Genomic DNA, 84,510 nt, shown 5'->3' on the forward strand with positions numbered 1-84,510 from the left:
GACCGTGATGGTCGGATCGATCGAACGGTCCGCGGCGATGACCGCGCCGGCTTCCAGCCCGCTGGAGACCAGGGTGACCGTCGCGTAGACCAGCCCGGTGGCGAAGGCCATCGAACCCACCCATGCGTAGGCCGGGTCCACCCGCTTGACCAGCTCACGGAAGGCCGTCACGAACACGATCAGGAACGCCAGCGAGAAGATCGCGAGCAGCAGCCTGGTGAGGACGTTCGCGTCCGGCGGCGGGCCGGAGTAGACGAAGTACAGCGGTACTTCGATGATCAGGGCGGCCGCGGCGGCGATGCCGGCCAGGCCCGTCAGGCGCCTGGCGAAGGTCTCGTTCATGGGGTCCCCCGAAGTCCGGTGGCGGGTTCGTCGCCGGCCCGTTGCCGACGACACTCATGCTGCCGCCCCCGGCACGGCCCGTCCCTGGGCCTGGACACCCGATGCGGGGGTGGTCCTACCGACACCCGCCCGCTCACGTACCGGACCGCCCGGCCGGCTCCGCACCACCGTCCCGCCCCGAGTCCGCCGACCGTGCCCCTTGGCGCTCCCTGCGCACCACCGCCCGGCCGGAAAACGCTTGGACTCCGTGGTCGCCATCGCGGGACACTTCCGGACTCGACCCGAATCTCCACACATCCGTTTCGGTGATGGCCCCTGCCCGCACCAGCGTGGCGGACGGCCACAGAACGACACAGGGGTGGGATGGAAACGCCTGGATCGCGCAGGGTTCAGCCGGGCAAGCGCTCGGTACTTCTCGCACTTCGTTACTACGGACGGGAGTTGTCCCGGCTCCGCCGGCTGACGGCACCCGCGATGCTGCTCATGGCGCTGGGCAACATCGGAATCAGCTACATCGCGCCGCTGATCGTCGCCAAGCTCGTCGGCGACATCGCCGACGACAAGGACGTCACGGTCGACTCGACACTGCCGTACGTCCTCGGCTTCGCCGGGGTCCTGCTGCTGTCGGAGGCACTGTGGCGCGTCGCCCTGCACTGCCTCAACCGCCTCGACGCCCTCGGCATCGAGCATCTGTACGTGATCGGGATGGACGAGCTGTTCGCCAAGGACGCCTCGTTCTTCCACGACAACTTCGCGGGTTCGCTGACCAAGCGCGTCCTGAGCTTCGCCTCGCGTTTCGAGCAGTTCGTGGACACGCTGACGTTCCAGATCGTGGGCAGCTTCGTACCGCTGGTCTTCGGGGCGGTGGTGCTGTGGCGCTACGAACCCCTGCTCGTGGTCGCACTGCTGGTGATGATCGCGCTGACCGGGGTGCTGGTGGTGCCTCTCATCCGGCGCCGCCAGGCGCTGGTTGACCAGCGTGAGGAGGCGATCGCCCGGGTCTCGGGCCACGTCGCTGACAGTCTGATGAACATGGACACGGTGCGGGCGTTCGCCGCGGAGGAGCGCGAGGCCGCCGAGCACCGCTCCCGGGTCGCCGCCTCGCGCCGGCTCACGCTGCGGTCGTGGGACTACGGCAACCTCCGCATCGACACGCTGGTCGCGCCGCTGTTCGTGCTGACCAACGCGGTGGGCCTGCTGCTCGCGGTCACGCTCGCCGGGGGCGGGCTCGGCGTGGAGGCGATCGTGGTCGCCTTCACCTACTACGGCAACGCGACGCGGATCATGTTCGAGTTCAACCAGTAATCTCGCTCTGACCTGCGGCGATGCACGCTCTATGGGGCAACAAGGTACGGGCCCACGGGGGGCCTGGTCAACCAAATCCGGGGAAGCTGAGACTCGGAAGCTGTCATCGAGTACGATTCGAAAAAAGCAGAACCGGGAAGGCAACCCTAAGTACAGGTTCCGATTGACAGGTTGGTTGACCGGTCAGTAAGTTATGGCCAACGATTTGACTAGACCACTCCCCACAGACCCGAAATGAGGGATCATGCCCGCCCAGAAGATCCTCCCTTCGAGTGACGTCCTCAAGAAGCATCGACAGCAGGACAAGATGACGTATGAGCAGATCGCCGAGAAGTATGGCGTGACCAAGGGGGCCGTCTACCTCGCGCTACAGCAGGCCGGCCTTACAGGCAGGCGCCCCTCTTACAAGCACCTGCTTCCATGGACCGTGGCTCAGGCGCACGCCAACGCTCACCCCGCGCTCATGCTTCGCGTACTCGGCGCCCGCCAGGCGAAGCAGGAGGTCCCCGAGGTGAAGTTGGGGATGCTCGAACGGTGGCTTGAGGAGATCAAGGCTGCCGATGTCGTCGTGTGCTACGACCGCGACATGCCCCCCAATCCTGCCTCGCCGAGCACGGGCGGCTTCTACTACAGCAAGCGACGCAAGGAAGACGGCCCCTTCCCCGAAGATGTGAACGACAGCGAGCAGTCGAAGGCTCTCGTCCGCGCCAGCGAACCTAAGAAGAATCCCCGTGGCGGTACGGGTAGCGCCCGACCGGCCGAGACCGCAAGGTAAGTCACCCGCTCTTTAACCACCCCCGGGCCGCCCTCCGCACAGGGCGGCTTTTTGCGTTCGAAGCTATGTTTGACACCGCCATATGCCCACTGCGAAACTTAGTTTCAGAAGGCAGGGGTGAGCAGCCGTCAAGGCGAAACGCCGCCCCAACCCCCAAAGATTGGAGCGGCATTGAACGCGCTGCCGTGCGAGCAGGCCCCCGAACTCTGGTTCTCTGAAACGCCCCTCGGGGTCGAGTTCGCTAAAGCGGCTTGCCGGGCCGAGTGCTCGCTACTCAACGTGTGCGCCGAGCTTGGCCAGAACGAACCCCACGGCGTGTGGGGCGGAACTTCCCCCAGTGAGCGCCGAGAAGCTGCGCTGGAGCGCCGCGCGGCTGACGAGAACAAGCTGAACGAGCAGATCAGCGCGTTTCTGGCCGACGGGATGAGCGTACGCGCCATGTCCTCGATTCTGGGCATACCGCGCAAGACGCTTGCAGATCGCATCAACCGCCTCGAACTGGTCGCTTAAACAGACCGCCCGCCTTGTTTTTGGCCTACGCAATGGCCGAAACGTGGGTCTTCACGGTTCGAACAGGTAATCTATGCGATGTGTTCACGCCAGCACAGGGGGTGTTGGTGTGCCAGTCAAAGGAACAGCCAGTGACCAGCTTTGCCGTAGAGCCGTTCGAGACGGCGATCGACTTGGAGACCATCCGGAGGATGACGCTCATAGGCGCCGACGTCCTGGTGGACTACCCCCACTTGATCAGCCTCGCCCGCCTCAGATACCGCGAGGGCACCCTGTTTGAGCTGGCCTGGTGCCCCAAGTCGACCGACGTCGACGACTTCAACATGGTCGAACCGTTCCTTCCCCAGCGGGCCCTTCGGCTCGGGGCGCGACGGAGCGACGGACTTGGATGCTCGTGCAACGACGAGATCACTTACTCGTACTGGCTGTTCGAATAGCAAGCCAAGCCACACCACAACACTGAACACGCAAACGCAAAAAGAGGCAGACCACACTGCCTCTTTTTTGCGCCCCGAACCTGTCATTCGAAACGGAGCCATCATGACCGCTGTCCCCTCGAACGCCTTCGCTGACGCTCCCGCCGCGACCATCAAGAGCCTGACGGGCGACGAGATCGCCGTTCGCCCCCAGTACGACCCGAAGACCGGTCGAGTCGTCGTGCAGCTCGCTGCGGCCGGTTTCTCGGTCATGCTCGACAACGGCGCGATCCCGGATCTCACGCGCACGGTCACGACGGCCGCGTACCTCGGCGAGACGCTGAACGTCGCGGCCGGCCAGCCGACCCCCTACGGCAAGAAGCGCCGGTGACGACCCCGGAGAAGCCCCCGCATCGCTCCGTATCGCAGTATCAGACCTTCGTGCGGTGCGGGGAGGCTTACCGCCTTGAGAAGGTCGCGAAGGCCCCGCAGACGCCCGCAGCTTGGTTCCACCAGGGCACCGCGTTTCACGAAGCCGTCGAGCTGTGGGAGAAGAGCAACCGGCGTCACGGCCCCGATCAGATGGCCGAGTGGTTCGAGACTGCATGGCAGCGCGAGCACGCGAAGGCTCTCGAAGTCGAGCCGGATACGTCGAAGTGGCTCACGGGCGGGAAGATCAAGCCCGCTGTCGACATCGAGCGAAGGCACGAGAAGGGGCTTGCGCAGGTAGACGCGTACTTCTGGTACGCGCAAGAGGCCGAGTGGAAGATTTGGGAGCCCGCCGAGGGCATCAAGGCCATTGAACTTCCCTTCGAACTCGACTTGGACGGCGTTCGCGTCATCGGGTACATCGATCAAGTCGTTGAGTACCCGGACGGGCACCTTCGAGTGCGCGACCTCAAGACCGGCACGAAGCTTCCCGACACGGCCTTTCAGCTCGCCATGTACGACCACGCCCTTGACGACATGTTCGGCGTCAAACCGGGCTTCGGGGATTTCTACATGGCGAAGAACAACGCCCCGACCGATCCATGGAATCTCCAGGATTACACGCGCGAGAAGATCACCCGTTGGCTCAAGAACATGGACCAGGCCGTGAAGCTCGGCCTCTTCCTGCCCAACCCTGGTGACGCTTGCCGCACCTGCAATGTCCGTCGCTTCTGCGACTTCAACGGGCAAGACGCCCGACAGTATCCCGCGAAGGAGAATGTGAATGGCTGAGATCAGCGCAACGCTCAAGGCTCACGGTGGGCATGACGCCGCGTGGGTTGTCATCAAGGCCGCGAGCATGGCCGAGTTCACCGACCTTCTGACGAACTACTCGCAGAGCGGCATTTCCGCGCTGGTCGGCGAAGCGGTCACCATGATGCGAGCCGAAGACGCTCTTGCCGCGCTCGGCGCGCGTCCGGTCGAGCACCCCGGGAACTACGACCAGCGGCCGGCCAACGCTGCACCGCAGCAGGGAGGTTACGCCCCGCAGCAGCAGGGCGGCTACGCGGCCCCCGCCGCGCCGCAGGGGACGCCGTACGGACAGCCCCCGACGTGCCCGCACGGTACGAAGAAGTTCCTTGAGCGGCCGTACAAGAACGGCAAGCCCGGCTCGTGGCGAGCGTGGGCTTGCCCTGCCCCGCAGGGTGACCCGAGCGCCTGCAAGCTGGAGTTCATCAAGTAGCAGCGAGCCCGTGTAAACGGGCGCGAAGCTGTCATTCGAAACGGCAGGGGCGCGACTGCCGGATACCAACGCGCTCCCCTTTCCCACTTCCCCGAAGGGTTCACCCATGCCTTCTATCGAGTCCCGTTTCCGGCAGTTCCACCGCGACAACCCGCACGTCCTCACCGAAATGGAGAGGCTCGCGAAGCAGTGGTTCGAGTCGGGCAAGACGTCGCTCGGCGTTCAGCTTCTCTTCGAAGTCATGCGCTGGGACCGATCCATCAAGACGAAGAGCAGCGACGAATTCAAGGTGAACAACGACTTCGCTGCTCACTACGCCCGAATGATGATCGCCCGCAATCCCTCTTGGGCCGGTCGCATTCGCGTGCGTGCCCTGCGCTCTGCCTGATCCTCGAAGGGGGGAAGCTTGTACACGATCGTTCGCGCAAAGGGCGACGCCGGTAAGGCCGGTGAACCCCTGCCTACCCTCTGGAAGACGCTCGCTGCCGCGACCGTCCACTTCCGCCGAGGACAGTTCACGCTCATCGCTGCGGCCCCTGGCGTCGGTAAGAGCGCACTGAGCCTCTGCCTGTCGCTGCACGCTCGCGTGCCGAGCTTCTACTTCTCGGCCGATACCGACCCTCAAACCATGTTCGTTCGCGCTGCCGCGAACGTCTCGGGCTGGTCGACGCGCGATATCGAGAACGCTCTTGAGAACGGCAACACGACCGCCGTAGAAGCGCAGTTGAACGGCTTCGATCATCTGCGATGGGACTTCCAAGCCTCGCTCACGATCGATGATCTCGAAGCCGAGCTGAAAGCCTTTGCGGTCACGTATGGCGCGTGGCCCGAACTCATCGTGGTCGACAACCTCTCGAACGTCGTGCCCGACGTCGACAGCGACAGCAGCTCTTACGTGGGTCTTGAGAAGGTCTGCGAGTACCTGCACGAACTCGCCCGCGAAACCGGCGCGTGCGTCGTGGCGCTGCACCACGTCAAGGGTGAGTCGAACGACGGAGACAAGCCCGTTCCCCTGTCTCAGATCAAGGGGCAGATCGGCCGCGTACCCGAGATGATCCTGACGCTTCACCGCGTCCAAGACGACATCGACCGCGAGTTGTCCACCTCACGCATGGGCGTATCGGTCGTGAAGAACCGTACAGGCAGAGCGGACGCGTCCGGCGCCATGACGCTCTATCTCGAAGCCGACATGGAACGGATGCGGCTCACGGGATGAAGTGTCTTGAGGTTCGCGTGACCGGCCTCCCCGCCCCGCAGGGGAGCAAGCGCCATGTAGGCGGGGGCGTCATGGTCGAGTCGTCGAAGAAGGTCAAGCCGTGGCGATCCGCGGTTGCCTCGGCGACCGAGAAGGTCGCCTTCCCCGAACTGCCCTACGTGCGCGTGTCCGTGTGGTTCTTCATGCCCCGCCCGAAGAGCCACTTCCGCACTGGACGTTTCTCGCACCTGCTCAAGGCCGGCGCTCCCCCGTACCCCGGGAAGTACCCGGACCTAGACAAGCTCTGCCGCAGCACGCTCGACGCGTTGCGCATGGGTGGCGCGTACCGCGATGACGCCCAGGTGGTGAAGCTCAACGCCTTCAAGGTGTACGCGCACCAGGACGAAGAGCCCGGGGCGCTCATCCGAATATCCGACGCTGACACCGAGCTTTGATCCCGCCATAGACGCGAAGCTAATATTCGAAACGCAAAGGGGGACCGATGGAAAAGCCTCCCATTGCGGAAGTGCTGGAGCACTACGGAGCGACAGGCGTTCCCGAAGGCTCGCGGTTCCGCAAGATGAAGTGTCCCTTCCACGAAGACAGGAACGCCTCGGCTTCCGTCTGCACCGAAGAGAACCGCTTTCGCTGCTTCGCGTGCGACATCTCGGGAGACAGCTTCGACGTAATCATGCATGAGGAAGGTTGCCGTGACTTCAATTGTGCCCGAGCCTGCGCTGAGAAGCTTCTTGGAGGAAGCTACGGCACGATACGAAGCGGCTCTTCACGGACCGGCGGGAATCCACGCCGAGGAGTATTTGACGAATCGGGGCCTGTCCGAGGACAGCGTTCGCTCGCTTCGGCTGGGGTACGTAGAAAACCCCTTGCCGGGACATGAGAGCGCACACGGATACATCTCGGTCCCGTACCTCACTCGTGCCGGAATCGTTTCCGTACGCTTCCGCAGGATCGGCGACGGAGAAGGCCCCAAGTATCGCAGTGTTCCCGGCGATCCGCCCCGCATCTACAACGCGAACGCTCTGCTCGAACCGAGCGACTTCATAGCCATCTGCGAAGGTGAGTTCGATACCGCCATTACCCGGCAGGTGGGAATACCGGCCGTGGGCATCGCTGGAGTGAGCGCGTGGAAAGACTACTTCGCCCGCTGCTTCAAGGGTTACAAAGCCGTCTACATCCTCGCGGACGCTGACGACAAGGGGCAAGGAATGGAGTTCGCCGAGAAGGTAGCTCCGCAGATCAACAACGCGCGAATCTCGCCGATGCCCGGCGGGCATGACGTGAACTCGTTCTTCCTCGAAAGCGGCGGCGCCGCCCTGCTCGACCGATTGGAGATCAAGAAGTGACCGACACCCTACTTCTCGACGCGGGGGCGCCCGAGCTTCCCGAAGAGCACTTCTACCGAGTCAAGCCCGACCACCTCGGGCCGGTTGTCGAGATCAGGCGGAAGCGTTACCTCGGCTCGGCCCTGGTGACGGAAGCCTTCGTTCACGCGCATCTCTTCCCTTCCGGGCTTGCGGCCCTGGTCGACGCTTGCCGGAAGGCCGAGGGGAAGTTGCGGGAGATGGAGAGCGACCGCAGGTTGCGCCGCGAAGCCGTTCAGCTTGTCGGCGACTACGCCGGAAAGTCGGGTGACCAGTGACCCCCGAGCAGCTCGCCGACAGCTTCGGGCACTTCCTTCGCGCCTGCCGTCAGCGCGTGCTCGGCGTAGGGGCCGAGCAGTACAGCGAAGGCGAGAAGCAGAAGTTCGAGACCATGCCGCTCCCCGAGCTTGTCGCTTGGGCCCGTGAAGAGGCTCAAGACCTCGGCGTGTACGCGGCCATGGTCGACATCCGATTGCAGCGGCTCGAAGCCGTTGTGAAGCGGCTCCCGCCGCTCTAACACTCACCGCGGATTCAGGAGACACCTTGAAGCGAATCGTCGTCCTCAGCGACATGCAGATTCCCTATCACGACAAGCGCGCCGTGAAGAACGTGCTGACGTTCATCAAGGATTGGAAGCCGGACGGCGTAGCGTCCGTGGGCGACGATCTCGACTTTCCCATGATCTCGCGATGGACTCGCGGGATGGCCGGCGAGTACGCGGGCGACATGCAGAGCCACGTTCAGCAGGGGCGAGCCTTCTACCGTCGCGTGCGCGACGTGCATGACGGACCGATCGACGTCATGCGCTCGAACCACACCGACCGCCCCATGAACTACCTCCGGCAGTACGCACCCGGCTTCATGGGCTACGAAGCGCTCACCTTCCCCGCCATGATGCAGTTCGAGCAGCTCGGCGTGACGTACCACGAAGAGCCGTGGGAGATCGCCCCCGGTTGGCTGCTCGCGCATGGCGACGAGGGCGGGCAGAATCGCACGCCCGGCGGAACGGCGCTCGGTCTCGCGCGACGTTGGGGCTACTCGGTCGTCTGTGGCCACACGCACAAGCTCGGCTTGCAGCACGATCACGACGTGGTCAACGGCCGCATCACGCGGCACCGCTACGGCTTCGAAGTCGGCAACCTCATGAACATGAAGGAAGCCGGTTACCTCAAGGCCGGTAGCGCCAACTGGAACCAAGGCTTCGGCCTTCTCCTGGTCGACGGGCGACGCGTCACCCCGGTACCGGTCGTGATCCACCCGAACGGAACCTTCACGGTCGACGGGACCACCTACGGCGTTTAAACGGTCCGAACCTACCATTCGAAACGAGGAACACACAGCATGGCTATTGACTGGGACCGTTACACCAAGCTCGCCGAGGCTGTCGCCCGTCGCGTCGCCGCCGAATACCCGGGCTTCGACGTCGAGGACATCCGGCAGGAGATCCTTCTTCAGGTGCTCGAACGGAAGGGCACTTACGAAAAGGCCGATTACCCCGAGGGGCAGCTTCGGAAGAACTTCAAGCAGTTCGCCTATGCCTACTGCGGCGCCGAGCGGTATTCGTACATCGCACACTCGGCCGAGTACGTCTACACGATGATCGAGGTTCGGCAGCTTTTCGAGAAGGCTTTCTTCCGCCCCGAGCTGTGGGAAAAGATGCCCACGAAGGATGACGGCGTTTCCGTCACGGCCGGCGGTGTCGTCGTCGCCCTGTGGGACATCAACGAAGCGTTCAACTCCCTCTCGCCCGACTATCAGGAAGTCATCGTTCGGCGATACGAGGTTGAGGAGACTCTGACGGGTGCCGAGAAGGTGAAGCTACAGCGCGCTATCGACAAGGTGACGCGTGCTCTGAACAACGGCGTGATCCGCAAGCAGGAAGCCGCGAAGAAACACGACGGCCCGGGGCGCCGCACGGTCGGCGCTCTCGCCGACTAGCAGCGCTGAAACTAGGTTTGAAACCGCCATAGGCGGGCTGCGAAACTAAGCATGCGAACGAGGAAAGGGCCGGTGAAACGGCCCGGCTCTTTCCTCCCCAATCAAGGGGGAGCATGCGCGGAACGCGCCCGACTTTCGCCATTCTCGACGAAGCCCGAGTGTGCTTCGAGGTTCTCACCACTGACGGGGTTCCGCCGAGAAAGGCGTACGAGTACGCCAACAGAATTCTTCCCGAGGGTTTCGACCTGCGGGATTTTGAAGAGAGCGAGGAAGCGTGAAGCAGACGCCCGGAGAGAAGCGACTGATCGGCGGTCTCGTCGCCGTGACCCTGGTCGCCGCGAGCGTTGTTGCCTGTACGGCGACCGATTCGTGTGCGGCTTCTCGGCCCGGCGGAGGAAGCTCGGGAACGTCGTTCTCGAAGCCTTCCGCCCCTCGGCCGGCGCCCGGCCCCGCCCCGCGACAGCAGGCCCCCAAGAGCCCGAAGGGGGACGCGTCGACCGGCCGAACCTACACGCCCCCGGTCATCGTTCACGCGGATCACGACTGCGGTTGATGCTGCGCATCCTGGTGACCGGCTCGCGTGACTGGTGGGACGTCGACACTATCCGCCGAGCCATTTTCCGCGAGTTGTACGAGATGAAGTGTCCGCACCAGTGGGCAACGCTGATCCACGGCGCTTGCCCCACGGGCGCAGACGCTATCGCCGACGACTACGCGAAGACCTTCGGAATGCGCGTCGAGCGCTTCCCCGCCGATTGGGCCCGCTACGGAAAGAGCGCGGGCTTCATCCGCAATGCCGCCATGGTCGAGCAGCGTCCAGACGTCTGCCTCGCCTTCATCCGCGCCAACTCCCGTGGCGCTTCCATGACTGCCGCTCTCGCCGAGAAGGCGGAAATCCCTACTGTGAGGTACGTAGCGTGAACACTGACCGTTTCTTCCTGAACGGCCCCGCCGTTACCGAGGCTGACCACATCGAGCGTGCGGCGCACTTCGCCGAGAGCAAGGGCCGCTACTCGACGGCTCAGGTTGTCCGCGACATGAAGCGGCAGCGCGACCGGCTCAAGCGGCGCGTGACCGAGCTGGAGGCGAAGCCGAAGGTGCCCGCTGACGTAGTCAGCGCTGCCGCTTCGATCGGCGCCATCTACTCGACGCTCAAGGCCGAGGGCATGCCCGAGAACCGTGCCTTCGAGATGACCGTGAAGCTTGTCGCGCAGGGGGCCGTGAAGTGATCCGAGTCATCGTCGACAACCCGAACGGCTGCTACCCCAAGTTTCCTCGGGTGATCGAAGGCAAGACCGAAGAGAGCGTAGACCGACAGGTGAAGCGCTGCCTGTCCGGCATGAAGGGTCAGTATTCGGCCCCCGCGTTCCGTCAGACCAGCGTGACGCGCGTGGTTGGCACTCAGGACGTGTCGGCGCAGTACATCGCCGAGGGGGCCGAGCAGTGACCGAGACCCCGATGGAGCGGCGTTGCGCCGTGTACCGCGACAAGCTCAAGGGCGAGCCGTTCGCGAGCATCGTCCCGAGCAGGTCGCCCGAGTTGAAGTATCACGGGAGCATCGGGCGCGCGAAGTCTGCGGTCGCCTACACCGAGCGGATCTACGACCAGGAGCAGCGACGCACCTATGACGGGGCCCGAGGGGGCGAGATCTACCGACGCACGGCGGACGGGTGGGAACTCGCCTACCGCGTCGAGAAGGGAACGCTCGTGAGCGAGCTTCCGTGGAAGGTGGCGAAGCAGTGACCGCCAACCCGCAGAAGCCCGAGATTCACACGGTGCCCGACTTCGTTCGAGCCGTGCGGGAAGTGGCCGGCCTAGTGCCCGCGGATTCCCGTGACAGGGTCTTCGACCTGCTCGGCGGGATCATCGGCTTCGCCGAGCGTGAGGCCCTGCGGGGCATCCTGCTCAAGCCGCAGGAGACGCCCGAATGAAGCTCACGGTAGTTGCCGCAGGGAGCGCAGCGCAGTTCCGTCTGTGGTGCAGGCAGAACGGCCGAGACCCTCGGTCGCGGCACGTCATCTACGCTGACGGGCCCGAGCTGCTTCACGGCCTGGTCGACGTCGAGGTAGTGCGCTACGGCTCTTGGGGCGCGCACCCGCGCGCTTTCGAGATCGCGCGGCAGCTCGGAGCGATCGAAGCTCGGCAGCATGCCGAGTAGTGCCCGCTCCCCCTGGTAGTCTCCATACCGGACGGCTTCCCCTTCTCTCGCTGACACGGTTGAAGGATGCCGACCCAGACGGCCCCCGCTTCGGCGGGGGCCGTTCTGCGTTTGCAGGGGCCGACCAGCACGGGCCGACCGGCCCCGCCCCGATGGACTCTGCGTCGCCCACCGAGAGCCACACCCTACCCACCGAGCGCGTGTAAACGGTACCTCGAAGCTAGGTTTGAAACTAGGTTTGACAACGCCGTTTAAACGGCCTACTGTCTTCCCTGTCAGCGAGAAACCGGCCGAACGGCCGGCCAGCAAAGGGGAAGCACAATGGAGAAGATGAAGCCCGCCGAGGCCGCGAAGCTCGCCACGAAGAAGGGCGAACTCATGTGGGGCGGTCGCGGCTCGCGGAAGGCGCCCCTCAAGGCCCCCGTTCGCGTCACGCTCGAATTCCTGCCCCGTGGTGTGGTCATCGTCCGCAACGCCGAGACCGGCGAGCAGGTCGACAAGATTCGTACCGGTACCGAGTTCTTCGCCGCGAAGGCGCCCCGCCGCAAGCCCGCCCCGAAGGTCGAGCCGAAGCCCGAGACTCCCGAGGCCCCGCAGGATGAAGCCTTCTTCGCCCCCGAAGAGGCCGAGGCGTACCTGATTGGCGAGAAGAAGCAGGACCAGGGCGAGGAGAAGCACGCCCCGATCGAGACGCGCGAGCAGTGGCTTCAAGCCGCTATCGAGATCCTCCGCCCCGACTTCGTCTCGGTCGGGCTGCCGATTCCCGCGAAGGTTCAGATCTCGGTCGGCTTCGGCTACGGCGCGAAGGCTGAGAGCAAGAAGATTCTCGGCGAGTGCTGGTCGAAGGCCGCGACCGTCGACCGCGTGAACCACATCTTCATCTCGCCCGAGATCACGGACGTTGTTGAGGTTCTCGCGACCGTCGTGCACGAGCTTGTGCACGCTGCTGACGACAACGTGAACGGCCACAAGGGACGCTTCGCGAAGGTCGCGAAGGCCCTCGGCCTCACGGGGCAGATGACCGCCACCTACGCGGGCCCCGAGCTTGCGAAGAAGCTCCGTGGCATCGCCGAGCAGCTCGGCGCGTACCCGCACTCGGCGCTGTATCCGATGGGTGCGCCGATCTCCCTGCCGAAGCCGAAGCCCGAGGCCCCCGAGGGCGAGACCGAGGGCGAAGGCGAGACCGAGGGCGAGACCGAGACGCCGGTCTCTTCCGGCCCGAAGAAGCAGGGCACGCGCATGCTCAAGGTCGTGTGTTCGGAAGACTGCGAGTGCGGCGGGTACACGGTCCGCACCACTCAGAAGTGGCTCGACATGGGAACGCCCCGCTGTCCCTTCGGCGGAGAGATGGAGATAGCCGCGTAAGGCTCGACAACGGCCCCCGCTTCGGCGGGGGCCTTACTGCGTTTAAACGTTGCCCAACCCTGTTTCGAATGATAGTTTCATCTTGTCAGCGAGAGACGGCCCCGGGAGGGGCCGAACGAAGGGCGAGAGAATGCAGAACGTCACGAACGGCGAAACCCCCGAGTTCCTTTGCGACACCTGCCACGATTACGGAAGCCTGGAAGTCTTCCACCCCAGCACTGACGCCTTCCTGTTCTCCGTGAAGTGCGATTACTGCCCGATGCTCTCGCAGGGTGTCTACGCGAAGCGTCTCGACTGGCGGGGCGTGAAGGGCCTTTGGAAGCCCACTGCCAAGGAAGTTGCAGAACAGCCCCCCTTCTAATCCTCAACCTCAAAGCCCCCGCTTCGGCGGGGGCTTTCTCGTCCCCCCAACCTCACATTGAATGCCGGGACTTCGAGTGATAGATTCCCTGCCGTCAGCGAGAGCGGCCCCGAGGGGCCGGAAGCAAGGGGAATCACCAATGAGCATGGAGCGCAGCGACAACGCGGCGGCGGGTGTCATCGTCGGAATCGGCGTGATCGGCTTCGCCTTGAGCTATGAAGCTCTCTACACGGCTGCTGTCGCGGCCGGCATGGATTCGACGCTTGCCTACGGCTATCCGCTCATCGTCGAAGGCTTCGTCACGATCGCCACTTGGACGGCCTACCGGCTTCGCGACCGGGGATGGAAGGCCACGGCCTACCCCTGGTTGCTCGCGGTCGCGTTCTTCGGCTACTCCCTGTGGGTCAACGCGACGCCCGACACTCTGCTTGGCCCCGTTGTCCGTGGCGTGCCCTCGGTCGCCCTCGGCTTCGCGGTGCACCTCTTCACTCAGCTTCGGAAGAAGCGCAACGCCGAGCCTGTCGCCCTGGTCGAGCTGCTCGACGATGAGGAGACCGAAGAGCCGCTGTCGGATGAGCCGTGGCCCGCGTGGGAGCCCCCCGCCGAGCAGCCCGCCCTTCCTCTCGCGAGCAGCACCTTCAAGGCCGAGAAGCCGCGACCGGCGAGCGAGCACGCGGCCGTTCGCGCGTGGGCCCGATCGAACGGCTTCGCCGTGAAGGAGACTGGCCGGATGCCGCGAAAGGTCTACGCGGCCTTCGAGAAGGCGCACCCGTAGCCCGCACCCCTCCCCCATCGAGCCCCCTGCTTCGGCAGGGGGCTTCGTCGTGTTGCAAACCTAGCTTGCGCGGTTTCGAAACTTAGCTTAGGTTGGCGCCTGTCAGCGAGAGAAGAAGGTAGGCCCCCGATGCGAGTGCACCGCACCCAGCATGAGCGTGACTTCACTGTCATGCCGAACGCGATCCTGCGGAACAAGAAGCTGAGCCTGACGGCTCGGGGCCTGCTCGGGCACCTGCTGAGCCTGCCGGACGGCGCGAAGATGACCGTAGAGAAGATCTGCGCTGAGGTTGAGGAAGGCCGCGAGCGCGTTCGTAAGGCCATGGCGCAGCTCGAAACGGCGGGCTACGTCCGTCGCGTTCGTCGACAGCTTGAGGGCGGTCTCTGGTCGACCGTTCTGCACGTCTCTGACGTCCCCATGGTCGAGCTTCCTGCCGAGCTTCCGAATGACAGGTTCCCGACGGTCGGTGAGCCGAAGACTCGGGCCGTCGGCGCCTCCCCCGTAGGGGGAAAGACTCTTGAGAAAGAACTTCCCCCTACCCCCGTCGCCGAGAAGGCCGCGAAGCGGTCGAGCGAGCAGCAGGGAGGGGAGGGAGATTCCTCGCAGCAGGAGAAGAGGCAGAGCGAGCAGCTCGACCGCGCGCTGTCGCTGCTGCGGCGCCTTGGACTCTCCGAAGCTCGGCTTGAGGTGAGCGCGGCTCACGCGATGGAGATAGCCCCCCTGGTCGTCGAGTGGTTCTCTCGGGGCCTCACGGATCTCGAAGTGCGCAACGCGCTTGCTGCTGGCCTGCCCGAGCAGGTGAAGTCTCCCCGTGCGCTTCTGCGTCACCGCCTGGTCGCCATGCTCCCCGAGCAGCGCTACGCGGCCCCTGGTGCCCCTTCTGCGGCCCCTGCCGCGCTCCGTAGGGCCGAGTGCGTCGAGTGCGGCCGTTGGCTCCCCAAGGGGGCCCCTGCGGGCTTCTGCCGCGACTGCAAGCACCTTGAGCCCGTCGCCCCCGCCACCGTTGCGCCTACTGCTGCGATTGACCCTCGGGCCGGTCGCGAGAAGGTGCGCGCTGCTCTCGCGGGTGCCTCTTCCTGAGATTCGAAACTGCTATTGACGCTGCGTTTCGAAACCTAGTAACGTCTCCCTTGTCAGCGAGAGAGGCAAGCAAGGGAAGCGCAGTGGCAAAGCCGAAGAAGCAGAAGACCGACCCGCAGAACCTCGCAGCAGCGATCGGCGAGCAGGGATACCGGGTTGAGAAGCGCACTCACGGGTGGCTCTGCTTCCCCGAGGACAAGACGCAACCGGCCGAGTGGATCAGCCGGAACGTTGGGGGCCGAGGACAGAAGAACAACGAAGCCGTAGCGAAGCGCTTCGGAGTCGACATCTAACATCCAACGCGGGGCCGGGAGACCGGCCCCGCAACCGTCCAAGGAAGGGCGTTTAAACGGTGCAGTTTCAGGCTGTCGTGCGAGTGAGGCACGAAGGCGTGAACCTCTCGGCGGACGAATGCCGGCAGGCTCTCGATGCGATCACGGGGCGGCTTGTCGCCTTCGGCGCGACGGGGCAATTCTGGCTCGGCCGAAGCGAGTTCACGCTGAGCATCACGGGAGTCGACCGACCGGCCCGAGCGGCGGGCATCGCCGAGGGGGAGGTTCGAGCCGCCTTCGTCGCCGCGTGGTTCGGTAGCCGCGTCTGGCACATCGTGCGAGTCGACGTGTGGGAGCGCGGCGAATGGCTCGCCGAGCAGGGTCTCAGCGAAGACCAGGACGAAGCCGAGTAGGCGAGCAGCGAGCGAGCAGGGGCCGGGAGACCGGCCCCTTTTTGCTGCCCCGAAGCTGACATTCGGCATTGCGTTTAAACGACTTCGAATGATAGCTTTCTCTTGTCAGCGAGAGAGCGGCCCCGAGGGGCCGAACGAAGGGAAGCAACATGAGCGTCACTCTCAGCAAGCGCACTCACGGGTGGCTCTGCTTCGTCGAAGAGAACCTGATTGCCTGCCGCTTCTGCGGAACGGCCCTCTACCCGGGGCAGGACCCCGCCACCGACGCGTGCACCCCGAACCACGATGCCGCGTGCGTCTGCGACGGATGCAACCCGCCCCGCTACGAAGCCGGTCAGATGGTCGAGATCCTGACGGACGGAGAGACCGACTACCGCAGGACGTTCGGCGAGTTCCTCCCTCAAGGCGAAGTCGTCGAGATCCTCCCGAACGGCAGGATCAAGGTTCAGCCCGGAACGGTGGCCTACCCGCTCCGGTCCTACACCCTGAACTTCCTCCCCGGGCAGATCCGGCACCGCGCGCCGCGCGGCTAGACCGGCAGCAAACCGGCCCCCGCTTCGGCGGGGGCCTTACTGCGTTTAAACACGCTTCGAAACATCGGTGTACTATCCACCCTCCGATCAAGTCATGGGGGGAACCATGCGACGAATCACCATCACTGCCGTTGCCCTGCTCGGGCTCTCAGCGCTCACCGCGTGCAGCTCGGACAGCGACAGCGGCGACCAGGCCGAGGCGAAGCCGAAGGCTTCCGCGACAGCCAGCAAGAGCGCAGCAGCGCCGAAGGAGACTGCCTCAAAGCCCGCAGGGATCCCTTCGCCCGATGCTGCGCAGACAGCAGCGCTCATCCGCGCTCTCAGCGCCGTGAAGCCCGCCCTCGGGGCGGACGAAGAGAAGGCAGTCAGCAGGGCCCGTAACGTGTGCCTCGATCAGCAGCAGGGCAAGGATGCCGCCACCGTGGCCGCGAACGCGAAGGCACGCTTCGAAGGTGGTGACGCGGGAATGCTGACGGCCGAGCAGGGCAAGCAGATCGCCGAAGCCGTCAAGACTTCCTTCTGTAAGTAGCTCGACAGCAGAAGGCCCCCGCTTCCGCGGGGGCCTTCGTTGCGTTTACACGGCCGGGGGGCCCGTCAGTGCGGGATGCCTTCGATGATGTCTCGCGCCCCCTGGCGAAGCAGCTCGGCGCACACGCGCGAGCCGAGCACGGCCGGATCGTTCAGCGACTCGCCCCACATCTGTGCGTGCACGAACTTGGAGCCGTCGCGCGAGAACACCATGCCCCTGAGCGAGAGCTGTCCGTCAGGCTCCGTGATGCAGTGCCCGGCAATCGGCGAGTTGCAGTGCCCGCGCAAGCCGTGCAGCATCACGCGCTCGGCCGTGATCTCGGTCATGGTCCTTTCATGGTTGAGCTGCTGGAGGAGGTAGGCAACCGCGTCATCATCCTTGCGGCATTCGAGACCGAGGGCCCCGGCGCCGACCGCCGGAAGGATCTCCCCCACGCTGAACACCTGTCGGCCGCGCTCCGAGATGCCGAGGCGTTCGAGACCGGCACGCGCAAGGATCATCGCGTCAAGCTGCGTGTCGATCTTGCGCTTACCGTCGAGCTTCTCCACTCGGGTGCCAACGGCCCCTCGAACGCGTACGACGTTCAGGTCGGGGCGAACGCGGTTGACCTGCGCTTTGCGGCGCACGGCCGATGTCGCCACGGTCGCGCCGGCCGGAAGGTCGTCGAGCGTCTGGCGGTCGGATCCCTCCGGGAAGAGCAGGACGTCACGGACGTCATCCCGCTGGAGGTACGCGGCGAAGATCAGCCCGCGCGGCATAGGTACGTCGCCCGGCACGTCCTTGATGCAGTGGACAGCACAGTCAACCTGCCCGCGCTGCAACATCGTGTCGATTTCCTTGACGTACAGCCCCTTACCCCCGAGCTGCGCAAGGTCCCCTTGCCACTTGTCCGCTTCGGTGGTGACCGGCACAACCTCGATGTCAAGGTCAGGCTCGACCTTGCGGAGCAGGTCGGATACTTGCTCAACCTGAGCAAGAGCCATGGGCGAGCTGCGGGTGCCGATACGCAGCTTGCGGGCGGGGAAGTCGGTCATGGTGTCCCTTCTCGTCGTGTCTCACGGTAGACCGCTCCCATAGGTGTCTGGAGCGGGCCCACGATTCGGGCGACGATCGCAGGGTGGAGGAGAGACCGGGCTTCCTCGCGGGTAGCCCAACGCCAGCTGTCGAGCTCTTCACTCTGGAGAGTGATACGGCTGGTGTCTTCCTCGGTGAGGACAGGGCCAGCGAACACGAAGGCGAGACGGTTCCGCCGTCCGGGCCGACTGGCTTCTATCCATTCCGCTGCGAAGAAGTCGAAGTCCCGAATGTCAAGGTCAAGGCCGATTTCCTCGCGCGTCTCGCGACGCGCGGCGTCAAGAGGGGACTCCTGCTCTTCGACCAGGCCCCCCGGGAGATGCCACGCCTTCCCCCCGCGTGCGGGGTGCACGATGAGTAGGCGGTCATGCTGGTCAGTGATCAACACGGTGGCAGTCACGGGGTGCCCCGGCGCCCTCTGCATCGCAACCTCTTCCGTTGAAGTGGGCAGTGCCCCCGCCCGGACTCGAACCGGGCTCTTCCGCAGGGGCTTGATGCCCGGTCGCCCCCGGAGGAAAGGGGGGAGGGACGACCGGGCGCGAACCCGCCCTACCGAGGTCTCTTAGCCGTGGGGGAACACGGAATGGACTCGCCCGGTAGGGCGGGGGTCAACGGTGGCCAGTGACGACAAGGGTGATCACCCAGGCGCAGAGCGCCCACACGAACACCACGAAGCCGGTCCAGCCATAGCGCGCGACAGCGCGCAACGGGCGTTGCAGGGACCGTTTAAACCCGCTCACAGAAACAGTCCCCACAGTCCCCCCGCGCACTGGGGACAGCGGACTTTCGTCCGCTGATTGCATGTGAAGCAGCCGTCCAGGCCGCCGCAGTGCGGGCACCAGACTTCGCGGTGCCCGTAGCAGAAGCCGCAGATCGTTGACACCTCTATCAGCCACTCCAGCAGCGACGGCTTGCCCTGATCGAAGCCGCGACGCCCCGCGCGAGGCATGGCCGGCGCGGTCATGCCGCATGCTTACAGTTCCGAATGTTGCGGGCCGCCTCGAAGCGCGCGGACGCGTCGCCGGCTCTTATGGCCAGGTCGAGCTTCCCGGCTTCTTCCTCGCACCGAGGGCAACCCTTCTTCGGCTTCGCCTCATACAGCCAACTGTCGCGGGGCGTGTCACCCCGCGCCGTGACGTAGCTGGGCCGAGTGCTCATCCCGCCGCCCCGAGGGCCGGGAACTGACGCGTGACAACCGGTGCGCGGTGCGGGTGGTTTCTGATCTCCGCATTGGCGTACGCCACGGCTTCCGGAACCCCCGCTTCGCGGGCCACCTCCCGAGACTCCGCCTGAATCGCGCACGCTCCGCACCCCTCGACCGCGACCGGTTCGAGGGGGGTCACTCCAGCAACTTGGTTCGCAGACATGCCCTGGCCTCTCGCTGACGTTGTCGCTCTACGCAACCAAGCAGTCGCCCGCGGCGGTACCGTTGGGGAGTCAGCGAGAGTGGAAAGCGTGGAATTCGGGGAGTGCCCATGACCGCACGAGAGCGGAATGAGAACCTGCGGCGCCTTCATGCCGAAGCAGGTTGGACGCTCGGTCAAGCCGCCATAGCAGTCAACCGGGCCGCTCTTGAAGCAGGTAGCGAGCATCGAGCGACGAAGGACAACGTCAACAAGTGGCTCAGCGGACACGCGCCGCGTGAAGCGCTGCGGCCCTTGATCCTCGAAGCCTTCTCTCGGAAGCTCGGCCGGCCGATCACTCACGCTGACGCGGGCTTTCCCGCGCCCGTCGACCAGGACCAGGCCCGAGGCACCTTCGAGTCTCTGATTGACCTCGGCAGGCTGACGATGGAGCGCCGGGGGGTGCTGTCCCTCGGCCTCTTCTCGGTCGCACTGACGATCCCCGATTGGGAAGACGTGGTCGGACGCGTCTCGGCGGTCGCGACAGGCGAGACGGGCAAGATCGGCATGCATGAAGTCGACGTAGTCAACGCGATGACCGAGCGGATCAGTGCCCTTGACGACGAGTTCGGCGGACGCATCGCGCGCCCCATGGCCGCGAGCTTCCTGGTGACCACCGTGGGCGAGCACCTCGAAGCGGACGCAACCCCCGAAGTGCGAGCAGCGATGCTCTCGGCTGCCGCTGATCTCTCGTACCTGACTGGATACATGGCTGTCGACGAAGGGTTGAACGGTCTTGCGCAGCAGTTCTACGTCAAGGCTCTCGAACTCGCGGGAGAAGCCGAAGACCACCTGACCTACTGCACGACCCTTCGCGGCATGAGCGTGCAAGCCGTCGACCTCGGGCACGGCCCGAAGGCTGTGGAACTCGCCGAGGCTGCGGCTGCTGCTGCGCCGAAGGCGGGGCCGAGGATGCTCGCCTTCCTGCGGGGGCAACAGGCGCATGCAGCCGCACAGGAGGGAAGCCGCACAGCAGCGCTGCGCTACATCCGGGAAGCCGAAGCGGCAATGGATAGGGCCGAGTCGCGTTCCTCGGCCTTCGGGTCTTACGACCCGGCGGCCCTCCACTACCACATCGCTCAAGTGCGGTACGAACTCGGCGACGTTGCCGGATCCGTCGAAGCACTCCAAGAGAGCGACAAGCTCCGATACTCCGTGTATCAGCGTGCCCGCGTGCGCATGCGCGCCCTGCTCGCCGAGCGGCAACTTGCCGTGGGGCACCTCGAAGAGGCCGTGAAGACATGGCATGCCGCACTTGACGACTACCCCCGCGTTCAGTCGGGCCGAGCAGACCAGCGCATCAAGAACATGCACGCCCTGATCCGGCCCTACCGCAAGCATCCGAAGGTTGCCGAGCTGCACGAGCGAGCCCGCACGATCAAGCCCACGCAGCCCGTTTAAACGACGAAAGACCCCCGACCCTTTCGGGTCGGGGGCTTCGTGCTGTCACTCGCCGTCGAGCTGGTCGTGAGTCGCAACCGGGGTCGCGAACGCCTCGGCGGTCTTCGCGTTCTCGGCTCGCTGCACAACCTCACCAGAGATCAGAGCGAGAGCGGCCGTCACGACGCCGAGAATCGGCGTCTCGGGCACGTCCACGCCGTAGGCGACCAGAAGGCCGAGCACGGCAGTGACAAGCGCGTAGACGCGCGCAGGATGCTTCTTGAGGAACTGCAAGGGGACTCCTTACTTCGTGACCTTGAAGCCGCGCTTCTTCGCGAGCTTCTTGAGCGAGTCGGGACCGGGGATGCCGTCAGCGGCCTTCGAGTGGCGCGGGTAACCGCACTTCACCTGCCACTCGGTGTAAGCCGTCCGGAAGCGGGTGCCGAGCGAGCCATCTACGTACCGAGCGGGAAGCAGGCCCTCGGCGTGAAGCGCCGCCTCGACCGTCAGGCCCTCGGCCTTGTAGGTCGCTACGCCCTGCGGAAGGCCGGGGTCGCGCTGCGCACCGCGCACGATGTGCGCGAGAGAAACGCTCTTCGCGGGCTTCGTGACCTTCGGCGGCGTGCTCGGCGCCGGCAGCGTGGTCTTCTTGAGCTTCGCGTTCACGCGCGAAATGAAGTAGCTCCAAGGGAAATTCGGACCGGGGTCATAGTGGTTCGTCTGCCCGTACGCCTTCGACACGTCAACGTGCCCGACGATGCCGCGCTTACCGGCGCGCAGCTCGGCGACGCTGAGCTTCCGCGCGGGGATGTTGTGCTTCTTGCACCAATCCGCAGTGACCTGTGCAGCCTGCTCGATGACGCCCTTCGAGTAGTCGTCGAGCCACTCGGCGCGCGACTGCCGCGCGTACCCAGCAAGCTCCAGGCCGAGGCCATCCGAGTTGGCGCCCGGAGCGTGCCAAGCCCGGTCCCCGTCCGCGACGCACCGAACGGCCGAGTTGTTGTCGACGCATACGTGAGCCGAAGCCTTGTTGGAAGCCGGAAGGCGACTGAAGTAGGCCGCGACGTTCTCGGCAGTGTTCGGCCCCTCGGGGGCCTCCATGTCGTGAATGACGATGACGCGAATCGGAACCGAGCGACCGGCACCAAACCAGCGAGCAAGAACAGTCTTCATTGCGGGAAACCTCTCAAGGGGTGGACGTAAGAAGGCTCTTGACCTCTTCGAATTGCGCGGTCATGGCCGAGCGCAGTTCGGTAATCGCTGCCTGACCCGTGGCCATCGACAGCAGAAGCTCTCTCTCTTGCTCAAGACGTGTAACGCGAGCAGACAGCTCGCCAAGCTCGACTTCGAGCCGATCGGCTCTCGCCTTCTGAGCCTCGGCTTCGCCCTTCCAGATCTCCGCCGTGGCGTTGTCGACGTTCGACTTCACCTTGACGACAGCAGCAGCGAGAGCGCCGATGCCAGCGAGAGCGCCAAAGATCCAACCTGCGTAGCTCAGGAGATCCATTACGCGGCCATCCATCGGGCGCGCAGGTAGGTGTAATACGGCTGAGCGACGGACAGGGCGAGCGAGCCCGAGCCGGACGTGTAAACGCCGAGAGTGAGCGTTTCGCCCGCGCTGCAATACACCTCTGCCTCGGCGCGGACCGTGGCACTCATACCGCTCGCAGCACCGTTATAGACCACGTCAACGTCTGCGCCGTTCTGCCGTATGCGGCACCCGCGATAGCCCGAGGCGTTCGCCACGAAGCGCACACCACCACGAAGCGCGTACCACCCCGGAGTGGCGACGACGAAGCCGGCCGAAGTCGAGAACATCGAATCGGTATCGACCTTCTCAGTATCAAGCGCAACGTCAGTCCATGCACCATCAGCAAGCGTCAGCGCAGCAGTGCGGTAGCCCCAAGCAAAGGGCGTGTTGAGGAAGAAGTTCCCCGCATCCCTGATGTTCTTGTTCATCTTCGCCGCAGTCGGCTTCTCGCCCGCGTTCCATGTGTCGAGCGAAGGCACTGTAGCCATAGAGAAATCCTTGAAGTCGGACAGCAAAAGGGGCCCCCGAAGGGGCCCCTCAATGCCGTGCGTTGCTAGTAGGCGAGACCGACGCTGCTGTCTAGTGTCGACTCCTCCAAGACAAAGACGTCCGTAGCCGAAGCAGGCGAGAGCGAGAGCGTCACGACCCATACGGGTGCGGTGCCGTTCGCGTCTACCTGAATGTCGATGGCTTCGACGTAGAAGTCAAACGAGGATGCCGGGGCCGCGTCCGGAAGATCGGCCAGTGTGATTCGGTCGCCGATCTCGATACCGAGCGCGATCGGGAAGAGAGCAGGTGTGGCCGTTGGGCGAAGAACGACCTGATCGCATCTGACGATCGGATTCGAATAGAACGTCAACATCGAATAGGCGGCATCAAGAACGGCCTCATCGGTGGTCACGCGCAGTTCAAGCGACCGCGACTTTCGCCCGTACGTACTTATAGACGTGTTATCGCGCACGGTCGAATCAACGCCGTTCGGCCGCTTGTAGGCAACCTCGTTCACGACCTGGTCGCCGTCCATGTCGAACTCAAGGCCAGGCTCGAACGGCGTTCCCGCAGTGTCCGAGAGGACGTAACGCACGGGCGCCGACTGTCGGCGAGCCCGGTTGTGCAGCGTCAGCCTTCCGTCACCGTCCATGAACGCGTACCCCGAGCCGTCCCCGGCGGCAAGCTGGATCTCTTCGAGCGCGGTAGCCCCCTGGCTCCAAGAGGGAGTGAGTAGCCTGCTCAAGCCCGAGTCGGTCGCTACCTCCCCGGAGAACTCGGCGAACCGAGCGATGCGAGTGACCCGCGCATCCTCACGTTCCGTGTACTGGGAACCGCCGTTGTCGGCGAGCCCCCAAAGGTCGGTAATCTCGGCAGAGGCTAGGGCCCGGTCCCATAGGGCGACGTGCCCGAAGCGGCCGTTCGCATACTCCTTGTAGATGCTGCCTGCCTGTCGCCCCGCGACGGAAGACCAACGCATGTCGCGAAGATCCGTAGTCGTAGGCAGGGGACCGAAGTTGCTGCTGACTCCAGCGATCTTCCCGTTCACATACAGCGTGGTGACCCCGCCCGAAACCGTCGCCACGATGAACGACCCCTTCGAAGTCGACAACCGCGTGCCAACTTCCAACGTGTCGAGATACGTCGAGCTACCGTCAGCGAAGCCGGTCTCTACCTGCACGTAGCCGTCTGGAGTGAGACGGAACGAGATCAGTTGTCGCGCCGCATCGTCCCAAGCCGTGAACAGTGACACGATGTTGTCGACAGCAGGGCGGGTTGCCAAAGCCCAGAAGCTCACCGTGAGTTCAGTCCCGAGCGGGTACTGACGTCGACCGAGGTAGTTCAGGTCGATGACGGATCCCTTGTCGCTCGCGACGTTCGCGAGGCTGTAGCACGTCGTTTCGCTGTCGCGCGTCACGATCGATTCGGCGCCGAAGAGCGGTGTTCCCCCGCCGTACTTCGAGGCCCGCACAGACCCCGGCTTCGTGTCGTCCGCCAAGTTCTCAACGCGGGTCGAGTCGACCGCGTCGCCGAGCGTCCAGTAGCCAACGGGCTGACTCGCAAGAACGGCCTGCTGATACGGAGAGCGAAGCTCGGTCTCGCCGAGCACCAGGAAGCCATCTGTCGCCGGAAGCTCGACCGTGCTCGACAGCGAGCCAACCTTGACGGGCCACTTCTCGACGTAGCCCGAGAAGATCGAGCCCCCGGGCGTCCAAGGGGTCACCGCGGATCCCGCTTCAAGTTGAAGCTCATCGACGAAGAAGTACGCCCCGTTGTCGCCGCCCGAAGAGCCAACCTCGATGCCTGCCCAAGCAGCAGCAGAAGGGGCAGTAGCCGTGACCGAGACCGGCGCCCAAGCGCCGGCCGTGAGCGCGACCTTCGCCGATGCCGAGCTGGTGCTGAGGAACGTCCCGTCAGCCGCGTACCAACGGATGCGCGCCTTCACCCCGAGAGGGGCCGAGGAACTGCCGAGCCGCACCTGAGCAGAGGCCGTGTAAACGCCCCCGCCCACGACCTTCGCAAGCCCGTTAGGTACAACCTTCTTCTTCGACCACCACCACGGGCCCTCGTCTACCGTCTTGCCGAAGCCGCAGAACACGGAGGAAGCGAAGTCTGCGGTGCCGTTGCTGCCGCAGTTCACCCGGACCGAACCGACCCCGCTCTTCCGGGTCAGAGAGGTAAAGGTCTTGGAGCCTCCAGGCGTGTGGTCGACGCTGAACATGCTGGAGCTTCGCGAGATGTCGCCGCCGGTCGCCGTGTCCTTCGGCAGCAGGTTCGCCGTGCGCACCCTCACGCGGCGCCGAGGCAAGACGTTCGGGTAGTAGGGGGAAACCTCGGCAAGCGACCAGTCATCCGCGTAGTAGTCCCACTGCGCCGGCTGCGGGGCCGCACTGCCCATGATGAGCGTGCAGCTCGCCGCGTTCGGCGGAGCGACGCCGGTAGCTTCGCAGTAAGACCACCACGTAGTGGTGCCGTCGAAGACGACTCCCGACGTGTCGGAGATGAACGCCCCTGACGCGTCGCGCCAACGCAGCACAGCACGCATGGAAACCGTGTTGTACTCGGGCAGCGCGGCCTTACGAACCCAGAAGCCCCCCGAGTACTTGTTTCCCGGCTTCACCGGTATCCGGTCCGTATACGCCATGGCCGTACCGCCAACAACGCTCGCGCCGAGCACTTCGAGGGAGCGGGCACCAGTGCGAGCCGTAGACGTGCTCGACCGGATGGTTATGTTCGTCCCTCCCAAGAAACCCGACGTGTTTCCGAGCTTGTCAGTGCCCGATGTGACGTTCGCCGACAGCAGCTCGACGCGCGCATTACGCGTCGGTGTGAAGCGTCCATCTGAGTTGTCGAGCGAGAGGGACAGGGTTCCGGCTTCGATGCGGTCAAGCTCGCTGTTGCGACCGCGCTTGATTCCGAAGCCGGTAACCCACGGAGTGACATCCGTCCACGTATACACGTCGGCGTTCGGTCCGCCATCAAAGGCAACCTCTACCGTAATCGGCGGACCGTCAGCCATTAGAAAATCCTCCCACCATTCCGCTTGCCGTTACGCACAAGCTCATCGCGAACCGTCGTCGCAATGACCTTCGCTAGATCACGCTCGGCAGTGACGTTGCCTTCAACCTTCACGATCACGTCCCGAATCAGGTTTCTCGCGGCACTCGAACGCGAAGCAGCATGCACCGCCGGCCCCGCGACCGTCCCGATATTCGGACGAGTAGACGCGAGTTCGTCGACTGCTGCCTGAACGTTCTTCGCCCGGTCTTGGATACCGAGGGCGAAGCCGTCACCAGTGAAGCGGCCCTGAGTCCGGAAGACCCTCGAAGGGGACTTGATCCCGAGCTTCTTCTTGAGGGTCTTGACCATCTTCTTGGACATGATCTCAATTTGCCGAGTAAGAGCCTTCTCCCGACTCTTGAGCCCCTTGATGAGACCGTTGACCGCGTGAATCCCCGAGTCGTAATAGTTCGACGATGCGAAGCTACCGAGCTTGCCCGCCTCGCTATTGATCGCGTTGTACGTCGAGTTGAACTGCTTGATCTCGCTCTCATTCGCGTTCAACAGCGCCTTGGCCATCTGCCCGCCCTCTTCGGGGCCAGCCTGCGCAATCTGATTGATGATCCCTCGGCCGAAGCCTCGCTTCGCGAGAGCCTGCAAGTTCTTCCGGAAGTTGAGGATTCCGGACAGCTTCCCCTTGAGCCGAGCCAGGATCGCACTCGCCGAGTTGTCGCCGTACTCCGAAGAGTCGTACGCACCCATGAAAGACGCGTAATCCCGCGCTTTGCCGGTCACTGTCGAAGCCATCTCTGACTTCGCCTTCTTGAGGTCAGCGAGCTTCGCATTCGCGGAACTGATCATCTTCTGGATCTTCTCGCGAGACTTGGCGACCTGGAGCAGCTTCTTGTTTTGAGCCGAGATGTAGCTGTGAAGCTCCTTGTTCTTTCCCTTCGAGATCTTCCCGGCCTTGAAAGCCTTCGTCACAAGCGCATGCAGCTTCTTCGAAGTGGCCTCCACCTTCTTCGATCCGCCGAGCATGCCCTTAACGAGACCGGCCGTAATCCACTTGCCGATATCCGCCATGACGCGGGAAGGCGAGTGAATTCCGAGGGCCTTCTTGATCGGTCCGGGGATCTTGTCGATGATGCCTTGAGCTGCGCTCATGACCGCACCGAGGGATCCCTTGATGCCGTTGACGAGACCCTGAATGATGTTCCGGCCGATCTCCTTCAAGGTGCCGGGCAGGGACGTGAAGAATCCCTTCACCTTGCCGGGGATCGCCTTGACTGTGGTGTAGAGGGAAGTGACCTTGTCGCGCACCCCGGACACGAGAGACCCGAAGTGCGTAACGAAGAACTTCTTGATGCCGGCCGCGCCATTCGACGCGGCGACAGTCAGCTGTCGAATCTTGCCGGTGAAGAAGGAACGGATCCCGTTCCAAATCCCCGAGAAGAACGACTTGACCGCATTGAGTCCGCCCTTCCAGAGAGCCAGAAGGCGAGCAACTCCACCGCGCAGGATGCCGACTATCGAGCCGTAGATGTAGACCTTGAATGCGCCTACGATCATCTTCCAGACGCCGCCGAAGACGTTCTTGACGCCCTGCCAGGCTTTCGACCAATTTCCTGTGAAGACCCCGCTGAAAATCTGGAAGATTCCCTGTATGACTTGGAGCCCGCCGCGAACGACCTGCATCACTCCGGAGAAGATGTTTTTTATGGTCGAAAGGATGAAGCCGCCGAAAATCCCCCAGAGGAATTTCACTCCAGTAACGAACCCTGAGATGATCGTCTTGACGATTCCGAGGGTCGTGCCTATGACCGTCCCTAGCTGCACGAGGACCGGCTGAGCCTGCGTCCAGAGTTCCCGGAAGAGTGGCACGATCGTGCCACGGAAGAAACCCGAGAAGTCCGCGAGCAGCGGCTTCGCGAAGCTGACCAGGCCGGAGATTCCCTGCCGGATCGGGGCGAGCGCCGGACCAAGGGAAGAGCCCGCTTGCGAGAGAGCTGAGGAAACGTTTCTGCCGAGGCCCTGTGCACCAGTGATGACCGAGGCGAAGCCTTCCGTGAAGCCTTGCCCGATGCGCCGTTTAAACGCCTCCACCTTGTGCGATGCGTTGTTGCTCATCGTGTCAGCCATCTGCTGAGCAGCGCCCTTGACTTCGCCGAGCCCCTTCACGGCCGTCTTCGGGTCGAGTGCATAAATCGCGTCGCCCAAATCCTCGAACTGTGTGCCGAAGAGGGCGACACCCGCAGCATTTCGCTTGACCGGATCCTCGATAGCGCGAAGCCGGTCAAGGACGGTTTGCAGACCCTTCGAAGCCTCGGGCCCACCCTTCGCTATCTGCGCAGTGAGCTTGTCAGCCTCAAGGCCGAGCAGCTTGTATCCATCGGCCGAAGCCTTCGAGCCGTCGATTGCTCGAAGCGAGAACTCTTTGAATGCGTCGGCGACAATGTCAGCGTCTCGCGCACCCGCCTTGAGGCCCTGCGAAAGGAGACCCGTAGCGGTAGCACCATCAAGCCCGAGCTTTCTGAATTGAGTGCCGTACTCATTCAAAGTGTCCAAAAAGTCTTCTGACTTATCGACACCGTTAGTCATGCCCGCCGCGATGACGTCGAGAGCCTCATTCGCGTTTTTCGCGAGACCCGTCCGCATCATCTGAGAAACGGCCCGAGTCGTGCCCCCAAGCTCAAGGTCGAAGGTGTCGCTGAGCGCCATAACCTTCGAAGCGATCGGCTTGAAGTCCGCGCTGTTCAGGTCGACTTGAATGTCTTGCGTGACCCGCTTGACGGCTTCGCCCGCGTCCGCGAACGACTCGCCCCAGCCGGCCGCGTACAGGTCGCCCGCGAGCTTCCCCGCGCGCTCGGCCTCGGGGCCGTCCACGCCGAGCTGCGCCGCGAGCTTCGCCTTCTCCCCGATCCGGTCGAGCCCCTTTTGAAAGCCGACCAGGGCGGCCATGGGGAGAGCAGCGACGACAGCAGCGCCGAGCCCGAGGAGTCCAGCCTTGAGGCCGGGGAGCACCCCGCCCATCGCGCCGAGCCGTCCGCCGGCCTCCCCTGCCCCGTCGCCGAGCGACGACGTGTTATCGCCCGCATCGTTCAGCGCGTCGCCGAGCTGGTCGACGTCGCGCCGAGCCTGATCCGCGGAATCCCCGAGCCGGTCAAGGGACTGCTCGGCCGAGCGCGCGTTGCCCACGACGACAACGCGGAGCGTTCTTGAATCACCAGCCATTACCGGGGCCCCCCTTGGCCGCGTGATACTCGTTCATGTACTTGCAGAAGGCCCCGTATTCGGCGCTAGAAAGGCGCCGAACTTCGGCAGGGGACATGCGGTAAAAGTGGCAGAAGGCTGCTCGCTCCCTTAGCCGTTCTGCCCTTCGCCGTTTCCCTGCGGGTCCCCCTCCGAGGCGACAATCTGAAGCTCGCCAACCTTCACGTTGCGGGCATCCGCGAGAGTGAAGTCAGGATTGACCGCACGCTGAGAAATCCAAATGAGAGCCTTGAGAGCCTTCGTCGAAACCTGCGTCTCAAGCTCGGGGCGCCCCTTCTCGTCGAGCACCCGCTTGCCATCAACGACGACCGGGCGCGGAGAGAGCGCCTGATAGATCGGCTGGCCTACGACCTCTTCGAAATCCTCAAGGTCACCGATCGTCAGGTTGTCGGGGTCGATACGCAGAGAGATAGCGTCAGTCATTGGAATGCCTCCCGAGCGATGCGCTCGATTTCGTCGTAGTAGTCGCGAAGCAGGGCAGGGCCCTCGCTGCGAATCGTTGGGTGAAGGAAGTAACCGGGGCCGCCTTCCCAGCCGCCCCACTGGTTTCCGCGCCACGGACCAAAACCGGCAATGACGTTGCCCTTATGGGTCCGCTTCTTCGCGCCGAACTCGGCGCCGAGCGCGTAAGGCTTTCGCTTGCTGCCGAGCCGAATAGCCGCATAGTTCGCGGTCTTTGTGGCTCGAATGGATTGAGCGGCTGACTTCTGCTGCCGGTTACCTGCGGCAGCGGTCGCCTTCGTCGCATCCGTGAGCTTGTCGGCGATCTCGAAGTTCAGCCGCTTCATTTCGTTCGTCAGCTCGCCCCCGCCGATCCGGCGGAGAGCGCGAGTGAACTGAGCGAGCCCCTCGACATTCGTTAGGTAACCGTCTTGGGGCATCGCTCAACTCGCTTCGAATCGTTCCGAATAGTAGTTTCGGACCGCTTAAGAGATGGCCGTGTAAGTGATCGTTACGGCCGAAGCAGCGCCGTCCGTGAGCGCGACGCCGGAAAGCTCCTGCTCGATCAACTCGAAGCCACCAGCCGAGACCGGCCCTTCGTCAAAGCGGCCAAAGGGCATCTCGACCTTGAGAAGGGAACCATCCGGGCCCGACCAGGACGCCTCAAGGGACGCGAGCGCACCCGAGGCGACAGCAGCCGCAACACGGTTGAGGTGAGCGGTTCCCGCGAACTCCCCCTTAAGCGACCACTCGAAGGACCGAAGCCCCTCTTCCTTCTGCTCGCCCTTCGCCCCCGCGCGGATGAAGTACCGCTCAACGTTCAGGCCGTTGTCAGCCTTAAGGGAGAAGTCGGAGACCGGGAAGTCTGCGCCGGCCACCTTGACCGAGCCGCCGTTGAAGGCGAGCAACTTCGTGTTCGCGACGTAGGTAGGGGTCGCGGCAGCGTAGGCACCCGCACCCCCGCCGATGGTCTCCTTGCCGAAGTCAAGCCCGAGCGACAGCGTCACAAGCTCATCGACCGCGTTGGAAAGCTCCCACTCCTTGACCTTCCCTCCCTCGTACGTGAAGGGGGTCAGCGCGCCCGTGTTATCGACGCGCCCCACCTGAGCACAGAAGCTCTTACCGTCCAGCGGGCCCACGGTCGCCGTGTAGGTGGTGAGGCCGTTGGTAGGGGTGCCCGCAGTGACCGCGCCGAGCATGTGCTTAAGCCAGAAGTCGAAGCCGCCGCTGACGACTTCAAGCTTCACGTCGCCCTCGGCGCCCTTCGCGCTTGTGGCGAAGCGGTCGGCACGGAGCACCTTCGTGCCCGCCCGAATCGCTTCCGAGTTAACCCGCTCGTACTTGCCTTCGACGCCTTCCGACTGGAACTCGAAGAACTTCGACGGGGCAACGGCCGTCCCGTACGTCACCTCATCGGCAACGCCGAAATACTGATCGTGAACCGTAGCCATTACTTAGCCTGCCCCTTCATTGCCTTAACCTCTCGCCATCCCTGGCGAATGAGAGAGTCGGCGGCCTCGGCCTCAACCTCGACAGGCTCGCCCCGTACGGCGGTAAGCCCAAGGGAAGGAACCTCAACCGCCGAGTAAGGCCCCTCATAGATAACGGTCTTCAAGTCACAGTCTCGCTTTCACGCGAAGCAGGCATTCAAGCTGCCCCTCGTACGTCTGGTCAGAAGGGAAGCTGACAAGCTTCTTCGGGACGAAGTCAGTTGTCACAACGCTGTCAATACCGAGAGAAGGGTTCGCCTTAAGGCCGTTCTCGATCCCCTCGGCCATCCGTTGAAGCTCGCGCTCGACGTCCTCGGAAGTTGCCCCCGAGATCTGACAATTGATGACAACAGCAATCGAGAAGACCTCTTCCCGGTTGCGGTTCGTCGCCCATTGGCTGTCTTCCCAAAGCACCTCGCCGATGAAGACCCAACGTCGCTCCGGGCTTCGGACTGGGAAGCCGTAGGTGACCTGATAGCCCGAAAGCTCGGGCCGAGCCTTAGCTAGGTCGCGAAGGGCGGTCTTCACCGCGAATGCGTTCGTCGCCACTAGGCCACCCCGAGGACGTCGTTAAGGATCCGGTACCGGTACCGCGTAAGCGTCGCGTCGACTTCGGGAATGCCGGTCTCGTATCCGTTCCGCCCCGCAGTGGCGAGCGTGAAGTTCCCGCCCTCGGCAGCAACGAAGGAAACGGCCCGGTCAGGAATACCTGAGTTCTCAGCAGTGAGCAGTGAGCGAAGTCGGATCAAGCCCGCGCGCTTCACGTCCTCAAGACCAGCCGGAAGCCCGTACTCGACCGCGAGGGAGTACCGGGCGCCTTCCGTCAGATCGAACGGCGCTTTAAGGAATCCGGCATCCGTGATCGTCCAGCCGGAAGCATCGAGCGAGCCGCTCGGGCCGGTCACGTCGACCAGCCCGATCACATCTAGAAGACCTGTAAAAATCGTCGAAGAGCCGTCGCCGGTCACGGTCACGCGCCGGACGCGCGGAACGAACGATCGCCCCGTGATCGTCTCGAACTCGTCTTCAACGACTTCGCGGTAGTGCCGGACGTCAGCAGCGGGGAAGCGCTGAGAGTCCGCTAGGTCGACGTCCGAGGCTCGCGCCTCGGGCACGGTGAAGAGGAAGGCCCCGACCACTTCGAAAGAGCTTCGGTCGGTCGCGACGTCGCCGCCCTTCCACTCGACCGCATACGGGCCGAGCGGCAGAGGGGGCAGGGTCACGCCCCACACGTCACCAGTCCGCGAAGCCGGGCCCGTGTAAACGCTCTGCCCCGCGCTGTCCCGTACGGTCACCGAAACGGCAGGGACGTCAAGCGGGGTCTCATCGTCCAGGAACGTGTACTCAAGCCGAACAACCCTGCCGTTCAGAAAGCGCACGGCTTACTCGCTCTCGCTCTTCCTCGGGCGACCGGGGCCCCGCTTCTGCGTCGGGGCAGACTCGGCGGGCTTCTCGTCCTGGTCCTGGTGCTCGACGTCGACCGGCTCGGCGACCTTGATGCGGATGAGGCCGGCCGCGCTCTCCTCGGTCAGTTCGATCTCTCCACCGATGCGCGGAAGCGGCTTCGCGTCGCACATGCCGGGGAAGCTGCGGATCATGCGAACTCGCATGGTCAGACTCCTTAGTTGGGGGAACGAGAACGGCCCCCGCCGAAGCGGGGGCCGTTTCGAATGACAGTTTCAGCGCTGCTGTTACGCGCCGAGCGTGAGCTTCGCGAACGCCGCACCATCAGTCACGCCGCCGTCGTAGCGAAGGCGTGCCTTCCACGCGACAACGTCACGGTCAAAGCCGTACTCGTCGGAACGCGTGATCTGGACGGTGCGGATGAAGCGCACGAGGTACTTGGAGAAGTCGCCGAAGACGACACCCACCTGACCGGAAGCCCACGACATGTTCGGGTCGGTCATGACTGCCTTCCCGTGGAAGGTGTCAGGCGCCCCGAGGGTGGTGGCCGGCTGCCACAGGTAACGGCCGTCTCCATCCTTGAGCTTCCGCAGGAAGAGCACGCCCGCATCGCTGGTGTAGAAGTACGCGTTCCGGCGGTACTTCGAGATGATCGCGTGCTCAAGCTCGACGAGCTTGTCAGTCGCGTTCGTGCCGGTCGACGCGAGAGACAGCGTGCCCGCGTTCAGGGTGATCGCCGGAAGCAGGCCGTTCGCCTCGTCGGTGCCGGTCCCCTTGAGGAATGCCTCGGCGGTCTCGTCGGCGATAGCCTCGCCCATGTCCTGGGCGATCAGGGAAGCGAGCGGAAGCGCGCTGTCGTCGAGCATCTCCTGAGTGGCTTCCGCCATGACTCCGACCTTGTGAGAGTCGATGTCCCACAGGGAGAAGCTCATGTCGCTCTTCGGGTAGGTACCGCCCTCGGCGACCTTCGACGCGATGAGCCGACCGTTCTTGACGGGCCACTCCATCTTTTCGCCGGAAGCAGTCGTGATGATCCGCACGCCCGTCTGAAGGAACGGCGACGACTCGCGAAGCGACTGCATGACCTCACGCACGAAGGTGCTCTGAACGGTCGTGCCCGCGTTCGCGGCGTTGCCGGTCGTGGCGATACGCAGCTCCGAGCCGTCCGTGACAATGTCAAAGCCGCGGGCTTCGCCTCGGGCAACCGCGCGGAACTGCGCATCGAGGCTCTCCGCTTCGCGCTGCTCCTGGCGGTCACCGTTGGGGGTGAACAGACCCTCAGCGCGGGAGGTGAGGGAACGAACCTCCGCCTCACGCTCACCACGCTCGACAGCCTCGCGAGCCTCGACCTCAAGGCCGTTGATGTCGGCGTCAAGCCGCTCGATGCGCTCCCGCTTCTCGGCGTCCGACAGGGCCGTGTCGTCGTTCACTGAACGCAGCTCGGCGACCAGGCGAGCCCGCTTCTCCAGAGCGGCCTTAGCCGCAGCACGGTAATCCATGATGTTCCTTAAGAGAGTTGAGGATTCGTTGCGGCGAATCAGAGAGCCGCGAGAGCCGCGACCGGATCGGTCGGAAGCTCATACACGGGGAGGAAGCTCCGCGCTTCGTCTAGCGCCGGAATCTCAACCTCTCCGCGAATAGCGGCCCGGATCGCCTCGGGCGAATCCAGCCGCGCCACAGAAAGCCCGCGATCACTCGCGAGAGAACGAAGGGCCCGCTCGTTTACCCCGGAAGTCGAGTCTGTGTAAGCCGGGTACGTAACGGGGGAGACATCGAAGAGACTGATCTTCCGAAGCGTTCGAAGGGGAAAGTCGTCTTCGTCGATGCCCCATGCATCGTCGATAGTGCGGAAGCCGAAGCTCGACTGTGTGACGTCGCCGCGCTCCATAGACACGGCCAGGTCACGCGCATAAGTGGTGTCGGGCATGTCGGCTTCGTAGTGGAGACCTTCGCTGTCTTCCGACAGCCGCAGGGTTCCGCTCACGTTTCGACCGAGAATCAGGTTCGAGTCGTGATTGAACAGAGCGCGAATGTCATCCTGCGTGATCGTCTCTGTCGTCGCCTTCTCGGCGACCTGCTCGCGAAAGCCCCCGAGGTTCTGCGACTTACGCCCCCATCGGAGCGCGTAGCCGTAGAAGGTGAACTTCTGGCCTTCGCTACGAACCTCGAACTCCGTCGAGACCGTACGTCGTTCCATGCTGGTCATTCGGTTGTCTCCTGCTCGCCCTGGTCGCCTTCCGGCGGTGTTTCTTCGGCTGCTTCTTTCGGTTGCTCATCCGGCACCGCCGGAGCTTCCGGGGCAGGGGCAGGGGGCTTCTCCTCGCCGACAATGGCGAGGTTGAGCGGCATGTAGAAGTGCGTTCCGTTCTTCTTCGGAAGCGGCTCCATGTCCTCAAGCGCGCGGATCTCATCGGCCGTCATGAAGCCGTTCGTCAGAGCCGTTCTGTAGCTCTCGTAACGATCCTTTGTCTTCGACCGAAGACGCGCGTCAAGGTTGAACTTGATGAACTGCTGTCCCGGCAGAAGGAACGTAGACACTGCCTGCTCGATGCGCACGATCCACGGCATCAAGGTTTGATCCACGAAGAAGCGGTTCTGTTCCTCAATGCCGCTCCCCCACGTACTCGTCACGCTGCTGTCGACTAGATAGGCCGGCACGCGGTAGAGAAGGGCAATCTCGGTCTTCTGGAAACGTCGCGTCTCCAAGAACTGAGCTTGCTCGGGTGTGATCGATATGGGCTTGAAGCTCGCCCCGCCGGTCAACACACCAACGGTGTGTGAGTTGTTGATGCCAGCGTGAGTCTTCTTGAACATCGAGCGGAGAAGCTTCGCTTCGTCCGGCCGAGGCGTACCGGGGTGCTCGATGACACCGGCCATGGTGGTTCCCTGCGAGAAGAACCGCGCGCCGAACTCTTCGGCGGTCATGCCGAGTCCGATTGCCTCACGCGCCATGTCGAGTGGCGAAAGGCCACGACTGCAACCGGGGACCGTGAACGCCGGAATGTGAAGGATGGACCCTCGGCCGAGCAGCTCGGGAACGCCGGTCACGCGGTACATGTCGTCGCCTGCCGGGCCCTCTTCGATCTGCACGTCTTGGGGGTGCAGGCAGTAGAGAGCCTGAATCACTCCCGCGTCATTGCGGATGATCGCGAGGAACGCGTTACCGTCGCTGAGAAGCGACACGATCACGCGGTGCCAGAAGGCGTAAGACGTCTGGAAGGGGTTCGGCTGTCGGATCCAGCGCGGCGACTTCGCGCCGTCGAGCATGGTCTTCTTGCCGGTCACCTTCGAGAAGTGGTCGACGGGAAGCGACGCGATACCGTCCGCGATCAGCGATTGGCACGCATAGACCGAGATCATCTGTAGCGAGCTGTCGCGGCTCACGCGCTTGCCCGAGAAGGTTCGCCGAGTGAGACCCGAGAACTCATCTTCCCAAGCACTACGCGGCGACGTGAGCCCGAGCGAACGACGCTCACGGATGCGTGTAAACAGGCTCACCGCTTACCCCCGTCCGCCGCGTAACCAATCAGCCCGAGGCCGAGAGCGACCGCGAGATGCCCGAGGGGGCGCGCGACGTCGTAAGCAGCGAGCGCGACAAAGCCCAAGCTGCCCGCCTGAAAGGCGGTCGGCGTGTGATGGGAAACGGCAGACAGGAGTGAGCGGCTTGCCGTAGCAAGCCACTTCATTACGTCCCCTAGTCGTCGTCATCCGGGAAGAAGTACGCTTCCCGTTCAGCCTGCCGAGTGGCAGGGGTGAGTAGAGCCTCAAGCTCCGTATCCGAATACGTCTCGTTGAAGTTGATGAACGTGACGTGTGCTTCTTCCTCTTCGGGTAGAGCGGTAAGGAAGAAGGCGTTAGCCAAAGCTGCGATGCCGTCGATCTTCTCGCCCGACTTCGCCTTACTCGGCTTCACCAAACCCTCGTTCGTCACGTCAAGCTCGACGTTGTCAGCCATCCAACGAAGCACGGGATGCCCGCCATGCCGAAGCTCACGAGCAGCGAGAGCACTTTCAATCGCCTTACACGGGTCGTTCAGGCGAGCCGCGCTCTGCGGAACCTTGACCGCAGTAAGGCCGTGCTCCTCAAGCTCATTGATGAGCTGCGTTGCGTTCCACGGGTCGTAGCCGAGATACCGAATTTGGAACTCTTCGGCATCCCGCGCGATGTGCCGGAAGATGGCCTTGAAGTCCGTAGTCGGTCCCTCTGTGACCGTCAGAACTTCGCCACGCTCCCAAACCTCGAAGCTGGTTTTCATCTTCGAGCGCCGGTCGACAGCCGGCCGAGGCACGAAGAAGTGCGGGAGAACCGTCCAGCCGTCCGCCTCGGGATCGTCCGGGCTTCCGGGGAAGAGCAGCACCCACGCGTTGAAGTCGCCGGTCGCGGCAAGGTCGATACCCGCGAAGCAGGGGCGCCCCTTGAGCTTCGACCGGTCGACCTTGACGGCCCCGTTCTCGTCCCAAAGGTGCATGTCCAACCACCGGTTGGCCTGTGACACCCACTGGTTCAGCCGGAACACTCGGAAGGCGTTCTGTGCTGTGGGCTTCTCCTTCGCTTCGTCCGCCTCGGCCCGAAGGTTGTTGATGTTGAGGAAGCTGCCGAGAGCAGGGTTCGCGAGATACCAGCCGGTCCCCCGAGGATGCTCCGCCGAAGGGGGCTCGCCTTCGTCCGTCCAATCCCAATCATCCGGCACGTTCCGCGCGAAGACGAAGCGCGCGGGATCCAAGTTCTGATCCTCACGGACACGAAGCGAGTGCTCATGCTCTTCGAGAGCGAATGCCGCAGTGCGGTACGCGGCCGTAGTCGCCGCAATCATGATCGGCTGACGTCGAGTACCGAAACCCTGACGCATGCTGTCCCAGAGATGCCGGTCTCTCTGCGTCAGAACCTCGTCGAAGAGAACCATGCTCGGGTTAGTGCCGAGCGCTCCAGCAGCGTCCCCAGGAAGCACCTGATAGAAGCTGTTCGTCTTCCGGTCGATGATGCGCTTCTTCGAGTCGATGATCTCAAGCCGATTCGAAAGGATCGGCGACAGCTCGACCATGCGCTTCGCTGTGTTGTAGACGAGACCGGCCTGATCTCGGTCAACCGCGACCGAGTAAACTTCGGCGGATTCCTCGAAGTCCCCAACAAGACCCAGCAGCGCGAACGCGGAAAGCAGCTCGCTCTTCCCGTTCTTGCGAGCCATCTCAAGCCACGCAATCCGGTACTGGCGAACGTATTCCTCGTACTGGTCATCCCACATCATCGTCCCGAAGAGCGGGAGAACGATTTCCTGCTTCTGCCACTCGTCGAGCAGGAAGGGAGCGCCAGCATGGCGCCCCTTCGTGTGCACAATCAGCTTCTCAATGAAGTTGACCGCGTGAGTCGCCTTCTTCTCGTCGTAGTAGAAGAAGCCTTCTCGCGGATCGATCGGCCCGAAGGGGGAAAGGATAAGCTCGCTCACTCCCGCCCCCTTCTCCTCTCTGTGCTTTCACAGAGAGAAGACGTGTAATAGGGCGGAAGTCGCTACACGCGATTTCCCTTCGAGGCATTGCAGCCGAAGTGCGCAGTCTGGCAATTCGACAGCACATGCCCCGGCGTGCCGGGGCCGTGCGACAGCGGCACTACATGATCGAGGGAGGCACTCCGCGGATTCGGGTAGCGAAGGGCACGGTCGACAGGCTCAGAGCAGAGCTGACACACGTACCCGTCGCGCCGGAACACGGCCGCTCGGCTCACCTTCGTGTACGGCACGCCCCAACGCTCACAACGGAGCTTCAAGGCGTACTCGCGACGCGACAGCCAACCCGGCGACCTCTTGCGCCTACGGCGCTTCTTCGCCTCGGCCACGGCTACAGGGTCACGGTCTCGCGACTGACCGTCAGCGTGTCCGAAACGGCCGAAGAGACAACGTCCCCGGGCCGTCCCGTGTGCTCGGCAACGGCGGTCGAGCAAGCGTCGCGCAGCGCGCGAAGCGCATCGTCGATGCCGGGCGTTCGCCGGCCGAGGTCACCAGTGATGCGGAACTCGATCGCGTACTCATCGACCACCTCGGCGCGAACCGTGATGGTCGGATCGGGGTACGAAGGCATGGGGTATCTCCTGTTGACGAAGTGGGCAGGGGGAGCGCGGCAGTTGGCGCCACCCAACGCCTTCCGGTGCTCAACCCCTGCGGCCCCGAGACGGGGCAGAATGGCGGCTCTCAGCTCAGCAGGGAGAGAACCTGAGCATCGGGCCCTTCCGGCTCCTTCGGAGCCACAGAGAGCCGCGTACGGTCGCTCGGCGACAAGCCGAAGCGAGAGCCGAACTTGATCATCATGTCTGCGCTGTCGCGCATGATCTGAGCAGCGGGATTCTTAACTAGGTTCCCGTCGCGCCCCTCGACCAGGGGGCCGCGCTCGGCCATCGCAAGCCGAGCTTCCTCGAAGCTCGCCCACGCTGAGCAGTAGGCAATGAGGTAAGCCCGGTCAACGACCGTGGCGAGACCGAGCCGAAGCAGCTCGGGAACAACGCGGTTCCACTCAGCGAGTGCTTCCCCCTCGAAGTCGCCCGGCGGGGCGAGAGCCCCCGTGGCCGGCACTGGCTCGGCTTCGTTCAGCTTCTTCTTCGAAGGGTTCCCTCGAAGCTTGTCGAGCTGTGTAGGTGTCCTAGGCGGACCAGGCATAGGGGCTTCTCCTCCCTTCGGTCGTTCGGGCCTCGGCTGTAGCACGCTCCCACCAGTTCCGGCTAACCCCCGCGCGTTCGCAAAACCGGAAAGACATGTGGGTGCCCTAGAAAGCGCTCAGAGTTCCGGATCCCCCTTCCCCCTCAAGGTTCCCGGCAGGATCAGGCAGCGGAGTCTTAGTGATTGATCTGCTGTCATGCCGGGGGAGGGGACGCAAGCTGTTTCGGGCGCCGAGGGGCGCCACCGGTTTATGGCTTGCTGTAACCGCTCGGCCCGTGAAGGCCGAGTGTCTCTACTGGGGTGTTCTGCGGAGCTTCCTTATGGCTTGCTCTCGACTGCTGTTGCATGAGCGGCATAGCACTTGCACGTTATCGAGCGTGTTCGTTCCGCCCTGATCGAGAGGGCGGATGTGGTCGCCGGTTAGGTCTTCGGTACTGCCGCAGTTGAGGCAGAAGGGATGCAGCGCAATGGCTTGCGCTCTCACCTTTCTCCACTGTGCATCGTACTTACCTTTGACCCGAGTGTTCTTGCTCTTGTGCTTACGCGGTGCGCTTGCCCGGCAGGGGCAAGCAGTGCCGAGGGGTCTCAGCTTTCTACAGCGATTGCACATTGAGTACGGCATGGGGTGCACCCCTTTTCGGAGGGGTGCCCCTCTGAGATAGAGCAGCGCGGGAGCGCTGCGTTCATAGAGAGAAGACCTGTAATAGAGGCAGCGCGGGAGCGCTGCCGTTCTATCTATCTACAGCTCTCTCGCTGTCGCTCGGTCGCTGTTAGCTCTTCGGCCTAGGCCGAAGTCTGTAGCTGTTGCTGGCCCCCGATCCCCCCGGTCTTCGCTCGCTCCGCTCACTCAGCCCGACCCCCTTACCCCCACTAGACGTGTAACGGGAGCCACGGCGTAACGCCGTGCCCTCCGAGCTGCGGCTTCTTGCTTCCGCCATGGCAGCGAAGCTAAGTTTCGAAGCGTCGCCGAAGGGGTCACTCCGAGCCCGACCGGCACACTCGGCCCCCTCCCCTGGGGGCCGTTTAAACGGATCGAAGCTGTTATTCGAAATGGGGTCTCGATGTTCCTTGGACCGCGAGCGGTGCACTCCACGAACGCCTACGTCGAGCGAAGCCCGGAAGACCGGCTTCCCTCCTTCAAGGCCGGTATCGGCCTGACCGTGAACGGCGCGACTCTGCGCTACTCGACCACTTCGCCGGCCGAGGACAAGAAGGCGAAGCAGACGGCTTCCGCCATGGCGAAGGTCGCCACGGCTTCCCGGAAGAGCGTCTGAGAGAAGGCGCCTTAGTGAACCTCGCGAAGGCTCTCGAAATGATCGCTCCCTTCAAGAGCCACCCGCATTACGCGGCTGCTGTCTGGCAGCTCGAAAAGGCTCAGCTCCGAGGGAAGCGAGAGCTGTCCAAAGCCGCCTACCGGATCCGCAACGCGTATACGGCCTATGACTACGCCGTGAACTACGGCAAGAACGATGAAGGGGCCTGAGAGGGGCGAGATGTCTTGCTATCGAGTCGACGAAAGCGGCCCCTGCTGCTGCGGGGGCGCCCCTAACGGGGGCTGCTTCGAAGTGGTCGACCTCGGGTCTCTCGACCGCGAGGAATACGAGCGGATCATGACCGATCTCTTCGGGAGCGAAGAGCCTGCCGAGATGGATTGTGAGTGACTAGGAAGCTCGCTTTCGGCTCGGCCCCTCGGATATTGGAGCTGTGCGCCGGTTACGGCGGGTTGGGAATGGCCGTAGCCGCCCTCACTGGGGGACAAGTTGCGTGGGTCGCTGACAACGACCCGATGAAGGCGAAGATCCTCGAACGGCGATTCCCCGGGGTGCCCAACCTCGGGGATATCACCCGGCTCGACTGGTCGACGCTGCTCGACCAGAGCGTAGACATCATCACGGCTGGTTTCCCGTGCCAGGACATCAGCAACGCCGGAAAGAGAGTAGGCATTGAAGGTTCGCGCTCGGGTATCTGGGCGAACGTCGCCGAAGCCGTTCGCGTACTTCGACCGAAGCTTGTCTTCTTGGAGAACGTCTCCGCGATCCGAAGCCGAGGGATTGACCGCGTACTCGGGGACTTGGCCGCGTGCGGGTATGACGCGGTGTGGACGTGCTACCGAGCTTCCGCCGCTGGTGCCCCCCACCACCGCGATAGGTGGTTTCTCGTTGCCGCTCCTGCCGACCCCCACGGCTGCTGACGGGAAGCGCGGGCCCGACTACGCGAAAGCGGCTCGACCGGGAGCGGGGGGCGACGACTTGGTCACGGCCATGGCTCGACTGTGGCCGCGAGACAAGAGCGAGAGGCTGCTGAAAACCCCTACCGCCAACCTGTCACGGAACGGGGCCCCGCAGCACCCCACGAAGAGGAAGCAGGGCGGTCACGGCCCGACCCTCGAAGACGAAGTGTGCTTCTTGCTGAACGTCGAGCCGGGGGCCGACTACGGGGGCGACTTCTCGCCCTCGGAATGGTGGGGCGACTTCGCCCCTGCCGTGCGCCGTTGGGAAGTGCTCACCGCGCAACCGGCGCCCGTGCCGGTCGAGTACGGCCCCCGTGGCGGTCTTCGGCTCGCCCCGCGCTTTGGCGAGTGGTTGATGGGAGTCACCTGCGGATGGATCACGAAGGTTCCCGGCCTTGACCGTGCGGCGCAGTTGAAGGCGATCGGGGACGGCGTAGTGCCTCAGCAGGCTTTCTCGGCCTTCGCCCACCTACTAGGACAGTTGGAACGGAGGGAAGTTGAGAGCGTCTGCGACGCTGCTTAGCGACGACATGGCGAGAGTCTGTTTCAACGCTCTCGCCTTCTCCCCCGCGCGATCGAACGTCAAGACGGCCCGGATACAGCTCGGCCCCGAAGGGTTCTGCGCTACGGGGACGGACGGATACGCCATCGGGCAGGATCAGTGCCCGCTCGACACCTACGACGGACCGCCCGAGGGCGTGACGCTGCATGTCGACCGGGCTGCGCTCTCGGATCTCGACAGCGGGGGCCGGAAGGACAAGAAGGGGTATGGGCGAGTCGAGATCAAGGCTGCGGACGGGCTGATCTTCAAGCCTGCCAACAACGACACGCCGACCGTTGCGCACGACCAGGCCGCCAACGCCGATACGGCCCTTTGGGGCATGGTCGACAGCTTGCTTGAGCGGATGGAGCGGCGAACGCCGGCACTCCCCGAGCTGATCGCGTTCGACCCTGCCCTTCTGTCGTACTTCTCGAAGGTCAAGGTCGCGAAGGTCAAGGGGAAGGCGAACGAGACCTACGAACGCGCCATGGATCTGTGCGTGTTCGATGCGAAAGAACCGGTCCTAGTGAAGATCGGTCCGACGTTCCGAGGGGCGATCATGCCGATCGATCGGGACGTTCACAGAGAGAACGTCGAGCAGTTCGACGGGGGGTTGTGGTGAGCGAGAAGTGTCCTATGTGCGTCACGGCACGTCCCGAGCCGCACCCGCGGATTCCGCACCTGTGGCGGTGCGACAACTGCAAGGAACATCTCGACGTCGCGGCCCCGGTCCTGCTCACGTCGACCGAGGTTCGCGTGATCTCGGATGCACTCGACTACTGGCGAGACAAAGACCGGCACGGCGAGCTAGAGCGTGAGTACGGCTACGGCCGCGCGAAGTGCGACGCTCTCTCGACGGCGAGCACGAAGGTCGACGACGAAGCGAAGCGTCGCGGCGTGTACTGGACGTGAACGACAACGGCCCCGCACCCAAGCAGGTGCGGGGCCGTTTACACGCGCTCACTTCTCGCCGAACTCCGGAAGGTCTTCGATCGGCACGACAGCATGAGCAGGCTTCCTCGGAGCAACGGCCTTCCTCGGGGCCCTGGTCCGCTCGACCCGGCGCCCCTTCGTCATGATCTCGCCGAGGGGTTCCTTGTGCTCGCGGCAAAGGTCAACCTCAACCGTGACCGCGTCGAGAGTCACGATCGCCTCGGCGACAGCGTCATCACTGCCGCAGACGTCGCACTTAGCGATCTCTACCGGGACCCTAACCATTGCCCGCCCTCCGGTCCGTCAAAGAAACGATCTTACCCGCCTCATCTCCGAGGATAAGGAACGGCTTGCCCTTGAGCGCTCTCGCGAGCTGCTGCCGTTCAAGGTCGAGCCCAAGGTAGCGCTCCGTCGTCTGCACGCTCTTGTGGTTCAGCGCAGCCTGCACGATCCGAAGGGCCGCATCGTGGCCCAAGTGGACCAAGTCGTCATACAGGATCCGCGCGAAGCTGCGGCGTAGCGTGTGCCACCCGTCGCCCTCTTCCAACTCGATCTCGGCGCGATCGGCGATCGGCCGGAGAACCTTCGTGGGATGGGTGATCTCCCCTTCGGGGTTGAGTAGGCCCGCAGGAGTGAGCCCGCCTCCCTCGGCGAACGTCCGGCGCTTGAAGGCAGGGAACAAGTAGTAGGTCCGCCTCAGCTTCCCTACCTGCTCCGTGTAGAAGGCGAGCCATAGCCGAAGCTGCGCCTCAAGGTCCGAGGTGAGCGGGTACGTGATCTCTTCGTGCGTCTTCGGGATCGTCAGGTATAGCTCGCTCTTGTTGAAGCTCACGTCACCTATCCGCATCCCCTTCGCTTCGGAGATCCGCACGCCCGTACACGCCACGAAGCAGATCAGGGCGGCATCACGCGGATGCTCGGCATGCGCGAGCAGGTGCCGAAGCTCGTCGCGCGTCATCCGGTAGCGGTTGCGGTTCGTCCTGGTGCTCTTGTCGGGAACGCCTTCGAGCAGCGCGTCAGCGCTGAGCGCATTCCAGCGCCGGCGGTGCACCCACGCGAAGAACTGCTTCATGTCGTTGCGGTACTTGCCGAGCGTCTGCCTCTGGCAGGTGTCGGCGAGCCCGCCCGGTCCGTAGAAGAAGTCTTCGACGTGATGCGGCTGCACCGAACCGGTCTTGCAGTCGTTGACGCTGCGCTCGAAACGGGTGAGCAGGCTCGTGTACCCGTACCGGGCATCCCGCGAGCCGCTCCGAGCGAAGCGCTGGTGTATGAAGTCTCGCTTCGCGTTGCTGACATTCGGAGTGAGCAGCCTAGCCATGATTCGAAGCCTCCGATCACAAAGACAGCTTCGCGCATCAGAGCAGGCCAAGCTGGTTACTGTGATTCGATACTAGCATTCGAAGCATGTTCGAGTTCAACCAGATCTACCGCCGGCTGGAGAGCGCGATGACGGAGGCCGCGCAGTTCACCGAGCTGCTTCTGACGCCTCCCACCGTGCTCGACCCGCCGTCCCCGGAGCCGCTGCGTCCCCGGGCCGCCGACATCCGCTTCGAGAAGGTGACCTTCGCGCACCGGGGCGGCAAGCCGCTGTTCGAGGGGCTCGACCTGGATGTGCCGAGCGGGGCGCGGGTCGGCCTGGTCGGCCGGTCCGGTGGCGGCAAGACCTCCCTCACCCGGCTGCTGTTACGGATGACGGACATCGACGGCGGCCGCATCCTCATCGGGGGCCAGGACATCAGCCGGCTGCGCCAGGCCGACCTGCGCAGCCAGATCGCCTACGTGCCGCAGGACCCGGCGATGTTCCACCGCACCCTGCGGGACAACATCGCGTTCGCCCGGCCGGACGCCACCGAGGCCGAGATCCGCCGGGCTGCCGAGGCGGCCCACGTCACGGAGTTCGCCGACGTGCTGCCGGACGGCTTCGACACCATGGTGGGCGAGCGCGGCGTCAAGCTGTCCGGCGGTCAGCGCCAGCGCGTCGCCCTCGCCCGGGCGATCCTGCGCGACGCGCCCATCCTGCTGCTCGACGAAGCGACCAGCGCCCTGGACTCGGAGAGCGAACTCCTCGTGCAGGAAGCGCTGTGGCAGCTCATGGACGGGCGGACCGCGCTGGTGGTGGCGCACCGGCTGAGCACGGTCGCCACCATGGACCAGCTCGTCGTCCTCGACCGCGGACGGATCGTCGAACAGGGCACGCACCAGGAGCTGCTCGCGGTCGACGGTGCCTACGCGAAGCTGTGGCAGCACCAGTCGGGCGGGTTCCTCGACGACACGGCGGGGCGGGCCGAGGTGCTGTGAACACGGCGCGGGCCGTCTCCTCGTCCCTGGAGGAGACGGCCTTCGCGGAGTCCCGCTACGGGAGGTCCAGCCTGCTGTGCACCAGTTGTGCGAAGTGGGTCAGGGTGCGGTCGCCGCCCATCAGTTCGGTGGCCGCGAGGCGGACGTCGAAGTGCTCGCCGGCGCGCACCAGGAACTCGGTGCTCAGCAGCGAGTCGAGGCCGAAGTCCGTCACGGGCCGGGCGGGGTCCAGCTCCTCCGGATCGCTGTGCAGGACGGTGGCGAGCAGCCCGGTCAGGGTCTGGGTGATCGCGGCCCGGGCCTCGTCGGGGGTCATGGCGGCCAGTTCGCGCAGCAGGTCCGTGCGGCCTTCCGGGCCGGGACCGGCGTCGGCCGGTACGAGGCGGGCGAAGCGGGCGCCGGCCAGGGCGGGCAGCAGACGGCGGGCGCGGCTCCAGCGGTAGCGGCCGACGCCCGCCACGTCGGTGCCCGGCCGGAGCAGGCCGCCGGCGGTGGCGAGGGCTTCGGCGACGCTGAGGGGCTGGAAGCCCCGCTCGGCCATGGCGTCGCCGATGGCGTGCCGGGCGACGTAACCGGTCTCGCCGATCGGGCCGAAGGCGAGGGCGGTGGCGGGACGCCCCTGGGCGTGGCGGGCGCGGGCCTGGGCCTCCAGGTAGGCGTTGCCGGCCGCGTAGGGGGCCTGGCCGATGTTGCCGACGGCGGCGGCGATCGAGGAGTAGGTGACGAACAGGTCCAGGTCGTGGCCGGCGGTGAGCCGGTCGAGCAGGGCGGCGCCGTCCGCCTTGGGGGTGAGGACGGCCGAGAAGCGGTCGTCGGTGAGGTCGGACAGGGGCGCGTCGTCGAGGTGCATCGCGGCGTGCACGACACCGCGCAACCGGTGGCCGGTGGCGTCGATCTGGTCGACGAGCCGGCGCAGCGCCGGCTCGTCGGTGACGTCGGCGGCGTGGGCGGTGGCGTGGGCACCGCGCCGGGCCAGGTCTTCGAGGAGCGCCGGGGCATCGGGGGCGGCCGGGCCGCTGCGGGAGACCAGCGCCAGATGGCGGGCCCCCTGGTCGGCCAGCCACCGTGCGGTGGCCGCACCGAACCCGGTCAGCCCGCCGGTCACCAGGTAGGTGCCGTCGGCGTCCAGGGTGGTGGGTAGGGGTGCGGGCCGGACGGGGGCGGGTTCGTCCAGCGCGTCCCCGTCGGCGGGATCGAAGGAGACGACCACCTTGCCGATGTGCCGGGAGTGCTGCAGGACCTGGAAGGCCTCCTCCACCCGTGCGGCCGGGTAGACGGTGTGCGGCAACGGCCGGTACACGCCGCGCTCGATGAGCGACACGACATCGGCGACGAGGCGGGAGCCTCGGTCGCGGTCCAGCAGTACCGGGTCGAGGTTGAAGCCGATGAACGTCAGGCTGCGGTCGAACGGGCGCATCGGCAAAGGGTTGTTGAGGAAGATGTCCCGCTTCCCCAGTTCGATGAAGCGGCCGCCCGGGCGCAGCAGGTCGAGTCCGTGGGCGATCGCCTCACCGCTGAGGGAGTTGACGACGACGTCGACGCCCCGGCCCTCGGTGAGTTCCCGGACTCGCGTGACGAAGTCCAGGTTGCGGGAGTCCAGTACGTGCCAGGCGCCGAGGCCGCGCAGCATGGCCCGTTTGGTCTCGGTCCCGGCGGTGGTGATGACGCGGGCGCCCCGGGCCCGGGCGCATTGCAGTACGGCCAGGCCCACGGCACCGGCGCCGCCGTGCACGAGGACCGTCTCACCGGCGGTCAGGCGCGCTTGGTCGGCCAGAGCGTGATGAACGGTCAGGAACGCGACGGGGAAGGTCGCCGCCTCGGCGTAGCTCATTCCGTCGGGGATCTTGATCAGGGAGTAGTCGGCGGTGACGCCGTGGGAGGCGAGGGCGCCGGGAATGGCGCCGCAGACACGGTCGCCGACCGCGAAGTCACGCACTCCGGGGCCGACGGCGCACACCATGCCGGCGCCGTCGGTGCCCAGTCCGCGGCTGAGCGGGCTGTCCTCCACGGCCTCCGGTGGCAGCAGGCCGTTGGCGCGCATGGGATCGCGGTAGTTCAGCGCCACCGCGCGCAGCTCCACGGCGACTTCGCCGGGGCCGGGCCGCGGGACGGGTGTCTCCCGCCAGACCAGGCGCCGGGCCGGTCCCGGGTCGCGGACCTCCAGCAGGAACGGCGCGCCGACCGGCACGGCGGGGGGCTCCTCGGCCGGGTGCTCGACGTGCAGAGGGGTGAAGCGGCCGGCCGGTGTCAGGACGACCTCGTCCTCGTCCGTAGCCCCGCTGTCGTCCGGGGAGCGGCCCGCGGTGAGCAGTTCCGCGGCCAGCCGCCGGGCGTTCGTGGCCGGGTCCGCGGTGCGGTCGAGGGAGACGCGCCGCAGTCCGAGGGCGGGTTGTTCGTTGGCCAGGGTGCGGGCGGCGCCCCAGGCGGCCGCGTCCTCGGGGTGCGCGGGGCGTTCCGGGGCGGGGAACAGGCCGGTGGGGCGCGTCACCAGCCACACCTGTGGGTCGCGGTCGCCGGGCAGCGTCCGGCAGGCGGCGGCCAGGGCGCGCAGGACGGCCGCGCGGTGGGTGGTCCGGGCGACGAGGTGCCGCGGGTCGGGCTCGGCGAGGAGCAGGACGATGCGGGGCGCCGCCTCGGCGGGCAGTGCCGCCGTCCACGTGCCGGTGTCGGTGGGGGCGGTCAGGACCGTAGCGGGGCCGAGCAGTGCGGCCAGTTCCCGGGCGGTCGGCGTCTCGGCGTCGGTCTCCGTGGCGACGAGCCAGGCCGTGCCCGGCGGTGGTTCGGGGAGGGCGGGCGGATCCGCAGGGTCGCGGGGCGCTGCGGCCACCGTGACGGAGTGGTCCTCGGGTCCTGTCTGCCAGGAGCCGGCGAAACCGCACCGCTCCAGCAGCGGCGTCCACGCCTCGCGCGGCAGCAGCCGGGTGGTGGGGCGCAGGGTCCGGTCACCGCGTTTCCACAGTGCCTCCAGTCCGCCCAGCAGCAGGGCGTCGAGCCGTTCGTCGTGCCGTTCGGTGGCCAGCAGGTGGCCGCCCGGGGCGAGGATGGAGCGCACACGGCCCAGCGCGGCGGTCAGATCGGCGGTGGCGTGCAGGGCCTGGCCGGCCAGGACCAGGTCGAAGCCGCCCGGCGGGAAGCCCTGGACGGCCGGGTCGGCGTCCAGGTCGAAGGTGCGGTGGTCGATGAAGTGGCAGGCGGCGAAGCGGTGCCGGGAGCGGGCGAAGGAGGTGCCGGCGGCGGCCGTGCAGGTGTAGTGGGTGCGGTCGGCCGGCAGCAGCGGCAGCACGGCGGCGGTCAGGGCCGTGGTGGTCGCGCCCACCTCCAGGACGCGCAGCGGGCGGTCGGCGGGCCAGTCGCGCACGATCCGGTCGAGCAGTGCCTGCACCACACGGTGGGTGAAGCGCTGGGCGGGCGCGGTCTCCTGGTGCTGTTCGAGGAAGTGCTCGCCGACGGGCAGTAGTTCCCTCGGGTCGACGGTGCCGCGCAGCACTCCGGGCAGCTGCCGCAGCTGGCTGTTGAGCAGCAGCGCGGCCGGGCCGAAGCGGGGGTGGTTCTCCAGCAGGCTCCGCAGCGACTCCTCGGGGCACGCCGTGACATCGGTCAGGCGCCAGGTCTCCCCGTCGGCCTCGGCCAGTCCCTGCTCGGCCAGCAGGGGCAGCATCAGTCGCACCAGCCTGCGGTGCCGGGGTACGAGGCCCCGGCCGACCAGGTCGGGCATGGTGAAGGGCTCATCCGGGTCGGGCAGCAGGCCGCGCAGCGCCGCTGCCCAGCAGTGCGCACCCGCCCGTTCGGCGGCGGCCGTGAACCGCTCGTGGCCGCTGTCGTCCAGTTCGGCGCGTGCGGCGGCGATGCGCGCCCGGGCGGCGGCCGCCACCTCGGCCGGAGCGGGCAGCGGGGACGGCGGGGCGGGCTCCGACAAGCGCGGGGCGGCGCGCAGGACCGTGCGCTGGACCGTCAGCGTGGTGTGGTCGCCGAGGCGGGCGCGCCGGGTGCGGCACTTGTCGATCTCGGCGGTGACGGTGCCGTCGAGGTCCGCGTACGTGATGTCCCAGCAGACCTCGTTGGCGCTGCGGCTGCGGCGCCGCAGGTGGACGACGCCCTCCGGCGCGGGGGTTCGCCACACCCGTACCGCGCCGAAGGCCGAGGGCAGAAAGCCGGCGGCTTCCCGGGTCGGCTGCTCGGCCAGGGCGACGGTGGCCTGCAAAGGCTGGTCCAGCAGTACCGGGTGGACCGTGTAGGCACCGGCCGGGTGCTCCAGCCGGTACCACGCCAGCAGTTCGCCCTCGCCGACGTCCAGGCTCCGCAGGAGGTGGAACCCCGGACCGAGTTCCAGCCCGACGCGGCGGCATTGCTCGTAGAAGTCCGGGCCCGTGAGCGTGCGGGAGCAGCGCGCCTTGACCGCGGCGATGTCCAGCGGACCGGGGGCGTTGCCCAGCCGTGTGCGTACCTGCGCGCGGACGACCGGCAGCACCTCGGCGTCGCGGTTGTCCCGTGTGCTGATGGTCAGGGTGCCGTCGGACGGGGTGACGGCGGTCTGCAGCGCGGCTCCCGCCGGGTCCGGCCACCCGAGCGGGAACGGGCGGGAGAGCTCCAGGTGCCGCACCTCCACCGGGCGGTCCAGCGCCCGCTGCCCCGCCGTGACCGCCATCTCCACGTACGCGGCGGCGGGCATGAGGACACTGCCGCCAATCCGGTGGTCCCCCAGCCAGGGCACCAGCTGGGGCTCGACGGTGCCGCTCCACAGGGGGTGGGGCGCCGGCTGGCGTTCGCCGAGCAGGGGGTGGTCCAGTGCTCCGGTGCCGCTGGTGTGCAGGACGAGGTCCTGCGGGGTGCCGTGCCAGTGCCGGTCGCGCTGCCAGGGGTAGGCGGGCAGGTCGGCGACCCGGCCGGGCTGCGGGAAGTGGGTCTGCCAGTCCACCTCGGCACCGGCCGCGAGCAGGGCGGCGACCGCGGCGGTGGCCTCGCGCGGTCCATCCCCGTCCCGGTGCAGGGTCGGAACGTACGTCAGTCCGGTGCGGCGCAGGTAAGGGCGCAGCACCGGGTGCGGGCCGATCTCCACGACGATGCCGATGTCCACGTCCCCGAGGCGGCCCATGGCCTCGGCGAAGCGGACCGGTTCGCGTACGTTGCGCCACCAGTACGCCGCGTCGAGTTCGCGTCCGGTCAGCGGCGTCGCCGTGACGGTGGAGACGAACGGCACGTGTGCTTCGGCGGGGGTCAGACCCGCCAGAGCGGCGCACAGCGGTTCCTCGATGGGGTCCATGGTGCGGCTGTGGAAGGCGTAGTCGAGATCCAGCTCGCGGAAGAAGACGTCACGGGCCGTCAGTTCGGCGCCGAGGGCGGCCAGGGCGTCGGGGTCGCCGGCCACCGTCACGTCCCGGTCGCTGTTGATCCCGGCGATCTCCAGTGCCCCGCCGAAGCGCGCCAGTTCCTCGCGGGCGGCGTCCTCGGCCAGGCCGACGGCGGCCATGCGGCCCCGGCCCGCCGTGACGCCCTGGGTGCGGCTCCGCTGGGCGATCACCAACGCCGCCTGCTCCAGGGTCAGCGCCCCGGCCGTGTACGCGGCGGCCACCTCGCCGACGCTGTGCCCGGCCACCGCACGCGGGCGCAGCCCCTGGGACGCCAGCAGCGCGGTCAGGCCCGCCTGGACGGCGAACAGCACCGGCTGGGCGATCTCGGTCCGGGCCCAGCGTGCCGGGGTGGGGCGCTCCAGTTCCTTCGCCACGGACCAGCCCAGATGCGGGGCCAGCGCGGCGTCGGCCTCCTCGACGGCGGCGCGGAAGACGGCCTCACCCGTCATCAGGTCGGCGGCCATCCCGGGCCACTGGGAGGCGTTGCCGGAGTAGACGAACGCGACGGCGCCCCGCTCGGCCCTGCGGGTGACGGCCCCGTGGGACGGCGCGTCGGTGAACAGGCCCTCCAGCCGGTCCGCCGCCTGCCGGGGGTCGGCGGCCAGCACGGCGGCACGGTGCGGGTGGGCGCTGCGCCGCAGGGTGCTGGTGTGGGCCAGGTCGTAGAAGTCCTCCGGTGCCGCCGCCCGCAGCCGCTCGGCCATGCGCGCGCTCAACTCCCTGAGTGCCTTGGGGGATCGGGCGGAGATCACCACCGGCACCGGCCTGTCCGCGGGCTTCGTGCTTCCGGGGTGCGCCGGGGGCGGTACGACCACGGCGTGGGCGTTGGTGCCGCCGAACCCGAAGGAGTTCACCCCGACCGCGGCCCGTTCCGAGCGGGGCAGTTCCACGGGCGCCACGGTGGGGGCGAGGCCGAGCGCGCCGAAGTCGATGGCCGGGTTGAGCGGGAGGGCGTGCAGGGACGCGGGGGCGGTCCGGTGGCGGAGCACCAGGATCGCCTTGAGCAGGCCGGCCATTCCCGCGGCGGGCTCCAGATGCCCCAGGTTGGATTTCACCGAGCCGACGGGCAGCGGCCCCGCGCCGCGGCGCGCGCCGAGGGCCCGGCCGATGGCCCGGGCCTCGGCGGGGTCGCCGACCGGGGTGCCGGTGCCGTGCGCCTCGAAGTAGACCAGGTCGTCCGGGCCGATCCCGGCGTCCTGGCACACCGCGCGCAGGAGGGCCTCCTGGGCCTCGGCGCTGGGCAGGGTCATGCCGGTGGTGCGGCCGTCGGAGTTGCTGCCGGTGCCGGCGAGGACGGCGTGGATCCGGTCGCCGTCGGCCACCGCGTCGGCGAGGCGCTTGAGTACCAGCACGGCGCCGCCCTCGGCCCGCACGAAGCCGTCGGCGTCGGCGGAGAAGGCCGCGCACCGGCCGCGCCGCGACAGCATCCCCGCGTAGGAGAAACCGGCGAACGAGTACGGGTGTCCGAGCACGTTGACACCGCCGGCCAGAGCCACCCGGCTGGTGCCCTCCCGCAGGGTGCGGCAGGCGCGGTCCAGTGCCACCAGTGACGAGGAGCACGCCGTGTCGACGGCCATGCTGGGGCCGCGCAGGTCGAAGGCGTACGACAGGCGGTTGGCCGTGATGGACAGGGTGGCACCCGGCATGGTGTGGGGGCTGGTGTGGTTCTCCATGAGCATCAGGACGGTGCCGTAGCCCGGATCGGAGACTCCCACGTACACGCACGTGTCCGACCCGGCGAGCGCCTCGCCCGGGATGGCGGCGTCGTCCAGCGCCTCGGCGGCCATCTCCAGCAGCAGCCGCTGCTGCGGGTCGAGGTGTGCGGCCTCCTTGGGCGAGATGCCGAAGTACGCGGCGTCGAAGGAGGCGATGTCGTCGAGGAAACCCCCGGCGGCGGTGTAGCTGCGGCCCGGACGCACCGCCCCCGGGTCGACGAACCGGTCCCTGGGGAACCGGTCCGGCGGCATCTCCCCGACGAGGTCGTGCCCGTCCCGCAGGGCCGCCCACAGCCCGTCCAGGTCGGTGATGCCGCCCGGCAGCCGGCAGCCGACACCCACCACGGCCACCGCCCGGTCGTCCCGTCCCACGCCCATGCCCCGCCCCCTGTTGCGCCGCTTGTCCGCATCGAGCGGAGTGACAACTGCCCTCGTGGACCGCCGTCCAAGTGCCGGTTCACCCGTTGGCGTGGTATCCGTCCGACGAACGGGTGAACTCCAACTCACGGTGTGTGACCGGCCGTTACGGTGGCGCGGTGCTCGAAGCCCCGCGTGCCCGCTTGACAGCAATCGCCGTCCATCTGCCGTCGCGCTACCGGACCATGGAGGAGATCCGGGCCGGGATCGCCGCCGCCGGAAGTCCCTACGTACCGCCTCCCGGCCTGCTCCAGGACGTCACCGGCGTGCGCGGCGTCCATGTGCGCGAGGAGGGCGAGTGCTCCTCGGACCTCGCGGTCTCGGCCGCCCGCAAGGCACTCGCGGACGCCGGCACGGCCATCGGCGAGGTGGACCTGCTGCTGTTCGCCGCCACCAGTCAGGACATGCTCGAACCGTCCACCTCGCATCTCGTCGCCGCCAAACTGGGCGCCACCTGCCCGGTGTTCGACGTGACGAACGCCTGCAACAGCGTCCTCAACGCGATGGAGGTGGCGAGCGCGTTCATCGCCACCCGCCGCTACCGCACGGTGCTCATCGCCTGCGGCGAGACGGGCACCATGGTCACGCGCTGGCACGTCCCCGACCACGAGGCGCTGATGCGGGCCATGCCCGGCTACACCGTCTCCGACGCCGGCGCCGCCCTGCTCCTCACCGCCGGGCCCGCCGGAGAGCACGACCCCGGGGTGCTCGCCCTCCGGTTCGCCGCGGACTCCACCGCCTGGAACGCCTGCACCGTGAGCGGCGGCGGCTCCATGCACCCGCGGGCGTTCGACGACGAGCACCTGACCATCCGACTCAACGGCGACCTGCTGCGCACCACCGCGGTCGAGGGCCTGACCTTCCTTAGGCAGGCGGCTCAGCGGGAGTTGGAGACGGTCCGCGCCAGCTCCTTCATCGCCTTCCACCAGATCGGCACGCCCCAGTACCAGGAGATGGTCGACAGGCTCCCCCTGCCCGCCGACCGGTGCATGCCGGCCGTGGCGGAGCACGGCAACTGCGCCGCCGCCTCCCTGCCCCTGCAACTGGTCAAGGCGCTGGAGACCGACCGCATCGAGCCGGGCGACACGGTGGCGATGATCGGCCTGGCCAGTGGCATGAGCTTCGGTCTGGCGCTGGTCCGCTGGTGACCGCCGAGAACCGGCGCACGGCCGCCGGCACACCCGCTTCCGTCCTCCAACTCCTGCTGCCCGGCTACCCGGGACGCGAGCACTGGCGCCTGGTGCCGTCGACGGGCCAGCACTATCTGGACGTCGGCACGGGCGACCCGCTGCTGTTCCTGCACGGCAACCCGACCTGGAGCTACGCCTGGCGCAAGCTGCTTCCCACGCTGGTCCCGCACGCCCGGTGCCTGGCCCCGGACCTGCCCGGACTCGGCCTGTCCCAGCACATGGAGATGCCGTCCGACCCGCAGGCCCGGTATCTGCGCCAGCTGGACCACCTGGACGCCCTTTACGAGCACCTGGTCCGCCGCGAAGGAGTACCGCGGCAGGGCTGGACGTTCGTCGTGCACGACTGGGGCGGCCCGCTCGGCGTCGCCTGGCTGCTGCGCAACCCGGGCGTCGTCTCCCGCCTGGTGGTCCTCAACACCATCGCCTTCCCCTGGCCCGACGGCTACCGGCTGCCGTTCTACCTGCGCTGGATCAGGGACCACCGGCCGGTCGCGGACGCGGTGCACGCCACCAACGCCTTCGCCCGGGCCACGGTCCGTCTCGGTGTCACCCACCGGCTCAGCCGGGCCGAGCGGCGCGCCTATCTGCTGCCCCATGCCCGCCGGGACAACCGCCGGGCGATCGTGGAGTTCGTCCGCGCCATCCCGCGCCGTCCCGAGGACACGGCCTGGCAGATGCTCACCCCGAGCGCCGACGCCGACGACCTGGCACGGCTGCCGATGCTCATCGGCTGGGGCATGCGCGACCCGGTCTTCACGCCGCGGGTCCTCGCCGAGTGGACCCGCCGGTACCCGCACGCCGTCGTCCACCGCTTCCCGCGCGCCGGCCACCTGGTGATGGACGACGCCGGAGACGAACTCGGCGGACCCATCCGCGACTTCCTGCGAGGACGAGGACAACGATGACCACCATCCACGACAGCGTCTTCGCCCGCCTCGCCCGGCTGGCCGAGGACCCGCGGGCCACCGCGCTCGTCCGCTGCACCGGCGCCTCGTCCGACCGGGCCGTGACGACGGCACAGCTGCTGGACGGCTGCCGCCGCACCGCCGACGTCCTCCGGGCGGCCGGGGTGGGGCGCGGCGACAAGGCCGTGGTGATGACGCGGGACGCCTATCAACTCGTCGCCTCCGTCTACGCCTTGACCTCGCTCGGTGCCGTCCCGGTGCTGATCGAGCCGCGCGCCGAGGTACGGCGCTGTCTGGACGAGATCGCCCCCGGCGTCTTCATCGGGGAGCCCCTGGCACACGTGGCGCGCCGGGCCCAGGGCTGGGGCCGCGGCCATGTCCGTACGGCCCTGGTCACCGGCCGCGCCTTCCCCGGCCAGGACCGGCTGCTGGGAGACAGCCTGCCCTTGGCGGTGCCGGACGGCGACGGCCCCGCGCCCCGCGTCCGGGAGCCGCGGCCCGAGGACCTGGCGATGATCGCCTTCACCTCCGGCTCCACCGGACAGCCCAAGGGCGTCGAGTACCACTACAGCACCCTGGCCGGACAGCTGACCGCCCTGGACGCCGTACTCCGCCCCGCGGCCGGTGACGTCCTGCTCTCCTGCTTCCTGCCGTTCGCCGCGCTGGGCCCGCTGCTCGGCCTCACGACCGTCGCCCCGCAGGTCGACCATCTGGCCCCGGCCCGCACGCCCCCGCGGCACCTCGTCGGCCCCCTGCTGCGTCACGGGGCCGACATCGTCCTCGGTTCGCCGGCGGTGCTCGGCCTGATCGCCGGCCACTGCGCCCGCCGCGGTCTGACACTCCCCCCGGTCCGCCGTGTGCTGTCCTTCGGCGCTCCGCTGCGCCCACGTCTCGTCGAGCTGCTGTCGGAGGTCCTGCCGGCCGGGGCGGAGATCCTCAGCGTCTACGGCGCCACGGAGTGCCTGCCCGTCGCCGCCATCAGCTCCGACGACCTGCGCGCGCTGCGCACCCAGCCGCCCCCCGGCCACGCCGGCACCTGCCTGGGCCGGCCGCTGCCCGGCATCGAGGCGTGCGTCCTGGACGCGGACGCCACCGGGCTCGGCGAGATCTCCGTCGCGGGACCCGTGGTCAGCCCGGGCTACCACGCCCGCCCCGACGCCACCGCCGCCGCCAGGTCGCTCTCCGGGGGCGCCCTGTGGCACCGCACCGGCGATCTGGGACGCCTCGACGACGAAGGCCGGCTGTGGTACCTCGGCCGCAAGGCCCACCTCGTCACGGGCGAGGACTTCACCCTCACCACCGAGGACGTCGAGGCCGTCGCCGACACCGCCGCCGGAGTCCGCCGCGCCGCCCTGGTCGGCGTCGGCCCGGCGGGACGGCAGCGGGCGGTGCTCTGCGTCGAACGCGAGCCCGGCACGCCCAAGGCCACGGTTCTTCAGGCGTTGCGTGCCGTCCTCGGCGGCCACCGGCACGGCAGCCGCATCGGCACGGTGCTGTTCCACCCCCGGTTCCCGACCGACATCCGCCACAACTCCAAGATCGACCGTGCCCGGCTGGCCGCCCACGCCGCCAAGTACGGGCCGAAAGGCGCCCGATGAGGGTCCTGGTCACGGGCGGCAGCGGCTTCCTGGGACAGGAGATCTGCCGCCGGCTCGTCGCCCGCGGCACGACGACCTCCTCCCTCAGCCGCCGTCCGAGCCTCGCCCTGGAGCAGCTCGGCGTGCGGCAGCACCTGGGCGACCTCGCCGACCCGGCCGCCGTCTCCCGCGCGCTCGCCGGCTGTGACGCCGTCATCCACAACGCCGCCCTGGCAGGCGTCAGCGGCCCGCCGGCGCCGTACTGGAGAACCAACGTCGTCGGCACCCGCAACGTCATCGACCAGTGCCGGGCCCACGGGATCGGCGCCCTCGTGTACACCTCGACCGCCAGCGTCGTCTTCCGGCCCGGCGGCCTGGAGAACGCCGACGAGCGCTGCCCCTACCCCCGCCGGCACCTGGCCGCCTACCCGCGCAGCAAGGCACACGCGGAAGCCCTCGTCCTGGCCGCCGACGGCCCGGACCTGGCCACCGTCTCCCTGCGCCCCCACATCATCTGGGGGCCCGGCGACCCGCATTTCGCCCCGGCCCTGGCACGCGCCGTACGCGCGGGCCGGTTGGTGATGCCCGGCGACGGCACCAACCTCGTCGACACGACCCATCTGCACACGGCCGCCCACGCCCACCTGCTCGCTCTCGACCGGCTGCGGGAGGGCCGCCCCATCGGAGGCCGCGCCTACTTCATCACCCAGGACGACCCCCGCCCGCTGCGCGAGCTCACCGCGCACTTCCTGCGCGCGGCCGGCCTCCGCGCCACCTGGTGCGCCGTCCCCCACCGCTTGGCCCACGCCGCCGCGGCCACGTCCGAGACCGTCCTGCGGCTGAGCGGCCTCAGCCGCACCCACGCCCTCAGCCGCTTCCTCGTCGCCGAGCTGGTGCATCCCCACTGGTTCAGCGTCCGAGCGGCCCGCCGCGACCTGGCGTTCGCACCACCGGTCGGCTTCGACGCGGGCATCGCCGCGCTGTCCGGTCAGAGGCGGTAGAGGGTCTGCCGTCAGGTCCGGGCCAGCTCCGCGGCGCCGAACGACACGTCGAAACGGTCGCACCAGATGCTCACGCTGCTGAAGCCCGAGAGGTCCGTGTCACCGGGGAGGGCGTAGTTCTGGCTTCCCTTGTTGCCTTTGAGCTTGCCGAGGCTGACGTACTCGCCGTCGTCGAAGACGTGCCAGCCCGCCTTCCCCTGCTTCACCGGCGCGTCGGTCAGCCAGACGCGCAGGTCCGGTCCGTTGCTGGTGTTCAGGTTCTCCAGCCGGACGACATGAGAACCGTCGGCCAGCCGTACGAGCTTCACCGTGCCCGAGGTCGCGTGCTCGTGGCTGATCAGCTCACCGCTCGCCAGTGTCCGCGGACCGGTGGCCGGGGAAGGCGACCCGGAGGGGGGCGCGGAGGGCGCCGCGGCGGGAGGGGCGGAGGTCTCCGCGATCCCGGGCAGGGACTCCTGAACGGTCTCGTCCTGCCAGAGCTTCCACGGCTGGAACCAGTACAGCCCGAAGCCGACTCCGCCGACCGCCACCACCAGCACCGCGATGACCAACGGCCCGGTCAGCACCTTGCGCACGCGCCCCATCCCCACTCGCCTCCTGAGAGTTCCGCAACCCTCCCGATTCAACGCCACCGCACGGCCGCCCCGCACCCCGCTGCTGATGACGGAATCCTTACGTCTGGCCACGCGACAGCTCGTCGTGCGCCCGCCCCGGGCATCGAGGATGCTGGGCCACAGGAGCCGGCCCGGCGTCCGTGTCGGCCGAGAACAAGGAAGCAGCGCCATGACGATCGACGTGTCCGCGGAGCGCGTGATCCCGCTCCCGCCCGAACGTGTGGCCGAGTACGCCATGGACTGGCGCCATGACGCCGAGTGGACCCAGGGCATCCGCACCGCGGAGCTGACCCGGGAGGCGGAAGAGGGCGGCTTCGGTGTCAACGCCGAGGTCACCCGGACGGCATACTTCCTCGGCCGACGCATCGACTACGTCCTGCATGTGGCCGCGTACGAACCGCCTCACCTGCTGGACATGATCTCCGTGGCCGGCCCGATGCCCATGCATGTCACGTACGCCTTCGCGCCGGACGCACGGGGCACACTCGCCCGCATTCGCGTCCGGGGCGGCGAAGGCGGCTTCTACCGGCTGGCCGCGCCGCTGCTCGCCCGCCAGGTCCGCTCCTCCCTCCGCAAGGACCTGCGCGACCTCGAACAGCGGCTCACGGGGCGGTAGCGGAGCCACTGGGCGCCGCATTCTCGACCACCACCCGGCCACGCCTGACCGCCGTCGGGCGCTGGGCAGTCAGCCTTCGTCCGCCATGGTCAGGGCTTCGGTGATCATGCGGGTGGCGAAGTCGCGGTCGTCGGTGAGGCGGTTGATGTGCTCCGCGAGCAGGAACGCGGTGGCTTCCAGGGGATTCATCTCGTCCATGGTCCAGTCTCCGTACTGCTTGCGCCACAGGCTCGGGCTCAGGCCGGTGCCGGCGGCGACGAGCAGTCCGGCCATGGTGGGGATCGCTTCGGGACGGACGCTCCTGGGCATCATGCGCATCGTGGCCACGAGGTTGGGCACCACGCACTCGATGACGTCCTTGTCGTGGTCCTCGTAGGCCATCCGCAGCCACTGCATGAACATGTAGATGAGTGTGCACGCGCCGTCCAGCAAGTCATCGACCCCGCGGGGCCCCAGGGACACCGCGAACTGGTCGGTCAGCGCCTGCTGTTCGGCGTCGGTCTCGGTTCTGCCGTCGTAGATGGCCTTGAGCCGAGAGTCGATCATCATGAGTGCTGCGCCCACATCGCCGGCGGGAGCGTGCTGGGGGTCGCAGGGCGATGACACAGTGTTCCTCCTCGGCTGACCGACGGCGGCACGGCGCGTTCGTACAGTAACCCGCCGATGAGGGGAGGGTCCGAGGAACGCCGATGTGGGGCTGCGGGTGGCCGTGTCCGGAGGAACACCGACCGCGGGGACGAGGCGGGCCCGGTCCGCGCGGGTCGGTGTGCCCCGGGTCAGCTCGTCGCCCGCACCGCGTCACGGATCAGGTCGGCGACGTCCTTCGGCCGGGAGACGGCGACCGCGTGCGACGCTCCCTCGATCTCCACGACGGTCGCCCCGGCGCGCTCGGCACCGAACCGCTCGACGTCGGGGTTGATCGCCCGGTCCGCTCCGGCCACCAGGGCCCAGGACGGTTTGGTCTTCCACGCGGCCGCCGTCGCCTTCTCCTCGAACGCCGCAGCGGCCAGCGGCCGCTGGGAGACGGCCAGCACCTGGGTGACGTCGGCGGCCACGTCGGCGGCGAAGACCGAGGGGAAGGCGTCGGCGGTGATGGTCACCTCGACGGCGGGGTCACCGCCCTCGACGGGGTACGTCCACTGCTTCAGGCTGCTCGCCAGCGGGGAGGCGGGGAAGCGGCCCTGCAACTCGCCGAGGCTTTCGCCCTCTTCGAGGACGTAGGCGGCGACGTAGACGAGTCCGACAACGTTCTCGGCGGTGCCGGCCACGGTGATGAGCGCACCGCCGTAGGAGTGCCCGACCAGGATGACGGGGCCGTCGACCTGGGCAGCCACGGAGGCGACGTACGCGGCGTCGGCGGCGAGCCCGCGCAGCGGGTTGGGCGGCGCGATCACCGGGATGCCGTGGCCCTGTAGTTCGGCGATGACCCCGATCCAACTGGCCGCGTCGGCGAAGGCACCGTGGACGAGGACGACGGTGGGGGTGGTGGAGGCGGTCATGGTGGCGTCTCTTCTCGTTGTCAGGCGGTGTGCAGGGCGGCGCGCAGCGTGCTGACGGCCAGCGCGATGGCGGCCTCGGCGGCGTGGGTGCCGCGCAGGGCGTTGAGCATGACGAAGTCGTGGATGATGCCCTGGAAGCGCACCGCGGTGACCGGGACGCCGGCCTGACGGAGCTTGGACGCGTACGCCTCGCCCTCGTCGCGCAGCACGTCGGCCTCGCCGGTGATGACCAGGGCCGGGGGCAGATCCGCGAGTTGCTCGGTGGTGGCGCGCAGCGGGGAGGCGGTGATCCGGGCCCGCTCGGCCTCGTCGGTCGTGTACTGGTCCCAGAACCACCGCATGCCGTCGCGGCGCAGGAAGTAACCGGTGGCGAACTGGTGGTAGGAGCCGGTGTCGAAGTTCGCGTCGGTGACCGGGTAGAACAGCACCTGCTGCACCAGGGGCACGTCGCCGCGCTCCTTGGCCATCAGCGTCAGCGCGGCGGACATGTTGCCGCCGACGGAGTCACCGGCGACCGCGATACGGGCGGCGTCCAGTCCCTTCGTCGCGCCGTGCTCCACGATCCACCGCGCCACGGCGTAGTTCTGCTCGACGGCGACCGGGTAGCGGGCCTCGGGTGACAGGTCGTACTCCGGGAACACCACGGCGGCGCCCGCGCCGTCGGCCAGTTCGCGGACCAGGCGGTCATGGGTGTGGGCGTTGCCGAACACCCAGCCGGCGCCGTGGATGTAGAGGATCACCGGGAGGGTGCCGTCGGCGCCGGCGGGCTTGACGATCCGCGCGCGGACGCTGCCCGTCGGCCCGCCGGGCACGGTGATCCACTCCGCGTCGACCGCCGGCTCGGCGATCTCTGCGGACTGCACCTCGTCGACGGCCTTGCGCCCCTCCGCCGGAGGCAGGTCGAACAGATAGGGGGGATGGGCGGTGGCCTCCGCGAAGGCGGCCGCCGCGGGTTCCAGCACCGGCTGGACCGGCTCGACGGTTTCGGACATGGTCGTCTCCTGGTGAATTCGTTTCCCGACTGCGGCTGTTCGCAACGTTAGATCCGCCGGGTGGCGCTAATTGCCCACGCGCGCATTACTGCTGGCCTCACAGCGCACGCCTTGTTCGGTCAGTGCGCTGTGAGGCCATGACCGGTGCACTGGCGGGACAGGTAATCGCCTCGGTCCTGTCTAACGTGGTGGCGAAGCAGTCGTGGTTCGCCGGGGAATTCGCTTGCCACCGAGCCGACGTCCTTTTTGCCAGGGGGTTTTCGAAAGATGTCAACCATGCCGGTCGGCGGCCTCGTTCCGTCGGCCACCGAGGATGCCGCGGACCTGGTCGTCCGCAACGCGAAGATCCACACGGGTGATCCGCGCCACCCGTACGCGGAGGCGCTGGCCGTCCGCGACGGCGTCATCACCGTCGTCGGTGACGACAGGGACGTGGCCACCCGGATCGGCGCGGGCACCGAGGTGGTGGACGCGCTCGGGCGCCGGGTGATCCCCGGCCTCAACGACGCCCATCTGCATGTGATCCGCGGGGGCCTCAACTATGTGCTGGAACTGCGCTGGGACGGGGTGCGCAGCCTGCGTCAGGGCCTGTCGATGCTGCGTGAGCAGGCCGCCCGTACCCCGAAGGGCCAGTGGGTACGGGTGGTGGGGGGCTGGTCGGCCGAGCAGTTCGCGGAACGCCGGCTGCCGAGCGTCGCGGAGCTGAACGCCGCCGCCCCGGACACTCCGGTGTTCGTCCTGCACCTGTACCAGTCGGCCGTGCTGAACCGGGCGGCGCTCAAGGCCGCGGGCTTCACCCGGGACTCGCCGGACCCCAAGGGCGGCCGGATCGTCCGGGGCCGGCACGGGGAACCGACCGGCATGCTGCTGGCCGCGCCCAGCGCCCTCATCCTCTACTCGACCCTGGCGAAGGCGCCGTTGCTGGAGAGCGCGGAGGACAGGAAAACCTCTACCCGGCATTTCCTGCGCGAGTTGAACCGGTTCGGACTGACCTCGGCGATAGACGCCGCCGGCGGTTTCCAGAATTTCCCCGAGAACTACGCCACCGTCGTCGAGCTGGCCAAGACCGGGCAGTTGTCGTTGCGGATCGCCTATCACCTGTTTCCGCAGACTCCCGGTCAGGAGATCGACGATCTCACCCGCTGGATCGAAATGGCCCGCCCCGAGGACGGTGACGAATGGCTGCGTCTGAACGGCGCGGGCGAGAATCTCACCTGGGCGGCCGCCGACTTCGAGAACTTCACCCAGCCGCGTCCGGAACTCGCCCCCGGCTACGAGGCGGAGTTCGAGAAGGCGGTGCGCCTGCTGATGGAGAACGGGTGGGGGTTCCGGCTGCACGCCACGTACGACGAGACCATCCGCCGTGACCTCGCCGTGTTCGAGAAGCTCGCCGCGGACGGCCTCTTCCCGGCCGGGAACCGGTGGCTGTTCGACCACGCGGAGACCGTCTCGCCTGACAGCCTCGACCGCATCGCCGCCCTCGGCGGCGCGATGTCCGTGCAGAACCGTCTCTCCTTCCAGGGCGAGGCGTTCCTGCGGCGCTACGGCCCCGGAGCGGCCGCGGACGCCCCGCCGGTCAGGGCCATGCTGGACCGCGGCCTGACCGTGGGCGCCGGCACCGATGCCACCCGGGTCTCCTCGTACAACCCCTGGGTCGCCCTGCACTGGCTCGTCAGCGGCCGCACCGTCGGTGATCTGGCGCTGCGTCCACCGGAGAACCGCGTCGACCGGCACACGGCGCTGGCGATGTACACCCGCGCCGGCGCCGAACTGACCGGCGAGGCCGAGGTCAAGGGCGTCCTGCGGCCGGGGTGCTACGCGGACCTGACGATCCTGTCCCGGGACTACTTCGACGTGCCCGAGCCGGACATCGCGCACATCGAGTCGCTGCTGACGGTGACGGGCGGCCGGATCGTCTACGCCGCCGCCGAGTACGAGGGACTCGACGAGGAGCTGCCCCCGGTCGGCCCGGCCTGGAGCCCGGTGGCGCACTTCGGCGGCTATCAGGCGTCGGGCCGGGCTGTCGTCCCCGGCGCCCGCCAGGCCGAGTCGCTCGGTCAGGCCGTCGCCGAGTCGGAGGAGCACCGCCAGTGGCGCGTCGCGCGGGGCCTCGTCCCGGACGCCGCGAGCGCCCCCTTCGACCCCTGCTTCGCCCTCTGAACTCCCGGTGGCGGACCGGCCTTTGCCGCCGCCTTCCGGGACATCCCACGACTCCGTCCGACCGGACGGGTTCTTCCCACGGCACGGACAGCGGTCCGCGCCACGCCTACCGAGAAAGGCCCACACTCATGGTCGACATCGCCGAGGTCACCGCGGTCCCCAGCCCCGACCTGCTCACTCCGGACAACTGTGCGGTGCTGTTCGTGGACCACCAGCCCCAGATGTTCTTCGGCACCGGCAGCGGCGACCGCACCGCGATCATCAACGCCACCGTGGGCCTGGCCAAGGCCGCCAGGACCTTCGACGTGCCGGTCGTGCTGAGCACCGTGGCCGCCGAGTCCTTCTCCGGCCCGATCCTGCCGCAGCTGGCGGACGTCTTCCCCGAGCAGAAGATCATCGACCGCACCACGATGAACGCCTGGGAGGACCTGGACTTCGTCGAGGCGGTCAAGTCCACCGGCCGCCGGAAGCTCGTCCTCGCCGGTCTGTGGACCGAGGTCTGCGTCGTCCTTCCCACGCTCTCCGCCCTCGCCCAGGGCTACGAGGTGTACGTCGTCACCGACGCCTCCGGTGGTGTCAGCCCGCAGGCCCACGAGCACGCCGTCCAGCGCATGATCCAGGCCGGAGCGGTCCCGGTGACCTGGGTGCAGGTCCTTCTGGAGCTCCAGCGCGACTGGGCCCGCACCGAGACCTACGCCGCGACGACGGACGTGGTGAAGGAGCACGCCGGCGCCTACGGCCTCGGCGTCGTCTACGCGCAGGCCATGATCGGCGCTCACGCCGCCGGCTGATCCGCGCACCGGCACGGGAACGTCAGGAACGGACAGGAACAGGCGGGAACACGATGGACGCTGGACTGCTGGTCCTCCGGCTGGTGGTGGGCTTGCTCATCGCCGGGCACGGGGTGCAGAAGGTGAGCTTCCGGCTCGGAGGAGACGGCTTGGCGGGCGGGACCGAGGAGTTCCGCCGTGACGGATTCCGCGGCGGCCGGCTCACCGCGCTCGCCGCGGGCGCCGGTCAGATCGGTTCCGGCCTGTTCCTGGCGGCCGGCCTGCTCACGCCCCTGGCGGCGATGGCCGCGATGGGCGTGATGACGGTCGCGGGCAGCGTGAAGTGGCCCAAGGGGCTGTGGGTGCAGCACGACGGTTACGAGTATCCGCTGGTCCTCGTCGTCGTCTGCGCCGCGCTGGCCCTCACCGGGCCCGGACGGTGGTCCGTGGACCACGCGGCGGGCATCGTCCCCTGGCCGGAGTGGGTCGCCGTCGCCGCCCTCGTGCTGGGACCGGTGAGCGGGTTGCTCACCCGTCTGGTGCTGCACCGGCCGGCCGCTGCGGGAGAAGGGATGCGGCATGCGCAGGCTTCTGAGTGACGCGGCCCGCACCCTGGTGCCGCGTCACGAGGAGCGGCACGGTCCGCTGCCTCCCCTGATGCTGATCCTGACGGTGGCCACCGGCATGGTCGACGCGGTGAGCTACCTGGCGCTCGGGCACGTCTTCGTCGCCAACATGACCGGCAACGTGGTCTTCCTCGGATTCGCCCTGGCCGGCGCCGGGAGCCTGTCCGCGCTCGCGTCCGTGGTGTCGATGGCCGCGTTCCTCGTCGGCGCGTTCGCCGGGGGCGGGCTCGGCACGCGGTTCGCCTCGCACCGCGGCCGTCTGCTGCGCGCCGCGACGGTGGTGCAGACGGTTCTGGTCGCGGTGTCCGTGGTGGTCGCCGTCACAGCGGACGACCGGGTCACCACCGGCGTGCGCTACACCCTGATCGTGTGCCTGGGGCTCGCCATGGGTGTGCAGAACGCGGTCGCCCGCCGGCTCGGCGTGCCGGACCTCACCACGACCGTCCTGACCCTGACCCTGACGGGCCTGGCCGCCGACTCCACCCGGGCGGGCGGCGAAGCGCCGCGCCCCGGGCGCCGGATCCTCTCCGTGCTCGCGATGTTCCTCGGCGCCCTCGCCGGCGCCGGGATCATCCTGTACGGCCGCCTCTCCTTCGCGCTGGGCCTGACGCTGCTGCTGCTCGCGGTCACCGCCGTGACAGCGCACCGGCTCTCGGCCTCCGATGCGCCCTGGGTCCGCCCCCGGCCCTGAGCGGTCCGCCGCCGATCCGCCGGTCCGCCGTCCGCCGATCCGCCGGTGGACCACCGGCAGTTCCCGACGCCGTGATCACGCCGGCCACGGCGTGATCACCTCACTGCGGCCGATCCCTCCAGCCCGGCGAAGGCGAGGATGCCGGGGACCGCTTCGCGCAGGCTCGCGAAGTGACGGTGCACGCCGGCCACCGCGGCCGCGGTGTTGACGCCCCACACCGTCATGCCGGCCCGCCGCCCTGCTTCGACGCCGGACGGGGCGTCCTCGACGACCAGGCAGTCCTCGGGCCGGGCCCCGAGTTGCTCGGCGGCCAACAGGTAGGGGACGGGCGAGGGTTTGCCCTCCTCCACCGCGGCGGCGTCCACGATGACGCGCGGGACCGGCAGGCCCGTCCGGGTGAATCGCCCGCGCACCCGGTGCTCGTAGTTGGAGGTCACGAGCGCCCACGCCCCCGACGGCAGGGCACCCAGAAGCTGTGACGCGCCGTCGAAGGCCCCGTAGACGCCGGACCGGACGTCCTCGTCCTCCAGCTCGTGCAACGCGGCCAGGCACTCCTGTGGATCCTGGTCCGGAGCCACCTTCGCGAAGGTCTCGATCGGCCGCGTCCGCAAGGCCACCCGATAGACCTCAGCCGCGTCGAGCCCGTACCGCTCCGCCCAACTCGCCCAGACCCGGCGCTGGTTGTCCAATGCGTCGATCAACGTGCCGTCGACATCGAAGAGGACGCACTTCCTGGGGCAGGGCCGCACAGGCTCACTGGTCATGCCGTGATCATGCCAGGAGCTACGGAAGACCGTTCACGGACACCGCGCGTCGGCGTCCGCCGAGTCGACCCCCGACGCCGCCAACGCCTGCCATTCCCTGGGGGACATACCGTAGGCGTCCCGGAAGGTGCGGCTGAAGTGGGAGGGGCTGCTGAAGCCCCAGCGGTGGGCCACGGCCGCCACGGTCGTCCTGCGGTTGGACGACCGGCCGAGTTCCTGCCTGCACGAGTCGAGCCTGCGCTGCCGCACCCACTGGCCCACCGTGGTGCCGTCGTCCTGGAAGAGCTTGTGCAGATAGCGGACGGAGATGTGATGCGCGCGGGCAATCGATTCCGGTGACAGCTCCGGCTCCGTCAGATGCTCCTCGATGAAGGCCCGGATCCGCGACAGCATCTCGCCGCCGGCCTTCGACGCGCCGGACGCCTCCGGCCCGGTCTCCGCCTGAAGGAGTTCCATGACGAGGACAGCCAGGAGGTCCACGGCACTGCGGGCGAGCCGGTCCCCGATCGCCGACCGGTGGAACTCCTCCTCGGCGGCGAGCGCGGACAGGAAGCCCGACACCAGCGCCCCGATACCGGCACCGTGCCGCACCGGCACGCCCACGACCCGGTCCAGGTCCGGCTCCGCGACGCCCAGGTGGCGGCGGGTCGTACGGAAGTACGTCATCAGGCAGTCCTCACCGAACCGGAGGACATCGCGCCGGGCCGGATCGCAGAAGACCATGTCCCCCGGCTCCAGGAAGGCCTCGGCCTCCCCGGCCCGGGTGAGCGCGACCGTCCCCCGGACGTGCAGGCCCAGGTACAGGAACTCGCCCTCCCCCTCGTCGGGCATCGCGGACAGCATCCGAACGAGATCGGACACACGGGTCATCGATAACTCGGTCATGAGACCTCCAAGCTCCGGGCCCGGGTCACCGGGAAACACGCGCGCTGTCGCGGTACTCCGGCTTGGCGCCATCGTCATCGTTCGTGGTCATGTCCCCCACGGTCTTCCCCCCCATGTCGGCGTCGGTGTACGACATCGTCGGGCACCGGCGGTTTCGGCCGCCACCGCACGCCGTGCTAATCCGGCTGAGAACTTTTCTCGCTCTGTAGGAACGCCTTGGAAGCCGCGGAGTTCCCGGCTGCCGGGGGAGGCGAGGTCAGACTCGTGCCTCTTCGCCCGCCCTGGCGAGGAGTTCCTCGACCCGAAGGCCCATGTGCAGGACCAGCCGGTCGGCACCGTTGTCCAGGTCGAGGCCGGTGATCTCCCGTATCCGCCGCAGCCGGTAGTACAGCGTGGTCCGGTGCAGTCGCAGGGCGTCCGCCGTCCTGGGGACGGAGCCGGCGTTGTCCAGGAAGCACCGCAGGGTGTCCCGCAGCCGGGCACCGCCGTGGGCCTCGGCCAGGGCGCGCAGCGGCTGCGGGAGCAGCGACGCGTTCAGGGCACACTCCGGCAGTTGCAGGAGCACGGCGAACTCCCCCAGTTCCGCCCAGTCGCCCAGGCCCTTCAGATGGGGCAGCCGACGCGCCGCACGGACCGCCACCAGTGCCTGCTCGTACGAGGTCCACGCGTCGGCGAGACCGGCCCGGGGCCCGCCGATGCCGACCACCGGAGCGGCTGACGCGTCGAGGAAGGTGCCGAGTTCCTCGATGATGCGCCGGGACTGCCCGCGCAGTTCGTCCGGGGCCGGGGGCCGGTCCCGGACCTGGAGCAGGACTGCCCGGTCCTGCTCGACCGCCATGACGCCGTGTGCCGAACGCGTCTGCCGGAATCCCTCCACCGCGCCCCTGAGGGCCACCTCGGTCCGTCCCGGCGGCTCCTCGCCCCGGGACACCTGGACGACGCTGACGACGACGTGCGGCGTCTCCCGCAGCAGCCCGCTGTCCAGCGCTTGTTGCCGCGCGGCGTCGCGCGCCGCCGGGCTGCTGCCGAGCAGGCCGAGCAGCAGGTCCCGTGCGCCGGTCTCCTCGGTGTCGGCCGCGAGGTGTTCCGCGTACATCTGCGCGGACACGGGGTGAGCGGCTCGCGCGATGCTCTCCTTCTCCCGCTCGGTCAGTTGCCGCTCCGGCGCGACGATCACCATCAGGCCGAGGAGGTGACCGCGTTCCCGGAGCGGCACGATGTAGCGGGGCAGCAGCCCGAGGTCGTCCCGGCCGTCCACGAATCCGGGCCGGCACCACTGGGTGACGCCCTGCGCGAGGACGTACCGGATCCCCTCGCTGTCGGCTCGGCCCTGCAACAGGGTGCGGATGCGCACGGGGTCCTCGTCGCCGAAGTGCCGGCTCGTGCAGATCATTCTGACCAAGGGGTCGACGATGGCCACGGACCGGCCGAGTTCCTCCGCGAGTTCGTCGACGAGTGCCTGGAGCGCGGCACTGCCGGGGCGGGCTCGCTGAACTCTTTCGGTCATGCGGGATTCCTTCACGGAAAGCTCAGGGCTGCGACGCGGGCCGGTGGGCGGCACGCCGGGACCGCCCGGGAGACTCGGCGGAAGCGCACGCGGCTGTGGCGGGCGTGGGCGAGAGGGGGCCGGGCTCGGAGGGGTCTCGGTGCGGTGCCGGCCGACCGTGGTGGCGCGCACCCGGCCCGGTGGCGGCGTGGTGAGCACGCCGCCCTGGACGGGTCCTTCCTCGCGTACCGGTGCGCCCGGCGTCATGGTCTCCGCCCTTCCGAGGTGATGTTCGCGTTCGAGGCAGGCGCACGGCCACGCACCGGACCCCCACGGGGTTCCGAGCCGGCCGGCCGCGGTGCCGCCTGCACGGATCCGGATGCTGTCAGAGCGCCGGGAGGACGCGCTTATGTCATGTGACCAGTCATGCGACCCCACCTGCGGGAACCGGCCGGACGTCCACGGATGACCTGGCAGGATGATCATCGGAGCGACGAGCGGCACCCCGACGGGTGCCGTTCGCCGGGGGGACGGTCGGATGGAGGCAGCACATGGACGACGGCGCCGGACAGGCACACGCGCCGGAGATCCTCGGCAGGGACCGGGAGTTGGCGCGGATCGCTCAGTTGGTCCACGCCGACGACTCCGGCGGTCCGAAGGTGCTCGTGCTGGTCGGTGAGCCGGGGGCGGGAAAGAGCACCCTGGTGGACCGGGCCGCGTCGCAGGCCGCGGCCCGCGGCCGACGGGTGCTCCGGGTGCGCGGCAGCGAAGGCGAGGAGGACCTGCCGTTCGCGGGCGTGCACCAGCTGCTCCGCCCGGTCCTCGCCGGGGTGGAGCGGCTTCCCCCGCGGCAGCGCGACGCCCTGCGCCGCGCGTTCGGCACGGACGAGATGGACGCGGAGCGGACGCCCGACCAACTGCTCATCAGGCTCGGTGTGCTGACCCTCCTCTCGGACGCGGCGTCGGAGCGCCCCCTGCTGATCGCCGTCGACGACGCACAGTGGCTGGACGTCGGCTCGCTGGACGTGCTCGCGTTCGTCGCCCGGCGCCTGGAGGGCGAACCCGCGGCGATGCTGCTCGCCGCCCGAGACGAGGCGGTTCCGGCGCGCTTCGACCACGACTTCCCGCATCTGACGGCCGGTCCGCTGGACCGGGCCGCGGCCGGGCTCCTGCTGGACGCCCAGCCGCATCCGCCGAAGGGCCGGGTCCGGTCGCAGATCCTGCGGCAGGCGGCCGGGAATCCGCTGGCCCTCATCGAGCTGACGCGGGCTTTCGCCAGGGATCCGGCCGGACGTGACATCGGGTCGGTCGACACGCTCCCCGTGACCGCCCGTCTGGAGCGCCTCTTCGCCGCCGACCTGCCCACCCTGCCGGAATCCACCCGCCGGGTCCTGCTCCTGGCGGCGGCCGCCGGCACCGAGCGGCTCTCGGACGTCCTGCACGCCGCACCGGGCCTGGACGGCGTACTGGTCTGGCGGCCCGCCGAGGAGGCCGGTCTGGTGCGCGTCGAGGGCGGCCAGGTGCGTCTGCGCCACCCGCTGGTCCGCTCCGCGATCTACCAGGCGGCCTCCTTCGCCGAGCGCCGCGAGGCCCACCTGGCGCTCGCCGCCACGTTCGCGAAGGAGCCCGACCGCCGGGCCTGGCATCTGGCGGCGGCCGCGCTGGGCCCCGACGAACAGGTCGCCACCGCTCTGGCGGACAGCGCGGAACGCTCCCGGCAGCGCGGCGGTCACGCGGCCGCGGCCGCCGCTCTGGAGCGCGCCGCGGAACTCACGCCGGAGCCGGAGCGGCGGGCCCGGCGCCTGCTCGGCGCCGCCGCGTCGGCCATGTTCGCGGGGCACCCGCAGTGGGTCGGGGACATCGCGACCCGGGTCGACACTCTGACGGACGACGCGCGGCTGCTCGCCGAGGCGTCCCTGCGCGCCGGGTGGTCGCTGGCCGTCACCCTCCGGCACGACGACTCCCTGGCGTTCCTGCTGCACGTGGCCGAAGCCATGGCCACGCAGGCTCCCGCCCTCGCCCTGGACGCGCTGGGCACGGCCGCCACTCCGGCGTACAACTCCGGCGACCCCTTCTACCGGGCCGAACTCGAGCGGATCAACGCCCTCATCGCGCCGCAGCCGGACGAGGACGGCAGCGACCGCCTCTGGGTGGCGGCGGTCGGCAACCCCTTCGCCGCGCGGGAGGAGGCTCTGGAGCGACTGGCCCAGGCCGTGGACGCCCTGCCGGACGGCTCGCTGTCCGCCCTCGTCGTGCTCGGTGCCGCCGCCACGGTGCTGGACGCGACCGACCAGGCCGTGCGGCTGTACGGCCGGGCCATGGATCATCTGCGCCGGACGGCGACCGCCGGAACCAACGCGACCCTCGCGCGGGCGCTCGCCCTCGCCCTGTTCGACAGCGGTGCCTGGACGGCGGCCCAGTCCGCCGCCGAGGACGCCTTCTGGATGGCGACCGAGGCGGGAGCGGACAACGTCACCGTGGGAGCGCAGCTCCTCCAGGCCACGCTACGCGCCGCGCAGGGGGACCATGCGGCGGCGCACGCACGGGCGAGCGGCGCGGTGCGCGGCCTCGATCTGCGCAAGTCGCGGAGCCTGTACGTGCGTTACCGTCAGGCACGCGGGACGGCGTTCCTCGCGGAGGGCGATCACCAGTCGGCCTACGAGCAGCTCCGCCGGGCCTTCACCCGCGACTTCCACCCGGAACCCGTGCACTACCACGTCTCCCTGTACTGCCTCTCCGATCTCGCCGCGGCCGCCGTCCGCGCCGGGCAGGTGGCCGACGCCCGCGTCGTGCTGCACGCCGCCGAACGGGCCATGGGGGCGTCCCGTTCCGTCCGTCTGGACGCGGTCGTGCACCGCGCCTCGGCCCTGCTGGGCGATCCCGAAGAGGCGGAGGCCCGCTTCCGCGCGGCGACGGACCCGGTCACCGCCCGCTGGCCGTTCGAGCACGCTCTCGCGCACCTGAACTTCGGTGAATGGCTGCGGCGCCGCCGGCGGTCCGTCGAGGCACGGCCTTTGCTCGGCACCGCCCTGGAGATCTTCGAACGGCTGGACGCCCGGCCCTGGGTGGAGCGCACCGCCGCCGAACTCCGCGCGGCGGGCGTGGCGGTGGCACCCGCCGCGGTGCCGGAAGCCGTGTCCGGCCTGACGCCGCAGGAACTTCAGATCGCCCAGCTGGCGGCCGAGGGCCTGACGAACCGGGACATCGGTGCCCGGCTCTACCTGTCTCCGCGCACCATCGGCTTCCACCTGCACAAGATCTTCCCCAAGCTAGGCGTCACCGGCCGCGCCCAACTGCGTGACGCCCTCGGTGACTTGTCACGGCCGGACTGAACGGGTGTGCCGCCGCCGCGCCTCGTGACGGATGTCTGCGGACGTCTGCGGATGTCTAACGGTGGGTCCGCTCCGCGATCCACCCCGCCATCGCCCGTACGCCGATGCCGATGGACCGCTCGTCCGGGGCGAAGTCGGGGAAGTGCGGGTAGCCGGTGGTGATCGGGGCGCCGGGGGCTCGGACGCCGAGGAACGTGTACGTGCCGGGGACGCGTTCCAGGTACAGGGCGTAGTCCTCGCCGCTGAAGGGCGGGAACGCGGAACGGAACGTGGCGACCGAGTCACGACCCAGTTCGCGGCGCAGATGGCGGGCGAGCGCGCGGGCCTCGGCTTCCGGGCAGACCAGGGCCGGGAACGGCTCGGCGGGAAAGCTCACCGCCGCTCCCGCGTACGGCTTGGCCAGCCGGCGGATCTCCTCGCGTATCTCCGTGTACCGCTCCTGCGGCCAACAGCGGTAGGACACGGCCACCTTGGTCTCCTGCACCGAGGCCCTGAGGGCGACGAAGCGGGCGAACGGCCCGTCGGGGATCTGGGCGTCGGTGACCATCCGCTCGATGTCCGCGGGCGTCTGCGGGGGTGTCACCGTGGCGAGGGCGTCGATCTCGGCGGCCAGTCGCCGCGCGGCATCGGACGCGTCCGGGCCCTGAAGCGTCACCTCCGCCTTGTCCTGGCCCGGCATCCCGTAGCCCCCGGTCACAGCGAACCGGCCGACGGGGAAAGGCCCGCAGTGCAGCGCGTGGATCTCCTCGACACGGGTGCGCTCCAGCACGCCCGCCCCGATCAGTGCCCGGGCTCCGGAGAGGCTTTCCTCGGCGGGCTGGAAGAGGAACACCACGGTGCCGCTCAGCTGCCGCCGCAGCCGCGCCAGGACCTTGGCGACGCCCAGGACCACCGTCGTGTGAATGTCGTGCCCGCACAAGTGGGCCGCGGCCCGGCCGCCTCCGACGATGTCCTTGGGCGGCACCGCGTCCATGTCCGCCCGGTACGCGACCGTCCGGCCCGGACGCGCGCCGTGCAGGACACCGACCACACCGTGCCCGCCCACCCCGGTGGTGACGGTCAGCCCGGCCGCCCGCAGTTCCCGGGCCACGACGGCTGCGGTACGACGCTCCTCCCCCGGCAGCTCGGGGTGCCGGTGGATGTCCCGTCTCAGCTCGATCAACCCGCCCTCGATGCGCGCGACCTGGGCATCCAGCGCCCCGTTCCCCACCGGCCCCCTCCACCCGCCCGCGACGGCGTTCCCCGCAGTACCCCACACCGTTGCCGCACCGGCTGCCGCCGCCATGCCGGCCAGCAGCGTACGGCGGGCCGGAGCATGCTCCGTAGGACGCTTCACTGTTCCCCCTTCACGGTCCGTCAAGTGGTCACCCGGCGAGCGGGAGACCCGTGCGTACACGATCACTCGTCGCGCGGGCCGCCGCCCATCCGGTGAGCCACCGCTCGCGGGTGGGGAAACCCCCCGTCCGTCCCTGTGGTCCTGGCCCGGCTCCTGCGTCGGCCGTTCGGCGGGGATGCCGTCCCGCTGCGTGCCGTGCGGGCGTCTGCTCTAGTCTCGTCCATGGCCGATGACGATTTTCGGCCAGCCAGGTGACCAAATCAGTCACGTACGCCGAGGTGAACACAGAGAGCAGGGCCCGGACACGGACACGCGTCCCGATTCCACGGCTCGACGAGCCGCCGCCCTGCCGAAATCGCTGTCAGGAGGACCGTTGCACCACGACGAGCGGGCGGACCGGCCCGGAAGCCACGGCGAGCACCAGGTCCAGCGGGAGCTGGGCACCGTCGCGCGCGCCGACCGGTTCTACGACGATCAGGTCCTGCACCGGCTCAATGCGCGGATGCAGGAGTTCGTGGCCCGCCAGGAGATGTTCTTCCTCGCGACCGCGGACAGCCACGGCGAATGCGACAGCACCTTCCGGGCCGGCCCGCCGGGCTTTCTCCGGGTACTCGACGACGCGACGCTGGCCTACCCGGAGTACCGAGGGAACGGCGTCATGGCCTCGCTCGGCAACATCCGGGAGAACCCGCACATCGGCATGCTGATGATCGATTTCTCCCAGGACCGCATCGGCCTCCATGTCAACGGCCGCGCACAGCTGGTCACCGACGACACGATGCGCCGGAGGATTCCGGACCTGCCGGTCGACCCGATACCCGGCCGCCGCCCCCACATGTGGGTGGAGGTCGAGGTCGAAGAGGCATACATCCACTGCTCCAAGCACATACCGAGGTTGGTCAGAGCCCCCCTCCGGCAGAACACCAACGGCACGGACCGCTCCGCCGCCGACGGCGAACAGGCCTGGGGCACCGACGACCCCAAGCGCAAGGGGGGCGACTACTTCGGAGCGGCGGCCCGGGAACGGGGAATCAACCCCCGCTGAAGCCCGGCCGGAAAATGGCCGGCAGGTCTCCCGGTTTCTCCTTTGCCAACGCCACGCAGGCACGCTCTGCCAAAGGCCTTCAGCGACGAACGGACGCCGTGGGCCGCCTGTCCGGCCGCCTGCGACGGTGGCCGGAGTACCGTCCGCAAGCTGCCGGGGTCCCCTTCCCCGGCACCGACGCGCGTGCTTTCGGCATCGTGGCCGACGTGGTGCTCGGTCAGACCTCGGCGGCGGTGCCGACCCAGTGGACCTCCACGGCGAAGCTGTTCGCCCACACGGCGCCCGCCAGGCAGGTCACCGCCCTGGCCCCGCTGGACGAGCCAGGCCATTACCAGCTGTTCACCATCGGCCCGGACGTCCGCCGCTGCCGGGCGCCCGGATGCCGGACATCCAGCTGGCCGACGATGTCTGGGCCGGCGAGCCGCTGCGCACGGGCTGCGGTGTCCTGCTGACCGTGGACTCCGCCTTCGTCGACGGGGCTCGCCCCTGGTCCGATCGCGTCGAGGCGGTGCCGCTGCCGGAGAACGCGCTCACCGGCGAGGACGCCGACGCGTTCCTGATCCGACCGGGCCGGCATCACCAACCCGGCGGGAGGGGATCGGTGGCGAATCCCGAATCGCGAATTCCGGAAACGGATTCTTGATTTGACAACTCGGCCAGCGTTATGTGCAACGGGATTCCTTCCATTTCGTCGCTTTGCTCATATGCATGCCGGGTCGGTCAAGCCTGAAATATTCACACCGAATACGGATTCCAGAGCCCGCCCTTTCTGCAATCCGACTGTTAGGGTCGGATTTCCGTCCGAGACCCGGCCTTGCACTGCAACGCCCTCAGGTCACTCAGGACACGGCACTTGACAAAGTGCCGCCCACCCTTACACCCCACCCATCCGACCGGAACGGGATTTGACATTCCACGTCTTTTCCCTGTCCGGGTGAATCGGTTTTTTGCGCCCCTCGCCCACCTTTGGAGTTCTCCCTTGTCTGCCGACAGCACAATCACGGCCCCCGCGCAGCCGGGTACCGATGCGTCCGGGGCTTCCCCGGGCGGCCGGCACCTCGGCCTGGCGCTCTTCGTGATCGCCGCGGCCCAGCTGATGGTGATCCTCGACGCCACGATCACCAACATCGCCCTCCCCGCAATCCAGACCGACCTGGGTGTCACCGACGCGAACCTTGCGTGGATCGTCAACTCCTACGCGCTGGCCTTCGGCGGGCTGATGCTGCTCGGCGGCAAGGCCGGCGACCTCTTCGGCCGTCGCCGCATATTCCAGGCGGGCATCGCCGTCTTCACGCTCGCCTCCCTGCTGGGCGGACTCACCCCGAACGAGGGCCTGTTGATCGGCGCTCGCATCCTCCAGGGAGCCGGCGCCGCACTCGCGGCGCCCAACGCGCTGGCCCTGATCACCACCACCTTCCCGGCCGGCAGGTCACGCAACACGGCCATGGGCGTGTACGCGGCCATGGGCGGCGTCGGCGCCACGGTCGGCCTGCTGCTGGGCGGCGTACTGACCGACGCGCTCGACTGGCGCTGGGTGTTCTTCATCAACATCCCCATCGGCCTGGTCGTCCTCGCCGGCACCAAGAGCCTCGTCGAAGCCGAGCGGCACCCCGGCCGCCTGGACGTCCCGGGCGCCGTCACCGGCACCGGCGGCCTGATCGCCCTCGTCTACGGCATCACGCGGGGCGGCGAACACGGCTGGACAGACGGCCTCACACTGGCCTCGTTCACGACGGCCGCCGTACTGCTGACGGTGTTCCTGGTCATCCAGTCGCGCGCCGCGGACCCGATGATGCCGCTGCGGCTCTTCAAGGACCGCAACCGCTCCGGCAGTTACGCGACGATGCTGTTCGTCGGGTCGGGCATGTTCGCCATGTTCTACTTCCTGACGCTCTACATGCAGCTGATCCTCGGCTTCAGCGCGGTCAAGACCGGCTTCGCGTTTCTGCCGTTCAGCGTCGGCATGGCGGCCGCCGCGGGCATCAGCTCCAAGCTGATCACACACCTGGCGCCCCGGCTGATCGCCGGCCCGGGCCTGCTGGTCGCGGCGGGCGGCATGTTCTGGTTCGCCACCCTGGAGCCCGGCTCGTCGTATGCCGGACACCTGATGCCGGCGATGTTCGTCACCGCGCTGGGGCTCGGCATGAGCTTCGTCCCGATGACACTCGGCGCGGTCAGCGGCGTCGACCACCAGGACACCGGTATGGCCTCGGCGCTGCTGAACACCGCCCAGCAGGTCGGCGGCGCCCTCGGTCTGGCGGTCCTGTCGACGATCTCCACGTCGGCGGCGAACGACCAGCTCCCCGAGGCGGCCTCCGCCTTCTTCAGGGGCCTGGCCACCAAGGACTTCCCTCTGGTCGCGAAGGCGGGCGAGGCGCTGACCCACGGCTACACCATGGCCTTCGTCGCCTCCGGCGCCATGTTCCTGGGCGGTCTGGCGGTCATGTTCCTGGCCGTCAACTCGGGCAGGCAGCAGCACGCCGAGGGCGCCGCGCCCCTCCACATGGGCTGATCTCACGGACGGGGCAACCCCGTTGCCGCGAGGGCCGACGCCACCAAGGGCACGGCCCAGCAGAGACGGACCCGTCCCCGACACGGCCACGACGACGTACGGCGGAGGCGTCACACCACGACGCCTCCGCCGTACGGGAGCGGACACACCATGACCACCCCACAGCGCTCTCAGCCGGACCCCTGGTCCGAACCCCCACAGCCGGCCCAGCCCGACGCGGCCCTCACCCGGGCCTTCGCCCTCCTCGGTGAACCATGGAACGGCCTGATCATCGCGGCCCTGGCCAAGGGCCCGGCCGACTTCACCCAAGTGCGCGAGCGCGTCCCCGGCATCAGCGACGACACGCTCGCCGAACGCCTCCATGACTTGACCACCGTCGACCTGGTCTCCCGGACCGCCCGCCCGGGACCGCCACCCAGCGGCCGGTACGCCCTGGCCCCCCACGGCAACGCCTTCCTCATCCCCCTGGCCGCCCTGACCGTATGGGCACAGGACCACCTCCCCGCGAGCGACTCACCAGCACCGGCGGGCTGCTCGCCCCTCGTCAGGAGTTGTCGATGCCCAGTCTGCCCGCGCCCCTTGCCCGGATGATCGAGGTCCGGGGAATGCCGTGCACGGTGACCGGGACAGAAGATCTGTCTCCGTCGTTCCGGCGGGTCCACCTCGCCGGCGAGCGCCTGAAGCCAGGTGACCACGTTCCTGGTCTCGCCGACCGCTTTCCGGCGCTACACGCCGGACGCGGTCGACACGGTCACTGGACGCATGTCCATCCTGTTCCACCGGCACAGCACCGTTACTCCGGGCCCGACTTCGCCCGGTGACGCGTGGCTGGACGGTCTCGCGGTCGGCGACCCGGTCTCCGCGATGGGGCTGGAGGCGACGCGCGGCTTCCGGGCGCGTGCCGAACCGGGCACCACGCTGGTGTGCGGCGACGCCACGACCGTGGGCCTGTGGTACTCGATGATCCACTGGCTGGGTGACCGGGCCCGCGTTTGCGGTGTGGTCGAGGTGCCCGCGCAGGACGTGCCCGTGGTGCGTGACCTGCTGCCCGGTGTGCAGGTCGTCGCGCAGAGCCCGCAGCCGGGAGAGGCGCTGTTGTCCTGGCTGGGCGACGCCCCGCCCCGGGAGGTCACGCGGGCCTACCTGGCCGGGCACGGGCAGACCATCCAACGCGCACGGAATGTGGTCCGTACCCGGTATGACCTGCACCGGTCCGTCATCCACACGCAGCCGTACTGGGCGACGGGGAAGGTGGGCCTGTGACCGGCGGCAGGACGTACCGAGCAGGCTCCCCTGGTTGCGCCGGCCATGGGCGACACCCGGCCACCGACGCCCGTCCGGGACGCCTGCTCGCCCACCTCGAAGACGCCTGGCACGGCACGCACCCGCCGCACACCAGGTGTCGACCCGTGCGCTGCGCGCGGGCACCCAGCACACGGAATCCGACGGGCTCCTCACCGGATCCGTGCGGGACACACGCTGGTGCTGGTGCGGCGTCGACTTGATCCCGGCCTTCGCGAGCATCGGCACCATCGCCGTGGCGCTCTCTTCGGTGCCGTAGTCGTGGTCCGACGTGCGGATGCGCACCGCGAGCCCGTCCTGCCCGGAAGGCGCCTCTCGTGCCCACGGGAAGCCTTGTATAGTCGACAAACGACCAAGGAGGGCGCCAGGATGGCCCACAAGTTCGAGTGGCAGGAGCAGCGGACGACGACGCCGGACGGCGTCTACCGCGTGCTGCGCGAGGCCATCCTCGACGGAACCGTCCCTCCTGGTGGCCAGCTGCGCGAGGCGCACATCGCCGCGGACCTCGGGATCAGCCGGTCCCCGCTGCGCGAGGCGCTGACCAGGCTGGAGGAGGACGGACTGGTCGTGAGGATCCCCTTCCGCGGGGCGTTCGTCGTTGAGGTGAGCGCTCGCGAGGTCGCCGAGATCGCCTCGGTCCGCCTGCGTGTCGAGCCGTACGCCGCCGAGCTGTCGGCCGAAGCCCTGCGCGGTACCGAGCAACCTCAGCTGATGCAGACCATCGAGGATCTCCACCGGGCCATCGAGAAGGACGACATCCCGGGCGGCATCGACGCGCACCTCCGCTTCCACCGGCTCTTCTACGACCTCTCGAACCACAGCGTCCTGCAGAGTCTCTGGAACGGCTGGGAGACCAAGCTGCGCCTCTACCTCAGCGTCGACCATCGCACCTACAGCGACCCGCATGATCTGGCCGTAGAGCACGAGAGGCTGGCGAGGGCCGCCCTGGAAGGCGACAGCGACGCGTTCCGCCAGGAACTGGCCGCCCATTTCAAGTCGGCGCTGCAAGCCCAGCCGGGAGACGGAACCTCGTAGACGGTTCCGGCGGCACGCACCCACCGATGGCAAGGTCCTTGCGCCGCGCGGGCCGCGTGTGTCCCGGGAGAAGTCCGGAACCACACCCGGCCCGACCGCGTCACTCCGCCACGTCCGCGCCCCGCGCGGGGCGTCTGTGTGGCACCTACTTGATGAGGTCCTTGAACTTGTAGTAGCCGCCCGCGAAGGGCAGGAACCAGGGCGGGCCGAAGTGGCCCGGGATCCGCTTGAAGGGCAGGTCGCTCCAGGGGTTCGCGGCCGGGGTTCCGTTCATGTACTCGGCCATCTGCTTGCCCATGTGCGTCGCCATCTGGACGCCGTGGCCGGAGTATCCGAGCGAGTAGAACAGCCCGTCCTGCTCGCCGGCGTGCACCATCCGGTCCATGCTCATGTCGACCAGGCCGCCCCAGCAGTAGTCGACGCGCGCCTTCGTGAGCTGGGGGAACACCTCGGTCATCGCCTTGTGCAGGATGCGTCCGCTCTTCTCGTCCGACTGCCGGCCGGCCATGGCGAACCGGGCGCGGCCACCGAACAGCAGCCGGTCATCAGGGGTGATCCGGAAGTAGTTCAGCAGGTTCATCGACGTCGACGCCATTCGCCGGGTCGGCAGGATCTGGTCGCAGAGATCCTTGCCCAGCGGTTCGGTCACGATGATGAAGCTGCCGACGGGCGCGATCCTGACCTGCTGCCAGCGGAACGGCCGGCCGGTGTGGCCGCTCGTCGCGACCAGCACCTGGTCGGCCCGGACGGTGCCGCGCGGCGTGACCAACTCGTGCTTCGTGCCCCCGAGCCGCTCGATCCTCTCGACCGGAGCCTTCTCGTGGATCGTCACGCCGATCCGCGCGGCCGCCTCCGCGAGGCCCTTGGTGAACTTGCCGACGTGCAGCCCCGCGCTCCTGGCCTCGACCATCCCGCCGTGAAAGCGGTCGGAGCCGATCTCGGCGCGGATCTCGCTCCTGGGGATCAGACGGGTCTCCAGTCCGAGCCGGCCGGACATGATCTCGTGGGTCTTGCGCAGACCGTCGAGGTGAGCCGGCTTGGAGGCCAGGTTCAGCTTGCCCGTGCGAGCGAAGTGGCAGTCGATTCCCTCGTCGGTGACGAGCTTCTCGAGGGTGTCGACCGCGTCGTGATAGGCCATCAGGTACGCCTTCGCGGTGTCGAACCCGTAGCGGGCGACCGCGTCACGGAAGCCGATCGACAAGCCCGTGGTGGCCATGCCGCCGTTGCGGCCCGAGGCTCCGAAGCCGACGGTGTCCTTCTCGAAGACGTGCACGTTCGCGCCCTTGCGCGCCAGGTGCAGTGCCGCCGACAGGCCGGTCAGGCCGGCCCCGATGATCGCGATGTCGACGTGCCCACCGATGTCGGTCCGGGACCGGTCCGGCCCCTGGGGAGCGGTGTCGAGCCAGTAAGGGGTGAACTTCATGTCGCTGCTCTCTCCTGCCAGTGCTGTCAGCCGCTCTGGGACGCACGTGGGTCAGGCCCTGCTTCGATGTCCGCCTGTCGGATCCGCTCTGAGAGGAGGCTCGGGGCCCGTTGACAGTGCTCGACCATACTCATATGGTCGACAATCGACAAGCGACAACTTGATGGCTGTCTCGCAGATGACAACTGGAGAAACCATGAGATTCGAGAGCAAGCCGAAGTTCGTCACGTTCGACATGAACGGGACTCTGATCCACTTCCGCATCAACGAGGTGATCCGCCGGGTCCTGGGTGACCGGCTCCCGGCCGAGGTCGCCGACGAGTTCCTGCGGACCGGCAACCAGTACCGGATCGACGAGTGCCTGGGCGCCTACCAGCCGTTCCACCAGGTCGTCGCCCGCCCGCTGGAACGGACCATGCGCAGGTTCGGCCTTGAGTACCTCGAGGCCGACGGTCAGGCGGTGTACGAGGAGATCCCCACATGGGGCCCCTACCCCGGCGTCACCGAGGCACTGCGGCGCCTGGCCGAGGAGTACCCGCTGGTGATCGTGACGAACTCCGACGACGTGCATGCGAAGCGCCTCGTGGAGAACCTCCAGGCCCCGTTCGAGGTCGTGATCACCGCCGAGGAGATGGGCGTCTACAAGCCCCGGCTCCGTGCCTTCGAATACACGCTGGACAAGCTCGGCGTGGCACCCGACGAGATCGTGCACGTCTCGGCGAGCCCGAAGTACGACCTGCGCTCCGCGGCCACCATGGGCATCAAGAACACGGTGTACATGGACCGTGGCTTCGAGCGCGACGAACACTGGCTCGGCTACGAGCGGATCACCGACATCGCCGATCTCCCCGTCCTTCTCGGGCTGCCCCGCCCTTGAGGAAAAGGTGACCCCGGCATCACCGACCACGTCGTTCTCCACGCCGAGACGTCGGCCGCCCGCCGTGCTCGCGCGGGCGGCGGCGATACCCGCCGGACCGTCGAATCCGGCATCCCCGCAGCATGCGCCCCTTGACTCGGTCTCAGCCCACTGTCATTCTCTTGCCACTTTTAGCGTGAAGCATCAGGAAATCGCGCTAGACGGGATAGATAGCGGCCCGAGGTCCACCTCCGGACAGTGATCGCCGTCCCTGAGGTCCGAGACCACCACCGCCACCCGGACGCATTCTCCCGAATATGTACGGGCCCACCTTCACCTTCCCCCGCGTGCGGAACCCTCCGCCCTCGCGCAGCCGCAGGGCGGACCGGCCCGACTCCACGACCGCTGGCATCCCCCTCAGCCCCGGCACAGTCGGTCCCACGCGCCCCTAGATGAGGAGTATTGCCATGAGTGATCCCCAGATCGGCCGGAGAGCGCTCCTGCGCGGAGCAGGCGGTCTGGCCGCCCTCGCCGCCCTGCCTTCCCTCGCCGCCTGCGGTACCGGCACCAGCCGCAGCGCTTCCACCGGCACCGGTGGGAAGGGCGGCAAGACGGTGGTCGTCCGTGACAGTGGCGGTTCCTACGGCGCGGCCCTGCAGAAGGCGATCTACACGCCGTTCACGCAGGAGACCGGGATCGGCGTCAAGGTGCTGAACCTGGACGACGCCCCGCTGCTGGCCCAGATCAAGCAGGGGCGCCCGCAGTGCGACCTCATCAACAACTCGATGATGTCCCACCACAAGTACGTGAAGCAGGATGCCCTGGAGGCGCTGGACCCCGGCCGGCTCAAGAGCCTGAAGAGCGCCAAGATCCCCGAGAACCAGATCACCGACCACGCCATCGGGCACAGCTTCTACGGCCAGTGCATCGCGTACCGCACGGACGCCTTCGATGGCCGCAAGCCGGAGTCGTGGGCGGACTTCTGGGACACCAAGGCGTTCAAGGGCGGCCGCGCGATGGTCAGCCCGGACGGTGACCTGCCGGAGCTGGAGTTCGCGCTGCTGGCCGACGGTGTGCCGATGGACAAGCTGTACCCGCTGGATGTGGACCGCGCCTTCAAGGTGCTGACCCGGCTGCGGGGTGACATCAAGAAGTTCTGGGACAGCGGCCCGCTTCCCGGCGTGCTGCTGAGCCGCCAGGAGGTGACGATGTCCACCGTCTGGGACGGCCGGATCGCCGATCTCCAGAAGCAGGGCGTCCCGGTGGAGAGGCAGCTCAACGGCATGCGCCGCCAGTTCCAGGGATACGCCATCGCCAAGGGCGCGGCCAACGTGGACGGCGCCTACCAGCTCATGGACTTCTCGCTGCGTGCCGAGATTCAGGCCAACCTGGCCAAGGCCTTCCCCTCGAACCCGTCCTCTCCCGTGGCCTACGCCAAGCTCACCGAGGACGAGCGCAACGCTCTCGCCGGTGCGCCGAAGTACTACGACAAGGGTTTTGACGCGGATCTCGACTGGTGGCTGAAGAACGAAGCGGCCGTCACCAAGCGCTGGCTGGAGTGGGCCCGTGGCTGAAGCCGAATTCGATGTGGTCACACCGTCTGTGAAGGTGGCCGGCAGCACCCTGCCCACCGCGACGGGCAAAGCGCTGTCGGTGGTGGCCCTGCGCAAGACCTACGGGGACGTCGTCGCCGTCGACGAGGCGTCCATGGAGATCGCGGCCGGGGAGTTCGTCACCTTCCTCGGCGCCTCCGGGTCGGGCAAGACCACGACCTTGATGATGATCGCGGGCTTTTGCGAACCGGACTCCGGCACCATCACCGTCGGGGACCGTGACGTGACGCGGCTCGCGCCGCAGAAGCGAGGCCTGGGTTTCGTTTTTCAGCAGTACCTGCTGTTCCCGCACATGACCGTGAGCGAGAACGTCGCCTTCCCGCTCACGCTGCGCGGAGTGCCCAAGGACGAGATCCGCAAGCGGGTCGGGGAGACGCTGGAGATCGCCGGTCTGTCCGGCTTCGGCGGCCGCAAGCCGCGCGAGCTGTCCGGCGGTCAGCAGCAGCGTGTCGCGCTGTGCCGGGCGCTGGTCTACCGCCCGCCGGTGATCCTCATGGACGAGCCGCTGGGCGCGCTGGACAAGAAGCTCCGCGACCAGCTCCAGGTCGAGATCAAAGCCATCCAGCAGGAACTCGGCCTGACCGTCATCTATGTGACGCACGACCAGGAAGAGGCCCTGGTCATGTCGGACCGCATCGCGGTGATGCGCAACGGCCTGATCGAGCAGTTCGACACCCCGAGGGAGCTGTTCGAACGGCCCAGGACCCCGTTCGTGGCGGACTTCCTCGGCGCTGCCAACTTCCTGCCCGGGCGCATCGATCAGCACACCGACGAGCACACCCTGGTCCGCCTCGATGCGTCCGGCGGCCTGATCAAGGCACGGCGCCACCAACTGGCCTCCGGTACACCGGTCAAGGCCGCCGTCCAGCCGGGCAGGCTGCGGGCCTGCGCCCCCGACGACGGCTTCTGCACCGGCACGGTGGAGACCGCCACCTACGTCGGCACCCTCGTCCGGGCCGGCGTGCGCATCGACGGCGGTGACGCGCCGCTGCTGCGTCTGGAAGTACCGGCCGGCCGCGGCCCCGTCACCGGCGAACGGATCGGGATCACCGCCGACCCGGACGACGTCAACCTCTTCGTCGACGAACAGGGAGGGTGAGCCATGGCCGCCCTCACCGCCACTGCCCCCGCCCGTCCGCGCAAGCTCCTGGCCTCGCGCAAGACCCGGGTCGGCATCCTCTACGCACTCCCGGTTGTCGTCTACCTGCTGGTGCTGTTCGTCTACCCGATCTTCACCACGCTGTTCCTCAGCCTGAAGAACGCCGACGGCTCGCTCACCCTGCACTGGTACGCCGAGGCCCTGACCGGGGTCAACCTCTCCGTCCTGATCACCACCCTGCGGATCTCCGCCGAAACGGCGCTGCTGAGCCTCGTCTTCGGCTTCCTCCTGGCCAACGCGATCTCCCGGCTCAAGCCCCTGTGGGCGGCCCTGGCGATGCTGATCGTGGTCGTGCCGCACTTCATCAGCGCCCTGGTGCGCACCTACGGCTGGATCATCCTGCTGGGTGACAAGGGCCTGGTCAACGAGACCCTGGGCGCCATGTCGGTACCAGGAGCGCCGTTCCGGCTGCTCTACAACGAACTCGGCGTGGTCATCGGCACCACCTCCATGATGCTGCCCTACACCGTGCTGCTGCTGTACGGGGTGATGC

90 protein-coding genes and 3 pseudogenes (1 of these 93 running past the window's edge) are annotated in these 84,510 nt (G+C 67.8%); 58 read left to right on the forward strand and 35 right to left on the reverse strand.

What is annotated here, in order from left to right:
• A protein-coding gene (locus QC385_RS23615; RefSeq protein WP_279543332.1) for a hypothetical protein crosses the window boundary here: on the reverse strand, window positions 1–342 show its 5' portion. Its footprint begins 327 nt before the window's first position; only the first 342 of its 669 coding nucleotides appear in the window; its start codon is at window positions 340–342; the stop codon falls past the left edge of the window.
• Between the two features lie 363 nt (window positions 343–705).
• On the opposite strand from QC385_RS23615, the pseudogene QC385_RS23620 reads away from it, so the two are divergent.
• The 30 genes and pseudogenes from QC385_RS23620 to QC385_RS23760 all read left to right on the forward strand — a co-directional run.
• Window positions 706–1,644: pseudogene (locus QC385_RS23620) on the forward strand (ABC transporter transmembrane domain-containing protein); the annotation flags it as partial.
• A gap of 247 nt (window positions 1,645–1,891) precedes the next feature.
• Window positions 1,892–2,422 (forward strand): hypothetical protein, encoded by a 531-nt coding sequence (locus QC385_RS23625; protein WP_279543333.1) that lies wholly within the window; start codon window positions 1,892–1,894, stop codon window positions 2,420–2,422.
• A gap of 171 nt (window positions 2,423–2,593) precedes the next feature.
• Window positions 2,594–2,932 carry a WhiB family transcriptional regulator gene (locus QC385_RS23630; RefSeq protein ID WP_279543334.1) on the forward strand — a complete coding sequence of 113 codons (339 nt, stop codon included), beginning with the start codon at window positions 2,594–2,596 and terminating at the stop codon, window positions 2,930–2,932.
• A gap of 131 nt (window positions 2,933–3,063) precedes the next feature.
• Complete coding sequence (locus QC385_RS23635; RefSeq protein WP_279543335.1) at window positions 3,064–3,369, forward strand: hypothetical protein; 306 nt, start codon at window positions 3,064–3,066, stop codon at window positions 3,367–3,369.
• A gap of 103 nt (window positions 3,370–3,472) precedes the next feature.
• Window positions 3,473–3,739 carry a hypothetical protein gene (locus QC385_RS23640; protein ID WP_279543336.1) on the forward strand — a complete coding sequence of 89 codons (267 nt, stop codon included), beginning with the start codon at window positions 3,473–3,475 and terminating at the stop codon, window positions 3,737–3,739.
• On the forward strand, window positions 3,736–4,569 hold the full coding sequence (locus QC385_RS23645; protein ID WP_279543337.1) for a RecB family exonuclease: 834 nt from the start codon (window positions 3,736–3,738) through the stop codon (window positions 4,567–4,569). Before QC385_RS23640 ends, QC385_RS23645 begins: the two co-directional genes overlap by 4 nt.
• Window positions 4,562–5,020: a hypothetical protein gene (locus QC385_RS23650; protein ID WP_279543338.1), complete on the forward strand. Its 459-nt coding sequence runs from the start codon at window positions 4,562–4,564 to the stop codon at window positions 5,018–5,020. Before QC385_RS23645 ends, QC385_RS23650 begins: the two co-directional genes overlap by 8 nt.
• Window positions 5,021–5,126: 106 nt before the next feature.
• Complete coding sequence (locus QC385_RS23655; RefSeq protein WP_279543339.1) at window positions 5,127–5,408, forward strand: hypothetical protein; 282 nt, start codon at window positions 5,127–5,129, stop codon at window positions 5,406–5,408.
• A gap of 18 nt (window positions 5,409–5,426) precedes the next feature.
• Window positions 5,427–6,236 (forward strand): DnaB-like helicase C-terminal domain-containing protein, encoded by an 810-nt coding sequence (locus QC385_RS23660; protein ID WP_279543340.1) that lies wholly within the window; start codon window positions 5,427–5,429, stop codon window positions 6,234–6,236.
• Between the two features lie 17 nt (window positions 6,237–6,253).
• Window positions 6,254–6,670: a RusA family crossover junction endodeoxyribonuclease gene (locus tag QC385_RS23665; RefSeq protein WP_279543341.1), complete on the forward strand. Its 417-nt coding sequence runs from the start codon at window positions 6,254–6,256 to the stop codon at window positions 6,668–6,670.
• A gap of 47 nt (window positions 6,671–6,717) precedes the next feature.
• A pseudogene (locus QC385_RS44285) lies at window positions 6,718–6,867 on the forward strand (hypothetical protein); the annotation flags it as partial.
• 58 nt (window positions 6,868–6,925) lie between these two features.
• Window positions 6,926–7,579, forward strand: coding sequence for a toprim domain-containing protein (locus QC385_RS23670; protein WP_279543342.1), 654 nt, complete (start codon window positions 6,926–6,928; stop codon window positions 7,577–7,579).
• A complete protein-coding gene (locus tag QC385_RS23675; protein WP_279543343.1) occupies window positions 7,576–7,875 on the forward strand; it encodes a hypothetical protein in 300 nt (99 codons plus the stop codon). The genes QC385_RS23670 and QC385_RS23675 overlap by 4 nt, the downstream gene beginning before the upstream one ends.
• Window positions 7,872–8,114 carry a hypothetical protein gene (locus QC385_RS23680; RefSeq protein ID WP_279543344.1) on the forward strand — a complete coding sequence of 81 codons (243 nt, stop codon included), beginning with the start codon at window positions 7,872–7,874 and terminating at the stop codon, window positions 8,112–8,114. Before QC385_RS23675 ends, QC385_RS23680 begins: the two co-directional genes overlap by 4 nt.
• 26 nt (window positions 8,115–8,140) lie before the next feature.
• Window positions 8,141–8,899 (forward strand): hypothetical protein, encoded by a 759-nt coding sequence (locus QC385_RS23685; protein WP_279543345.1) that lies wholly within the window; start codon window positions 8,141–8,143, stop codon window positions 8,897–8,899.
• A 39-nt stretch (window positions 8,900–8,938) separates the two neighbouring features.
• Window positions 8,939–9,535: a hypothetical protein gene (locus tag QC385_RS23690; RefSeq protein ID WP_279543346.1), complete on the forward strand. Its 597-nt coding sequence runs from the start codon at window positions 8,939–8,941 to the stop codon at window positions 9,533–9,535.
• A 113-nt stretch (window positions 9,536–9,648) separates the two neighbouring features.
• Window positions 9,649–9,813 (forward strand): hypothetical protein, encoded by a 165-nt coding sequence (locus QC385_RS23695; protein ID WP_279543347.1) that lies wholly within the window; start codon window positions 9,649–9,651, stop codon window positions 9,811–9,813.
• Between the two features lie 274 nt (window positions 9,814–10,087).
• Window positions 10,088–10,456: a DUF2493 domain-containing protein gene (locus QC385_RS23700; protein ID WP_279543348.1), complete on the forward strand. Its 369-nt coding sequence runs from the start codon at window positions 10,088–10,090 to the stop codon at window positions 10,454–10,456.
• On the forward strand, window positions 10,453–10,764 hold the full coding sequence (locus tag QC385_RS23705; protein ID WP_279543349.1) for a hypothetical protein: 312 nt from the start codon (window positions 10,453–10,455) through the stop codon (window positions 10,762–10,764). Before QC385_RS23700 ends, QC385_RS23705 begins: the two co-directional genes overlap by 4 nt.
• Window positions 10,761–10,982: a hypothetical protein gene (locus QC385_RS23710; protein ID WP_279543350.1), complete on the forward strand. Its 222-nt coding sequence runs from the start codon at window positions 10,761–10,763 to the stop codon at window positions 10,980–10,982. Before QC385_RS23705 ends, QC385_RS23710 begins: the two co-directional genes overlap by 4 nt.
• Complete coding sequence (locus QC385_RS23715) at window positions 10,979–11,278, forward strand: hypothetical protein (protein WP_279543351.1); 300 nt, start codon at window positions 10,979–10,981, stop codon at window positions 11,276–11,278. Before QC385_RS23710 ends, QC385_RS23715 begins: the two co-directional genes overlap by 4 nt.
• Window positions 11,275–11,466 (forward strand): hypothetical protein, encoded by a 192-nt coding sequence (locus QC385_RS23720; RefSeq protein ID WP_279543352.1) that lies wholly within the window; start codon window positions 11,275–11,277, stop codon window positions 11,464–11,466. Before QC385_RS23715 ends, QC385_RS23720 begins: the two co-directional genes overlap by 4 nt.
• 548 nt (window positions 11,467–12,014) lie before the next feature.
• Entirely contained in the window at window positions 12,015–13,058 is a 1,044-nt protein-coding gene (locus QC385_RS23725; protein ID WP_279543353.1) for a SprT-like domain-containing protein, read from the forward strand.
• A 130-nt stretch (window positions 13,059–13,188) separates the two neighbouring features.
• A complete protein-coding gene (locus QC385_RS23730; protein WP_279543354.1) occupies window positions 13,189–13,419 on the forward strand; it encodes a hypothetical protein in 231 nt (76 codons plus the stop codon).
• 139 nt (window positions 13,420–13,558) lie between these two features.
• Window positions 13,559–14,194, forward strand: coding sequence for a DUF2637 domain-containing protein (locus QC385_RS23735; protein WP_279543355.1), 636 nt, complete (start codon window positions 13,559–13,561; stop codon window positions 14,192–14,194).
• A 171-nt stretch (window positions 14,195–14,365) separates the two neighbouring features.
• Entirely contained in the window at window positions 14,366–15,274 is a 909-nt protein-coding gene (locus QC385_RS23740) for a helix-turn-helix domain-containing protein (protein ID WP_279543356.1), read from the forward strand.
• An 83-nt stretch (window positions 15,275–15,357) separates the two neighbouring features.
• Entirely contained in the window at window positions 15,358–15,567 is a 210-nt protein-coding gene (locus QC385_RS23745; RefSeq protein ID WP_279543357.1) for a hypothetical protein, read from the forward strand.
• 98 nt (window positions 15,568–15,665) lie between these two features.
• Window positions 15,666–15,959, forward strand: a complete 294-nt coding sequence (locus QC385_RS23750; protein WP_279543358.1) for a hypothetical protein — start codon at window positions 15,666–15,668, stop codon at window positions 15,957–15,959.
• Between the two features lie 149 nt (window positions 15,960–16,108).
• Entirely contained in the window at window positions 16,109–16,492 is a 384-nt protein-coding gene (locus QC385_RS23755) for a hypothetical protein (RefSeq protein ID WP_279543359.1), read from the forward strand.
• A 106-nt stretch (window positions 16,493–16,598) separates the two neighbouring features.
• On the forward strand, window positions 16,599–17,021 hold the full coding sequence (locus QC385_RS23760) for a hypothetical protein (protein ID WP_279543360.1): 423 nt from the start codon (window positions 16,599–16,601) through the stop codon (window positions 17,019–17,021).
• A gap of 65 nt (window positions 17,022–17,086) precedes the next feature.
• Here the strand turns inward: QC385_RS23760 and hemC are convergent, their stop codons facing one another.
• Both hemC and QC385_RS44290 read right to left on the reverse strand, forming a co-directional pair.
• Entirely contained in the window at window positions 17,087–18,055 is a 969-nt protein-coding gene (gene hemC, locus QC385_RS23765) for a hydroxymethylbilane synthase (RefSeq protein ID WP_279543361.1), read from the reverse strand.
• Entirely contained in the window at window positions 18,052–18,519 is a 468-nt protein-coding gene (locus QC385_RS44290) for an NUDIX domain-containing protein (protein ID WP_443032971.1), read from the reverse strand. The genes hemC and QC385_RS44290 overlap by 4 nt, the downstream gene beginning before the upstream one ends.
• 1,051 nt (window positions 18,520–19,570) lie before the next feature.
• Between QC385_RS44290 and QC385_RS23775 the strand changes: the two genes are divergently transcribed.
• A complete protein-coding gene (locus tag QC385_RS23775; protein WP_279543363.1) occupies window positions 19,571–20,899 on the forward strand; it encodes a tetratricopeptide repeat protein in 1,329 nt (442 codons plus the stop codon).
• Window positions 20,900–20,944: 45 nt separating this feature from the next.
• Here QC385_RS23775 and QC385_RS23780 read toward each other — a convergent pair whose 3' ends face one another.
• The 20 genes from QC385_RS23780 to QC385_RS23875 all read right to left on the reverse strand — a co-directional run bounded on the left by QC385_RS23780 (window position 20,945) and on the right by QC385_RS23875 (window position 39,768).
• Window positions 20,945–21,172, reverse strand: a complete 228-nt coding sequence (locus QC385_RS23780; protein WP_279543364.1) for a hypothetical protein — start codon at window positions 21,170–21,172, stop codon at window positions 20,945–20,947.
• Between the two features lie 9 nt (window positions 21,173–21,181).
• Complete coding sequence (locus QC385_RS23785; RefSeq protein ID WP_279543365.1) at window positions 21,182–22,051, reverse strand: peptidoglycan recognition protein family protein; 870 nt, start codon at window positions 22,049–22,051, stop codon at window positions 21,182–21,184.
• A gap of 13 nt (window positions 22,052–22,064) precedes the next feature.
• On the reverse strand, window positions 22,065–22,385 hold the full coding sequence (locus tag QC385_RS23790; RefSeq protein ID WP_279543366.1) for a hypothetical protein: 321 nt from the start codon (window positions 22,383–22,385) through the stop codon (window positions 22,065–22,067).
• Window positions 22,385–22,897 carry a hypothetical protein gene (locus tag QC385_RS23795; RefSeq protein WP_279543367.1) on the reverse strand — a complete coding sequence of 171 codons (513 nt, stop codon included), beginning with the start codon at window positions 22,895–22,897 and terminating at the stop codon, window positions 22,385–22,387. The genes QC385_RS23790 and QC385_RS23795 overlap by 1 nt, the downstream gene beginning before the upstream one ends.
• A 65-nt stretch (window positions 22,898–22,962) precedes the next feature.
• Window positions 22,963–25,917, reverse strand: a complete 2,955-nt coding sequence (locus QC385_RS23800) for a LamG-like jellyroll fold domain-containing protein (RefSeq protein WP_279543368.1) — start codon at window positions 25,915–25,917, stop codon at window positions 22,963–22,965.
• Complete coding sequence (locus tag QC385_RS23805; RefSeq protein ID WP_279543369.1) at window positions 25,917–29,093, reverse strand: phage tail tape measure protein; 3,177 nt, start codon at window positions 29,091–29,093, stop codon at window positions 25,917–25,919. Before QC385_RS23805 ends, QC385_RS23800 begins: the two co-directional genes overlap by 1 nt.
• A gap of 165 nt (window positions 29,094–29,258) precedes the next feature.
• Window positions 29,259–29,591, reverse strand: a complete 333-nt coding sequence (locus QC385_RS23810; RefSeq protein ID WP_279543370.1) for a hypothetical protein — start codon at window positions 29,589–29,591, stop codon at window positions 29,259–29,261.
• Window positions 29,588–30,049, reverse strand: a complete 462-nt coding sequence (locus QC385_RS23815; RefSeq protein WP_279543371.1) for a hypothetical protein — start codon at window positions 30,047–30,049, stop codon at window positions 29,588–29,590. The genes QC385_RS23810 and QC385_RS23815 overlap by 4 nt, the downstream gene beginning before the upstream one ends.
• A 45-nt stretch (window positions 30,050–30,094) precedes the next feature.
• A complete protein-coding gene (locus tag QC385_RS23820; protein ID WP_279543372.1) occupies window positions 30,095–31,060 on the reverse strand; it encodes a phage tail tube protein in 966 nt (321 codons plus the stop codon).
• A 165-nt stretch (window positions 31,061–31,225) separates the two neighbouring features.
• Window positions 31,226–31,648: a hypothetical protein gene (locus tag QC385_RS23825; RefSeq protein ID WP_279543373.1), complete on the reverse strand. Its 423-nt coding sequence runs from the start codon at window positions 31,646–31,648 to the stop codon at window positions 31,226–31,228.
• Window positions 31,648–32,478, reverse strand: a complete 831-nt coding sequence (locus QC385_RS23830) for a hypothetical protein (RefSeq protein WP_279543374.1) — start codon at window positions 32,476–32,478, stop codon at window positions 31,648–31,650. Before QC385_RS23830 ends, QC385_RS23825 begins: the two co-directional genes overlap by 1 nt.
• A gap of 3 nt (window positions 32,479–32,481) precedes the next feature.
• A complete protein-coding gene (locus QC385_RS23835) occupies window positions 32,482–32,709 on the reverse strand; it encodes a hypothetical protein (protein WP_279543375.1) in 228 nt (75 codons plus the stop codon).
• An 81-nt stretch (window positions 32,710–32,790) separates the two neighbouring features.
• Window positions 32,791–34,002 (reverse strand): phage major capsid protein, encoded by a 1,212-nt coding sequence (locus tag QC385_RS23840; protein WP_279543376.1) that lies wholly within the window; start codon window positions 34,000–34,002, stop codon window positions 32,791–32,793.
• A 38-nt stretch (window positions 34,003–34,040) separates the two neighbouring features.
• Window positions 34,041–34,709 (reverse strand): HK97 family phage prohead protease, encoded by a 669-nt coding sequence (locus QC385_RS23845; RefSeq protein ID WP_279543377.1) that lies wholly within the window; start codon window positions 34,707–34,709, stop codon window positions 34,041–34,043.
• A complete protein-coding gene (locus QC385_RS23850; protein WP_279543378.1) occupies window positions 34,706–36,001 on the reverse strand; it encodes a phage portal protein in 1,296 nt (431 codons plus the stop codon). The genes QC385_RS23845 and QC385_RS23850 overlap by 4 nt, the downstream gene beginning before the upstream one ends.
• Before the next feature lie 196 nt (window positions 36,002–36,197).
• Window positions 36,198–37,946, reverse strand: a complete 1,749-nt coding sequence (locus QC385_RS23855) for a terminase large subunit (protein WP_279543379.1) — start codon at window positions 37,944–37,946, stop codon at window positions 36,198–36,200.
• 62 nt (window positions 37,947–38,008) lie between these two features.
• A complete protein-coding gene (locus QC385_RS44095; protein WP_336621320.1) occupies window positions 38,009–38,332 on the reverse strand; it encodes an HNH endonuclease in 324 nt (107 codons plus the stop codon).
• Window positions 38,333–38,334: 2 nt separating this feature from the next.
• Window positions 38,335–38,574: a hypothetical protein gene (locus QC385_RS23865; protein WP_279543380.1), complete on the reverse strand. Its 240-nt coding sequence runs from the start codon at window positions 38,572–38,574 to the stop codon at window positions 38,335–38,337.
• Window positions 38,575–38,684: 110 nt separating this feature from the next.
• The gene (locus QC385_RS23870) at window positions 38,685–39,146 is read right to left on the reverse strand and encodes a phage terminase small subunit P27 family (protein ID WP_279543381.1); all 462 of its coding nucleotides are present in this window, start codon (window positions 39,144–39,146) and stop codon (window positions 38,685–38,687) included.
• Window positions 39,147–39,438: 292 nt separating this feature from the next.
• Window positions 39,439–39,768 carry an HNH endonuclease signature motif containing protein gene (locus QC385_RS23875; protein WP_336621321.1) on the reverse strand — a complete coding sequence of 110 codons (330 nt, stop codon included), beginning with the start codon at window positions 39,766–39,768 and terminating at the stop codon, window positions 39,439–39,441.
• A 439-nt stretch (window positions 39,769–40,207) separates the two neighbouring features.
• Here QC385_RS23875 and QC385_RS23880 point away from each other — a divergent pair, with 439 nt between their 5' ends.
• From QC385_RS23880 to QC385_RS23900, 5 genes are all read left to right on the forward strand, one after another.
• Complete coding sequence (locus QC385_RS23880) at window positions 40,208–40,420, forward strand: hypothetical protein (protein ID WP_279543382.1); 213 nt, start codon at window positions 40,208–40,210, stop codon at window positions 40,418–40,420.
• A 14-nt stretch (window positions 40,421–40,434) separates the two neighbouring features.
• A complete protein-coding gene (locus tag QC385_RS23885; protein WP_279543383.1) occupies window positions 40,435–40,629 on the forward strand; it encodes a hypothetical protein in 195 nt (64 codons plus the stop codon).
• A gap of 246 nt (window positions 40,630–40,875) precedes the next feature.
• Entirely contained in the window at window positions 40,876–41,337 is a 462-nt protein-coding gene (locus QC385_RS23890) for a DNA cytosine methyltransferase (RefSeq protein ID WP_443032972.1), read from the forward strand.
• Window positions 41,338–41,906: 569 nt separating this feature from the next.
• Window positions 41,907–42,539 (forward strand): hypothetical protein, encoded by a 633-nt coding sequence (locus QC385_RS23895; RefSeq protein ID WP_279543385.1) that lies wholly within the window; start codon window positions 41,907–41,909, stop codon window positions 42,537–42,539.
• Between the two features lie 14 nt (window positions 42,540–42,553).
• The gene (locus QC385_RS23900) at window positions 42,554–42,829 is read left to right on the forward strand and encodes a hypothetical protein (protein WP_279543386.1); all 276 of its coding nucleotides are present in this window, start codon (window positions 42,554–42,556) and stop codon (window positions 42,827–42,829) included.
• Window positions 42,830–42,877: 48 nt separating this feature from the next.
• Here QC385_RS23900 and QC385_RS23905 read toward each other — a convergent pair whose 3' ends face one another.
• Window positions 42,878–43,135 (reverse strand): hypothetical protein, encoded by a 258-nt coding sequence (locus QC385_RS23905; RefSeq protein WP_279543387.1) that lies wholly within the window; start codon window positions 43,133–43,135, stop codon window positions 42,878–42,880.
• The gene (locus QC385_RS23910; protein ID WP_279543388.1) at window positions 43,128–44,168 is read right to left on the reverse strand and encodes a tyrosine-type recombinase/integrase; all 1,041 of its coding nucleotides are present in this window, start codon (window positions 44,166–44,168) and stop codon (window positions 43,128–43,130) included. The genes QC385_RS23905 and QC385_RS23910 overlap by 8 nt, the downstream gene beginning before the upstream one ends.
• An 80-nt stretch (window positions 44,169–44,248) precedes the next feature.
• Between QC385_RS23910 and QC385_RS23915 the strand changes: the two are divergent.
• Window positions 44,249–45,148, forward strand: a pseudogene (locus QC385_RS23915) (ABC transporter ATP-binding protein); the annotation flags it as partial.
• 55 nt (window positions 45,149–45,203) lie between these two features.
• Here QC385_RS23915 and QC385_RS23920 read toward each other — a convergent pair.
• Complete coding sequence (locus tag QC385_RS23920) at window positions 45,204–52,589, reverse strand: type I polyketide synthase (protein WP_279543389.1); 7,386 nt, start codon at window positions 52,587–52,589, stop codon at window positions 45,204–45,206.
• Between the two features lie 182 nt (window positions 52,590–52,771).
• Here QC385_RS23920 and QC385_RS23925 point away from each other — a divergent pair, with 182 nt between their 5' ends.
• Genes QC385_RS23925 through QC385_RS23940 form a run of 4 tightly spaced genes read left to right on the forward strand, consistent with a single transcriptional unit; the run spans window position 52,772 to window position 57,301 of the window.
• Window positions 52,772–53,776, forward strand: a complete 1,005-nt coding sequence (locus QC385_RS23925; protein ID WP_279543390.1) for a 3-oxoacyl-ACP synthase III family protein — start codon at window positions 52,772–52,774, stop codon at window positions 53,774–53,776.
• Window positions 53,773–54,723, forward strand: coding sequence for an alpha/beta fold hydrolase (locus QC385_RS23930; RefSeq protein ID WP_279543391.1), 951 nt, complete (start codon window positions 53,773–53,775; stop codon window positions 54,721–54,723). Before QC385_RS23925 ends, QC385_RS23930 begins: the two co-directional genes overlap by 4 nt.
• Window positions 54,720–56,321: an AMP-binding protein gene (locus tag QC385_RS23935; RefSeq protein ID WP_279543392.1), complete on the forward strand. Its 1,602-nt coding sequence runs from the start codon at window positions 54,720–54,722 to the stop codon at window positions 56,319–56,321. The genes QC385_RS23930 and QC385_RS23935 overlap by 4 nt, the downstream gene beginning before the upstream one ends.
• Window positions 56,318–57,301 (forward strand): NAD-dependent epimerase/dehydratase family protein, encoded by a 984-nt coding sequence (locus QC385_RS23940; protein ID WP_279543393.1) that lies wholly within the window; start codon window positions 56,318–56,320, stop codon window positions 57,299–57,301. Before QC385_RS23935 ends, QC385_RS23940 begins: the two co-directional genes overlap by 4 nt.
• Before the next feature lie 11 nt (window positions 57,302–57,312).
• Here QC385_RS23940 and QC385_RS23945 read toward each other — a convergent pair whose 3' ends face one another.
• Complete coding sequence (locus tag QC385_RS23945) at window positions 57,313–57,885, reverse strand: DM13 domain-containing protein (RefSeq protein ID WP_279543394.1); 573 nt, start codon at window positions 57,883–57,885, stop codon at window positions 57,313–57,315.
• A 199-nt stretch (window positions 57,886–58,084) separates the two neighbouring features.
• On the opposite strand from QC385_RS23945, the gene QC385_RS23950 reads away from it, so the two are divergent.
• Window positions 58,085–58,531: an SRPBCC family protein gene (locus QC385_RS23950; RefSeq protein ID WP_279543395.1), complete on the forward strand. Its 447-nt coding sequence runs from the start codon at window positions 58,085–58,087 to the stop codon at window positions 58,529–58,531.
• A 69-nt stretch (window positions 58,532–58,600) separates the two neighbouring features.
• Here QC385_RS23950 and QC385_RS23955 read toward each other — a convergent pair whose 3' ends face one another.
• From QC385_RS23955 to QC385_RS23965, 3 genes are all read right to left on the reverse strand, one after another.
• The gene (locus QC385_RS23955) at window positions 58,601–59,137 is read right to left on the reverse strand and encodes a hypothetical protein (protein WP_279543396.1); all 537 of its coding nucleotides are present in this window, start codon (window positions 59,135–59,137) and stop codon (window positions 58,601–58,603) included.
• Between the two features lie 170 nt (window positions 59,138–59,307).
• On the reverse strand, window positions 59,308–60,030 hold the full coding sequence (locus tag QC385_RS23960; RefSeq protein WP_279543397.1) for an alpha/beta fold hydrolase: 723 nt from the start codon (window positions 60,028–60,030) through the stop codon (window positions 59,308–59,310).
• Between the two features lie 20 nt (window positions 60,031–60,050).
• Window positions 60,051–61,022 (reverse strand): alpha/beta hydrolase, encoded by a 972-nt coding sequence (locus tag QC385_RS23965; protein WP_279543398.1) that lies wholly within the window; start codon window positions 61,020–61,022, stop codon window positions 60,051–60,053.
• A 267-nt stretch (window positions 61,023–61,289) separates the two neighbouring features.
• Between QC385_RS23965 and QC385_RS23970 the strand changes: the two genes are divergently transcribed.
• The 4 genes from QC385_RS23970 to QC385_RS23985 all read left to right on the forward strand — a co-directional run bounded on the left by QC385_RS23970 (window position 61,290) and on the right by QC385_RS23985 (window position 65,269).
• Window positions 61,290–63,182, forward strand: a complete 1,893-nt coding sequence (locus QC385_RS23970) for an amidohydrolase (RefSeq protein ID WP_279543399.1) — start codon at window positions 61,290–61,292, stop codon at window positions 63,180–63,182.
• A gap of 128 nt (window positions 63,183–63,310) precedes the next feature.
• The gene (locus QC385_RS23975; RefSeq protein ID WP_279543400.1) at window positions 63,311–63,973 is read left to right on the forward strand and encodes a hydrolase; all 663 of its coding nucleotides are present in this window, start codon (window positions 63,311–63,313) and stop codon (window positions 63,971–63,973) included.
• 53 nt (window positions 63,974–64,026) lie between these two features.
• Window positions 64,027–64,551 (forward strand): DoxX family protein, encoded by a 525-nt coding sequence (locus tag QC385_RS23980; protein WP_279543401.1) that lies wholly within the window; start codon window positions 64,027–64,029, stop codon window positions 64,549–64,551.
• Complete coding sequence (locus QC385_RS23985; protein WP_279543402.1) at window positions 64,532–65,269, forward strand: YoaK family protein; 738 nt, start codon at window positions 64,532–64,534, stop codon at window positions 65,267–65,269. The genes QC385_RS23980 and QC385_RS23985 overlap by 20 nt, the downstream gene beginning before the upstream one ends.
• A 95-nt stretch (window positions 65,270–65,364) precedes the next feature.
• On the opposite strand, the gene QC385_RS23990 is transcribed toward QC385_RS23985, so the two are convergent.
• The 3 genes from QC385_RS23990 to QC385_RS24000 all read right to left on the reverse strand — a co-directional run bounded on the left by QC385_RS23990 (window position 65,365) and on the right by QC385_RS24000 (window position 68,425).
• Window positions 65,365–66,033 (reverse strand): HAD-IA family hydrolase, encoded by a 669-nt coding sequence (locus QC385_RS23990; protein ID WP_279543403.1) that lies wholly within the window; start codon window positions 66,031–66,033, stop codon window positions 65,365–65,367.
• Between the two features lie 33 nt (window positions 66,034–66,066).
• The gene (locus tag QC385_RS23995) at window positions 66,067–66,918 is read right to left on the reverse strand and encodes a helix-turn-helix domain-containing protein (protein ID WP_279543404.1); all 852 of its coding nucleotides are present in this window, start codon (window positions 66,916–66,918) and stop codon (window positions 66,067–66,069) included.
• Window positions 66,919–67,174: 256 nt separating this feature from the next.
• Entirely contained in the window at window positions 67,175–68,425 is a 1,251-nt protein-coding gene (locus tag QC385_RS24000) for a PucR family transcriptional regulator (protein WP_279543405.1), read from the reverse strand.
• Between the two features lie 530 nt (window positions 68,426–68,955).
• Between QC385_RS24000 and QC385_RS24005 the strand changes: the two genes are divergently transcribed.
• Window positions 68,956–71,736 (forward strand): helix-turn-helix transcriptional regulator, encoded by a 2,781-nt coding sequence (locus QC385_RS24005; protein WP_279543406.1) that lies wholly within the window; start codon window positions 68,956–68,958, stop codon window positions 71,734–71,736.
• Between the two features lie 55 nt (window positions 71,737–71,791).
• Here QC385_RS24005 and QC385_RS24010 read toward each other — a convergent pair whose 3' ends face one another.
• Window positions 71,792–72,946, reverse strand: coding sequence for a M20 metallopeptidase family protein (locus tag QC385_RS24010; protein WP_279543407.1), 1,155 nt, complete (start codon window positions 72,944–72,946; stop codon window positions 71,792–71,794).
• 499 nt (window positions 72,947–73,445) lie between these two features.
• On the opposite strand from QC385_RS24010, the gene QC385_RS24015 reads away from it, so the two are divergent.
• The 7 genes from QC385_RS24015 (at window position 73,446) to QC385_RS24045 (ending at window position 78,966) form a co-directional block, all read left to right on the forward strand.
• Complete coding sequence (locus QC385_RS24015) at window positions 73,446–74,117, forward strand: pyridoxamine 5'-phosphate oxidase family protein (RefSeq protein WP_279543408.1); 672 nt, start codon at window positions 73,446–73,448, stop codon at window positions 74,115–74,117.
• 379 nt (window positions 74,118–74,496) lie between these two features.
• Window positions 74,497–74,760, forward strand: coding sequence for an aromatic-ring hydroxylase C-terminal domain-containing protein (locus tag QC385_RS24020; RefSeq protein WP_279543409.1), 264 nt, complete (start codon window positions 74,497–74,499; stop codon window positions 74,758–74,760).
• Between the two features lie 336 nt (window positions 74,761–75,096).
• Window positions 75,097–76,629 carry an MFS transporter gene (locus QC385_RS24025; protein ID WP_279543410.1) on the forward strand — a complete coding sequence of 511 codons (1,533 nt, stop codon included), beginning with the start codon at window positions 75,097–75,099 and terminating at the stop codon, window positions 76,627–76,629.
• 150 nt (window positions 76,630–76,779) lie between these two features.
• Window positions 76,780–77,220 carry a winged helix-turn-helix transcriptional regulator gene (locus QC385_RS24030; protein ID WP_279543411.1) on the forward strand — a complete coding sequence of 147 codons (441 nt, stop codon included), beginning with the start codon at window positions 76,780–76,782 and terminating at the stop codon, window positions 77,218–77,220.
• A 96-nt stretch (window positions 77,221–77,316) separates the two neighbouring features.
• Complete coding sequence (locus tag QC385_RS24035; RefSeq protein ID WP_279543412.1) at window positions 77,317–77,892, forward strand: SIP domain-containing protein; 576 nt, start codon at window positions 77,317–77,319, stop codon at window positions 77,890–77,892.
• Window positions 77,893–78,028: 136 nt separating this feature from the next.
• Window positions 78,029–78,190, forward strand: coding sequence for a hypothetical protein (locus tag QC385_RS24040; protein WP_279543413.1), 162 nt, complete (start codon window positions 78,029–78,031; stop codon window positions 78,188–78,190).
• Between the two features lie 110 nt (window positions 78,191–78,300).
• A complete protein-coding gene (locus QC385_RS24045) occupies window positions 78,301–78,966 on the forward strand; it encodes a GntR family transcriptional regulator (protein WP_279543414.1) in 666 nt (221 codons plus the stop codon).
• Between the two features lie 145 nt (window positions 78,967–79,111).
• On the opposite strand, the gene QC385_RS24050 is transcribed toward QC385_RS24045, so the two are convergent.
• Window positions 79,112–80,389, reverse strand: coding sequence for an NAD(P)/FAD-dependent oxidoreductase (locus tag QC385_RS24050; protein WP_279543415.1), 1,278 nt, complete (start codon window positions 80,387–80,389; stop codon window positions 79,112–79,114).
• 196 nt (window positions 80,390–80,585) lie between these two features.
• Between QC385_RS24050 and QC385_RS24055 the strand changes: the two genes are divergently transcribed.
• From QC385_RS24055 to QC385_RS24070, 4 genes are all read left to right on the forward strand, one after another.
• On the forward strand, window positions 80,586–81,266 hold the full coding sequence (locus QC385_RS24055; RefSeq protein WP_279543416.1) for a haloacid dehalogenase type II: 681 nt from the start codon (window positions 80,586–80,588) through the stop codon (window positions 81,264–81,266).
• Window positions 81,267–81,712: 446 nt separating this feature from the next.
• Complete coding sequence (locus tag QC385_RS24060; protein ID WP_279543417.1) at window positions 81,713–82,819, forward strand: ABC transporter substrate-binding protein; 1,107 nt, start codon at window positions 81,713–81,715, stop codon at window positions 82,817–82,819.
• Window positions 82,820–82,847: 28 nt separating this feature from the next.
• Window positions 82,848–83,957: an ABC transporter ATP-binding protein gene (locus tag QC385_RS24065; RefSeq protein ID WP_279543432.1), complete on the forward strand. Its 1,110-nt coding sequence runs from the start codon at window positions 82,848–82,850 to the stop codon at window positions 83,955–83,957.
• A gap of 3 nt (window positions 83,958–83,960) precedes the next feature.
• On the forward strand, window positions 83,961–84,510 hold a 550-nt coding region (locus QC385_RS24070), incomplete at its 3' end, for an ABC transporter permease (RefSeq protein ID WP_443032973.1).

It is taken from the genome of Streptomyces sp. DH10 (assembly GCF_029813805.1).
Lineage (GTDB): Bacteria > Actinomycetota > Actinomycetes > Streptomycetales > Streptomycetaceae > Streptomyces > Streptomyces coeruleofuscus.

Coding starts and splice junctions, on each gene's coding strand:
- QC385_RS23625 (WP_279543333.1), top strand. CDS start 1,892: ATGCCCGCCCAGAAGATCCTCCCTTCGAGTGACGTCCTCAAGAAGCAT.
- QC385_RS23640 (WP_279543336.1), top strand. CDS start 3,473: ATGACCGCTGTCCCCTCGAACGCCTTCGCTGACGCTCCCGCCGCGACC.
- QC385_RS23650 (WP_279543338.1), top strand. CDS start 4,562: ATGGCTGAGATCAGCGCAACGCTCAAGGCTCACGGTGGGCATGACGCC.
- QC385_RS23655 (WP_279543339.1), top strand. CDS start 5,127: ATGCCTTCTATCGAGTCCCGTTTCCGGCAGTTCCACCGCGACAACCCG.
- QC385_RS23690 (WP_279543346.1), top strand. CDS start 8,939: ATGGCTATTGACTGGGACCGTTACACCAAGCTCGCCGAGGCTGTCGCC.
- QC385_RS23695 (WP_279543347.1), top strand. CDS start 9,649: ATGCGCGGAACGCGCCCGACTTTCGCCATTCTCGACGAAGCCCGAGTG.
- QC385_RS23700 (WP_279543348.1), top strand. CDS start 10,088: ATGCTGCGCATCCTGGTGACCGGCTCGCGTGACTGGTGGGACGTCGAC.
- QC385_RS23725 (WP_279543353.1), top strand. CDS start 12,015: ATGGAGAAGATGAAGCCCGCCGAGGCCGCGAAGCTCGCCACGAAGAAG.
- QC385_RS23730 (WP_279543354.1), top strand. CDS start 13,189: ATGCAGAACGTCACGAACGGCGAAACCCCCGAGTTCCTTTGCGACACC.
- QC385_RS23735 (WP_279543355.1), top strand. CDS start 13,559: ATGAGCATGGAGCGCAGCGACAACGCGGCGGCGGGTGTCATCGTCGGA.
- QC385_RS23740 (WP_279543356.1), top strand. CDS start 14,366: ATGCCGAACGCGATCCTGCGGAACAAGAAGCTGAGCCTGACGGCTCGG.
- QC385_RS23755 (WP_279543359.1), top strand. CDS start 16,109: ATGAGCGTCACTCTCAGCAAGCGCACTCACGGGTGGCTCTGCTTCGTC.
- QC385_RS23760 (WP_279543360.1), top strand. CDS start 16,599: ATGCGACGAATCACCATCACTGCCGTTGCCCTGCTCGGGCTCTCAGCG.
- hemC (WP_279543361.1), bottom strand. CDS start 18,055: ATGACCGACTTCCCCGCCCGCAAGCTGCGTATCGGCACCCGCAGCTCG.
- QC385_RS44290 (WP_443032971.1), bottom strand. CDS start 18,519: ATGCAGAGGGCGCCGGGGCACCCCGTGACTGCCACCGTGTTGATCACT.
- QC385_RS23775 (WP_279543363.1), top strand. CDS start 19,571: ATGACCGCACGAGAGCGGAATGAGAACCTGCGGCGCCTTCATGCCGAA.
- QC385_RS23785 (WP_279543365.1), bottom strand. CDS start 22,051: ATGAAGACTGTTCTTGCTCGCTGGTTTGGTGCCGGTCGCTCGGTTCCG.
- QC385_RS23790 (WP_279543366.1), bottom strand. CDS start 22,385: ATGGATCTCCTGAGCTACGCAGGTTGGATCTTTGGCGCTCTCGCTGGC.
- QC385_RS23795 (WP_279543367.1), bottom strand. CDS start 22,897: ATGGCTACAGTGCCTTCGCTCGACACATGGAACGCGGGCGAGAAGCCG.
- QC385_RS23800 (WP_279543368.1), bottom strand. CDS start 25,917: ATGGCTGACGGTCCGCCGATTACGGTAGAGGTTGCCTTTGATGGCGGA.
- QC385_RS23810 (WP_279543370.1), bottom strand. CDS start 29,591: ATGACTGACGCTATCTCTCTGCGTATCGACCCCGACAACCTGACGATC.
- QC385_RS23815 (WP_279543371.1), bottom strand. CDS start 30,049: ATGCCCCAAGACGGTTACCTAACGAATGTCGAGGGGCTCGCTCAGTTC.
- QC385_RS23820 (WP_279543372.1), bottom strand. CDS start 31,060: ATGGCTACGGTTCACGATCAGTATTTCGGCGTTGCCGATGAGGTGACG.
- QC385_RS23835 (WP_279543375.1), bottom strand. CDS start 32,709: ATGCGAGTTCGCATGATCCGCAGCTTCCCCGGCATGTGCGACGCGAAG.
- QC385_RS23840 (WP_279543376.1), bottom strand. CDS start 34,002: ATGGATTACCGTGCTGCGGCTAAGGCCGCTCTGGAGAAGCGGGCTCGC.
- QC385_RS23845 (WP_279543377.1), bottom strand. CDS start 34,709: ATGACCAGCATGGAACGACGTACGGTCTCGACGGAGTTCGAGGTTCGT.
- QC385_RS23865 (WP_279543380.1), bottom strand. CDS start 38,574: ATGCCTTCGTACCCCGATCCGACCATCACGGTTCGCGCCGAGGTGGTC.
- QC385_RS23870 (WP_279543381.1), bottom strand. CDS start 39,146: ATGCCTGGTCCGCCTAGGACACCTACACAGCTCGACAAGCTTCGAGGG.
- QC385_RS23875 (WP_336621321.1), bottom strand. CDS start 39,768: ATGCCGTACTCAATGTGCAATCGCTGTAGAAAGCTGAGACCCCTCGGC.
- QC385_RS23880 (WP_279543382.1), top strand. CDS start 40,208: ATGTTCCTTGGACCGCGAGCGGTGCACTCCACGAACGCCTACGTCGAG.
- QC385_RS23890 (WP_443032972.1), top strand. CDS start 40,876: ATGGCCGTAGCCGCCCTCACTGGGGGACAAGTTGCGTGGGTCGCTGAC.
- QC385_RS23895 (WP_279543385.1), top strand. CDS start 41,907: ATGGCGAGAGTCTGTTTCAACGCTCTCGCCTTCTCCCCCGCGCGATCG.
- QC385_RS23900 (WP_279543386.1), top strand. CDS start 42,554: ATGTGCGTCACGGCACGTCCCGAGCCGCACCCGCGGATTCCGCACCTG.
- QC385_RS23905 (WP_279543387.1), bottom strand. CDS start 43,135: ATGGTTAGGGTCCCGGTAGAGATCGCTAAGTGCGACGTCTGCGGCAGT.
- QC385_RS23910 (WP_279543388.1), bottom strand. CDS start 44,168: ATGGCTAGGCTGCTCACTCCGAATGTCAGCAACGCGAAGCGAGACTTC.
- QC385_RS23920 (WP_279543389.1), bottom strand. CDS start 52,589: ATGGGCGTGGGACGGGACGACCGGGCGGTGGCCGTGGTGGGTGTCGGC.
- QC385_RS23935 (WP_279543392.1), top strand. CDS start 54,720: ATGACCACCATCCACGACAGCGTCTTCGCCCGCCTCGCCCGGCTGGCC.
- QC385_RS23940 (WP_279543393.1), top strand. CDS start 56,318: ATGAGGGTCCTGGTCACGGGCGGCAGCGGCTTCCTGGGACAGGAGATC.
- QC385_RS23945 (WP_279543394.1), bottom strand. CDS start 57,885: ATGGGGCGCGTGCGCAAGGTGCTGACCGGGCCGTTGGTCATCGCGGTG.
- QC385_RS23950 (WP_279543395.1), top strand. CDS start 58,085: ATGACGATCGACGTGTCCGCGGAGCGCGTGATCCCGCTCCCGCCCGAA.
- QC385_RS23960 (WP_279543397.1), bottom strand. CDS start 60,030: ATGACCGCCTCCACCACCCCCACCGTCGTCCTCGTCCACGGTGCCTTC.
- QC385_RS23965 (WP_279543398.1), bottom strand. CDS start 61,022: ATGTCCGAAACCGTCGAGCCGGTCCAGCCGGTGCTGGAACCCGCGGCG.
- QC385_RS23970 (WP_279543399.1), top strand. CDS start 61,290: ATGTCAACCATGCCGGTCGGCGGCCTCGTTCCGTCGGCCACCGAGGAT.
- QC385_RS23975 (WP_279543400.1), top strand. CDS start 63,311: ATGGTCGACATCGCCGAGGTCACCGCGGTCCCCAGCCCCGACCTGCTC.
- QC385_RS23980 (WP_279543401.1), top strand. CDS start 64,027: ATGGACGCTGGACTGCTGGTCCTCCGGCTGGTGGTGGGCTTGCTCATC.
- QC385_RS23985 (WP_279543402.1), top strand. CDS start 64,532: ATGCGCAGGCTTCTGAGTGACGCGGCCCGCACCCTGGTGCCGCGTCAC.
- QC385_RS23990 (WP_279543403.1), bottom strand. CDS start 66,033: ATGACCAGTGAGCCTGTGCGGCCCTGCCCCAGGAAGTGCGTCCTCTTC.
- QC385_RS23995 (WP_279543404.1), bottom strand. CDS start 66,918: ATGACCGAGTTATCGATGACCCGTGTGTCCGATCTCGTTCGGATGCTG.
- QC385_RS24000 (WP_279543405.1), bottom strand. CDS start 68,425: ATGACCGAAAGAGTTCAGCGAGCCCGCCCCGGCAGTGCCGCGCTCCAG.
- QC385_RS24005 (WP_279543406.1), top strand. CDS start 68,956: ATGGACGACGGCGCCGGACAGGCACACGCGCCGGAGATCCTCGGCAGG.
- QC385_RS24020 (WP_279543409.1), top strand. CDS start 74,497: ATGCCGGACATCCAGCTGGCCGACGATGTCTGGGCCGGCGAGCCGCTG.
- QC385_RS24030 (WP_279543411.1), top strand. CDS start 76,780: ATGACCACCCCACAGCGCTCTCAGCCGGACCCCTGGTCCGAACCCCCA.
- QC385_RS24045 (WP_279543414.1), top strand. CDS start 78,301: ATGGCCCACAAGTTCGAGTGGCAGGAGCAGCGGACGACGACGCCGGAC.
- QC385_RS24050 (WP_279543415.1), bottom strand. CDS start 80,389: ATGAAGTTCACCCCTTACTGGCTCGACACCGCTCCCCAGGGGCCGGAC.
- QC385_RS24055 (WP_279543416.1), top strand. CDS start 80,586: ATGAGATTCGAGAGCAAGCCGAAGTTCGTCACGTTCGACATGAACGGG.
- QC385_RS24060 (WP_279543417.1), top strand. CDS start 81,713: ATGAGTGATCCCCAGATCGGCCGGAGAGCGCTCCTGCGCGGAGCAGGC.